The sequence below is a fragment of the Ruegeria sp. BC8 genome, assembly GCF_056535705.1.
The window spans coordinates 1,155,338-1,266,929 of record NZ_JBQFIV010000001.1; the positions used below are offsets into that span (position 1 = coordinate 1,155,338).

At 61.8% G+C, this 111,592-nt stretch carries 108 protein-coding genes and 1 tRNA gene (2 of these 109 cut by a window edge); 50 read left to right on the forward strand and 59 right to left on the reverse strand.

Features of this window, described 5'->3' with window-relative positions; all coding sequences use genetic code 11:
* Together ACR3EK_RS05900 and ACR3EK_RS05905 are read left to right on the forward strand one after the other, a co-directional pair.
* Nucleotides 1-132, forward strand: the 3' portion of a protein-coding gene (locus ACR3EK_RS05900; protein WP_170339706.1) for a hypothetical protein. It extends 165 nt beyond the left edge of the window; only the last 132 of its 297 coding nucleotides appear in the window; its start codon lies off the left edge, out of view; the stop codon is at nt 130-132.
* A gap of 539 nt (nt 133-671) precedes the next feature.
* Nucleotides 672-1,103, forward strand: coding sequence for an MmcB family DNA repair protein (locus ACR3EK_RS05905; RefSeq protein WP_170357518.1), 432 nt, complete (start codon nt 672-674; stop codon nt 1,101-1,103).
* A gap of 2 nt (nt 1,104-1,105) precedes the next feature.
* On the opposite strand, the gene ACR3EK_RS05910 is transcribed toward ACR3EK_RS05905, so the two are convergent.
* Complete coding sequence (locus ACR3EK_RS05910; RefSeq protein WP_093961768.1) at nt 1,106-1,294, reverse strand: DUF6324 family protein; 189 nt, start codon at nt 1,292-1,294, stop codon at nt 1,106-1,108.
* A gap of 70 nt (nt 1,295-1,364) precedes the next feature.
* Here ACR3EK_RS05910 and ACR3EK_RS05915 point away from each other — a divergent pair, with 70 nt between their 5' ends.
* The 7 genes from ACR3EK_RS05915 to ACR3EK_RS05945 all read left to right on the forward strand — a co-directional run bounded on the left by ACR3EK_RS05915 (nt 1,365) and on the right by ACR3EK_RS05945 (nt 8,413).
* Nucleotides 1,365-1,856, forward strand: a complete 492-nt coding sequence (locus ACR3EK_RS05915) for a GNAT family N-acetyltransferase (RefSeq protein ID WP_480632918.1) — start codon at nt 1,365-1,367, stop codon at nt 1,854-1,856.
* Nucleotides 1,857-1,903: 47 nt separating this feature from the next.
* A tRNA-His gene (locus tag ACR3EK_RS05920) sits at nt 1,904-1,980 on the forward strand.
* A gap of 365 nt (nt 1,981-2,345) precedes the next feature.
* Nucleotides 2,346-3,329 carry a glycosyltransferase family 2 protein gene (locus ACR3EK_RS05925; protein WP_480632919.1) on the forward strand — a complete coding sequence of 328 codons (984 nt, stop codon included), beginning with the start codon at nt 2,346-2,348 and terminating at the stop codon, nt 3,327-3,329.
* A gap of 5 nt (nt 3,330-3,334) precedes the next feature.
* A complete protein-coding gene (locus tag ACR3EK_RS05930; RefSeq protein ID WP_480632920.1) occupies nt 3,335-4,270 on the forward strand; it encodes a hypothetical protein in 936 nt (311 codons plus the stop codon).
* On the forward strand, nt 4,267-6,261 hold the full coding sequence (locus ACR3EK_RS05935) for a tetratricopeptide repeat protein (RefSeq protein WP_480632921.1): 1,995 nt from the start codon (nt 4,267-4,269) through the stop codon (nt 6,259-6,261). Before ACR3EK_RS05930 ends, ACR3EK_RS05935 begins: the two co-directional genes overlap by 4 nt.
* Before the next feature lie 164 nt (nt 6,262-6,425).
* On the forward strand, nt 6,426-7,430 hold the full coding sequence (locus ACR3EK_RS05940; RefSeq protein ID WP_480632922.1) for a glycosyltransferase family 2 protein: 1,005 nt from the start codon (nt 6,426-6,428) through the stop codon (nt 7,428-7,430).
* The gene (locus tag ACR3EK_RS05945) at nt 7,430-8,413 is read left to right on the forward strand and encodes a hypothetical protein (RefSeq protein WP_480632923.1); all 984 of its coding nucleotides are present in this window, start codon (nt 7,430-7,432) and stop codon (nt 8,411-8,413) included. Before ACR3EK_RS05940 ends, ACR3EK_RS05945 begins: the two co-directional genes overlap by 1 nt.
* Nucleotides 8,414-8,431: 18 nt before the next feature.
* On the opposite strand, the gene ACR3EK_RS05950 is transcribed toward ACR3EK_RS05945, so the two are convergent.
* The gene (locus ACR3EK_RS05950; protein ID WP_093961773.1) at nt 8,432-8,734 is read right to left on the reverse strand and encodes a DUF6476 family protein; all 303 of its coding nucleotides are present in this window, start codon (nt 8,732-8,734) and stop codon (nt 8,432-8,434) included.
* Between ACR3EK_RS05950 and ACR3EK_RS05955 the strand changes: the two genes are divergently transcribed.
* Together ACR3EK_RS05955 and rpoH are read left to right on the forward strand one after the other, a co-directional pair.
* Nucleotides 8,733-9,776, forward strand: coding sequence for an RluA family pseudouridine synthase (locus ACR3EK_RS05955; protein ID WP_480632924.1), 1,044 nt, complete (start codon nt 8,733-8,735; stop codon nt 9,774-9,776). The genes ACR3EK_RS05950 and ACR3EK_RS05955 overlap by 2 nt on opposite strands.
* Nucleotides 9,777-9,900: 124 nt before the next feature.
* On the forward strand, nt 9,901-10,797 hold the full coding sequence (gene rpoH / locus ACR3EK_RS05960; RefSeq protein ID WP_480632925.1) for an RNA polymerase sigma factor RpoH: 897 nt from the start codon (nt 9,901-9,903) through the stop codon (nt 10,795-10,797).
* 59 nt (nt 10,798-10,856) lie between these two features.
* On the opposite strand, the gene ACR3EK_RS05965 is transcribed toward rpoH, so the two are convergent.
* Complete coding sequence (locus ACR3EK_RS05965; RefSeq protein WP_480632926.1) at nt 10,857-12,035, reverse strand: dipeptidase; 1,179 nt, start codon at nt 12,033-12,035, stop codon at nt 10,857-10,859.
* 147 nt (nt 12,036-12,182) lie between these two features.
* On the opposite strand from ACR3EK_RS05965, the gene ACR3EK_RS05970 reads away from it, so the two are divergent.
* Genes ACR3EK_RS05970 through ACR3EK_RS05980 form a run of 3 tightly spaced genes read left to right on the forward strand, consistent with a single transcriptional unit; the run spans nt 12,183 to nt 14,368 of the window.
* Nucleotides 12,183-13,157, forward strand: a complete 975-nt coding sequence (locus ACR3EK_RS05970) for a Gfo/Idh/MocA family protein (protein WP_480632927.1) — start codon at nt 12,183-12,185, stop codon at nt 13,155-13,157.
* A gap of 57 nt (nt 13,158-13,214) precedes the next feature.
* Nucleotides 13,215-13,484, forward strand: a complete 270-nt coding sequence (locus tag ACR3EK_RS05975) for a DksA/TraR family C4-type zinc finger protein (RefSeq protein ID WP_093961778.1) — start codon at nt 13,215-13,217, stop codon at nt 13,482-13,484.
* A complete protein-coding gene (locus ACR3EK_RS05980) occupies nt 13,481-14,368 on the forward strand; it encodes a DMT family transporter (RefSeq protein WP_480632928.1) in 888 nt (295 codons plus the stop codon). Before ACR3EK_RS05975 ends, ACR3EK_RS05980 begins: the two co-directional genes overlap by 4 nt.
* An 18-nt stretch (nt 14,369-14,386) precedes the next feature.
* Here ACR3EK_RS05980 and ACR3EK_RS05985 read toward each other — a convergent pair whose 3' ends face one another.
* From ACR3EK_RS05985 to ACR3EK_RS06000, 4 genes are all read right to left on the reverse strand, one after another.
* Entirely contained in the window at nt 14,387-14,623 is a 237-nt protein-coding gene (locus ACR3EK_RS05985) for a hypothetical protein (protein WP_170339106.1), read from the reverse strand.
* The gene (locus tag ACR3EK_RS05990) at nt 14,620-16,440 is read right to left on the reverse strand and encodes a M3 family oligoendopeptidase (RefSeq protein WP_480632929.1); all 1,821 of its coding nucleotides are present in this window, start codon (nt 16,438-16,440) and stop codon (nt 14,620-14,622) included. The genes ACR3EK_RS05985 and ACR3EK_RS05990 overlap by 4 nt, the downstream gene beginning before the upstream one ends.
* A gap of 70 nt (nt 16,441-16,510) precedes the next feature.
* Nucleotides 16,511-17,488, reverse strand: a complete 978-nt coding sequence (locus ACR3EK_RS05995) for an alpha/beta fold hydrolase (RefSeq protein ID WP_480632930.1) — start codon at nt 17,486-17,488, stop codon at nt 16,511-16,513.
* Nucleotides 17,488-17,778 carry an SCP2 sterol-binding domain-containing protein gene (locus tag ACR3EK_RS06000; RefSeq protein WP_093961784.1) on the reverse strand — a complete coding sequence of 97 codons (291 nt, stop codon included), beginning with the start codon at nt 17,776-17,778 and terminating at the stop codon, nt 17,488-17,490. The genes ACR3EK_RS05995 and ACR3EK_RS06000 overlap by 1 nt, the downstream gene beginning before the upstream one ends.
* Before the next feature lie 68 nt (nt 17,779-17,846).
* Here ACR3EK_RS06000 and ACR3EK_RS06005 point away from each other — a divergent pair, with 68 nt between their 5' ends.
* From ACR3EK_RS06005 to ACR3EK_RS06030, 6 genes are all read left to right on the forward strand, one after another.
* A complete protein-coding gene (locus tag ACR3EK_RS06005) occupies nt 17,847-18,416 on the forward strand; it encodes a tetratricopeptide repeat protein (protein WP_254428893.1) in 570 nt (189 codons plus the stop codon).
* 20 nt (nt 18,417-18,436) lie between these two features.
* Nucleotides 18,437-21,238, forward strand: coding sequence for a helicase-related protein (locus ACR3EK_RS06010; RefSeq protein WP_480632931.1), 2,802 nt, complete (start codon nt 18,437-18,439; stop codon nt 21,236-21,238).
* A 6-nt stretch (nt 21,239-21,244) separates the two neighbouring features.
* Nucleotides 21,245-21,616 carry an RNA-binding S4 domain-containing protein gene (locus ACR3EK_RS06015; RefSeq protein WP_170339096.1) on the forward strand — a complete coding sequence of 124 codons (372 nt, stop codon included), beginning with the start codon at nt 21,245-21,247 and terminating at the stop codon, nt 21,614-21,616.
* 66 nt (nt 21,617-21,682) lie between these two features.
* Nucleotides 21,683-22,021: a ferredoxin FdxA gene (gene fdxA / locus ACR3EK_RS06020; RefSeq protein ID WP_170339660.1), complete on the forward strand. Its 339-nt coding sequence runs from the start codon at nt 21,683-21,685 to the stop codon at nt 22,019-22,021.
* 282 nt (nt 22,022-22,303) lie between these two features.
* Nucleotides 22,304-22,813 carry a CarD family transcriptional regulator gene (locus ACR3EK_RS06025; protein WP_093961789.1) on the forward strand — a complete coding sequence of 170 codons (510 nt, stop codon included), beginning with the start codon at nt 22,304-22,306 and terminating at the stop codon, nt 22,811-22,813.
* 126 nt (nt 22,814-22,939) lie between these two features.
* Nucleotides 22,940-23,701 carry an ion channel gene (locus ACR3EK_RS06030; protein WP_170357534.1) on the forward strand — a complete coding sequence of 254 codons (762 nt, stop codon included), beginning with the start codon at nt 22,940-22,942 and terminating at the stop codon, nt 23,699-23,701.
* Here ACR3EK_RS06030 and cobS read toward each other — a convergent pair.
* On the reverse strand, nt 23,698-24,462 hold the full coding sequence (gene cobS / locus ACR3EK_RS06035) for an adenosylcobinamide-GDP ribazoletransferase (RefSeq protein WP_480632932.1): 765 nt from the start codon (nt 24,460-24,462) through the stop codon (nt 23,698-23,700). The two genes, ACR3EK_RS06030 and cobS, sit on opposite strands and share 4 nt — an antisense overlap.
* Before the next feature lie 79 nt (nt 24,463-24,541).
* Here cobS and cobT point away from each other — a divergent pair, with 79 nt between their 5' ends.
* Entirely contained in the window at nt 24,542-25,555 is a 1,014-nt protein-coding gene (gene cobT / locus ACR3EK_RS06040; protein WP_480632933.1) for a nicotinate-nucleotide--dimethylbenzimidazole phosphoribosyltransferase, read from the forward strand.
* Nucleotides 25,556-25,582: 27 nt separating this feature from the next.
* Here cobT and ACR3EK_RS06045 read toward each other — a convergent pair whose 3' ends face one another.
* Both ACR3EK_RS06045 and ACR3EK_RS06050 read right to left on the reverse strand, forming a co-directional pair.
* The gene (locus ACR3EK_RS06045) at nt 25,583-27,460 is read right to left on the reverse strand and encodes a monovalent cation:proton antiporter-2 (CPA2) family protein (protein ID WP_480632934.1); all 1,878 of its coding nucleotides are present in this window, start codon (nt 27,458-27,460) and stop codon (nt 25,583-25,585) included.
* Nucleotides 27,461-27,479: 19 nt separating this feature from the next.
* Nucleotides 27,480-27,935 (reverse strand): Lrp/AsnC family transcriptional regulator, encoded by a 456-nt coding sequence (locus ACR3EK_RS06050; RefSeq protein WP_093961793.1) that lies wholly within the window; start codon nt 27,933-27,935, stop codon nt 27,480-27,482.
* Nucleotides 27,936-28,080: 145 nt separating this feature from the next.
* On the opposite strand from ACR3EK_RS06050, the gene hppD reads away from it, so the two are divergent.
* Nucleotides 28,081-29,178, forward strand: a complete 1,098-nt coding sequence (gene hppD / locus ACR3EK_RS06055; RefSeq protein ID WP_170339652.1) for a 4-hydroxyphenylpyruvate dioxygenase — start codon at nt 28,081-28,083, stop codon at nt 29,176-29,178.
* Nucleotides 29,179-29,239: 61 nt separating this feature from the next.
* On the opposite strand, the gene ACR3EK_RS06060 is transcribed toward hppD, so the two are convergent.
* Nucleotides 29,240-31,264: a hypothetical protein gene (locus tag ACR3EK_RS06060; protein WP_480632935.1), complete on the reverse strand. Its 2,025-nt coding sequence runs from the start codon at nt 31,262-31,264 to the stop codon at nt 29,240-29,242.
* A gap of 164 nt (nt 31,265-31,428) precedes the next feature.
* On the opposite strand from ACR3EK_RS06060, the gene ACR3EK_RS06065 reads away from it, so the two are divergent.
* Nucleotides 31,429-32,124 (forward strand): SIMPL domain-containing protein, encoded by a 696-nt coding sequence (locus tag ACR3EK_RS06065; RefSeq protein ID WP_480632936.1) that lies wholly within the window; start codon nt 31,429-31,431, stop codon nt 32,122-32,124.
* 8 nt (nt 32,125-32,132) lie between these two features.
* On the opposite strand, the gene ACR3EK_RS06070 is transcribed toward ACR3EK_RS06065, so the two are convergent.
* From ACR3EK_RS06070 to ACR3EK_RS06080, 3 genes are all read right to left on the reverse strand, one after another.
* Nucleotides 32,133-32,837 (reverse strand): GNAT family N-acetyltransferase, encoded by a 705-nt coding sequence (locus ACR3EK_RS06070; RefSeq protein ID WP_480632937.1) that lies wholly within the window; start codon nt 32,835-32,837, stop codon nt 32,133-32,135.
* Nucleotides 32,838-32,843: 6 nt separating this feature from the next.
* Nucleotides 32,844-34,136 carry an O-acetylhomoserine aminocarboxypropyltransferase/cysteine synthase family protein gene (locus tag ACR3EK_RS06075; RefSeq protein ID WP_170357542.1) on the reverse strand — a complete coding sequence of 431 codons (1,293 nt, stop codon included), beginning with the start codon at nt 34,134-34,136 and terminating at the stop codon, nt 32,844-32,846.
* A 72-nt stretch (nt 34,137-34,208) separates the two neighbouring features.
* Nucleotides 34,209-35,204, reverse strand: coding sequence for a hypothetical protein (locus ACR3EK_RS06080; RefSeq protein ID WP_480632938.1), 996 nt, complete (start codon nt 35,202-35,204; stop codon nt 34,209-34,211).
* 151 nt (nt 35,205-35,355) lie between these two features.
* On the opposite strand from ACR3EK_RS06080, the gene ACR3EK_RS06085 reads away from it, so the two are divergent.
* The 3 genes from ACR3EK_RS06085 to preA all read left to right on the forward strand — a co-directional run bounded on the left by ACR3EK_RS06085 (nt 35,356) and on the right by preA (nt 38,857).
* The gene (locus ACR3EK_RS06085) at nt 35,356-35,988 is read left to right on the forward strand and encodes a cupin domain-containing protein (RefSeq protein WP_480634008.1); all 633 of its coding nucleotides are present in this window, start codon (nt 35,356-35,358) and stop codon (nt 35,986-35,988) included.
* Nucleotides 35,989-36,148: 160 nt separating this feature from the next.
* Nucleotides 36,149-37,483, forward strand: coding sequence for an NAD(P)-dependent oxidoreductase (locus tag ACR3EK_RS06090; RefSeq protein WP_170357545.1), 1,335 nt, complete (start codon nt 36,149-36,151; stop codon nt 37,481-37,483).
* A 69-nt stretch (nt 37,484-37,552) separates the two neighbouring features.
* Nucleotides 37,553-38,857: an NAD-dependent dihydropyrimidine dehydrogenase subunit PreA gene (gene preA / locus ACR3EK_RS06095; RefSeq protein ID WP_480632939.1), complete on the forward strand. Its 1,305-nt coding sequence runs from the start codon at nt 37,553-37,555 to the stop codon at nt 38,855-38,857.
* 43 nt (nt 38,858-38,900) lie between these two features.
* On the opposite strand, the gene ACR3EK_RS06100 is transcribed toward preA, so the two are convergent.
* Nucleotides 38,901-39,509, reverse strand: a complete 609-nt coding sequence (locus tag ACR3EK_RS06100; protein ID WP_480632940.1) for a TetR family transcriptional regulator C-terminal domain-containing protein — start codon at nt 39,507-39,509, stop codon at nt 38,901-38,903.
* 171 nt (nt 39,510-39,680) lie between these two features.
* On the opposite strand from ACR3EK_RS06100, the gene ACR3EK_RS06105 reads away from it, so the two are divergent.
* The 10 genes from ACR3EK_RS06105 to ACR3EK_RS06150 all read left to right on the forward strand — a co-directional run bounded on the left by ACR3EK_RS06105 (nt 39,681) and on the right by ACR3EK_RS06150 (nt 48,969).
* Nucleotides 39,681-40,931 (forward strand): Zn-dependent hydrolase, encoded by a 1,251-nt coding sequence (locus ACR3EK_RS06105; RefSeq protein WP_480632941.1) that lies wholly within the window; start codon nt 39,681-39,683, stop codon nt 40,929-40,931.
* A gap of 72 nt (nt 40,932-41,003) precedes the next feature.
* A complete protein-coding gene (hydA, locus tag ACR3EK_RS06110) occupies nt 41,004-42,458 on the forward strand; it encodes a dihydropyrimidinase (RefSeq protein ID WP_480632942.1) in 1,455 nt (484 codons plus the stop codon).
* Nucleotides 42,459-42,509: 51 nt separating this feature from the next.
* Nucleotides 42,510-43,307, forward strand: coding sequence for an ABC transporter ATP-binding protein (locus ACR3EK_RS06115; protein WP_480632943.1), 798 nt, complete (start codon nt 42,510-42,512; stop codon nt 43,305-43,307).
* Complete coding sequence (locus ACR3EK_RS06120; RefSeq protein WP_480632944.1) at nt 43,307-43,738, forward strand: N-acetyltransferase family protein; 432 nt, start codon at nt 43,307-43,309, stop codon at nt 43,736-43,738. Before ACR3EK_RS06115 ends, ACR3EK_RS06120 begins: the two co-directional genes overlap by 1 nt.
* Nucleotides 43,735-44,652: an ABC transporter permease gene (locus ACR3EK_RS06125; RefSeq protein WP_480632945.1), complete on the forward strand. Its 918-nt coding sequence runs from the start codon at nt 43,735-43,737 to the stop codon at nt 44,650-44,652. Before ACR3EK_RS06120 ends, ACR3EK_RS06125 begins: the two co-directional genes overlap by 4 nt.
* Nucleotides 44,649-45,494 (forward strand): ABC transporter permease, encoded by an 846-nt coding sequence (locus tag ACR3EK_RS06130; protein ID WP_170357553.1) that lies wholly within the window; start codon nt 44,649-44,651, stop codon nt 45,492-45,494. Before ACR3EK_RS06125 ends, ACR3EK_RS06130 begins: the two co-directional genes overlap by 4 nt.
* Before the next feature lie 53 nt (nt 45,495-45,547).
* Nucleotides 45,548-46,537 (forward strand): ABC transporter substrate-binding protein, encoded by a 990-nt coding sequence (locus ACR3EK_RS06135; RefSeq protein WP_170357554.1) that lies wholly within the window; start codon nt 45,548-45,550, stop codon nt 46,535-46,537.
* A 153-nt stretch (nt 46,538-46,690) separates the two neighbouring features.
* Nucleotides 46,691-47,404 carry an ABC transporter permease gene (locus ACR3EK_RS06140; protein ID WP_093961810.1) on the forward strand — a complete coding sequence of 238 codons (714 nt, stop codon included), beginning with the start codon at nt 46,691-46,693 and terminating at the stop codon, nt 47,402-47,404.
* Entirely contained in the window at nt 47,397-48,131 is a 735-nt protein-coding gene (locus ACR3EK_RS06145) for an ATP-binding cassette domain-containing protein (RefSeq protein WP_170445467.1), read from the forward strand. Before ACR3EK_RS06140 ends, ACR3EK_RS06145 begins: the two co-directional genes overlap by 8 nt.
* A 19-nt stretch (nt 48,132-48,150) precedes the next feature.
* Complete coding sequence (locus ACR3EK_RS06150) at nt 48,151-48,969, forward strand: ABC transporter substrate-binding protein (RefSeq protein ID WP_480632946.1); 819 nt, start codon at nt 48,151-48,153, stop codon at nt 48,967-48,969.
* 6 nt (nt 48,970-48,975) lie between these two features.
* On the opposite strand, the gene ACR3EK_RS06155 is transcribed toward ACR3EK_RS06150, so the two are convergent.
* The 10 genes from ACR3EK_RS06155 to ACR3EK_RS06200 all read right to left on the reverse strand — a co-directional run bounded on the left by ACR3EK_RS06155 (nt 48,976) and on the right by ACR3EK_RS06200 (nt 58,145).
* Nucleotides 48,976-49,848 carry a helix-turn-helix transcriptional regulator gene (locus tag ACR3EK_RS06155; protein WP_170339616.1) on the reverse strand — a complete coding sequence of 291 codons (873 nt, stop codon included), beginning with the start codon at nt 49,846-49,848 and terminating at the stop codon, nt 48,976-48,978.
* On the reverse strand, nt 49,849-49,974 hold the full coding sequence (locus ACR3EK_RS06160) for a hypothetical protein (protein WP_261392079.1): 126 nt from the start codon (nt 49,972-49,974) through the stop codon (nt 49,849-49,851).
* Between the two features lie 13 nt (nt 49,975-49,987).
* Nucleotides 49,988-51,250 carry a c-type cytochrome gene (locus ACR3EK_RS06165; RefSeq protein WP_480632947.1) on the reverse strand — a complete coding sequence of 421 codons (1,263 nt, stop codon included), beginning with the start codon at nt 51,248-51,250 and terminating at the stop codon, nt 49,988-49,990.
* Nucleotides 51,251-52,459: a formate dehydrogenase subunit gamma gene (locus ACR3EK_RS06170; RefSeq protein WP_170508649.1), complete on the reverse strand. Its 1,209-nt coding sequence runs from the start codon at nt 52,457-52,459 to the stop codon at nt 51,251-51,253.
* A gap of 71 nt (nt 52,460-52,530) precedes the next feature.
* Entirely contained in the window at nt 52,531-53,124 is a 594-nt protein-coding gene (gene fdh3B, locus ACR3EK_RS06175) for a formate dehydrogenase FDH3 subunit beta (RefSeq protein ID WP_005983764.1), read from the reverse strand.
* 11 nt (nt 53,125-53,135) lie between these two features.
* Nucleotides 53,136-56,030, reverse strand: coding sequence for a formate dehydrogenase subunit alpha (locus ACR3EK_RS06180; RefSeq protein WP_170371225.1), 2,895 nt, complete (start codon nt 56,028-56,030; stop codon nt 53,136-53,138).
* A gap of 129 nt (nt 56,031-56,159) precedes the next feature.
* Nucleotides 56,160-56,348 carry a twin-arginine translocation signal domain-containing protein gene (locus ACR3EK_RS06185; protein ID WP_005983760.1) on the reverse strand — a complete coding sequence of 63 codons (189 nt, stop codon included), beginning with the start codon at nt 56,346-56,348 and terminating at the stop codon, nt 56,160-56,162.
* A 60-nt stretch (nt 56,349-56,408) separates the two neighbouring features.
* On the reverse strand, nt 56,409-57,020 hold the full coding sequence (locus tag ACR3EK_RS06190) for a TorD/DmsD family molecular chaperone (protein ID WP_480632948.1): 612 nt from the start codon (nt 57,018-57,020) through the stop codon (nt 56,409-56,411).
* A 4-nt stretch (nt 57,021-57,024) separates the two neighbouring features.
* The gene (locus ACR3EK_RS06195; RefSeq protein WP_480632949.1) at nt 57,025-57,594 is read right to left on the reverse strand and encodes a DUF3306 domain-containing protein; all 570 of its coding nucleotides are present in this window, start codon (nt 57,592-57,594) and stop codon (nt 57,025-57,027) included.
* Nucleotides 57,591-58,145, reverse strand: a complete 555-nt coding sequence (locus ACR3EK_RS06200; RefSeq protein WP_480632950.1) for a DUF3305 domain-containing protein — start codon at nt 58,143-58,145, stop codon at nt 57,591-57,593. Before ACR3EK_RS06200 ends, ACR3EK_RS06195 begins: the two co-directional genes overlap by 4 nt.
* A 252-nt stretch (nt 58,146-58,397) precedes the next feature.
* Here ACR3EK_RS06200 and ACR3EK_RS06205 point away from each other — a divergent pair, with 252 nt between their 5' ends.
* Complete coding sequence (locus ACR3EK_RS06205) at nt 58,398-60,353, forward strand: 4Fe-4S dicluster domain-containing protein (RefSeq protein ID WP_480632951.1); 1,956 nt, start codon at nt 58,398-58,400, stop codon at nt 60,351-60,353.
* On the opposite strand, the gene ACR3EK_RS06210 is transcribed toward ACR3EK_RS06205, so the two are convergent.
* Complete coding sequence (locus tag ACR3EK_RS06210; RefSeq protein ID WP_480632952.1) at nt 60,347-61,075, reverse strand: c-type cytochrome; 729 nt, start codon at nt 61,073-61,075, stop codon at nt 60,347-60,349. The two genes, ACR3EK_RS06205 and ACR3EK_RS06210, sit on opposite strands and share 7 nt — an antisense overlap.
* A gap of 64 nt (nt 61,076-61,139) precedes the next feature.
* On the opposite strand from ACR3EK_RS06210, the gene ACR3EK_RS06215 reads away from it, so the two are divergent.
* Genes ACR3EK_RS06215 through ACR3EK_RS06230 form a run of 4 tightly spaced genes read left to right on the forward strand, consistent with a single transcriptional unit; the run spans nt 61,140 to nt 63,566 of the window.
* Nucleotides 61,140-61,337: a DUF6494 family protein gene (locus tag ACR3EK_RS06215; protein ID WP_005983748.1), complete on the forward strand. Its 198-nt coding sequence runs from the start codon at nt 61,140-61,142 to the stop codon at nt 61,335-61,337.
* Entirely contained in the window at nt 61,334-62,395 is a 1,062-nt protein-coding gene (locus ACR3EK_RS06220; RefSeq protein WP_480632953.1) for an Mrp/NBP35 family ATP-binding protein, read from the forward strand. The genes ACR3EK_RS06215 and ACR3EK_RS06220 overlap by 4 nt, the downstream gene beginning before the upstream one ends.
* Nucleotides 62,392-63,090, forward strand: a complete 699-nt coding sequence (locus ACR3EK_RS06225) for a biotin/lipoate--protein ligase family protein (protein ID WP_480632954.1) — start codon at nt 62,392-62,394, stop codon at nt 63,088-63,090. Before ACR3EK_RS06220 ends, ACR3EK_RS06225 begins: the two co-directional genes overlap by 4 nt.
* On the forward strand, nt 63,087-63,566 hold the full coding sequence (locus ACR3EK_RS06230) for a DUF6505 family protein (protein WP_480632955.1): 480 nt from the start codon (nt 63,087-63,089) through the stop codon (nt 63,564-63,566). Before ACR3EK_RS06225 ends, ACR3EK_RS06230 begins: the two co-directional genes overlap by 4 nt.
* Here the strand turns inward: ACR3EK_RS06230 and ACR3EK_RS06235 are convergent, their stop codons facing one another.
* The 8 genes from ACR3EK_RS06235 to acs form a co-directional block, all read right to left on the reverse strand.
* The gene (locus ACR3EK_RS06235) at nt 63,567-64,067 is read right to left on the reverse strand and encodes a flavin reductase family protein (RefSeq protein WP_480632956.1); all 501 of its coding nucleotides are present in this window, start codon (nt 64,065-64,067) and stop codon (nt 63,567-63,569) included.
* 86 nt (nt 64,068-64,153) lie between these two features.
* The gene (locus ACR3EK_RS06240) at nt 64,154-65,566 is read right to left on the reverse strand and encodes a 3'-5' exonuclease (RefSeq protein WP_170357568.1); all 1,413 of its coding nucleotides are present in this window, start codon (nt 65,564-65,566) and stop codon (nt 64,154-64,156) included.
* 2 nt (nt 65,567-65,568) lie between these two features.
* Nucleotides 65,569-66,087, reverse strand: coding sequence for a hypothetical protein (locus ACR3EK_RS06245; protein ID WP_480632957.1), 519 nt, complete (start codon nt 66,085-66,087; stop codon nt 65,569-65,571).
* A gap of 30 nt (nt 66,088-66,117) precedes the next feature.
* Complete coding sequence (locus tag ACR3EK_RS06250) at nt 66,118-67,941, reverse strand: DUF294 nucleotidyltransferase-like domain-containing protein (protein WP_480632958.1); 1,824 nt, start codon at nt 67,939-67,941, stop codon at nt 66,118-66,120.
* A gap of 108 nt (nt 67,942-68,049) precedes the next feature.
* Nucleotides 68,050-69,834 (reverse strand): sodium:solute symporter family protein, encoded by a 1,785-nt coding sequence (locus ACR3EK_RS06255; RefSeq protein WP_170357571.1) that lies wholly within the window; start codon nt 69,832-69,834, stop codon nt 68,050-68,052.
* A gap of 15 nt (nt 69,835-69,849) precedes the next feature.
* Nucleotides 69,850-70,134: a DUF4212 domain-containing protein gene (locus tag ACR3EK_RS06260; RefSeq protein WP_093962930.1), complete on the reverse strand. Its 285-nt coding sequence runs from the start codon at nt 70,132-70,134 to the stop codon at nt 69,850-69,852.
* A 182-nt stretch (nt 70,135-70,316) separates the two neighbouring features.
* Complete coding sequence (locus tag ACR3EK_RS06265; protein ID WP_170339585.1) at nt 70,317-71,000, reverse strand: adenylate kinase; 684 nt, start codon at nt 70,998-71,000, stop codon at nt 70,317-70,319.
* A gap of 7 nt (nt 71,001-71,007) precedes the next feature.
* Nucleotides 71,008-72,972 (reverse strand): acetate--CoA ligase, encoded by a 1,965-nt coding sequence (acs, locus tag ACR3EK_RS06270; RefSeq protein WP_170371414.1) that lies wholly within the window; start codon nt 72,970-72,972, stop codon nt 71,008-71,010.
* A gap of 429 nt (nt 72,973-73,401) precedes the next feature.
* On the opposite strand from acs, the gene ACR3EK_RS06275 reads away from it, so the two are divergent.
* Genes ACR3EK_RS06275 through ACR3EK_RS06285 form a run of 3 tightly spaced genes read left to right on the forward strand, consistent with a single transcriptional unit; the run spans nt 73,402 to nt 76,513 of the window.
* A complete protein-coding gene (locus ACR3EK_RS06275) occupies nt 73,402-74,418 on the forward strand; it encodes a C4-dicarboxylate TRAP transporter substrate-binding protein (RefSeq protein ID WP_170340073.1) in 1,017 nt (338 codons plus the stop codon).
* Nucleotides 74,419-74,476: 58 nt separating this feature from the next.
* A complete protein-coding gene (locus ACR3EK_RS06280; RefSeq protein WP_170439536.1) occupies nt 74,477-75,106 on the forward strand; it encodes a TRAP transporter small permease subunit in 630 nt (209 codons plus the stop codon).
* Between the two features lie 3 nt (nt 75,107-75,109).
* A complete protein-coding gene (locus ACR3EK_RS06285) occupies nt 75,110-76,513 on the forward strand; it encodes a TRAP transporter large permease (protein WP_170339016.1) in 1,404 nt (467 codons plus the stop codon).
* 170 nt (nt 76,514-76,683) lie between these two features.
* Here ACR3EK_RS06285 and ACR3EK_RS06290 read toward each other — a convergent pair whose 3' ends face one another.
* Genes ACR3EK_RS06290 through rocF form a run of 3 tightly spaced genes read right to left on the reverse strand, consistent with a single transcriptional unit; the run spans nt 76,684 to nt 79,575 of the window.
* Nucleotides 76,684-77,724 carry an ornithine cyclodeaminase gene (locus ACR3EK_RS06290; RefSeq protein WP_480632959.1) on the reverse strand — a complete coding sequence of 347 codons (1,041 nt, stop codon included), beginning with the start codon at nt 77,722-77,724 and terminating at the stop codon, nt 76,684-76,686.
* A 10-nt stretch (nt 77,725-77,734) separates the two neighbouring features.
* Nucleotides 77,735-78,655 carry a citrulline utilization hydrolase CtlX gene (ctlX, locus tag ACR3EK_RS06295; protein WP_170389801.1) on the reverse strand — a complete coding sequence of 307 codons (921 nt, stop codon included), beginning with the start codon at nt 78,653-78,655 and terminating at the stop codon, nt 77,735-77,737.
* Nucleotides 78,655-79,575, reverse strand: coding sequence for an arginase (rocF, locus tag ACR3EK_RS06300; protein WP_170389802.1), 921 nt, complete (start codon nt 79,573-79,575; stop codon nt 78,655-78,657). The genes ctlX and rocF overlap by 1 nt, the downstream gene beginning before the upstream one ends.
* An 86-nt stretch (nt 79,576-79,661) precedes the next feature.
* On the opposite strand from rocF, the gene ACR3EK_RS06305 reads away from it, so the two are divergent.
* Nucleotides 79,662-80,090 carry an Lrp/AsnC family transcriptional regulator gene (locus ACR3EK_RS06305; RefSeq protein WP_093961837.1) on the forward strand — a complete coding sequence of 143 codons (429 nt, stop codon included), beginning with the start codon at nt 79,662-79,664 and terminating at the stop codon, nt 80,088-80,090.
* A 101-nt stretch (nt 80,091-80,191) separates the two neighbouring features.
* On the forward strand, nt 80,192-82,801 hold the full coding sequence (gene mprF, locus ACR3EK_RS06310; RefSeq protein WP_480632960.1) for a bifunctional lysylphosphatidylglycerol flippase/synthetase MprF: 2,610 nt from the start codon (nt 80,192-80,194) through the stop codon (nt 82,799-82,801).
* A 3-nt stretch (nt 82,802-82,804) separates the two neighbouring features.
* Here the strand turns inward: mprF and ACR3EK_RS06315 are convergent, their stop codons facing one another.
* The 6 genes from ACR3EK_RS06315 to ACR3EK_RS06340 form a co-directional block, all read right to left on the reverse strand.
* Nucleotides 82,805-84,397 (reverse strand): efflux transporter outer membrane subunit, encoded by a 1,593-nt coding sequence (locus ACR3EK_RS06315; RefSeq protein ID WP_480632961.1) that lies wholly within the window; start codon nt 84,395-84,397, stop codon nt 82,805-82,807.
* Nucleotides 84,398-84,399: 2 nt separating this feature from the next.
* On the reverse strand, nt 84,400-85,545 hold the full coding sequence (locus ACR3EK_RS06320) for an HlyD family secretion protein (protein WP_170439525.1): 1,146 nt from the start codon (nt 85,543-85,545) through the stop codon (nt 84,400-84,402).
* Nucleotides 85,546-85,566: 21 nt separating this feature from the next.
* A complete protein-coding gene (locus tag ACR3EK_RS06325) occupies nt 85,567-85,926 on the reverse strand; it encodes a DUF3302 domain-containing protein (RefSeq protein WP_093961840.1) in 360 nt (119 codons plus the stop codon).
* A gap of 34 nt (nt 85,927-85,960) precedes the next feature.
* A complete protein-coding gene (locus ACR3EK_RS06330; RefSeq protein ID WP_170339003.1) occupies nt 85,961-86,530 on the reverse strand; it encodes a disulfide bond formation protein B in 570 nt (189 codons plus the stop codon).
* A 12-nt stretch (nt 86,531-86,542) separates the two neighbouring features.
* Nucleotides 86,543-86,698 carry a DUF5993 family protein gene (locus tag ACR3EK_RS06335; protein ID WP_170339565.1) on the reverse strand — a complete coding sequence of 52 codons (156 nt, stop codon included), beginning with the start codon at nt 86,696-86,698 and terminating at the stop codon, nt 86,543-86,545.
* A gap of 110 nt (nt 86,699-86,808) precedes the next feature.
* Nucleotides 86,809-87,570, reverse strand: coding sequence for a DeoR/GlpR family DNA-binding transcription regulator (locus ACR3EK_RS06340; RefSeq protein ID WP_480632962.1), 762 nt, complete (start codon nt 87,568-87,570; stop codon nt 86,809-86,811).
* A 218-nt stretch (nt 87,571-87,788) separates the two neighbouring features.
* Between ACR3EK_RS06340 and glpD the strand changes: the two genes are divergently transcribed.
* Nucleotides 87,789-89,381 (forward strand): glycerol-3-phosphate dehydrogenase, encoded by a 1,593-nt coding sequence (gene glpD, locus ACR3EK_RS06345; protein WP_480632963.1) that lies wholly within the window; start codon nt 87,789-87,791, stop codon nt 89,379-89,381.
* A gap of 58 nt (nt 89,382-89,439) precedes the next feature.
* On the opposite strand, the gene ACR3EK_RS06350 is transcribed toward glpD, so the two are convergent.
* From ACR3EK_RS06350 to ACR3EK_RS06395, 10 genes are all read right to left on the reverse strand, one after another.
* The gene (locus tag ACR3EK_RS06350; RefSeq protein ID WP_480632964.1) at nt 89,440-92,577 is read right to left on the reverse strand and encodes an efflux RND transporter permease subunit; all 3,138 of its coding nucleotides are present in this window, start codon (nt 92,575-92,577) and stop codon (nt 89,440-89,442) included.
* Between the two features lie 3 nt (nt 92,578-92,580).
* A complete protein-coding gene (locus tag ACR3EK_RS06355; RefSeq protein WP_480632965.1) occupies nt 92,581-93,759 on the reverse strand; it encodes an efflux RND transporter periplasmic adaptor subunit in 1,179 nt (392 codons plus the stop codon).
* A 239-nt stretch (nt 93,760-93,998) separates the two neighbouring features.
* Nucleotides 93,999-95,717 carry a methionine--tRNA ligase gene (gene metG / locus ACR3EK_RS06360; protein ID WP_480632966.1) on the reverse strand — a complete coding sequence of 573 codons (1,719 nt, stop codon included), beginning with the start codon at nt 95,715-95,717 and terminating at the stop codon, nt 93,999-94,001.
* A gap of 69 nt (nt 95,718-95,786) precedes the next feature.
* Entirely contained in the window at nt 95,787-97,010 is a 1,224-nt protein-coding gene (locus tag ACR3EK_RS06365; RefSeq protein WP_480632967.1) for an MFS transporter, read from the reverse strand.
* A gap of 76 nt (nt 97,011-97,086) precedes the next feature.
* A complete protein-coding gene (locus ACR3EK_RS06370) occupies nt 97,087-97,686 on the reverse strand; it encodes a YceI family protein (RefSeq protein ID WP_480632968.1) in 600 nt (199 codons plus the stop codon).
* Nucleotides 97,683-98,897 (reverse strand): MFS transporter, encoded by a 1,215-nt coding sequence (locus ACR3EK_RS06375; RefSeq protein ID WP_170339548.1) that lies wholly within the window; start codon nt 98,895-98,897, stop codon nt 97,683-97,685. Before ACR3EK_RS06375 ends, ACR3EK_RS06370 begins: the two co-directional genes overlap by 4 nt.
* Nucleotides 98,898-98,963: 66 nt before the next feature.
* Nucleotides 98,964-99,584 carry an ImuA family protein gene (locus ACR3EK_RS06380; protein ID WP_170595027.1) on the reverse strand — a complete coding sequence of 207 codons (621 nt, stop codon included), beginning with the start codon at nt 99,582-99,584 and terminating at the stop codon, nt 98,964-98,966.
* A gap of 51 nt (nt 99,585-99,635) precedes the next feature.
* Nucleotides 99,636-100,217, reverse strand: a complete 582-nt coding sequence (locus ACR3EK_RS06385; protein ID WP_170338984.1) for a retropepsin-like aspartic protease family protein — start codon at nt 100,215-100,217, stop codon at nt 99,636-99,638.
* 42 nt (nt 100,218-100,259) lie between these two features.
* Nucleotides 100,260-100,880, reverse strand: coding sequence for a MarC family protein (locus tag ACR3EK_RS06390; RefSeq protein ID WP_093961850.1), 621 nt, complete (start codon nt 100,878-100,880; stop codon nt 100,260-100,262).
* Nucleotides 100,877-102,730, reverse strand: coding sequence for an ABC-F family ATP-binding cassette domain-containing protein (locus ACR3EK_RS06395; RefSeq protein ID WP_480632969.1), 1,854 nt, complete (start codon nt 102,728-102,730; stop codon nt 100,877-100,879). The genes ACR3EK_RS06390 and ACR3EK_RS06395 overlap by 4 nt, the downstream gene beginning before the upstream one ends.
* Before the next feature lie 106 nt (nt 102,731-102,836).
* Here ACR3EK_RS06395 and ACR3EK_RS06400 point away from each other — a divergent pair, with 106 nt between their 5' ends.
* On the forward strand, nt 102,837-104,039 hold the full coding sequence (locus tag ACR3EK_RS06400; RefSeq protein ID WP_480632970.1) for a multidrug effflux MFS transporter: 1,203 nt from the start codon (nt 102,837-102,839) through the stop codon (nt 104,037-104,039).
* A 119-nt stretch (nt 104,040-104,158) separates the two neighbouring features.
* Nucleotides 104,159-104,581 carry a nucleoside-diphosphate kinase gene (gene ndk, locus ACR3EK_RS06405; protein ID WP_027237357.1) on the forward strand — a complete coding sequence of 141 codons (423 nt, stop codon included), beginning with the start codon at nt 104,159-104,161 and terminating at the stop codon, nt 104,579-104,581.
* Between the two features lie 60 nt (nt 104,582-104,641).
* Here the strand turns inward: ndk and ACR3EK_RS06410 are convergent, their stop codons facing one another.
* Entirely contained in the window at nt 104,642-104,989 is a 348-nt protein-coding gene (locus ACR3EK_RS06410) for a TfoX/Sxy family protein (protein WP_480632971.1), read from the reverse strand.
* 142 nt (nt 104,990-105,131) lie between these two features.
* On the opposite strand from ACR3EK_RS06410, the gene ACR3EK_RS06415 reads away from it, so the two are divergent.
* Nucleotides 105,132-106,310 (forward strand): cytochrome P450, encoded by a 1,179-nt coding sequence (locus ACR3EK_RS06415; RefSeq protein WP_480634009.1) that lies wholly within the window; start codon nt 105,132-105,134, stop codon nt 106,308-106,310.
* A gap of 25 nt (nt 106,311-106,335) precedes the next feature.
* On the opposite strand, the gene ACR3EK_RS06420 is transcribed toward ACR3EK_RS06415, so the two are convergent.
* From ACR3EK_RS06420 to ACR3EK_RS06440, 5 genes are all read right to left on the reverse strand, one after another.
* Nucleotides 106,336-107,661 carry a sensor histidine kinase gene (locus ACR3EK_RS06420; protein WP_367647656.1) on the reverse strand — a complete coding sequence of 442 codons (1,326 nt, stop codon included), beginning with the start codon at nt 107,659-107,661 and terminating at the stop codon, nt 106,336-106,338.
* Nucleotides 107,662-107,698: 37 nt separating this feature from the next.
* On the reverse strand, nt 107,699-108,379 hold the full coding sequence (locus ACR3EK_RS06425) for a response regulator transcription factor (protein WP_093961855.1): 681 nt from the start codon (nt 108,377-108,379) through the stop codon (nt 107,699-107,701).
* A 165-nt stretch (nt 108,380-108,544) separates the two neighbouring features.
* Nucleotides 108,545-109,981: a DegQ family serine endoprotease gene (locus tag ACR3EK_RS06430; protein WP_480632972.1), complete on the reverse strand. Its 1,437-nt coding sequence runs from the start codon at nt 109,979-109,981 to the stop codon at nt 108,545-108,547.
* Nucleotides 109,982-110,725: 744 nt separating this feature from the next.
* A complete protein-coding gene (locus ACR3EK_RS06435) occupies nt 110,726-111,367 on the reverse strand; it encodes a nucleotidyltransferase family protein (protein ID WP_480632973.1) in 642 nt (213 codons plus the stop codon).
* On the reverse strand, nt 111,364-111,592 hold the 3' end of the coding sequence (locus ACR3EK_RS06440) for a GcvT family protein (RefSeq protein ID WP_480632974.1). It continues 2,189 nt past the right edge of the window; only the last 229 of its 2,418 coding nucleotides appear in the window; the start codon falls outside the window, past its right edge; the stop codon is at nt 111,364-111,366. Before ACR3EK_RS06440 ends, ACR3EK_RS06435 begins: the two co-directional genes overlap by 4 nt.

Sequence of the window (111,592 nt, forward strand, 5' to 3'; positions counted from 1 at the left end):
GGGATCGTCTTTGCAGGCGTCCAATTCGCCTATGCGATCATGAGCATGGCCGAAAAGCCCAAAGGCCCGCGCGGGGGCACCCCGGTCGCGGTCAAGTTGGAGCCCGTGCGCGTTGAAGCGCGCCGGTCGTGATGGGCTAGGGCCGCTTTGCGCGTGTTTTGACCAATTTGTCGACAGCCACAGCACGTCTACTCGTGTACATTTTCTCGTGCAAAAAAAACCGACCTGTCGGGGGCGGGTGCTTAATTTTCCCGGGCTCAGGCCGAAGGATCCCCTCAACGGCGGTACTTCCCACTCGTCGGGTTTGAGGGCAATCCCCTGATCGGAAGGCGGCGGGACCACCAGGCAACCGTGCGGTTTTGATTCCCGAGGACCTGTATGTACAGGTGGGCGCCAGGTAAACGGGCCAGGACCCGAACAGAGCCAGCTCCCTCGGAATTGCTTAAGGCCACCGGAATGCTACCAGTCACGAGAAGGGCAGAACCCGCCAAGCGCCTAAGTAGGGCGCAACACTCAGTTGCACAAGGGGCATGCTCAACAGTTTTTGGTCTGGGTCGTGCGGAAGTTGATTGTAGGGGCAAATCTTGGGCATGCGGGCCGGGTCAGATCCGGGATGATGATCAAAACCTGCCAACTTGACAATTTGTTCACTAATTGTTCACACTCTGCGCATGACAGTTGAACTTCAGCCCGGACAAAGACTGGCCAGGGGTGTCTCTAGACACCTAGTGACGCACGGCTTTGTTTCGATTGAGGAATTCGTCCCGACCCGCGGGTTGCGCGTTGACGTCATGGGGTTGGGGCCAAAGGGCGAGCTTTGGGTGATCGAGTGCAAGTCCAGCCGGGCGGACTATATGTCCGATTCGAAGTGGCAGGGCTATCTGGATTGGTGCGACCGCTTCTTCTGGGCGGTGGACACGGACTTTCCCACCGAGCTGCTGCCCGCTGAAACCGGACTTATCATTGCGGATGCTTATGACGCCGAGATCATCCGCATGTCCCCCGAGACCAAGTTGGCCGGGGCAAGACGCAAAAAGATGATCCAGAAATTTGCCATGGACGCCGCGCGACGGTTGCACGGCCTGCGTGATCCGCGGCTTTGATTTCAGCCTTTGACGGCGCGTGCGGCTTGTGCTGCGGCGCGGATCTCGTCGGCGATTTCCTCGGCTTCTTCCGGGTCGAAATCCATGGGGATTTCCAGCTCGCCCGCCTCGATGAACAGGCGTACCATTCCATGGTCGGTCGGACCGATCTGAAGGTTCGCTTCGATGTCACGTTCGGTATTGATGCCCATTCTCGCCTCCGGGGACTGAGCGTTTCTGCTAGCCTGCAACGCAATGGGAATCAAGCGGAGTGTGTGGCCGATGCTGCAAGGGGACAATGCTGAGATCCGGCCGTTTCGCGAAGATGACCGCGATTGGCTGGTCGAGCGCCACGGAACACTTTACGCGCGGGATGAAGGATTTGACGAGAGCTTCGCTCCGCTGGTGGCCCGTATTCTGGACGAATTTGTCGCCGGGCATGATCCCCAACGCGAGAGGGGATGGATCGTTGAAAGTGACGGAAAGCGCCTTGGTAGTATTTTCTGTGTCGCGCAGGATGAAACTACCGCCAAACTGCGCCTTTTTTTGCTGGAACCCGACGCGCGGGGTAAGGGTCTTGGGGCGCGGCTTTTGATGACATGCATGGGTTTTGCGCGATCCGCGGGCTATGCGTCGATGGTCTTGTGGACCCACGAAAGCCACAGGGCTGCCTGCAAGCTGTACCAAGCGCATGGATGGCGCCTGACCGACAGCAAACCGGTTCATTCCTTCGGCGTCGATCTCATCGAACAAAGCTGGTCAATTCGACTTTAAGGCTCTTGCAATCCCCGAACGCGTTCGTTAAATCGCCCCTCACGAGTGCCGCCTTAGCTCAGTTGGTTAGAGCGCTGGATTGTGGATCCAGAGGTCCCCTGTTCAAGCCAGGGAGGCGGTACCATCTCCCCTCGACAAGACTGCTCGTCCGCCGCTTTTGACTGTGCGCTGTTTTTCCGTCAGTTGGGTTGGGATTAACGAGGTCGGCCGCAAGAGATTTGCGGTGTAACCGGCGGAACTAGTTTGGTTTTTACTGTTCTCCTCTACGCCGTAACCCGAAATTCTGGGATTATCTGAGAGGGCAATCGACTCCAGATGGAACCTGTCGTCTTCTTCCGTGGTGCCAAGGGCGCTTGCGTCTGAAGGTCCGGTGCGCGTGTAGCGGTGCACCAGTCGGCCCAGACATTCCCTCGCACTGAATTCGACCCTCGCAGCATGGCTGCGGTTTGTGTAAGAAGAAGGTCAAAGGCAGTTCGGGAACAGGCGTAAATGTCTCAGACCATTACCGTATTCACGACGATGAAAAACGAAGGCCCCTACATGCTGGAGTGGGTCGCATTTCATCGGACTTTGGGCGTCGATCACTTTGTGATCTTCACCAATGACTGTGAGGACGGTACCGACAGAATTGCACAACGGCTTGAGCAGATGGGTTTGGCATCCCACGTCCCGAATGCTGTGCCTGCGGATGGAAACCCCCAGCACCAGATGCTCCGGCGGGCACGGCGACATCCCAAGGTCAAAGAAGCCGATTGGCTGATGTGCCTTGATGTCGATGAGTTTTGGAACATTCGATGCGGCGACAACAGCTTCGCGGCGTTGATTGATGCCATCGAACAGAAGGCAGGACAATCGGTGGACGCCATTTCGTTCGCATGGCGGTTGTTTGGGACGTCGGGCAATATCAGTTTTGACGACACGCCCGTGACGCGGTCATTTTGCATGGCCGATCAGGAGTTTCCCTATCATTCGGGTCGCGCATATGGTCTGAAAACGCTGTTTCGGAACAATGGCAAGTTCACTCGGTTCGGACCGCACAGACCCAAGGGCATTGAAGAGGGCAAAGAGGCCGAGGTCGCATGGTCGGACGCGGGTGGGAATCTGTTTCCGGCCCAGAACGTCCGTTGGCGCGCCTGGCGGAATTTCGATCATTCCTTCGGACGGCTCCATCATTATTCCGTTCGATCTCTGGATGGCTTTCTTATCAAGCGGGACCGGGGGCGGACCAACCACGTAAAGGTTGATCAGGGGCAATCCTACTGGTCGGACATGAATGCCAACAAGGTTCAGGACACCTCGATCCAGCCGATCGCCCAGCGTGCAGCACCGTTGCTTGACGAACTCAAATCGGATCCCGAACTGCGCGAATTGCACGAACAGGCCTGCGACTGGCACCGCGCCAAGATAGCCGAGATCAAGATGCGCCCCGATTGGGTGGAGTTCCGGTCTTGGCTGGCCGACAATCTGGTGTGACGGCCATGGCGGACGATCTGACCAAAGCGCAGCTGCAACCTGATCACCCGGATCGGAAGACCGGCTATGAACGCATTCTGACCGATCCGCCTCCGCCTTGGTTTGTCGAGATTTACCCCGGCGGGGGCGGGACGGGGTTTCTGCAAAAGCTCGACCGCCATTCGGTTATCTTCCACCAGCGTGACCCGGCGCGGCTGGTCATCAGTTTTGACAATATCGCAAATGCCAATGACCTGTCCTTTGCCCGCGAGCCGTGGGGCTGGAAATTTTTCCGGGACGAGGGGTGGTCCCATCTGGGCGTGATCGCCCGCACAAAGGCATGGTATCGCGACCCCGAAATCATCAGTTATTTCGAGGACAAGGCGCGCGAGGGGTTTTTTGACAAATTCGATCAGGTCGTGTTTGCCGGAGCGTCCATGGGAGGGTTCGCCGCGTTGACCTTCTCAGCACTGGTTCCGGGTGCGATCGTCATTGCTTTCAATCCTCAGACCACATTGGACGAGCGGCGGGTCCCCTGGGAAACTCGCTATCGGTTCGGCCGTGTCCAGGACTGGGATCTGCCGCTGAGCGACGCTGTCGAAACCGTTCAGGCCGCCGCCCGGGCCTATGTGTTTTACGACCCGTTCTTTGACTTGGACAGGCAACAGGTCACACGGCTGCAAGGCGGCAATGTCGTTCTTCTCAAAACCTGGTTCGCCAACCACTTCGCCGCACCCATGCTGCGGAAACTCAATCTTTTGAAGCCGGTGATGCAGCAGGCGATGCGTGGGACCCTGGAGCCGTCCGAGTACTACAAGATGATGCGTGCCCGCCGGAGATTGCCGATCTACATGCGCGGTATTGAAGCCGTGGGCGAAGAACGTCACCCAAAGCTGGTAACGGCCGCCCGCCAGCGGTTCCGGGCCATGCGCCGGGCTATGGCGGCAGGGGACGCGTCATGACGCCCAAACGGGGCGTGTTCATCGGCCAGCGCAAGGACCGCATGGGTGCCCGACTGCTGATGATGCTGACCTGCATACGCCTGGCCGAGGATTTTGACGCGGATTATCGGGTCAACTGGTTTCCACCGGGGGCCGATGCCCCCGAACTGGACAACCCGGAAGAGCTGTTCGATCCCGAATGGATCAAATCTCACTTTCTGGATCAAAAAACCCACGATCGGCTGTCGAAGAATGCGCTGCCGGTCTGGAGCTTTTTGGGCGACGCGACGCCCGATCGGCTGACGGCGCATCTGGCCGCTGGCCGCTCGGTCTTGGTCGAAGAGGGATTCGAGGTTCTTGCCTTTCCTTGGGAGGATATTGAGGCGATCCGCCCACGCTACCGCGAGTTCATTCACCGTATCGGGTTCACTCCGCAAATTCGGCACATCATGGAGCTTGCCGATGCAAGGCTCTCGAGGCAGGGCGTTTCTGCCTACCATATCCGGCGCGGTGACATCCTGAACGCGCTGCCCTGGAAGCACACCACCTGGCCGGCAAAGGTCGAGCCGGAAGAACTCTACGATATACATCTTTCCAAGAGGCTGGACCGGCCCGCGATCATGTTCTCGGACCAGCCCGAGCTGATTGCGCGGTTTCAAAAGCGTTATCCGAACCTGATGCAGATGTCCGACATTGCGGACCTGTCGGGAATGACCCGAGCGCAGCGCGACTTTCTCGAGCTTTTTGCGATGTCCCGGGCCGAGCAGGTGATCGCTCCGTTCATCTCGGCCTTTTCCATGGCAGCCGCACGGATATCGGGTCAGCAAAGACTGGTATTCCGAGATGTCCTGACCGAGGACGAACTGGACGAGGCGAACGAAAACGTCATCCGGCGCGTGGCGCAAGGCCCCGAGACGTTTCTAAACCCGTCCGAGGCCGCCCATGTTTATGCCAAGGCAGCGCAATATCTGTGCGCCCAGGATCGGTGCCAAGAGGCTTACGATCTGGGCCAGCCGATCCTCGATGCCGGAGCGGACAACGCTTTTCTGCCCCTGTTGCAGGCGTTGAACGCGTTTTACCTGGGCAAGTGGAAGGAAAGCGAGCAGCTGGCCCGGGACGGGTTGGAAAACCCGCATCTTTGGCCCGAAGATCACGCGGTTCTGACCGCATTGCGGGGGGCCATTCTTGGCGCCAGAAAGAAACGCTGGGCTGCCGGGCGTCACTTTGCAAAAGCGTTTTGGGCCAAGCCGTTGCGACCCGATGTTGTGGTTTTGGGTTCGCGCATGCTGTACCGCGACCAACTGCCCGTTCGACTGTTCCCGCCCGTGGATTGGGCCCTGCAGCGAAAGTTGCGCCAACGTCGGTTTCCGCCGTTCAACAACCTGTACCTTGTCCAGCACAAGGTGATCGTGAGGGCGCCCTGCAATTTCGACATGATCCTGCTTGATTGGTCCGATCTTTCGCTGGACCAGCGCGCCAGGCGGCTGCAGGACAGCGGTCCGCGCCTGCAAGCTTTGTGGGCCGGGCTGACTGCGATCGACGACGTGCCGGGACAGGACCCCGCTGTGGAAAGCCTGTCATCGTTGCTGCAATGGCGCATGGGCGAGGTTGCCGTCGAGACGACAATTGATGCCGCCCGGGACGTGGTTCTGCGGTGCCCTGACAACCCCTTGTACCACAAACGTCTTGCCGAGCTTTATGCGGATGCAGGGGACCGACGTCAGGCGCGATTGACTATGGCCGAGGCGCTGGCTTGTGACCCTGACAGCGCGTTTCTGGTTTTCGCGATGGGGCAACTCTTGGCGCGCATCGGCGCCGAAGAGCAGGCCGAGGCGCAGATCCTGCACGCGGCCGAGCTGGACGACATCACCGCCGCCATTCAAGGGGCCGCGGGTCAGATTTGCTTGAAGCGCGGCGAAAAACAGCGGGCGCAGGTGTTTCTGCAACGGGCCAAGGCGTTGTGTCCAACCTACAAACGTTTTTCCAACCAGCTCAAAAGGGCAGAGGGGTAACATGCGGGCCTTTCACGATATCCAGCACCATTCAGGGTCATCTGTGTGCAAACACGCCCAAGGTTTCGGCTTGGTCATCGCCTGCAATGGAATTATTCTGGCGGGCAAACACTGGTCTTGCGTGCCCGCGTCCGGCCTGCATGGCACCAAAAACTGAGGCAAAAATGGTCGATCAGCCCCCCCGCTTTGTCAGCGTTACCCCGATGAAGAACGAAGGCCCGTTCGTTCTGGAATGGGTCGCGCACAATCAGGCTATTGGCATCGACCAGATGGTGGTGATGACGAATGACTGCACGGACGGGTCGGATGCGCTGCTCGAGCGGCTCGACCAGCGCGGGGTTCTGATCCATGTGGACAACAATTCCCGCCGCGCAACAAGCCCTCAGAAACGCGCGTACAAACGCTTTTTTCAGATGGACATCGCGGGGCCTGAAGACTGGGTGATCGTGATCGACGCCGACGAGCAGATCAATGTAAAGACGGGTGACAACACGCTGAAATCATTGGTTGATGCCGTGCCGGATGCCAAGATGATTTCAATGACCTGGCGGTTGTTCGGCAATGCCGGAGTGGTTCAATACGAAGACAGGTTCCTGTCCGACCAATTCCGCCGTGCTGCCCCCGAGCGCAAACCCAGACCGGCGCAGGCATGGGGATTGAAGACGATGTTCCAGCGGCACTTGTGGGATGTGATCGGTGTTCACCGCCCCAAACGTCCGACGGTCGACCGCATGGAAGACTGCCACTGGTACAATGGTTCGGGCCAGCCAATGCCCGAGCGGTATTTTACAAGCAGTTGGCGGTCGGCGCGGGACTCGGTCGGATATGACCTTGTGCAGCTCAACCACTACGCTCTGAAGTCCTGCGAGAGCTACTTGGTCAAGAAAGTGCGGGGACGGGCTCATCACACGGGCGACAGCCTGGGCTTGGAGTACTGGAACATCATGAACCAGAATGCGGTGGTCGAGACATCGGTCGATGCGATTGCCGCGCGCAAGCGGGACTGTTTCGACGACCTGATGTCGGACCCCGAAACGGCCCGGCTGCACCGCCAGTCCTGCGAATTGCACCGCAAACAGATATCGGAACTGCTGGGCACGTCCGAGATGCAGGAGTTGATGCATCAGATGACCGCGCAGGCCGACGCCGTTACACGAAGCGCAACCTGATGCTGTGGTTGCATTTGGGGATGCCGAAGACAGGGACGACGGCATTGCAGTCCTATCTGCGCAACAATGCGTCGGCCTTGTCGGATTCCGGGCTCAGATACATGGAGGCCGGACGTCGCAGACCGGAAGGGGACGATCGCCCCAAGGTCAGCCATAATCTGTTGGCGTTCCACATGAACCAGTCCGCAGAACCAATGGACAAGTACCGTGAGGCCGTTGCGCGCGAGTACGAGGCACATGGCAGCAAGGCGTGTCTGATGTCGTCGGAAATGTTCTATTCGGCCGATCTGGAACGGCTTGCGCAGCTCTTCACCGAAATACCCGCACGCGAAATGCGTGTGGTGTTCTATTGCCGCCGCTACTCCGATTTCTTTGAGGCGGATTACAAGCAGCGGGCCAAAAATGGCCGTTTGCCAGCCGACGGTTCAGCCTTGATTCGGGACCGGCTGGCGAAGATCAAAGCCGAGCCTCACTCGGTTTCTTTTTCCGGCGCGGTTTCGCGAATCCGCAACGCGTTCCCGGGTGTAACGGTTGTGCCGGCACTCTATGACCGCGAGGAAATGTTGAATGGCAATATCGTCGATGACTTCCTGAACAAACTGGGCGTGTCGCGACCCGGAGGGGAGGTTGCCAGTGAGCCTGCCAATCCAACACTTTCCCGCGCTGCAAGTGAAGCCTTTGGCGTCGTCACGCGAGCCATCGGGCGCAAGCGCAGCCGCCAACTGCGTCGTCAGGTGCCCAAAGAACCCATCATGTTCCGGCACCATGACGTTCTGGAACCCGAGGAACGGGCATGGCTTGATACCTACTTGACCGAAGCCGACGAAGGATTTCGGGCTGAATTCTTTCCCGACCGGGACACTCTGTTCAAACCGGTCTGGCTGAGCCCGGACGAAGTCAGGTTTCGTCGTGATGCGCCGGACGAGATCGTTGCGTTCAAGCAGGCTGCAGAAATCGTGTTCAGAATGGCCTTGGGTGAATAGGCTGGCGGCGCCCAAGACTCAATCAAGCGAGATCTGCTGTCGTTGCTTCCCGGTGGTCTTGTCGAAGATCAGGATGCGGTTGTCATCGGTCACCACGGCGAACCAGTTGTTTCCGATGGTCACGGCTTGGGCCTTTGCACCGTCCGGCAGTTCGATCTGATCGGGCAGGGTGGGGGTCCGGTCGGATAGACGGATGACAATCAAGGCGAATGTCACTAGAACCCCGCCAATCATCACCGCGGTCAGCAGCATGACCATGCGGCGCAGAAGGCGCAACTGAGGCGTTTCCTGCGGTTCTTGGGGATCTGAAGGGACAGTCATGGGCACCCGGCAAATAGACTTCGTTATCGCGGACGCTCCGCCGCCCCGCCTTGATAAGGCGCTTTCGCGGGATGTGCCAGCAGGTGAAAGCCTGTCGCGTACCCGGCTCGCCCGGCTGATCGAAGAGGGCGCGGTTCTGGTCGACGGCAAGGTCGTGCTCGACGCCAAAGCCAAAGTGCCAGAAGGCGCCGTTGTGTCCATAACCGTCTCCGAAGCGGACGAGAGTCACATCGGGGCCGAGGACATTCCGCTGGACATCGTGCATGAAGACGCTGACCTGATCGTGATCAACAAGCCTGCGGGCATGGTCGTCCACCCGGCACCGGGGTCGCCTAACGGCACTTTGGTGAACGCCCTGCTGCACCACTGTGGCGAGGAATTGTCGGGGGTAGGCGGGGTCAAGCGGCCGGGCATCGTGCACCGGATCGACAAGGATACCAGCGGGTTGCTGGTGGTTGCCAAATCGGACGCCGCCCACCAGGGGCTGGCGGCCCAGTTCGAGGCGCACAGCGTCGAGCGATACTATCGCGCGGTCTGCTATGGCGTTCCGGATGCCAATGACCCGCGGCTGCGCGGTGTCAAAGGCGTGAGTTTTGAGCCCGGCAACGTGATGCGAATCACAACGCAACTGGCCCGGCACAAACATGATCGGCAGAAACAGGCGGTGTTTTTTCATGGCGGGCGCCATGCCGTGACACGTGCGCGCGTCGTTGACGTGTTCGGACAACCCGGCGCGGTATCATTGATCGAGTGCTGGCTGGAAACCGGACGCACCCACCAGATTCGGGTGCACATGGCACATGCGGGCCACGGCTTGGTGGGCGACCCGGTCTATGGCGGCAAGCGCAAACTGTCGGCCCGGTCGTTTGACGCAGACGCTGCGGAAGCGGTGCGTGCGTTCCCGCGCCAAGCCCTGCACGCGGCGGTCCTGGGCTTTGTTCATCCCGTCTCCGGCGAGGAAATGCGTTTTGAGGCAGCATTGCCGCAAGATATCGAGGCACTCATCTCGGTTCTGAAACAACCTGCAAAGTCTCGTGACTAAGACTTTCTTAGCTTTCCTTTATCGTTCCTTAATCCCAGACTGTTAACACCTGCTCTTGAATGGTCCTGAACGTGGCCCCATATCCATGTTAAGGGCGTAAACATTTGTCCAAGGGACGTGATACATGGCAAATTACAAAAATCTCCCCGTGCCTACGCCAGAAGGTGGGCTGAACCGGTATCTGCAGGAAATCCGCAAATTTCCCCTGCTGGAACCGGAAGAGGAGTACATGCTGGCCAAACGTTGGGTCGAAGAGCAGGACACCGAAGCGGCGCACAAGATGGTGACATCGCATCTGCGACTGGCCGCCAAGATCGCCATGGGCTATCGCGGCTATGGTTTGCCGCAGGCCGAGGTGATTTCCGAGGCCAATGTGGGCCTGATGCAAGCCGTCAAGCGGTTTGACCCGGAGAAAGGTTTCCGTCTGGCGACCTATGCGATGTGGTGGATCCGCGCCTCGATCCAGGAATACATCCTGAGATCCTGGTCGCTGGTGAAACTGGGCACCACCTCGGCGCAGAAAAAGCTGTTCTTCAACCTGCGCAAGGCGAAAGCACGGATTGGCGCGTTGGAGGAGGGCGACCTGCACCCGGACAATGTCAAGCGGATCGCCAATGACTTGGGCGTGACCGAAGAAGAGGTCATCAGCATGAACCGCCGCATGTCGGGTGGGGATGCGTCGCTGAACGCCACGGTCGGGTCCGAGGGCGAAGGCACCATGCAGTGGCAGGACTGGCTGGAAGACGAAGATGCCGACCAGGCCGGCGACTATGAGGCCCGCGAAGAGCTTGAGGTGCGCCGCGAGTTGCTGACCGAGGCACTGGACGTTCTGAATGACCGCGAAAAGGACATCCTGACCCAGCGCCGGTTGATGGATCAGCCCGTGACGCTCGAGGAACTGAGTACGCAGTACAATGTCAGCCGCGAACGCATCCGTCAAATCGAGGTGCGCGCCTTTGAAAAGCTGCAGAAAAAGATGCGTGAGTTGGCGCGTGAAAAGGGCATGCTGGCCACCACCTGATCACGGTAATCCGATGAACAAGCGGCCCGAGGAAACCCGGGCCGTTTTTTCGTCGTGTCCTACTGCAGTTGCTGGCTGAATACCCGTACCATGTTTTCGCCCATGACCTTGCGGATCTGCGCTTCGGTCAGGCCCTCGTCCAGCAAGGCCGAGGTCAGCGCCGCCAGTTCCGATGTGTCGAATGCGGTCTCGACCGAGCCGTCATAGTCGGACCCCAGTGCGACATGGTCTTCTCCGACCGTCTCGATGGCTGCCTTGATCATTTTGGCAATTCCCGCCGGGGCGATGTCGCCGCAAGTGACGTCGGCCCAATATCCCATCCCGATGACACCGCCGGTCGCGGCGATCTCCTTCATCAGGTCATCGGGATAGTTGCGCTTGACCGGGCAGAACCCGTGAAGACCGCCATGGCTGACGATCAGCGGCTCGTCGGTCATAGCCAGCACGTCGCGCGCCACTTGCGGGCTGGAATGAGCCAGGTCGATCACCACCGGGCGCTTGGCCAATTCGGCCACCACCTGCCGCCCGAATTCGGTCAGGCCCGTGTTCCCGGTGCCGTGAAGCGAGCCGCCCAGTTCGTTGTCAAAGAAATGCTGAAGCCCGAACACCCTGTGGCCCGCCTCGAATATCGGGTCGAGATTGGCCAGATCGCCCTCCAGCGGATGGGCGCCTTCGATCCCCAGAATGCCGCCCACGACCTTTTCGCCGCGCGCGCGGGCGTCGAGCACCGCATCCAGATCCGCGCGGGTCTTTATGACCTTGAGATGTCCGTTTGAGGCGGCCTCGAACCGGTGCAGTTTCTCGGCCTGATAAATCGCGCGTTCCTTCAGGCTGTCCCAGGTGCGCAGCGGCCAAAGCTGACCGATGGCCAGAAGGGTAATGTTGTCGAATGCCTCGGCCGAGTTTGCCTCGTAGTTCTGCCCGGCCGGTGATTTGGTCACTGCGGTGAACACCTGCAGGGCCACGTTGCCTTCGATCAGCCGGGGAATATCCACCTGGCCGCGGGTTCCGCGCTCGGTCAGGTCGCGGCTCCACAACAGCGGATCGGCATGCAGGTCGCCCACGATCAGGGTTTCGTGCAGAGCCGCGGCAGTGTCGGACACCGGATGTGGGTCGTGGTCGATCACGTTGTTGCGCGCGTTTTCGACATACGGCGGCACTACCACGAAAAATATCACTGCCCCGATGACGACCACAGCCGCCGTGAGGCCTGCCAGCCATTTCAGAAATCTTCTCACGTTAGTCCCTCCCGTTTGTCATACGCAGATTACGGGTGTCCCGCGAACAGAAAAGCCTGACTTGGCGTCGCTTGGCTGGTACAGAGGGCGCAACAGATGTTGGCGCAAACATTTCGACGCCGAACATGGTCAATTACGGAGGACACCATGCACAAGCCGGTTCAATGGGGCATTCTGGGGGCAGCGAAATTCGCACGCCAGTTCATGGGTCCGGCGATCCATGCGGCCTCAGGCGCGCGTTTGTCTGCTTTGGCGACTTCGGATCCGGCGAAAGCCGGTCCATTCCAGGACTTCTGCCCGGACCTTACGGTCTTTGACGACTATGACGCGCTACTGGCTTCGCCCGAAATCGAGGCGGTCTATATCCCTCTGCCGAACCACCTGCATGTGGAATGGAGTCTGAAAGCGCTGGACGCTGGCAAGCACGTTCTGTGTGAAAAGCCGATGACCATGCGCGCCGAGGAGTTCGACGCTCTGATCCACAAGCGCGACCAGACCGGGCTGCTGGCGGCCGAGGCCTATATGATCGTGCACCACCCGCAGTGGCAGCATGTGCGCGACCTGATCGCCGAAGGCGCCATCGGAGATCTGGTGCATGTCACGGGCGCATTCAGCTTCGACAACCGCGCGGACACAGGCAATATCCGCAACCGCGCCGAAACCGGCGGCGGCGGGCTGCGCGACATCGGTGTCTACGTCATCGGGTCGGCCCGTTTTGCGACGGGGCAGGAACCGGACACCGTGCAATCGGCCATCCGCTGGGAGGATGGCATCGACGCGTTCACCGAAATCCGCGCGCAGTTTCCCGGCTTTACCTATTCGGCCTATGTCTCGATCCGAATGCATCCGCATCAAGAAATGGTCTTTCACGGCGAGCGCGGCCTGATCCGCCTGACCGCGCCGTTCAACGCGCGAGTGTTTGGCGAGGCCCGGGTCGAGCTGCATCGCCCGGGGCTTGAGGTTCTGGTGCGGCGCTTCCCGGCCGACGATCACTACAAGCTGCAGGTCGAGGCGTTCTGCCGGTCCGTTCGCGCGGGCGACGAATACCCGTGTCAGCTCGAATTCTCGCGCGGGACGCAGGCGATGATCGACCGGGTGTTAGACGGCGCAACGCCGCTCTGACTTGCGTGATCAGCCGCCCCACGCCTAAACTGGTGAGCACCTGAACAGGAGGGGGCCATGGCCGGAGGCTGGGCGCGCGACGGCGCTGTAAGTGAACAGATCGAGGCTTCGATTTCAGACGAGCTGGCACGGATGCAGGCAAAAAAGCGTCCGGTCGGTGAAAGCCTGACCCATTGTGCAGAGTGCGAAGAACCGATCCCCGAAAAGCGCCGACTGGCGATCCCCGGGGTCAAGCTGTGCCTGGATTGCCAGCAAGAGCGTGATGGTGCTTTCAAGGCCCGCGGCGGTATCAATCGGCGCGGCTCCAAGGACAGCCAGCTCAAGTGAAGGGGCCCGGCAAAGACGGCGGTTCCCTTTTTCAGAATGGCTTGTTTCTTGGGTTCATGGCCGCATTTCTTTGGGGCACGCACAGCGTCATCGTGCGCTACCTGACCGGAGATCTGGGTGGCATGCAAATTGCCACAACTAGGCTGTTCATAGCTGCTTTGGCCATCTACGGCATGTTGCGTGCGATGAATGCGCCGGTTTCCGTCCAGCTCCGGGATTGGAACTTCCGTCTTGCGGTTTTGGCGACCGTCATCAACTATATTTTGTTTCATATCGGGCTTGAACACACCGGTGCAGGCAGCGCGATGGTGTTGGAAAATACCGCGCCGTTCTTTGTTCTGGTTTTCTTGTATTTCTTCGCCGACACCCCTGTTGGAAAAACCGATGTTCTGGCGACCCTTCTGGCCATCTTGGGGGTCTTTCTTACGGTTTTCCGCGATTTCGAAGGCGGCGGGGACCCGGTTCTGGGGGATATGATGGAAATTGGGGCCGGGGTCAGCTGGGCGGTGTTCCTGATCGCCAGCAGTCGGGCCATGCGCGCGTCGAAATCGACGGTCGAGCGTCTGAATTTCCTGTTTGGTGTGTTCCTGTGCTCGGCCGTAATTCTGCTTCCGCTGTCCGTTTTTGCACTGAGGATGCCATCCGGCAGCGATTTGGTGTTTTTGGTTTTGCTGGGCGTTTTCCCGACTGCGTTGGCCTACTACCTTTGGTACGAGGCCGCCGCGCGTGTATCGACGTTGACCGCGACCCTTTTGTTCGCCGCCTCGGTGGTGTTCACCTTCGTCAATTCGGCAATTTTTCTGGGGGCACCGATCACCCCAATGGCTGCGATTGGGGCGGGATTGATCGTATTCGCGGTGTTCCTCACGACCAGAAAAAACTAGGCGACAGCCGGAACGGGGTTATCGGCGGCGCCACCAGCGCCGCAGCAGGTTGACGTCCATGGCGGCAACCATGATGCCCAAGGGGATCATCCAAAACCCCAGAACAGGAAGGAAGCCGAAGACGCCTGCGACGATCAACAAAAGTCCCACGACAAACCGCAGCCCCCGCGGGACATTGCGGCGGATCCGGGCGAGAACAGGGCGCAGGCGGTCCTTGATGGCCCGCCAGCGCCCCTTGTCGGTTGGGTCTGTCACCCCTCCAGGGCCTCCAGTTCGTCGATCATTCCCGAGATCATCGACAGGCCCTTGTCCCAGAATTTCGGGTCGCTGGCATCCAACCCGAACGGGGCCAGCAGCTCTTTGTGGTGCTTGGAGCCGCCCGCGCGGAGCATCTCGAAGTACTTTTCCTCGAACCCGTCCGCGCCGCTTTCATAGACCGAGTAGAGCGCGTTCACCAACCCGTCGCCGAAAGCATAGGCGTAGACATAGAAGGGCGAATGAACAAAGTGCGGGATATAGGCCCAAAAGGTCTCGTACCCATCCATGAATTCAAACGCCGGGCCAAGACTTTCGGCCTGAACGCTCATCCACAAGGCATTGATGTCGTCCGGCGTCAGTTCGCCCTCGCGGCGTGCGGCGTGCAGCTTGCATTCAAAGTCGTAGAAGGCGATCTGGCGGATCACCGTGTTGATCATGTCCTCGACCTTGCCGGCCAGCAGAACCTTGCGCTGCTCGGGCGTTTCGGCCTGATCCAGCATCTTGCGGAAGGTCAGCATCTCGCCGAAGACGCTGGCAGTTTCGGCCAGCGTCAGGGGGGTCGAGGACAGCATCTCGCCCTGACCGGCGGCCAACACCTGGTGCACGCCGTGGCCCAACTCGTGCGCAAGCGTCATCACGTCGCGCGGTTTGCCCAGATAGTTGAGCATCACGTAAGGATGCACATCGGTCACGGTGGGGTGCGCAAAGGCGCCCGGAGCCTTGCCCGGTTTCACCGCCGCGTCGATCCAGCCTTTCGAAAAGAACGGTGCTGCAATCTCGGCCATGCGGGGATCGAAAGCGGCATAAGCCTCCATCACGGTCTTCTCGGCGTCCTCCCACGACACGGTGCGGGTGTCTTCCATCGGCAGCGGCGCGTTGCGGTCCCAGACCTGCATCACATCCAGACCCAACCATTTGCGCTTGAGCTCGTAATACCGGTGGCTGAGCTTGGGATAGGCGGCCACCACCGCCTCGCGCAGGGCTTCGACCACTTCGGGTTCGACATCGTTCGCCAGGTGCCGCGCGGTCTGCGGGGTCGGCATCTTGCGCCAGCGATCGATGATTTCCTTTTCCTTGGCCTGCGTATTGTGGACGCGGGCAAAGGTTTTGACGTTGTCTTGGAACACGCGGGCCAGTTCGCGGGCCGCGGCCTCGCGTTTGGACCGGTCCTGTTCGGTCAGCAGGTTCAGGGTGCCTTCGATGTTCAGCTCTTCACCGTTCACGGTAAAGGTCAGCCCCGCAATGGTTTCGTCGAACAGCCGTTCCCACGCGTCGCCGACCACCCCCAGATCATGCAGGAATCTTTCCAGCTCGTCCGACAGTTGATAAGGCTTCATCGCGCGGATGCGGCGGAAGACGGGCTCGTACCGGGCCAGGTCCGCGTTGGCCTTGAAATGGGCGGCCAGCACGTCGTCGTCGATGCGGTTGATCTCGAGCGTGAAGAACACCAGCGGCGTGGTGAACAGCGTGACCTTCTCCTGCATGTCCGACAGGAACTTGGCGCGCTCGGCATCGGTGGTCAGTTGGTAATAACGCAGCCCGGCAAAAGACATGATGCGCCCGGCGACGGCGTTGATCTTTTCGTTGCGCTGGACACAGGTCAGCAGGCCCTGCGCATCCAGATCGGCCAGCTTGCCTTCGTAATCGGCGGCAAAAGCCGCGCATTCCTGCTCCAGCCACTCAAGATCGCGGGTCAGTTCCGGCGCGTCCTGTCCCTTGTACAGATCGTCCAGGTTCCATTCCGGCAGGTTGCCAAGATTGTCGGCGCCGCCACCGGCATTTGCGTCTCGGACGGGGAAGGGAAGCTCGTGCATGGAACACCTCGATTGTCTGCGTTGGATCACATCTAGGCGCAGGGCGCGCGGATCACAAGCAGCCGAGGTGTCAGCGCGTCATCGCAAGCTCGGGCGTCTGCCCGTTGGCGGCGGCCGAGAAATGCGCGGCCATCTCCTCGAACACCGGGCCGCGGACGTCGGGCGGTTCCATCATCACCTCGTGTTCGCCGTCGGGGATCTCGACCAGTCGTCCGCTGGGCCAGTTCGCCATGCGCGCCCGGATCGCCTTGCGGTCCACGATCTGCTCGTGGCTGCCAAGATAGGTCAGACAGGGAATGTCGGGGGCGGTCTGCGCCATCAGCCAGGCGCATTCGTCCAGTGCCTCGCGCAGCCAGATGGTGGACGGCGCGCCCAGGGCCAGTTCGGGATGCGCTTTCAACTGATCCTGCATCATCCGGTACATCTGAGGGTCACGGGTCAGCGCGTTGCCCTCGAAAGGCTGGATCAGAACATAGCTTTCCAGTGACGTGGTCGGGGGCGTCTTTTCGCCCAGCCCGATCCGCGGCCCCCAATAGGCGGTCAGACGGCTGAGAGGTTTCATGAGTGGGGTGAAGAAAATGCCCCACATCGGGCCGGTGAAGGCACAAGAGGCAAACAGGCCGGTTTCCAGAACAGCGCGCATCCCGATCGCGCCGCCCATCGAATGGCCGATCACGTGCCAGGGTTTCGGCAGGCCAAGCTGCTCGGCCAGTTTCAGCGTTTCGCGCACGTCCTGCTGATAGTCGGTAAACTTGTCCACATGGCCAACGCGCGGATCTTCCAGCAACCTGTCAGCCAGACCCTGTCCGCGCCAATCCACGGCCAGTACAGCAAAGCCGCGTTGTACGAACTCACCCGCTGCATTGCCATATTTTTCAATATATTCCGTGCGGCCGGGAAAGATCATCACCGTCCCGGTCGCCTCACCTTCGGGGCGCCAATGGCCCACGCGAATGCGTGTGCCGTCGCTTGTGGTCAACCAGTGCGCGGCGCCGCCGGCGGGACCGCCGGCCACATCTTCAAAGAACGGGGCCGGCGACAAATCCATCAGGCCAGCACCGAGGCAAGCTTCATGGCAACACCCATGTCGCCGTCGACGCTCAGCTTGCCGGCCATGAACGCACCCGTGGGGTTCAGCTCACCGCTGAGGATCTGCTCGAACGTTTCCGCGTCGGCGCTCAGGGTGACTTCGGCGTCCTCGTCGCTGACCCGCGCACCATTTTCATCCAACACGATCGAGCCGAGGTCGGCGATGGCGAATTTCGCCGACGAATCGAAATCGCCGCCCGACAGTTTTTCGTTCAGCGCGGCTGCCGCTTTTTCAAGAGTGTCGCTCATGGTCTTCCTCATTTGTTAGTGCGCCGTGAATGGACATCCGCGGTCGCAACGCTACACTGATCATTGTTATGAGCATTGCAATCAACAATCTCAAAGGTACCGTTGCGGCATTTGCCCTCCTAGTCATGTATTCCACCACTGGGATTGCGCAACAGGCCGATTTGCGGGACGAAGCCGAGCTGCTGCGGCAGCTTGCCGAAGCGTCGCCCGAGCAGGCAGCCGGTCTGGATCGGCAACTTCAGTCGCTGTGGTCGCAATCAGGGTCTGCCTCGGCTGATCTGCTGCTTGAGCGCGGACGCGAAGCACTGGACGAGGGCAATGTCGAAGCGGCGTTGGACCATCTGACGGCACTGACAGACCATGCACCCGATTTCGCAGAAGGTTGGCATGTGCGCGCCTCCGTGTTTTTTGGGCTGGAGCGGTTCGGCATGGCGGCCGCCGATCTTGAGCACGCGCTTGCGTTGAACCCGAACAATTACGAAGCCATCTACGGGCTTGGCCTGATCTTTGAGGTGCTGGGTCAGCCCGAACAGGCCTATGACGCCTATTCCCGCGCGCTGGCTATACATCCCCATCACGAAGAAGTAACCAATGCCGTGAATCGGCTGAAACCGCAGATTGCGGGCAAGGCGCTTTAAGGTCCGGGCAGGGGGCAAAGGTGAACGGGGCATCCCGAATCGTGGCCGTACTTGGCCCGACCAACACAGGCAAAACCCACTATGCCATCGAGCGCATGCTGGGGCACCGGACCGGTGTCATCGGCCTGCCGCTGCGGCTGCTTGCGCGTGAGGTCTATGACAAGATCGTCGCCATCCGCGGCCCCTCGGTGGTGGCTCTTGTGACGGGCGAGGAACGTATCGTTCCGCCGCGCACGCAATACTGGGTCTGCACGGTCGAAGCGATGCCCGAGGGAATGGGCGCCGATTTCGTGGCCATCGACGAAATCCAGCTGTGCGCCGACCCCGAGCGCGGTCATGTGTTTACCGACCGGCTGCTGCGGATGCGCGGCACGCACGAGACGCTGTTTCTGGGTGCCGACACGATGCGCGGCCCGATCGCGGCGCTGGTGCCGCAGGCGCAGTTCGCTCGGCGCGAGCGGATGTCGCAACTGGTCTACACCGGATCCAAGAAGATCAGCCGTATGCCCCCGCGCAGCGCCATCGTCGGGTTCTCGGTCGAGAACGTCTATGCCATTGCCGAGCTTCTGCGGCGGCAAAAGGGTGGGGCGGCCGTGGTCATGGGCGCGCTCAGTCCGCGCACGCGGAATGCGCAGGTCGAGCTGTACCAGAATGGCGAGGTCGACTATCTGGTGGCCACCGACGCCATCGGCATGGGGCTGAACCTCGATGTGAACCACGTCGCGTTTTCGTCCCTGTCCAAATTCGATGGCCGGCGCATGCGGCCGCTGGCTCCGAACGAACTGGCCCAGATCGCCGGGCGCGCCGGGCGCGGCATGTCGGATGGCACCTTCGGCGTGACCGGTGAGGCATCGCCGCTGGACGAAGGCGTGGCGCAGGCCATCATGGACAGCCGCTTCACGCCGATGAAAAAGCTGAACTGGCGGAATGCCGCCTTGCGGTTCGGCTCGGTCGATGCGCTGATCGACTCGCTCGAGGCCAGCCCGGACAAAGAGCATTTGGTCAAAGCCCGGCCCGCAGACGACCTGAACGCGCTCAAGTCGCTGGCCCAAGTGCCCGAGGTTGCGGCCCGTGCCAGCGATGGTCCGTCGATCCGCCTGTTGTGGGATGTTTGCCGAATCCCCGATTTTCGGGGCATCAGCCATGCGGAACATGCCAGCCTGCTCGAATCGATCTTCGGACATCTGCACGAACGCGGCACGATCCCCGAGGATTTTCTGGCGCGCCAGATCCGCCGGATCGACAGAACCGACGGCGATATTGATGCACTGTCCAAAAGGTTGGCATATATTCGCACGTGGACATATGTTGCGCAACGAAACGGCTGGGTGCGCGACGAATCCCATTGGCGCGCGGAAACCCGCGCTGTAGAAGACAGGGTGTCAGACGCTTTGCATGAATGTCTGACGCAAAGATTTGTGGACCGGCGTACATCTGTTCTGCTGCGCCGGCTCAAACAGAAGGAGGCCCTTTTGGCCGAAGTGAATGACAAGGGTGAAGTGACCGTCGAAGGCGAATTCGTCGGTCGTTTGGAAGGGTTCCGGTTCATCCCGGACAAAAGCGCGCAGGGAACCGAGGCGAAAGCGCTCAAATCGGCCTCACTGCAAGCACTCGCGCCGCAATTCCATCTGCGTGCCGATCGCTTCTACAATGCGCCCGATACCGAAATTGATTTTACCGATCAGGGTGGCCTGATGTGGGGCGAATATGCCGTGGGCAAACTGGTTGCCGGTGCCGAACCGCTCAAACCGATGGTCGAAGTGTTCGTGGACGAGGCCGCAGGGCCGGAGGTTGAGCAGAAGGTGCAGCGCCGCCTGCAACACTTCATCGACCGCAAGATCGCGGCGCTGTTCGAACCCCTGCTGAACCTGTCGCGCGACGAAGAATTGACCGGGTTGGCCAAGGGATTTGCCTTCCGTATGGTCGAGGCGTTGGGCATCCTGCCGCGCGCCGGAGTCGCACAAGAGGTCAAGGACCTGGACCAGGACGCCCGTGGCGCGCTGCGCAAGCACGGCATCCGGTTCGGCCAGTTCACCATCTTCATGCCGCTGCTGCTGAAACCTGCCCCGACGCGCCTGCGTCTGGTGTTGTGGGCCCTGGCAAATGGACTTCAGGAGTTTCCCGAAGCGCCGCCGCCGGGCTTGGTGACGGTGCCCGTCGCCAAGGGCGCGCCCGAGGGCTATGACACCATGTGCGGCTACCGCAATGCGGGCGAGCGTTCGATCCGTATCGACATGTTGGAGCGTCTGGCCGACATGCTGCGCGCCGAAGACAGCCGGGGCGGTTTCGAAGCCAAGGCGGACATGTTGTCGATCACCGGCATGACGCTGGAACAGTTCGCCGACCTGATGCAGGGGCTGGGCTACAAGGCCGAGCGCGGCGAACGGACCAAGATCAAGCCGGCTCAGCCGACCGAGCAACCACCGGCGGCAACTGCCGAAGCTCCGACCGAGACCGCCGAAGCAGAGGCGCAGTCGGATGTGGCCGTCGCCGCCGAGGCGCCAGCCGAGGCTACCGACAGCACTGAGGTTGAAGCCGAGGCCACGGCCGCAGACCCGGCATCGGACGAACCCGAAGTCGAGGTGTTCTACACCTTTACCTGGGGTCGTCAGGCCAACCGGGGGCCACGTGGTGACCAACGGCAGGGTCGGGGCAAACCGGGCGGGAAGCCTCGGGATGGTCGCGGCAAGCCGCAGGGCAAAAAGGGTGGCAAGCCGCAAGGGGCCAAGACCTTCTCGTCCCGGCCGCCCAAAAAGGAAAAGGCGATTGATCCCGACAACCCGTTTGCCGCTGCGCTGATGGGTCTGAAGGACGGCAACTGATCGCTGATGGCCGACGCACCGGCCAAGCTGCGGATCGACAAGTGGCTGTGGCATGCGCGGTTTTTCAAGACCCGCAGCCTGGCCGCCAAACAGGTCAGCGGCGGGCATGTGCGCATCAACGGCGACCGGGCCCAGAAGCCGGCGCAAACCGTCGGGCCCGGTGATGTTCTGACTTTCGCTCAGGGGCGGGTTATTCGCGTGGTTCAGGTCGAAATCCTGGGCGCGCGACGCGGCCCGGCGACCGAGGCGCGGACGCTGTACACGGATTTGACTGAAGAGAAGGATAATCCGCCACAAAATCCGGGTTTCGAAGGAAAAGGTCGTCCGACCAAGAAGGATCGGCGCGCGCTTGATCTTTCTCGCACCCCCAAGGGCTGATCTTCTCTTGAAGATGGGGGCAGACTGAATTAGCTAGTCGCCCAAACCTCTGACGGGAATTGGACCATGACCTACGTTGTCACCGAGAACTGTATCGCCTGCAAATACACCGACTGCGTCGAGGTATGCCCGGTGGATTGCTTCTATGAAGGTGAAAATACCCTGGTCATCCATCCGGATGAATGCATCGATTGCGGCGTGTGCGAGCCGGAATGCCCGGCGGACGCCATTCGCCCGGATACCGAACCGGGGATGGAGCAGTGGGTCGAATTCAACCGCAAATATGCCGAACAATGGCCGGTTATCGTAACCAAGAAAGACCCGCTTCCGGGCGCCGAGGAGCGCGACGGTGAAGAGGGCAAGATGGAGAAATACTTCTCCGAAACCCCGGGCGAAGGCGGCTGAGCGATTCGGGTCGCAAAACCCGAAAGACCGCCGTTAGTTTTGGCCCTAATGCGCTGAAAACCGTCACAGATTCCGATCCGAAGGCCCCGTCCGCTTTCAGGTGTCGTAATTTTGTGATATACTCTTAAGGCAAATGATGATCGAGATGGGGACGACTCCGTAAGTATGCTCACTTTGGAGTTCTGAGTTTTTGACATGTAATCAGCCTGACAGGGGTCGCGGGTGACCCCGGTTAGGTTTTTTGTCGCTTTTTTCCCGCTCTGCAACCAAGGAAACACGTGCATGACAAAGTCGAAGAAGCTTGAGTTCCGTCCGAACGACTATGTTGTCTACCCTGCACATGGGGTCGGGCAAATCATATCGATTGAAGAACAGGAAGTCGCTGGATACTCGCTCGAGCTGTTCGTCATCTCATTCGAGAAAGACAAGATGACCCTGCGGGTGCCGACCAACAAGATCACTGAATCCGGCCTGCGTTCGCTGAGCTCGCCCGATGTGATCAGCCAGGCGATGAAGACGCTGAAGGGCAAAGCCAAGGTAAAGCGTGCCATGTGGTCGCGCCGGGCGCAGGAATACGAACAGAAGATCAACTCGGGTGACCTGATCTCGATCGCCGAGGTGGTGCGTGACCTGCACCGCACGGACGACCAGCGCGAGCAGAGCTATTCCGAACGTCAGCTCTATGAAGCCGCGCTTGAGCGTCTGACGCGCGAAGTTGCGGCCGTGTCCGGTTCGGACGAAATCGCAGCGGCCAAGCAGGTGGACGAAGTCCTGACCTCGCGCGCGGCCTGATCGGGCTTTGAAGCAACACCAAAGGGCCGCTCTGGTTTCAGAGCGGCCTTTTTCATGCCCGATCGCTTGGTTCGCGCCGCCTTTCCCGCTAATTTCCCAGTCATTGGAACCGTATACGGGTCAGTCATGAAGCAGACGGTCAAGGCACTCTATATCGGCAGAGGGGCGGTTTCGGTCTGGTTCCGGTACTGTCTGATCCTGTTCGACCTTGCCTCGATCGTGTTTTTCGTGGCGACGGCGAACATTCCGCACGGCCCCGGATTGATTGCAGTCAGCTGGGCGGTGGGGCTGATCATTCTGCTGGATTTCTCGGCTCGGATGTGGATCGCGAAAGACCGCAAGAAGCTGCTGTTCAAAATCTACACGCTTGCGGATCTGGTCGTGATCGCCTCGCTGATCCTTGACCCTTTCCTGACCGGCAGCCTTGCGTTCCTGCGGATTCTGCGCGCGCTGCGGCTGATCCATTCCTATCACCTGTTGCATGATCTGCGCCGCGACAGTGAGTTTTTCCGAACCCACGAGGATGCGGTCATCGCGGCCGTGAACCTGCTGGTGTTCATTTTCGCGACATCCACCGCCGTACTGGTTTTCTATATCCCCGAGGACAGCCAGACCCCGTATATCGATGCGCTGTATTTCACGATGGCGACACTGACCACGACGGGTTTCGGCGACATCACACTGAACTCTCCGGGCGGCAAGCTGTTTTCGGTCTTCATAATGGTGGTCGGTGTGGCGCTGTTCGTGCGGCTGGCTCAGGCCATTTTCATGCCGCAGAAAGTACGCCACAAATGTCCCAATTGCGGGCTGTTTCGGCACGACCCGGATGCCGTACACTGCAAGCATTGCGGTGAGACACTACGGATCAAGACCGGCGGTGTCGGCTAGAGCAGGGCGGCCACGGCCAGCAGGAAAGCAACCTCGGACAGCTGTTGAGAAGCCCCCAGGATATCACCGGTCTGACCGCCAATCTTGGTTTTGGCTATGATTGCCAGACCCACGGTTGCGGCTACCGCACAGGCGACGGGCAGAAGGGCGGTCCAGCCCAGAAGAGCCAGAGAGAAAACGAAAGCCAGCCCGAGACCTGCTGCCACCGACAAAGGCGGAGGAGCGCCAACGCTATGGCTCAGTCCGCTGCCGCGGGCGTTCGGCAGGCTCGCCATCAGTGGTGGCATCACAGCACGGGAAAACACAGCCGCCGCCAGTATTCCGGCCGGACTTCCTGCCGCCAGTAGTGTTGCGACCGCCGAGATCCTGAGCAGTTGAATGACCAACAAGGCCAACACTCCGTAGGTGCCGATATGGCTGTCCTTCATGATCTCGAGTCTGCGTTCGGGTGTATATCCGCCCCACAGCCCGTCCGCGGTGTCGGCCAGCCCGTCCTCGTGCATGGCTCCGGTCGCTGCGATCAGAACGGCGACAGCAAGGACTGCGCTGACTGTCCCGGAAAGGCCCACGGCCATCGCAGACCAGCCCACGGCACAGCCCAAGCCGCCAACAACCAGCCCGGCCGCAGGATAGGCCCAAGCGGCTTTGGACTGTCGCTCGAAGAGCGATTTGGGCAGCACGGGCAATGGCAGCCGCGTCAAAAGAACCAGAACCAGCGGCACGTCCCATGGCGAAAAGGTTCGAGTGTCGTTTTTGTGCACTTGCGCGCCTTTCGAGGGGTTGTTGCATTGCCTGCTTCGGTTAAACACGCAGGACCACTCTGATGCAACGAGGCTTTGAATGCTGCCTGAACTCAATGATCTGAATACCTTCCGCGACGCCCTGCGCAATGCTCCGGGGCCGGATGAGGCTGCAAGGCAAGGGGCTGCCGACCGCAACGGACAGCTGACCAAGCCGCCGGGTGCGTTGGGCCGGCTCGAGGATCTGGCGATCTGGTATGCCGGTTGGCGTGGGGATGCCCGGCCACAGATCGAGGCACCTCAGGTGATTGTATTTGCCGGCAATCACGGCGTGACGGCGCAGGGGGTCTCGGCCTTTCCGCCCGAGGTTACGGTTCAGATGGTCATGAACTTCGAGCACGGAGGCGCGGCCATCAACCAATTGGCCAAAGCGGCCGGGGCCAAGATGACGGTACACGCGCTGGACCTGGATCGGCCGACGGCCGACTTCACAATGGCCCCGGCAATGTCCGAGGACGAGCTTCTGACCGCTTTGCAGACCGGCTGGAACGCCGTTGATCCCACCGCAGACCTTCTGGTCGTGGGCGAAATGGGCATTGGCAACACCACCCCTGCCGCGGCCATCGCCTGCGCGTTGTTCGGCGGAGATGCCGCTGATTGGACTGGGCGTGGAACCGGTGTGGACGATGCGGGCCTTGCCAACAAGACGCGCGTCGTTTCCGAAGGTGTTGCGCTGCACGGAGCATCTGACGACGGGCTTGAGATCCTGCGGTGTTTGGGAGGGCGCGAGATCGCGGCCATGGCAGGGGCCATTGCAGCCGCCCGAATTCTGCGCATCCCTGTCATTCTGGATGGGTTCATCTGCACCTCGGCTGCGGCTTGCCTCGAACGTCTGGCGCCGGGAGCGCTGGACCATGCCGTTGCCGGCCATCAGAGTGCGGAAAGTGCGCACGCGGCCATGCTGACCAAGCTGGACAAAGCGCCCTTGCTGAGCCTCGGGCTGCGGCTGGGAGAAGGGTCGGGGGCTGCGCTGGCCATCAACATCCTGAAAAGCGCCGTTGCTTGCCATTCGGGCATGGCCACCTTTGCCGAAGCCGGCGTGTCGGACGGTTGAGCCCGGCTGACCCGGGAGATCCCCGGGTCAGGCTGATTTCTTTTCGTTCTTTTCGGCCAGTTCCAGCAGCGCGGTTTCCAGGTCCTTCTCCAACTCGCGCGCGCGTGCGATGTACTTTTTGTTCTCGGCCGTCGGCATGCCGGGAACCCAGAGTTCGGCCAGTTCGCGAATTGCCTGCCGATCGTGGTGATAGAAGGTCTGCTGTGCTTGCGCGGCCTCGTACTCGCTCAGACCAATGTTCTCCAGCACATAACGCCCGGCCCGCAGAGAGCTGTCGAACATCTCACGCACGATGTCATCAGCGCCGGCCTGATACAGCTCATACACATGGGTGCGGTCATGCGCGCGGGCGACGATGTGCAGGTCGGGACGCTGCCGACGGGCGTAACCGACCAATCGGGTCACTTCCTTGCGGTTGTCCATCGCGGCCACCAAAACGGAAGCCTTCTCAAGCCCCGCGGCCCGCAGCAACTCGGGGCGCGTCGGATCACCCAAGAAGCCTTTGACGCCGAACCGACGCATCAGTTGGATCGTTTCGATATTGTGGTCCAGCACCACCGTCTTGAACCCGCTGGCGCGCACCAGCCGGTTGACGATCTGTCCGAACCGCCCAATTCCCGCAATGATGACGGGACCTTTTTCGTCTATTTCCTCGGGTTCAACCTCGGGTGAGTTGTCGCGGATGTGACGCGAAAGGTAGTCATAGATGATGAACAGAAGCGGTGTGATCAGCATCGTCAGGGCAATGATCATCAACAGCTTCTGCGACAGGGCCGGGGGAATGACATTCTGCTTGGTCGAAAAGGCCAGCAGCACAAAGCCGAACTCACCCGCCTGAGCCAAACCCAGCGTGAACAGCCAATGGTCGCGGCCGCGCAACTTGAATGCACGACCAACGGCATACAGGATCAGGCCTTTGACCAGGATCACCAGCAGGGCCAACCCGATCAGGTCGAACGGGTCGTTGAAAAAGTACCCGACGTCGATCCCGGCCCCGACCGTGATGAAGAACAGGCCCAGCAGCAATCCCTTGAACGGCTCAAGGTCGCTTTCCATTTCGTGCCGGAACTCGGAACTGGCCAGGACGACGCCAGCGAGGAAGGCACCCAACGCCGGGGAAAGGCCCACCAGCGTCATCAGGAACGAGATCCCGACCACGATCATCAGGGCCAATGCCGTGTACATCTCGCGCAGGCGGGTGGTGTGGATGAACCGGAACAAGGGACGGGTCAGGTAGACGCCGACCACGATCACGAATGCGATCGCGCCCAATGTCACCAGCGTCACCGCCCATCCGGGCAGGCCATCGACCAATGACAACGTATGGTGCGCGTCGCCGTGCCCGTCGCCGCCGCGCGTGATTGATCCGTCATCCTCGATGAAGATGCTGGCCGGCATGGCCAGCAGTGGTAGAAACGCCAGGATCGGAATCACGGCGATATCCTGAGTCAGAAGGACCGAGAACGTGGATCGCCCGCCGTTTGTGCGCATCAAGCCCTTTTCCGACAGCGTCTGCAGCACGATGGCGGTTGATGACAGGGACAGTGTCAGCCCCACGGCCAAGGCAACTGACCATGGTTGACCCGTGTAGAAGGTAACTGCTGCAATCACGACCGTAGAGAGCGAGATCTGCAGTCCACCAAGCCCCAACAACCGGTGCCGCATATCCCAAAGTGCGCGGGGTTCCAGCTCGAGCCCGATCAGGAACAGCATCATGACGACGCCAAATTCCGCGACATGCTGCAAGTCTTTGGTTTCCGCGCCCACGAGCCCAAGGATCGGACCGATGGCGATGCCGGCGGCAAGATATCCGAGGACAGACCCCAGCCCAAGTCGCGCCGACAGGGGGACGGCGATCACGGCGGCTGCCAGATAGATCGAAGCCTGGTACAGGAACTCGTTCATCTTCTTCCTTTCCTTGCCGTCAGGTCGGCAGCGGAGCGTCGCGTTTCAGCTGGTCCATCACGATCTGGCTTTGCACCCGTGCTACCGCAGGATGGGGTAGTATCACCTCGTGAAGCAAGGTGTTGAGCGCTGAAAGATCCTCGCAATAGACATGGAGCAGATAGTCTGCCTCGCCAGTCATCGTCCAGGCGCTGGTGATTTCCGGGCGGGTTTCCACCATGCGCGCAAAACTGGATGATTGTTCGGGGCCGTGGGTGCCGAGGTGAACCTGTACGAAGCCCTGGACCTGCAGGCCAAGTTTGCGCGGGTCGAGCCGCGCCGCGTAGCCAGTGATATAGCCCTCGGCCTCCAGCCGCTGACGGCGGCGCCCGGCCTGACTGGGGGACAGGTTCAGCATTTCGCCCAACTGATGCGCGGTCAGGTGCGCGTCTTTTTGCAGCGCGGCCAGAAGGCGAGTATCGGTTGCGTCCAGCATGTGCGGAGATTCTCACATTTTTCGGGTTATGGTGCGGAGTTTTCGCAGGCTTCTGTAGTTTACATGAAAAGAATGCGCAAAAACAGCGCTGAAAAAGGCGTATTCTTGAATCAGCAAAGAATTTCCTGTTTCAAGAGGACAAGCCATGGGCCCTTTCCCGCACAACGCCCCGAAATCCGTGATCAGCGCCGAGAACCCCGCCGGCACAGATGGGTTTGAATTTGTTGAATTCGCGCATCCCGAACCGCAGGAGCTGCGCGACCTGTTCGCCAAGATGGGTTTTGAAAAGGTTGCGCACCACAAGACCAAACCGCTGATCGAGCTGTGGCAGCAGGGCGATGTGACCTACATCCTGAACGCGGACCCCGACAGCTTTGCTGCGAAATTCGTGGAAGAGCATGGCCCCTGTGCCCCGTCGATGGGCTGGCGTGTCGTGGATGCGCAAAAGGCCTATGACCATGCGGTGTCGAAGGGGGCAGAACCCTATGATGCGGCCGACAAGACCATGGATGTGCCCGCGATCAAGGGTATCGGAGGGTCGCTGATCTATTTCATCGACCAGTATTACGAAACCTCGCCCTACAATCAGGAATTCGAGTGGCTGAAGCAGTCCAAACCGCGCGGCGTCGGTTTCTATTACCTCGATCACCTGACGCACAATGTCTTCAAGGGCAACATGGACAAGTGGTTCAAGTTCTACGGCGATCTGTTCAACTTCCGCGAAATCCGCTTCTTCGACATCCAGGGCAAATATACCGGCTTGCTCAGCCGTGCATTGACCTCGCCCTGCGGCCGTATCCGGATTCCGATCAACGAAGACCGCGGCGAGACCGGTCAGATCGTATCCTACCTGAAGAAGTACAAGGGTGAGGGCATCCAGCACATCGCCGTCGGCAGCGAGAACATCTATGACTCGACCGATGCAATCGCTGAACGCGGCCTGAAGTTCATGCCCGGTCCCAACGATGCCTATTATGATATGTCCTTCGACCGCGTGAAGGGCCATGACGAGCCGGTGGACCGCATGAAAAAGCACGGCATCCTGATCGACGGTGAAGGCGTGGTGGACGGCGGCGAGACCAAGATCCTGCTGCAGATCTTCTCGAAAACCGTGATTGGTCCGATCTTCTTCGAGTTCATCCAGCGCAAGGGTGATGACGGCTTTGGCGAGGGCAATTTCAAGGCTCTGTTCGAGTCGATCGAGCGCGAACAGATTGAATCCGGAGAGATTTCTGCCGCCTGATGCAGACCCAGAGTTTGGAACCCGGCCCGCCGGGTTCCATTTTTTCGAAACGCGGCGAGCTTTATCCGCGGGGCATCTTCAACGTGACGTTGCGGCCGCCTTTCTGATAACGAAGCTCACTGTCGCCGATCGCGACGACTTTGCCGCCGTCAATCCGATCTCCCACTTTCAGCTTCTTGTACCGACCGCTTGGTAGCCGGACCAAGGCGCGCCGATTGGCCGGCGTACCGTAAACGCCGATCAGGTTCAGACGCCGCAGATTCAATGCATTGTCAATCGTGGCCTGGCGCGCCACCGAGGCCCGGCTGGGTATCTTTGGTGCGACGGTTGTGGGTTTGAACGATCCCGCTTCATCGTCATCCGCCTTTGCTACCGCTGCGGTCGACCCCAGAGTGGCTGAGCCGGTTGTTGCTTTTCGGGCCGCCAGAGCGGCCACGGTCGACGGACGAACGCGGGGGCGAGGGACGCGCACCACGGCCAATGCGGTGGGCGTGCGGTCCACCGCCTCGCGCTCTTGGATCGACGCCGGCCTGGATTTCGGGCGAATGACCGCCAGCTCGTCCACCGTCCGGCCGCCCAACTGCCCACGCTCAAAGTTCTCAACCAGCGTTTCCGGGCGCAGGCGCGGGCGCAGGCCAGCCAGCCTTGTGTCGTCGTCTGTGGCAGTCGGGTCGGTTTCGAACCTGACCGGCACCTCGGGCGGAACCGACGACGGGCGGCCGAGGAACACGAGGATGCCGTCGGGGTTCAACGTCCCCTCGGGTGTCGGAGTGACAAGGCCACGGTCATCAAGGTCAAAACGACTGCCCGCGACATTGGGCAGACCAACCGTGGCCACGGGCTCGTCGGTATCAAAGCTCTCTTCGGCAGGAAGCGCCACGGCATCCTGCGACAGCTCCGCGTGATCGACGGACGACAGGTATACGTCCTCGGGCACCTCGGGGTCTGGTACCGGCAGCGGATCGGGCGCGGTGTTCGTCAGGCCAGAGGCTTCTTCGAAATCCTCGACACTTTCAGGATCGCGTTCGACCTGCTCGACGGGCGAGGGCGCAACATTCAATGCTTCCAGAATTGCCTGATCCGTTGGCGTCAATTCGGGGGGCGTGGGTGTCTCCGGCTCGACCAGGGGCGTGCTGGCTTCAAACGTCAGGTCTTCGTCGGCCAATGCCTCGGGGTCGGGCGTGTCCTCGGGCTCAGGAGCGACTCCTGCCAGCCCTTCGGTCTCGGTCATCGGTGGGGCGCTGATAGAAACTGGCGCAGGTGCCGTTTCGACGACCGGCGCAGTCGCCACCGGGCTGCCAGTTTCGTCTGACCCCGACCAGATCAATGCGACAACGGCCAGCACGACGGCGCCCGCCGCAGCGGCGCCAATGTAGTGAACCGGTATGCCGGAGTTTGATGCCCCAGAATTCTGTGAGGCGGTTTCAGTCGCTTCTATCGGCGATACGAATACGTCCGGCTGAGCGGGTTCAGCAATCGGATGCGCCTGAGGCGAGGGGGCCGGATCGGGTTCCGATGCCTGCGAAGCCTGAGGCACGGGTTCTGCGTCCGGGGCCGGCGGGACAACAGCTATCTCCTCGGCCGGTGGCACAGTTGGTAGTGTGGCGGATGTCGCGCGCTCGGCAAACTCGAACTCTCCGGTACCTGTCCAAGGCGCATCGGGGGCCAATGTTGCAGCGAACCGAACAGGCACGAACCCGTAGCGACTGGCAAAGGCTCGGGCCTCGTCTATCGTCTCTTTCGCCACGGCAGCGACCAGAAGATCCGACCCATCCGCACGGAGGTCGTACATCAACTCGGCAATCTCGCAGCCCGTGGCCTGAGCCAATTCCGCCTCGACCACTTTCGTCACGTCGGAGTCGTCTGGGCTGGCGACCGTGAGGTAGCGCACGTGGTCCGAGGGAATCACGACCGTACAGCTGAGATCATTGGCCAGCGCGAAACCTCGACCGCGAAGCTCGTTCAGCTGTTCGGAAAAGTCCGGCGCGTCCAGTGATACGGTGCCGATGCCAAACCATTCGTCATCCGAATAGTGCAGCAGAGTGATCCCGTTATCCGAAAGAGACAGCGCAAAAGCGGGTTTCATTATTCAAGGGTGCCGTAATTGTCTGAACCAAAGCAAACGCCCTTGCGTCCGCGCACCGAGATTAAAGCAGGAACCCGCCGAGGGAAAGGAAAAGGCAAAATCTCCCCTTGTCCGGCGAAGGCTTGCCAACCCATCTTTTATCTCAGAAAACAGGAGAGATCACATTGAAGACATTTGCTTTTTTGGCGGCGGTATTGGCGGCGACAGTTGCCGTGGCCGCCCATGCGGAAGAACGTCGCATCCAGGTTTACGGAACCGGAACAGCCGAGGCCGCGCCGGATATGGCAACCATCACGGTGGGGGTGACAAATCAAGACGCGCAGGCTTCCGCAGCAATGCAGGCGACCTCGGACGCGGTTGCCACCGTCCTGAGCCGCCTGAGTGAGATGGGGATCGAATCGCGCGACCTGCAGACCCGCGATCTGTCCCTGTCCCCGGTCTGGTCCGGACGGGGCAACGCGGATGGCGAAGCACCGAGGATCACGGGCTTCGTTGCGTCGAATCGTGTGTTCGTGCGGGTCAGAAATCTGGATGATCTGGGGCAGATCATGGATGCGGTCATTCAGGATGGTGCGAATGATTTTGGTGGTTTGACCTTCACAGTTCAGGATCCCAAGCCGCTTGAAGCGAAGGCGCGCGCCCAAGCCGTCGCCGATGCGACAGCCAAGGCCGAACAATTGGCTCAGGCCGCAGGTGTAACCTTGGGTTCAGTCGTGTCGATCAACGAGCAGGGAGAGGGCATTCGCCCAATGCCCCAGATGCGCGAGATGGCCATGGCCGATTCGGGCGGGGTACCGGTCGCCGGTGGCGAGGTTTCGGTTTCGGTCACCGTGTCGATGGAGTTCGACATTTCCGAGTGATGTCAGCTTTAGCTGCGGGCCATCAGCGGTTTACGTTGTTGGCCTGCGGCATCGAAATTCTCGGGTGACAGCCAGGTTTCGAACGCCTGCCGGATGCGTGGCCAGTCCGTGTCGACGATCGAAAACCACGCCGTGTCGCGGTTGCTCCCCTTGTAATGGGTGGCTTGCCGAAATTCGCCTTCGAAGACAAAACCCAGCCGTTCGGCGGCCCGGCGCGACGGGGCATTCAGCGCATCGCATTTCCATTCGTAGCGGCGATAGCCCAACTCATCGAACACGCGGCGCATCATCAGAAACATCGTTTCGGTCGCGACCGGCGTGCGCTGCATCAACGGCGAGAAATGGATGTGTCCCACCTCAATCGCGCCCGCATTGCGGTCGATACGCAGGTAGGACGCCATCCCGACGGGCTGTCCGCCCTGGTCCAGAACCGTGTGGAACAGCGGATCGTCCCCCGTGCAGGTTTGGGCCAACCAGGCGGCGAACTCGGCATGTGTGTCGAACGGGCCGTAGGGCAGGTAGGTCCAATTGCGCCCGTCGGTATCGGCAGCAAACGCCCGGAACAGGCCGGGCGCATGCGCATTCACATCCAAGGGCACCACGCGGCAAAACCGCCCCTGCATGGGCGCGCGGGGCGGGGTCGGACGCGGGAACTCCCCCGCAACCGGCAGGCCCACGGGCTGGCCCAACGCGTTGATCCGGTGCCCTGGCATTTCGGACTAGGCGCAGGCCTTGGACAGCGCCTGATCGAGATCGGCGATCAGATCGTCGGCATCCTCGATTCCGATCGACACCCGCACCACGTTCGGCCCGGCGCCGGCGGCCTCTTGCTGTTCGGGCGTCAGCTGCCGGTGCGTGGTCGAGGCTGAATGGATGATCAGCGACCGCGCATCGCCCAGGTTGGCGACGTGGCTGAAGATTTCCAGCGCGTTCACCAGCTTGACGCAGGCGTCATAGCCGCCCTTGACCGCAAAGGTGAACAGGGCCCCTGCGCCTTTGCGGTAATGCTTCTTGACCCGGTCGTGATAGGGCGACGAGGGCAGGCCTGCATAGGTCACATAGTCCACGCGGTCGTCTTTCTCGAGCCAGGCGGCGATCTTTTCGGCGTTTTCGACATGGCGCTGCATGCGCAGGCTCAGCGTCTCGATCCCCATCAGCGTGTAATGCGCCGCCTGCGGGTTCATCGTCATGCCCAGATCGCGCAGGCCCACGGCGATACCGTGGAAGGTGAAGGCCAGCGGGCCGAAGGTTTCGTGGAACTTGAGGCCGTGATAGGCAGGCTCCGGCGCGCTGAGCGAGGGAAACTTGTCATTGGCGGACCAGTCGAACTTGCCCGAATCCACGATGCAGCCGCCGGTCACCGTGCCATTGCCGGTCAGGTACTTGGTGGTCGAATGCACGACCAGCGTGGCGCCATGCTCGATCGGGCGGCACAGATAGGGGGTGGCCGAGGTGTTGTCGACGATTAGCGGAATACCGGCGGCATCGGCCACATCGGCCAGTGCGCGGATATCGGTGACATAGCCGCCCGGATTGGCGATGGATTCGCAGAACACCGCGCGGGTATCGTCGTCGATGGCGGCCTTCACCGCATCCAGATCATCGGTATCGACGAACTTGGCTGTCCAGCCAAAGCGCTTGATGGTCTGGCTGAACTGCGTGACCGTCCCGCCATACAGCCGGGTCGAGGCGACCACGTTGCAGCCCGGCCCCATCAGCGGGAACAGCGCCATGATCTGCGCCGCGTGCCCCGAAGAGCAGCACACCGCGCCAACGCCACCTTCCAGCGTCGCCACCCGTTCCTGCAGAACTGCCACCGTGGGGTTGGTCAGGCGCGAATAGATATAGCCGACCTCTTGCAGGTTGAACAAAGCGGCCGCGTGATCGGCATCGCGGAACACATAGGCCGTGGTCTGATAGATCGGGGTCTGGCGCGCGCCGGTCGCCGGATCAGGGCGGGCGCCCGCGTGAATTTGCAGCGTGTCAAAACCATAGGTGGGGCCGTCGGACATCCGTCACTCTCCTGTTGGGAATATGCGTCGCAGAATCTCTAGGCGATTGCCGGGCCCGGCACAATGTCCGCGTCAGCGCAGCCACAGCCCCTTGTTCTTGATGACCTTGCGGATGGCCTGTTCGCGCTGGGGCAGGTTGTCCCGGTCGAACATGGCGCGGATCTTGGCGCCCTTGCCCTGATAGACCAGCCGTTTCAGCGGATCATAGTTCTTGAGCACCTTCTTGACCTTGTTGGGCGCGGCGACGGTTTCCAGCACCTCGACCACCCGGTCGCTTTCGCGCGCATAGAGCAGCGGGAACAGGCGATAGTGGCAGCTGACCGAGCCGTCCAGCAGGCCCACGGGCAGAACATCGCGCCCGCCGCCAAGCGCGTGGACGACCAGCGGAAGCGCCGCCTGATCCAGCCACGGGTCCAGGTTCTGGCCGGTCAGGGCGGGGATCTCTTCATCCCGGATCGTGCGCGCATAGTCCAGAAACCGCGCGCCGAATTGGCGGGGGCATTTGTAGAAGAAATAGCCCGCATTGAAATACAGGTACCGCCGCCAGTATTCCGCCGGTTGGGTCGGGTCGATCGAGCTTTGGAAATCCAGCCCGAACCGGTCATAAAGCGCCCGCCAGATGCCGTCGAAGCCAGGCCCGTACAGGGTTGGCTTGGGCCAGGTGCCCTCGACCTTCTGCGATGCGCCGGGCCGGTCGAAATCGAACGGCACCGCGGCTAGGTCGCCGGTGATCAGCGTGTCGGTGTCGAAGAACACAAAGGGCTCACCCTCGGGCAGGGCGGCCAGCGCCTCGATCTTGTTGCCGTAGGGATAGCTTTGGCCGAACACCTCGGACGAAAAGGGCAGGATCTCGGCATCGAGCTGTTTCAGCGCCTTCAGAACATCCTCGTTGCGGATGCTCGGGTCCTGGCTCCAGCGCGGGCCGGGTTGCGGAACGCCAACGAACAGGCGGCCCGAGAACCCGGGCGAACAATGGCGCAGCGAGGCGGCGAACAGGACGGCTTCGTATTGCAGGCGGTTGTTCTGCCCGATGATCAGGATGTTGAATTTCTGCCGGTCTGCCTGCATCTGCGCCTTCCGTTCGGGGCGCTTGCCCGCCCCTTGCCGTTGGTTTCGACCTACAGCATCGCTGAACCCGCGTCAAAACCGTTGACGCCGCGTGTTTGAAATCGGGCCCGGCACGCCCATGTTGATGGAGGAGATCAGACAGGAGCGCGACATGCGGATCAATGCGGATTTCACCCAGCGGGTGGCGGTTCACTTCGACCAGACCGAGTGGGTGGCCTCGCCCGCCGCCGGGGTCGAGCGCAAGATGCTGGACCGGATCGGCGACGAGGTGGCGCGCGCCACCACCATCGTGCGCTTTGCGCCCGGCAGCGCTTTTGCCGCCCACACCCATGACGGGGGCGAGGAATACCTGGTTCTGGACGGCGTTTTTCAGGACGAGACCGGAGATTTCCCGGTGGGCAGCTATGTCCGCAACCCGCCGACCTCGTCGCATACGCCATCGGCCAGCCAAGGCGCGACGATCCTGGTCAAACTGCATCAATTCGACCCAAACGACCGCACCACCGTGCGCCGCTCGATCAACGGTGCGGACCAAGTGCCGCTGTTCAAGGACGACCACGAAACGGTTGAAGTGCGCAGTTGGCCGCCCGATCAGGTCGTGCCGATTGACGCGCCCGGCGGGGCTGAGGTCTTCGTGATCGACGGCGGCTTCACCGAACAAGGCGAGGAATTCGCGCGATGGGACTGGCTGCGTCTGCCGCCCGGAACGCGCACTGAATTGCGGGCAGGTCCGGATGGCGCCCGCGTCTGGATGAAGTCAGGGCACCTGTCCGTCATGGTCTGAGGCCGGTTTCGCCTGAAAAACGGGCAAATGCCACCAAAGAACCGGGTCATTCGGCCCGGTTTTCGCTTTTTTGACCATTTGGCAAATTTTACCAATTGATAAAAAATCTGTTTGTGGCAAGCTGGTCTCAATAACAAACATATCTACAGGGAGTAGAGTGATGGCACAGGGCCAGATGGCACCCGGCATCGTCGCCGGGCGGCTTTCCAGCGATGAGCTGACCTCGAATTTCACCGATCTGCATCCGCCTCTGGCGCCGCACGAGGCTGCCGTGGCCGCCGATCGGTGTTATTTCTGCTATGACGCGCCGTGCGTGACGGCCTGTCCGACCGATATCGATATTCCGCTGTTCATCCGGCAGATTCAGGCCGGGCAACCGGAATCGGCGGCGAAAACGATCCTCGATCAGAACATCCTGGGCGGTATGTGTGCCCGTGTGTGTCCGACCGAAACGCTGTGCGAGGAAGCCTGTGTGCGCGAAACGGCCGAGGGCAAGCCGGTCGAGATCGGGCGCTTGCAGCGGTATGCGACCGACACGCTGATGCAGGCCGGTGTGCACCCGTTCACACGCGCGGCCCCCACCGGCAAGACCGTTGCCGTCATCGGGGCAGGGCCGGCGGGGCTGGCCTGTGCGCATCGGCTGGCGATGCTGGGCCATGACGTGGTGATCCATGAGGCGAAACCCAAACCCGGCGGGCTGAACGAGTACGGGATCGCCGCATACAAGGCGACCAATGACTTTGCCCAGGCCGAGGTGGACTGGCTGCTGAAGATCGGCGGCATCGCGATTGAAACCGGCTCGGTTCTGGGCGACACCATCTCGTTGGACGGATTGTTGGAGGCCTACGACGCAGTCTTCCTGTCAATCGGCCTTGCAGGCGTCAACGCCTTGCGCGCGCAAGGGTCGGACAAGGACGGCGTCAGGAACGCTGTCGACTTCATCGCAGATGTTCGGCAAGCATCCGATTTGGCAAAACTGCCGGTAGGCCGAAACGTGGTGATTATCGGCGGTGGAATGACGGCCGTGGATGCCGCGGTGAAATCCAAGCTGCTGGGGGCCGAACATGTGACCATCGCCTATCGCCGCGGTCGAGACGCAATGGGCGCCAGCCGCTACGAACAGGATCTGGCGGCATCCCACGGTGTCCGAATTTTGTGCAACGTTCAGCCGGTGGCAATTCACGGAAACGGAGCGGCGGCCGAGATCGAATTGGAGTATACTGCCACCGTAGATGGCACGTTGACCGGCACGGGCGAAACCATTCGACTGCCTGCGGATCAGGTTCTGAAGGCGATCGGTCAGACCTTGGATGGTGCTCCGGAAGGGTTGGAACTCGACGGCAACAAGATCGCCGTTGACGCAACCGGGCGCACCTCGGTTCCCGGGGTCTGGGCCGGCGGAGACTGTGCCGCGGGCGGCGAGGATCTGACCGTGACCGCCGTGGCCGAGGGCCGCGATGCCGCGATGGACATTCACGCCAGCCTGAGTGCCTGAGCAGGGCGTCGGCGCGTGAATATGTGTGACAAGACGAAGATGCATCTTCGCATCAGGGAGGCCGGATAAATGGCTGATTTGAAAACGAACTTTCTGGGTATCGAAAGCCCCAACCCCTATTGGCTGGCCTCGGCGCCGCCGACCGACAAGGAATACAACGTCCGGCGTGCCTTCGAGGCCGGATGGGGTGGCGTCGTGTGGAAAACGCTGGGGTCCGAAGGGCCGCCGGTGGTCAACGTGAATGGCCCCCGGTACGGGGCGATCTACGGGGCCGACCGGCGTCTGCTGGGCCTCAACAACATCGAACTGATCACCGACCGGCCGCTCGAGGTGAACCTCGAGGAGATGGCCCGCGTCAAGGCGGATTACCCGGACCGCGCCCTGATCGCCTCGATCATGGTGCCATGCGAGGAGGAGGCCTGGAAAGCCATCCTGCCGCGCGTCGCTGAAACCGGCGCCGACGGGATCGAGCTGAACTTCGGCTGCCCGCACGGGATGAGCGAGCGCGGTATGGGCTCGGCCGTGGGGCAGGTGCCCGAATATATCGAAATGGTCACCCGCTGGTGCAAGAAATACTATGACCGTCCGGTGATCGTGAAGCTGACGCCCAACATCACCGACATTCGCAAGCCGGCGGCTGCGGCCAAGAACGGCGGGGCAGACGCGGTGTCGCTGATCAACACGATCAACTCGATCACCAGCGTCAATCTGGACACGTTCAGTCCAGAGCCCTCGATCGACGGCAAGGGCAGCCACGGCGGCTATTGCGGCCCGGCGGTCAAGCCCATCGCCCTGTCGATGGTCTCCGAGATCGCCCGCGCCGAGGCGACCCAAGGCCTGCCGATCTCGGGCATCGGCGGGGTGACCACATGGCGCGACGCGGCCGAGTTCATGGCGCTGGGCTGCGGCACGGTGCAGGTGTGCACCGCGGCGATGACCTATGGATTCAAGATCATCGACGAACTGACGGCGGGCCTGTCGCAGTGGATGGACGAAAAGGGCTACTCCGACGTCTCCGAGATCGTCGGGCGGGCCGTCCCGAACGTGACCGACTGGCAGTATCTGAACCTGAACTACGTCGCCAAGGCCAAGATCGATCAGGATCAGTGCATCAAGTGCGGCCGCTGCTACGCGGCCTGCGAGGACACCAGCCATCAGGCCATTTCGATGTCGCCCGACCGCGTGTTCGAGGTGATCGACGAGGAATGCGTGGCCTGCAACCTGTGCGTGGATGTCTGCCCGGTCGAGGGCTGCATCTCGATGGTGCCGATGGCGGCGGGTGAGGTCGATCCGCGCACCGGCAAGGTGGTTCAGCCGGACTATGCCAACTGGACGACCCACCCGAACAACCCGATGGCCAAGGCCGCCGAGTGACCGGCGTCAGATCACCAAAAGGGGCCGCGCTGCGGCCCTTTTTTCATGGGGTCAGCAGTTTTCTGTACAGGGTGTCGATGAAGGGCGCGGCCCCTTCGAACGGGTCTTCGTCGCCCAGGATCGCGCGCACCTGAACATCAAAATCCGCGTAATGCTGGGTCAGCGCCCAGATCGAAAAGATCAGGTGATGCGGGTGCAGGCGTGCGATTTTGCCTTGGTCCATCCAGTGCGTCAGAACGGCCGCCTTCTGGTCGACCAGCGCCTTCAGATCGTTCGACAGGGCGTCATGTATGCGGGGCGCACCCTGCACCAGCTCGTTCGCGAACAGGCGGCTTTCGCGCGGCAACTCGCGGCTCATCTGCAGCTTGCGCTTGATGTACGAGAGGATCTCCTCCATCGGCTCGCCGTTTTCATCAAGGTCGTGCAGCGGCGCCAGCCAAGTATCCAGCAGGCCGGACAGAAGCGCGGTGTGGATCGCCTCTTTGGACGGGAAATAATACAGAAGGTTCGGCTTGCTCAGCCCGGCCTCGGCCGAGATCTGATCGACGGTCGCCCCGCGAAAGCCGTGGGCCGAAAACACGTTCAGCGCGGCCTCGAGAATCGCGGCGCGGTTCTTTTTCTGAATTCGGGTCGGGGCGCGGTCTTTGGGCATGTATGCAGGGCGTCTCTTTTTCGAACAAGCAGGTGTTGAATATGCCGATTTTTGCATCGGTGCGATGCAATTTCTTGACTGATGTCGAACCCGTGATAGCGTGAGTTTGACCAGATGGTCAAATCAAGACACCAAAAGCGAGCCAAATCGCAAGCAACAGGGAAGACGAACATGGCAGCTCCGGCGCAGAATCTCAGGATCAATGGCGACAGGTTGTGGGACAGCCTGATGGAGATGGCCAAGATCGGTCCGGGCGTTGCCGGCGGCAACAACCGCCAGACCCTGACCGACGAAGATGCCGAAGGCCGCGCGCTGTTCCAGAAATGGTGCGAAGAGGCCGGCTGCACCATGGGTCTTGACCAGATGGGCAACATGTTCGCCATGCGCCCGGGTGCCGATCCCGATGCGCTGCCGGTCTATGTCGGCTCGCACCTGGATACGCAGCCGACGGGCGGCAAGTACGACGGGGTGCTGGGGGTTCTGGGCGCGCTCGAGATCATCCGCACCCTGAACGATCTGGGCATCAAGACCAAACACCCGATCGTGGCCACCAACTGGACCAACGAAGAGGGCACGCGCTTCGCCCCCGCCATGCTGGCCTCGGGCGTGTTCGCGGGGATGCACACTCAGGATTGGGCCTATGACCGCGAGGATGCCGAGGGCAAGAAATTTGGCGACGAGTTGCAGCGCATCGGTTGGCGCGGCGATGAAGAGGTCGGAGGCCGCAAGATGCATGCCTTCTTTGAGCTGCATATCGAACAGGGCCCGATCCTCGAGGCCGAGGGCAAGGATATCGGCGTCGTCACGCATGGCCAGGGCCTGAGCTGGACCCAGGTGACCGTGACCGGCAAGGACGCGCATACCGGATCAACCCCGATGCCGATGCGCAAGAATGCCGGGCTGGCGATGGCGCGCATTCTTGAAAAGGTGGACGAGATCGCCTGGTCGCACGCGCCCCATGCCGTGGGGGCTGCCGGGCATATCGACGTCTATCCGAACTCGCGCAACGTGATCCCGGGCAAGGTGGTGTTCACGGTCGATTTCCGCTCGCCCGAGTTGGACGTCATCAAGGACATGGAGAACCGGCTGCGCGTCGCAGCCGAGGACATCGTGGATGAGATGGGCCTGCAGGTCGCGTTCGAGAAGGTCGGCGGGTTCGACCCGGTGAAATTCGACGAGACCTGCGTCGCCGCCGTGCGCAATGCAGCCGAGCGGCTGGGCTATTCGCATACCAACATCATTTCGGGCGCGGGGCACGATGCCTGCTGGATCAACCGCGTGGCGCCGACCGCGATGGTGATGTGCCCCTGCGTGGATGGCCTGAGCCACAACGAGGCCGAGGAAATCAGCAAGGAATGGGCAACCGCCGGGGCGGATGTCCTGTTCCACGCGGTCGTCGAAACCGCCGAGATCGTGGAGTAGCCGGGGCCGCGCGCCCCCAATCCGCTGGAAAACCAATAGAGGCGCAACAGACGCGCCCGCAGGGAGTTGAACATGAGCACAGTCATCAAGAACGGAACCGTCGTTACCGCGGATCTGACCTACAAGGCCGACGTCAAGATCGAAGGCGGCGTGATCACCGAAATCGGGCCGGATCTGAAGGGGGATGAGCAACTGGATGCGACCGGCTGTTACGTCATGCCCGGCGGGATCGATCCGCACACGCATCTGGAAATGCCGTTCATGGGAACCTATTCCAGCGATGATTTCGAAAGCGGCACCCGCGCGGCGCTGGCCGGCGGCACGACCATGGTGGTGGACTTCGCGCTGCCGAACCCGGGCGAAAGCCTGCTGGATGCGCTCAAACGCTGGGACAACAAGTCGACCCGCGCCAATTGCGATTATTCCTTCCACATGGCCGTGACGTGGTGGGGCGAACAGGTGTTCGACGATCTGAAAACCGTGATCGAACAGCGCGGCATCAACACGTTCAAGCATTTCATGGCCTACAAAGGCGCGCTGATGGTCAATGACGACGAGCTGTTTGCCTCGTTCAAGCGGCTGGCCGAGCTGGGTGGGATCGCGATGGTCCATGCCGAGAATGGCGACGTGGTGGCCGAGTTGCAGGCCAAGCTGCTGGCCGAAGGCAATACCGGCCCCGAGGCCCATGCCTATTCGCGCCCGCCGCAGGTCGAGGGCGAGGCCACCAACCGCGCCATCATGATCGCCGACATGGCCGGGGTGCCCCTCTATGTGGTGCACACCTCGTGCGAAGAGGCGCATGAGGCCATCCGCCGGGCCCGGATGCAGGGCAAGCGCGTCTGGGGCGAGCCGCTGATCCAGCACCTGACGCTGGACGACAGCGAATATGCGCATCCCGATTGGGACCACGCCGCGCGCCGGGTGATGAGCCCGCCGTTCCGCAACAAGCAACATCAGGACAGCTTGTGGGCGGGGCTTCAGTCGGGCTCGCTGAGCGTGGTGGCCACCGATCACTGCGCCTTCACGACCGAGCAGAAACGGTTCGGCGTGGGCGATTTCACCAAGATACCCAACGGCACGGGCGGCCTTGAGGATCGGATGCCGATGCTGTGGACCCATGGCGTGGCGACCGGGCGGCTGACGCCGAACGAATTCGTGGCCGTGACTTCAACAAACATCGCCAAGATATTGAATTGCTATCCGAAAAAGGGTGCCGTTCTGGTCGGCGCAGATGCCGATCTGGTGGTGTGGGACCCGGACAAGACCAAGACCATCAGCGCGGCGACGCAGCAGTCGGCGATCGATTACAACGTGTTCGAGGGGCACGAGGTCAAGGGCCTGCCGCGCTTTACCCTGACCCGTGGACAGGTCGCGGTGCACGATGGCGAGATCCGAACGCAGGAAGGCCACGGCAATTTCGTCGCACGCGAGGCCAACACCACCGTGAACAAGGCGCTGAGCACCTGGAAAGAGCTGACCGCCCCGCGCCCGGTAGAGCGGTCGGGCATCCCGGCGACGGGGGTATGATGCACAAAGGTTACCGAACGGGCAAAAAAGCCAAAACTTCAAGGCAGTAGGATGACATCGGAAAGCAATACCCAGCCCGTGATCGAGGCAAAGAACCTCGACCTGACCTTCCAGACCAATGACGGACCCGTGCACGCCCTCAAGGACGTCAACCTGGCGGTCGACAAGGGCGAATTCGTCAGTTTCATCGGCCCTTCGGGCTGCGGAAAAACGACCTTCCTGCGCTGTGTCGCTGCGCTGGAAACGCCTATGGGCGGCACGCTGACCGTCAACGGCATGACTCCGGACGAGGCCCGCCGGAACCGGGCCTATGGCTATGTGTTCCAGGCGGCGGGCCTGTACCCGTGGCGGACCATCGCCAAGAACATCAAACTGCCGCTCGAGATCATGGGATATTCGGCTCAGGAACAGGAAGAACGTGTAAAGAACGTTCTGGAACTTGTTGATCTAGCAGGGTTTGGTGAAAAATTCCCATGGCAGCTTTCGGGTGGAATGCAGCAACGGGCCAGCATCGCCCGGGCACTGGCCTTCGACGCCGATATCCTGTTGATGGACGAGCCTTTCGGCGCGCTGGACGAGATCGTGCGCGATCACCTGAACGAACAGCTTTTGGCGCTGTGGGCGCGCACCGGCAAGACGATCGGGTTTGTCACCCACTCGATCCCCGAGGCGGTGTATCTGAGCACCAAGATCGTGGTCATGAGCCCGCGCCCCGGGCGGATCACCGATGTGATCGACAGCCCTCTGCCCAAGGAACGGCCGCTGGACATCCGCGACACGCCGGAATTCATCGAGGTCGCGCATCGCGTGCGCGAAGGGCTGCGCGCCGGGCATGGGGACGATGTGTGATGGGCAGGTATGACATCAGACGCGCGACCGAGGCGGATGTGCCAGCCTGCGCGGCGGTGGTCTCGGCCTGGGTCCGTCAGACCGAGTGGATGACGGATGAACTGCCCCAACAGGAATTGGAGGCGCTGATCGCACAGGCCTTCCCGGACCGCGAGATGTGGGTCGTGGGCGAACCCGTCGATTGCTACATGTCGGTCGATCCCGCGGCGCGGAAGGTCGGCGCGCTCTATTGCCAACGGACCGGGCAGGGCATCGGCAAGCGCCTTCTGGATCGGGCTAAACAGGGGCGCAGCTTTCTGTGGCTGACGGCCCATCAACCGAATGCCGCCGCGCAACGCTTCTATCGCCGAGAGGGTTTTGTCGAAACCGGGACCGAGGCCGCAACGCCGCCCGAGACCGTTCCCGTGGTGCGGATGGAGTGGCACGCATGAAGCAGCTTGTAGCCGTTCTGACCGTTTTGCTGGCCATCGTCGTTATCTGGTACGCGGCCTGCATTCCGATTAACATCAAGGGCGTTCTGACCGAACAGGAACGCGCCGGGGCCGAAGTGGTTCCGCCTTCGTCCAAAGACCGCCGCGACATGGGTGAAATCGGCCTGGTGCTGCGCAACAGCTTTGCCGTTCCGGCGACTTGGGCGCAGGATCGGCCGCGTCTGCCTGCGCCGCATCAGGTGGGCATCGAGCTGTGGGAGACCACGGTTCAAAAGAAGATCACCTCGAAACGGTCGCTGGTCTATCACGGCTGGGTGACGCTCAGCGCGACGATTCTGGGCTTTGCCATCGGCACGGGGCTGGGCATCCTGCTGGCTGTGGGGATCGTGCACAGCCGGGTGATGGACCTGTCGGTCATGCCTTGGGCCATCGTCAGCCAAACCATCCCCATCATCGCGCTGGCGCCGATGATCATCGTGGTGCTGTATTCGATCGGCATTCAGGGAATCATCCCCAAGGCGGTGATCTCGGCCTATCTGAGCTTCTTCCCGGTGGTCGTGGGCATGGTCAAGGGCCTGCGCAGCCCTGATGCGATGCAGTTGGACCTGCTGCGCACCTATAATGCAAGCAACGGGCAGGCGTTCTGGAAACTGCGCCTGCCGGCCTCGATGCCCTATCTGTTCGCCTCTCTCAAGATCGGGATCGCCGCGTCGCTGGTGGGGGCCATCGTCGGCGAACTGCCGACAGGCGCCGTGGCGGGGCTGGGCGCGCGTCTGCTGGCTGGCAGCTACTACGGCCAGACGGTGCAGATCTGGTCGGCGCTGTTTGCCGCGGCCATTCTTGCGGCCTGCCTGGTGGGCCTGTTGGGCCTGATCGAGCGGGCGGTGTTGAAACGCATGGGGATGGCGCAATGATGATGGTCGGTCTTGCAATCCTTTTGTGGCTGGCCGGTTGGTGGCTGAACACCCGCCTTGCCAGCGGACCTTATGCCGACACGCGGGCGGTGCGCATTCTGGCGCCGCTGATCTTCGGCCTGACCGTCATCGGGGTTTGGGAATTGCTGGTGCGCGGGCTTGAGGTGCCTCTGGTCATCCTGCCCGCGCCTTCGGTGATCTGGGAGCGGTTCTGGGACAGCTTGCCGATCCTTTGGGCCGATTTCGTGCAGACCATCATCAAGGGCGCGCTCAGCGGCTATGTCATCGGATGCGGCGCCGCCTTCCTGATGGCAATCGCCGTGGACCGGTGGGACTTCCTGCGCCTGGGCCTGTTGCCGGTGGGCAATTTCGTAGCCGCGCTGCCGATCGTGGGCACCGCGCCGATCCTTGTGATGTGGTTCGGGTTCGACTGGCATTCGAAGGCGGCCGTTGTGGTGGTGATGGTCTTCTTCCCGATGTTGGTCAACACGGTGGCCGGCTTGCGCGAGGCCACCGCTATGCAGCGCGACCTGATGGAGACCTATGCCGCAACCTATTGGCAAAGCTTTCTGAAGCTGCGGTTGCCCGCGGCCATGCCGTTTATTTTCAACGGGTTGAAAATTTCCACCACGCTGGCCCTGATCGGCGCTATCGTGGCAGAGTTCTTCGGCTCGCCCACTTTGGGCATGGGGTTCCGGATCTCGACCAGTGTCGGGCAATTGTCGCTGGACATGGTCTGGGCGGAAATCGTGGTCGCGGCGCTGGCCGGGACCGCGTTCTACGGTGTGGTCGCCATGATCGAGAAACTGGTGACCTTCTGGCACCCCTCGCAGCGGGGATAAATCATTCAAAAGACCCCAAAAACGGGGCGCAACAACAACTAGGAGAAATGAAGATGAAGAAGTTTATAAGCGGGGCAATCACGGGCCTGGCCCTGACGGCCGGATCGGCCTTTGCCGCAGACGAGGTGACGCTGCAATTGAAATGGGTCACCCAGGCCCAGTTCGCGGGCTACTACGTCGCAAAGGACAAGGGGTTTTACGAAGAAGAGGGGCTGGATGTCACCATCCTGCCCGGCGGCCCCGACATCGCGCCCACGCAGGTGATCGCGGGCGGTGGCGCTGACGTCACCGTGGAATGGATGCCCGCCGCGTTGGCCGCGCGCGAAAAGGGCCTGCCGCTGGTCAACATTGCACAGCCCTTCAAAAGCTCGGGCATGATGCTGACCTGCTGGAAGGATGCGGGCATTTCCTCGCCCGAGGACCTCAAGAACCGCACGCTGGGCGTCTGGTTCTTCGGCAATGAATTCCCGTTCATGAGCTGGATGAGCCAGCTGGGCATCGACACCGGCGGCAAGAGCGAGAACGGCGTCGAGGTCTTGAAGCAGGGCTTCAACGTCGACCCGCTGCTGCAGCGCCAGGCCGATTGCATCAGCACCATGACCTACAATGAATACTGGCAGGTGATCGACGCCGGTGTCAGCCCCGACGAGCTGGTGACCTTCAAGTACGAAGACCAGGGCGTGGCCACGCTGGAAGATGGCCTGTACGTGCTTGAAGAAAACCTCAGCGACCCGGCCTTCGTCGACAAGATGGAACGCTTCGTGCGCGCTTCGATGAAAGGCTGGAAATACGCCGAGGAGAACCCGGACGAAGCCGCTGAAATCGTGTTGGAAAACGATGCGACCGGTGCCCAGACCGAAGAACACCAGAAGCGCATGATGGGCGAGATCGCCAAGCTGACCGCAGGTTCGAACGGCGCGTTGGATCCGGCTGACTTCGAGCGCACGGTGAACACGCTGCTCGCCGGCGGCTCGGACCCGGTGATCACCAAAAAGCCGGAAGGCGCGTGGACCAGCCAGATCACGGATGCAGCCCTGAACTGATTGGCTGTACCATGACAACAATTCAGCGCGGCCCCCTGTGGGCCGCGTTTGTTTTTGCGGATGTCGGAATTTAACTGTCTTCAAAAGCAGTTTCCTTTATTATTCCTGTAAGATTTTGCGACCCCTACGAAATTCGGTGGATGCGGGAATAAAATGCAGGATTTTGCATCACAATTCAGCCAAGCGGGCCACCTGATCCTGACAGGGGATCCGGACCTTTGGGCGATCGTGATGCTGTCGCTGCAAGTTTCGGTGCTGGCTGTGTTGATTTCAGCCGTGATCGGGATGCCGGTCGGCGCGGCCTTGGCGGTGGCCCGCTTTCCCGGACGGCGCGCGTTGATCATTCTGATGAACGCTCTGATGGGCTTTCCCCCGGTTGTCGTCGGCCTGCTTGTCTACCTGATGCTGTCCCGTTCGGGTCCGCTGGGTGTGCTGGAGCTTTTGTATACGCCGACCGCCATGATCATAGCTCAAACAGTGCTGGTGACCCCGATCGTCGCGGCGTTGACGCGGCAGGTGATCGAGATGCTGGCCGAGGAATATTCGGAACAGTTGCGCTCGTTGGGAGTGTCGCGGCTGGCGTCAGTTCCCGTGCTGTTGTGGGATGCGCGTCTGGCGTTGGTGACTGCCTTGCTGGCCGGGTTCGGACGAGCCATCGCCGAAGTCGGCGCGGTGATCATCGTCGGCGGCAACATCAACCACGTGACGCGGGTCATGACGACGACGATTGCGTTGGAGACCTCGAAGGGAAATCTGGCCTTGGCGCTGGCCTTGGGGACGATCCTGATCGGAATTGCCGTAGCCGTGAATGCGGCAGTCAGCGCCCTGACGCTTCGGACCGAGCAGGAAGGGTTGCGCCATGCGTGATCTGATGCCGGACATGCCCAATTGTCTGCAGGCCGATGGTCTGCGAGTGGAACGCAATGGCAAGCTGTTGCTGGATGTTCCGCAGCTGATGATGGATGGTCCGGGGCCGACTTTGATCCTTGGGCCAAACGGTGCTGGCAAAAGCCTGCTGCTGCGTTGCCTGCATGGTTTGATCAAGGCCGATGCGGGGCAGGTTCTGCAGGATGGCGGAGTTCTGAATGCGGCCCACAAGGCCCGGCAGGCCATGGTGTTTCAGCAACCGGTTCTGCTGCGCCGCTCGGTGTCTGCCAATCTGGACTTTGTTTTGAAACGGCTGGGGCTCGGCAGGACTGCTCGGAAAAACCGGATCCAGGAGCTTTTGGCCGAAGGAGGGCTTGAGACCAAGGCCCGGCAGTCGGCGCGCTCGCTGTCGGGTGGCGAGGCACAGCGCCTGGCAATCCTTCGCGCGCTTGCGCTTGGCCCCGAGACCCTGTTCCTGGACGAGCCCACCAGCGCCCTCGATCCCGCGGCGACCCAAATGATCGAGGCGATGATCCTGCGCGCCTCGGCCCGGGGGGTGCGGATCGTGATGGTTACTCACGACGTCGGGCAAGCCCGTCGGTTGGCGGCGGATATCGTGATGATGCAGGGCGGACGCGTGGTCGAGCATGGCGCCGCCAAACAGGTGCTGGAAGCGCCACAATGCCAGGCATCGCGCCAGTATTTGGCGGGCTGGCTGGTCACATAACAACAACCGGAGGCAATCCATGTTTCGCGCAGCAATCAAAAGCGCAATGATCCTGTTCGGGCTGTTCGCAGGTCCGGCAGCGGCCGAAGAACCGTTCATTGTCGTGCAGTCCACGACATCGACGCAGAATTCCGGCCTTCTGGACTTTATCCTGCCGGGGTTCGAGGCGGAAAGCGGGATCGATGTCCGTGTTGTGGCCGTGGGGACGGGGCAGGCGATCCGAAACGCGATCAACGGCGACGGTGACGTTCTGCTGGTGCATGCCAAGCCAGCGGAAGAGCAATTCGTGGCCGACGGCTGGGGTGTTGAGCGGCGGGACGTGATGTACAACGATTTTGTCTTGGTGGGCCCGAAATCGGACCCGGCCAAGATCAAAGGCGACGACGACGCAGTGGCCGCGTTGGCAGCGATCGCGCAGGCCAAAGCTCCGTTCGCGTCGCGCGCAGATGACAGCGGGACCCACAAGGCGGAGAAGGCTCTTTGGAGTCTGTCCGGAACCGACCCGACCTTGTCGTCGGGCGAGTGGTACCGCGAGACCGGATCGGGCATGGGTGCAACGCTCAACCTGGCTGCGGGCATGGATGCCTATGCCCTGACCGACAGGGCCACATGGCTGTCGTTCGGCAACAAGGGAAACCTTGAGGTTCTGGTCGAAGGCGATCCACGGCTGTTCAATCAATACGGCGTAATTCTGGTGAACCCCGAAAAGCATCCGCGGGTCCGGGCGGCCGCGGGAAGAAGGTTCATCGACTGGCTCACTGGCCCCGACGGTCAGGAAGCAATTGCGGCGTACAAATTGAACGGAGAGCAGCTCTTTTTTCCGAACGCGCAGCAATAGGGCCGGTCAGTCACTTGCGCCGTTGTGATGGATCTGTCCCAAGCCGGACAGATCGTATCCGCCCAATTCATCGGCGCGACGCCTGAATTTGTCTGTACCCAGAAAAGTCAGTAGTTTCTGCATCGGGGGATCGAAACAGGACCGCCGCCAGATGGCGAGGTCGAGACGTTCGGAGTGGGTCGGAATGAAGCCCAACCCGTAGAGACGCGCCAAGGCTCCGATGCCGAACCCTGCCTCGGCCTTCCGGTCGTGCAGGGCGATTGCCAGTTCCTCTTCGGTGCGGGCACAAGTCGGCAGGGCGTCAAGATCGGCGCGGCTCAGGCCGCAGCTCTCCAACTGGGCATCGAACAAGTGCTGACTGGCGGCACTGTCCTGGCGCAGAACGATACGGCGGCCTTTCAGATCACCAAAATCGGAAATTCCCTGAACCTCGGGGGCCAGCAACAGGCCGCGCTGGCGGCTTGCGACCTCGTACAGAACCACGGGCGCCTCTCCCAGCGCATCGCGGACGGAATTGACGTTGAACCCGCCCGGTTCATGGATGTGCAGTACCGCGGCTTGTGCGTCACGTCGCGCAAGGCGGTTCAGCCCGTCGAATGAGCCGTCGTAATAGGTGGCCAACCCCGAGCCGCTTTCGCGGAGTGCCCAATCCAAAAGGGGGTCATGGCTGCCAGCCACGATGTCGGGCAGGGGCGGTTTGACCGTGTCCGGCCCGGTACGCGACGCATTGAGCCAGGCCAGTACCTCGGCCCGGGGAAAGAGAAGTTTGCCCATCGCTTTCACGCAGGGCACTTCGCCCGAAGACGCCAGATCATAGGCCTTGCGTTCGCCAATGCGCAGCAGGTCCGCCAACTCTCGTGTGGTCAGGAATTCGGACATTCAGTCTAGTCGCACCGAGGAGCCGGTCTGTGTCTCGGCCGCTGAGTGTCCGAGTTGCTGCAATACCATCGGTGCGGCGGCAGTAATGACGACCATTGCGGCGGCAGCTGCAAGAAAGGCTTTCATCTTATCCTCCGGCTTAGTCTGCGGGCGCTGTCGCGCTGCGCAGAAATTCAATCAGGTCGGTGCGGTCCTGCGCCTGCGCGATCCGCTGCATCGGCATCTTCGACCCCGGAATGTAGTGGTCCGGTCCCTGATCGAAAAGAGCGTTTATCGTCTGTTCGTTCCAAATGATATCAGACCCTTGCAGCGTTTCCGAGTAGATGTAGCCAGGCAGTGTCCCGGCCTGACGCCCGAATACGCCATGCAGGGTCGGTCCGGCCCGGCGCTGATCGTCCGGCGTCAGGCTGTGGCAGATCGAGCATTTCCGGGCGAACTGCCGTTCTCCGTTTTGCATTTCTTCGGGGTCCTTCAGGAAACTCGGCTCTTGGCTGGCCATCCGTTCCTGTGACCCCAGCGCGGCCACCGGCCAGCTGTACATGGCCTGATCCAGCCCGCCTGCGTACAGGTTCTCTCCATCGGGGGAAAAGGCCAGTGCCCAGACCGGGCCGCGTAGCGTTGCCCGGAAATCCTGCGCAATCCGCCAGTTCTGCGTGTCGATGACCATGATGTAGCCCTCACCATCGCCCACCGCCAGCAGTGACCGATCCGGGCTGAGGGCGAGCGCAAGGATCGGGCGGCGGTCCAACGTGAAATCACGCTCGGCCCCGGTGGTCAGGTCCAGAATGCGGGTTACGCCATCGACCGCGCCATATGCGATCCAACCGTCTTGCGCGTTCAGGACCAGTTCGTTGATGCCGAAACCATGCTCGACCAGTCGCGCGGTTTCGGCCCCGGTCGTCACGTCCCAGACCCGCAAGCTGCCGTCGACCCCGGCGGAGTACAGCGACCGTCCGTCCGGCGCGAAGGCCACCGCGTTGACGCCGCTGCCCGTCGGGCCCAGCAGCTTGGCCGCACCGCCTTGGGTTGGCCACAGGCCGATGGTCCCATCCCAACTGGCAGTCGCCACAAGGGTCTTTGAGGCAGCAAGGCCGACGACCTTGCCCTTGTGCTGACCAACGACCTGTCCACCGGGCCAACGGCGCAGGGTAAAGTCGTCGCCGGCCGAATAGATCGCGGTGCCGTTGAAAACAACCGCGTTCACGGCAGCCTCGTGACCTTCCAGCCAGTCCGGCTGCTGCCCGGACCACAGTCCCACGGAATTGTCGAAACTGGCGGTGGCAATGCGCCCGTCCGGGGCTGTGGCGATGTCCATGATCGGTCCGCCATGGCCCTTGAGCGTGTAGAAATCCGCCGCCAACGGCAGCGGCAGCAGGGCCAGCGCCAAAGCCAGCCCGCGCATCTATTCGGCAGGCGAGGCCGCGGCGTCGCTGGCCTCCTGCGCCTTTACCTCTTCCAGCCACAGCGAATGGTGCTCGCGCGCCCATTGCTCTTCGACCTCGCCGGTACCCATGGCGTCAAACGCGCCCTCCATGCCGACCGAGCCGAGGTAGATATGGGCCAGAATGATGGCGATGAAGGCATAGGCGACCATGACGTGCCAGATCTGGGCATATTGCATCTCTTCCTGCGGAGACATCTGCGTGGGCAGGTCCAAGCCCATCAGTTGGGGCAACCCGGTCGCGTTGGCGATCGAAAACGTCTTGGCGAACATCGGAAGCTCGAATGGGAACAGCAGCGACAGACCCGACAGGCTGATCGAGACGCCAAGCAGAATGCACAGCCAGAAAATGATCTTTTGACCGGCGTTGAATTTCTTGGCCGGGGGGTGGCTGCCTTTGGTGAACAATCCGCCGCCCGCCGCCAACCATTTCAGGTCGGTCCGGTTGGGGATGTTGTGGGCGATCCAGTTCACGGTGATGATGACCAATCCCAGCATGAAGGCCCAGGCCAGATTGTTGTGCAACCACTTGCAGCCTTGCGCGATGGTGGCGAACCCTTCCTTGCCGAACAGTGGGATCAGGAAATCCCGGCCATAGAGCGTCAGCAGACCGGTCAATCCAAGTATCAGGAACGAGCCGGCAAACAGCCAGTGCCCGAACCTTTCAAATCCTGAAAACCGGGTGACCGTGCGGCCTGTTTTCTCACCATCGATGCGGATGCGGCCGCGAATCAGGAAAAACAGAAGCAGAACGACCAGCATCCCGCCCAGAATGTAGGTTCCGTATTCACGCAGCGGACCGGTGCGGAAAGTCCACCACCACATGCCGCCATCCTGGATCAACACGCCGGCAGCAGGCCCCTTGGTCGAAACGGTGACATCGGCTGAGCCATAGCGGATGGCGCGATACACGTCGCTGTCCGAGGCGACGCCGCGCGTGCCCAACTGACCCAGCAGCCCTTCGGCATTGCCTTGCCCGGTATTCTGTGCGCGATAGCTGTTGTCGACCTTCTCGCCGCGTTGCCGGGCCAGAATATCCTCGAGCGTCGTGGCGCCACCGGTCTGCGCGCGCGGGGCGGCGGTTGGTTCGTCTGTGCCGGTCGTGTCCTGTGCAAGCGCGCCGTGCGCGATCCCAAGTGTCAACGTCAAAGCCAGAAAAATGCGCAGCATCGGAACCTCGGTATCAATCCAAAATCGGGTGACCCACCTGCGCGGGTCACCCGTGTTGTCAGGCTGAGGTCTCAGCCGTCCTTCTGGTCGTAGGCCGTGCCCCAACCCCAGGCGCCCGAACCAAACCCGCGCGCCACGACGCGTTCGCGGTAGATGGCCGAGACCACGTCGCCGTCACCGGCAAGCAGGGCCTTGGTCGAACACATCTCGGCGCAGATGGGCAGTTTGCCCTCGGCGATCCGGTTGCGGCCGTATTTGGCGAACTCTGCGGTCGAGTGCGTTTCCTCGGGGCCGCCGGCGCAGAAGGTACATTTGTCCATCTTGCCGCGCGATCCGAAGTTGCCGGCCTGCGGGTATTGCGGCGCGCCGAACGGGCACGCATAGAAGCAATAGCCGCAGCCGATGCACAGGTCCTTGGAGTGCAGGACGACGCCTTCTTCGTTCTGATAGAAGCAGTCGACCGGGCACACCGCCATGCAAGGCGCATCCGAACAATGCATGCAGGCAACCGAGATCGAACGTTCACCCGGTTTGCCGTCATTGATCGTCACCACCCGGCGGCGGTTGATGCCCCACGGAACCTCGTGTTCGTTCTTGCACGCGGTCACGCAGGCGTTGCACTCGATGCAGCGTTCAGCGTCGCAGAGAAACTTTGCTCTAGCCATTGTCGTCCTCCTTACGCTGCCCAGATCTTGCAGAGAGTCGCTTTGGTCTCCTGCATCTGGGTCACTGAATCATAGCCATAGGTCTGGGCGGTGTTGGTGCTTTCACCCAGCACGTACGGGTCGGCGCCTTTCGGGTATTTCTCCCTCAGGTCCGCGCCCTGGAAATGGCCGCCAAAGTGGAAGGGCATGAAGGCCACGCCGGCACCGACCCTTTCGGTCAGCATCGCCATCACCTTGACCTTGCCACCCTCGGGACCTTCGACCCAGACCTGCGATCCGTCGCGAATGCCAAGGTTGTTGGCGTCACGCGGATTGATCTCGACGAACATGTCCTGCTGCAGCTCGGCCAGCCACGGGTTCGACCGTGTCTCGTCGCCGCCACCTTCATATTCGACCAGACGACCTGACGTTAGGATTATCGGGTAATCCTTTGAAAAGTCGTTCTTCTGGATCGAAGCATACAAGGTCGGAAGGCGATAGGCCTGACGGTCCTCGTAGGTGGGATAGTCGGCCACCAGGTCACGCCGCGGCGTGTACAGCGGCTCGCGGTGCAGCGGGATCGGATCCGGGAAGGTCCAGACCACGGTGCGGGCCTTGGCGTTGCCGAAGGGCGCACAGCCATGCTTGATGGCCACCCGCTGGATGCCGCCCGACAGGTCGGTCTTCCAGTTGGTCTTGGGCCCGGCCACGGCGTCGATGGCCGCGCGTTCCTCGGCCGTCAGGTCGCCATCCCAGCCCAGATCCATCAGCATCTGCATCGTGAACTCGGGGTATCCGTCCTGGATTTCCGAGCCGACGCTGTAGACCCCTTCGGCCAGCAGGTTCTGACCGTCACGCTCGACGCCGAAACGCGCGCGGAAGGTCAGGCCGCCCTCGGCCACCGGTTTGGACATGTCATAGAGGTTTGGCGTCCCCGGATGCCCCATCTCGGCGGTGCCCCAGCAGGGCCACGGCAGACCGTAGTATTCGCCGTCATTCGGACCGCCCACCGCCTGCAGCGTCGTTCTGTCGAACGTGTGCTGGTTGGCCATATGGCTTTTGATCCGCTCTGGCGACTGACCGGTATAGCCGATCGTCCACAGCCCCGCGTTGAACTCGCGCGTGATGCTTTCGACATTCGGGGTTTCGGGGTCCTCCATCTCGATATTGCGGAAGAACCGATCCGCCCAGCCGAATTTGTTGGCGAACTTGGCCATGATGACCTCGTCCGGCAGGCTTTCGAACAGCGGATCGACCACCTTGTCGCGCCACTGCAGCGAGCGGTTCGAGGCCGTGACCGAGCCACGGGTTTCGAACTGCGTGCAGGCCGGCAGCAGATAGACGCCATCGGTCCGGTCATGCAGGACGGCGGAAACGGTGGGATACGGGTCGATCACGACCAGCATGTCCAGCTTTTCCATCGCCGTCTTCATTTCGACCATCCGGGTCTGCGAGTTGGGCGCGTGGCCCCACAGAACCATGGCGCGGACGTTGTTGGGCTGATCCATGTTCTCGGGATCTTCCAGAACACCGTCGATCCAGCGCGAAACCGGGATGCCCCGTTCGTTCTGCAGCGACTTGTCCTTGCCGTCCTTGTCCTTGACCATTGCGAACTGGCCAGCCAGCCACTCCGGTTCCTCGCCCCAGACGCGGGCCCAGTGACCCCATGCGCCTGCGGACAGGCCGTAATAGCCGGGCAGGGTGTGGGACAGAACGCCCAGATCGGTTGCGCCCTGCACGTTGTCATGGCCGCGGAAGATGTTGGTGCCGCCACCAGAAGTGCCCATGTTGCCCAACGCCAGCTGCAGCACGCAATAGGCGCGCGTGTTGTTGTTGCCGTTGGTGTGCTGGGTGCCGCCCATGCACCAGATCACGGTGCCGGGACGGTTGTTGGCCAGCGTCCGCGCCACGCGCTTGAGCTGCGATCCCGGCACGCCGGTGACGCGCTCGGTCTCTTCAGGGGTCCAGTTGGCGACCTCCTCGCGGATCTGGTCCATGCCCCAGACACGGGTGCGGATGAACTCTTTGTCTTCCCAGCTGTTGTCGAAGATGTGCCACAGGATGCCCCAGATCAGCGCCACGTCGGTGCCGGGGCGGAAGCGGACATATTCGTCGGCATGGGCCGCGGTGCGCGTAAAGCGCGGGTCGCACACGATCAGCGGGGCGTTGTTCTGCTCTTTCGCGCGCAGAACATGCAGCAGCGAGACGGGGTGCGCCTCGGCCGGGTTGCCGCCGATGATAAAGATCGCCTTGGAATTGTGGATGTCGTTGTAGCTGTTGGTCATGGCGCCGTAGCCCCATGTATTCGCAACACCCGCAACGGTGGTCGAGTGGCAGATCCGCGCCTGGTGGTCCACGTTGTTGGTGCCCCAGTAGGCCGCGAATTTGCGGAACAGATAGGCCTGTTCGTTGTTGTGCTTGGCCGAACCCAGCCAATAGACGCTGTCAGGTCCGCTTTCCTCGCGGATGCTCATCATGCCGTCGCCGATCTCGTCGATCGCCTGTTCCCAGCTGATGCGCTTCCACTCGCCACCCTCTTTCTTCATCGGGTATTTCAGGCGGCGTTCGCCATGGGCGTGTTCACGGACAGCGGCCCCCTTGGCACAGTGAGCGCCCAGGTTGAACGGGCTGTCCCAACCGGGTTCCTGCCCGATCCAGACGCCGTTCTGCACTTCGGCAACCACGGTACAGCCGACCGAGCAATGCGTGCAGACGGATTTGATGTTCTCGACAGCCGTGTTAGCTGCGGTCTGGGCGCTGGCGGGCGACACGGTTCCACCCGTGGCGCTGATCGCGGCCAGGCCGCCGATCGTCAGGCCCGAGCCACGCAGGAACGCGCGGCGATCGACGCTCTTTTCGCCGATTTGGGACAGGATACTTGTCCGCTGGGGGCGTCTCGCAACCCCGTTGGTCTTTTTCCTAAGCATTTCCTTCCTCCCTTGCTGGCCATGTTGATCATGGCTGGCTTGGTGTTTCGAAATCGACGTCAGGGCCAATCGCAACCGTCAGCCGAGTGTGACCACGTCCGGACTTGCGCCGGGCGTCGCCGGGGCGGCCTAGAAGCGCGCGCTGTCGAAATAGGCGCGGGTGTGCGCCGTGTCCTGAATGCGGGTCTCGTCCGAGGGTTGCTCGGCCGCTTCGGCCTCGGTTCCCAGGCTGGCCGCTGCAACGGCTGCCGGGGCCGCGGTGCCCGCCAGTTTCAGGAAGTCGCGGCGGCTGGCGCCGGTCTCCTTGGTCTTGCTCATGGGATCCTCCTTTCCCATTTGCGGTTCAGCGCCCGCCGGGCGCCGGCGAATGACGGCCGCCTAGTGCGTCGTCATGCGGAAGGCCTCGCGTTCGATCTCCATGAAAACCCGGCCGGCGGTGCCGACCGAGGCATAGAGAACCGAATGTTCGGCTGCTTCCAGGTCCGAGAAAAAGTGCTCGGCCCAGAGGCCGATATGCTTGTTCCAGAACGTCTTTTGATCTTCCAACGCGGCCGGGCCGCCGAAACGGCCGACGATCATGCCGCCCATCATCTCCATCAACGAGGCGATGTTGTCTTCGGGTTCGAACACGTTTGCCGCCCGGGTGATGCCCCGCGCCGCCATGTCGTTGCGCAGCTGCGCCAGCGGTTTCTCGTTCAGGAACCCGGTCAGGTAGAAGCTGGCATAGGGCAGCAGTTCTCCGCGCCCCAGCCCGATGAACAATGCGTTGAACTCGCGCTCGGCCGCTTCGGGCTTGGTCACTTTGGCCACGCGGGCCATGGCCTGAATGGCCTGGCCCAGATCGGTCTCGTCCCCCGACAGCGCCGCGATCTGGCTCAGCAGGGTCTGGTCGGGCGGTGTTGCCAGAAGCAGGCCCAGAAAGTTGTAGAAATCCGCGCGCAGACGGTCCTCGGGGGAAATCTCGAACGTCTGCGGGTCGCGAATGTTCATCGGGTCATCCTTCGAATTCGAATTTCATGCGCCGCGGGGCCGGGGGGCGTTCGTCCTCATCCGGTTGGATGGCGTCTGCCACTTCGACAGGGGGCGCAGGCTCGGCTTCAGGCTCGGGCGTTTCGGTTGCTGGCTCGGCTTCGGCCTCGACCGGGTGTTCTTCGGCTTCCGTCTGCTCGGCCAACGCCTCGATATGGCGCAACATGCCTTTGCCCACCTGATAAGCCGTCTGCAGGTTTTCGACCACGCAGGCGGCGTCAGTGTAGTCCTCGCCGTAATCGACCAGCCCGTCCACATTCGCCAGCACAGGGTTCAACCGCCACAAGCGCCGCAAGGCGCGACGGCGCAGACGGTCCGGCACGGCCTTGTCCATGAAGCCCGAAACATCGTCGCCCGCCTGCAGCAGGTCCGGGTCGGGCAGGTCAAGCTCGGCCAAAATCTCGGCGTCGGTCTTTTCTTCCAGTTCGGCCTGCTGCGCGGCGATCTCCTGCGCGGTCAGGGCCTCTCGTTCGGCCTGCGCTTCGGCCTGCACGGCGGCCTTGCGGCGCGACCAGAAATCCTGTCGGGCGCTCATTGCACGGCCCTCCGCGGGGCGCGGTAGACATCCGAGGTCTGCCGAACGCGCGCATCGCCCTTGCCATCTTCTACAAGATCCACCCGTTTCTTGTCGCGGCGGCGTTTGATGAACACCTCATCGCGGTGATGGGCCAGAGTGAAATCGCGCACCCAAGCAATCAGGCCTTCGGTCATCGGGATCTTTTCCACGATCTCTTCGCCGGTATCGGCATAGTCCTGCCCCTCGTAGGGCGAGGCGGTGATCAGAAACGCGTTCAGCGGGCGATCACCTTCGGCATCGTCACGCAGGACAAGATACAGCGATGGCTGGCTGTCCGAGAGATTCGCCATATAGGCCTCGGTTTCGTCGGACCAGAGTTTCAAGGGCAGGGTGGCGGCGTGGTATTCGACCGCGTCGCCCTCGCGGCGCAGTTCGACCCAGTCGGCGGGCGGGGCGCCGGGCAGCACCGCGACAGCGCGCCAATTCCACCGGGCCCAGCGAGTGACCCCCGGTGTCTTGCGCACGACGACGCCAACCGGCATTTCGATCTGTTTTGCGGCCTCGGCCACTTTGATCCTCCCCGGAAAAGCTCTCCCCTGCCTTCCCTTAGGTTCACTATGGTACACAAATGGGCCACGTGCCAAGTCCGCAGCGGCCTGAAATGGTCGTGATCTGGAAAAAAATCGTCGCAAATGGGTCGCGGCGAAGTTCAGCCGACTTTGGCGGGCGAGGCAGAGTTTCTGACCAGAACCGGCCGCCACACGTTGCATGGGAGGCGTTTGGGTCTAAGGTTAGGGGCAAGGAAGAGATGCGGGGGGAACATGGTCACCAAATTGGTCTTGTGCGATTGCGCCGGAAGTCAGGCTCTGGACGGGCAGGGGATATCGGCTGCCTGCGGTGCTGAATGCAGCAGGGTCCACACGGCGCTGTGCACTTCCGAACTGACCGCTGCGGCCAAGCTGATGCAGTCGGATGACCAGATCGTCATCGCCTGCGGGCAAGAGGCTCAAGTGTTTCACGAGCTGGCCGATGAACTGGGCGTGGATCACCCCGGCTTTGTCGATCTGCGCGACCGGGCCGGCTGGTCCGAGCAGGGGCGCGCGGCGATGCCCAAGATGGCGGCGCTGGCCGCCGAGGCGCTGTTGCAGCAGCCGATCACGCCCAGCGTGGATGTCATCAGCGAAGGCACGGCCTGCATCATCGGGCCGGGGGAGGTTGCGTTTGAGCTGGCCCACCGGCTGTCGGACACGATGGCGGTGACGGTGGTCGTCACCGATGAGGCGCAGCCTGACAGCCGGGCCTATGACGTGGTGCGCGCGCGGGTCCGGTCGGTCTCGGGGGCGCTGGGCGGGTTCACCCTGCGGTTGGATGCGTTGCAGCAGATTGATCCGGCCGGACGCGGTGCGTTTGCCTGGACCCTGCCGCGCGACGGTGCGGTGTCGGCCTGCGATGTGCTGATCGATCTGGCGGGGGGTACGCCCTTCGTGACGGCCCCCGACAAGCGCGAAGGCTACCTGCGCGCCGATCCGCGCGATGCGGTGGCGGTTGCTCGGTTGGCCTTTGACGCGGCGCAGCTGGTCGGGACCTTCGAAAAGCCGCTGTATGTCCGGCTCGAAGAAACCCTGTGCGCCCATTCGCGGGCCGGGCAGGTGGGCTGTTCCAACTGTCTGGACATCTGCCCCACCGGGGCCATCACTCCGGCAGGAGACCACGTGGCCATCGACCCGATGGTCTGCGCGGGCTGCGGTGAATGCGCGGCCCTGTGCCCCTCGACCGCGATCAGCTATGAGGATCCGCCGGTGGCGGCCCTGCTGGCGCGGATGCAGACCTTGGCGGCGACCTACCGTCGGGCCGGAGGGAGCGCCCCGCGCCTGTTGGTACATGATGCCCACGGGGCCGAGATGATCCGGCTGGCCGCGCGGTTCGGGCGCGGGCTGCCCGCCGATGTGATTCCGCTGGAGCTGGGTGTGGTGTCCGGCTTTGGACATGCCGAGATGCTGGCTGCCTTGGCTCATGGCTTTGCCCGGGTCGACATCCTGCTGGCCCCGACGACCGAGCGGGATGCGTTGGACCGCGAACTGCCGCTGGCGCTGGCCATCGCCGGAGAGGACGTCGTCGGAGTGATCGACGAATCCGATCCCGATGCCCTGGCCGATCTGCTCTATGCGCAGGACGTGCCGCAGCCTCTGGCCCAACCGGTGCTGCCGCTGGGCAACCGGCGCCAGATCACGCGGTTGGCGGCGCAGGCGCTGCGCCCCGATGCGTCTCAGCCGCTGCCCCTGCCGGAACACGCGCCCTATGGCGCGGTGGCGGTGGATATCGAGGCCTGCACCCTTTGCCTGAGTTGCGTGTCGCTGTGCCCGTCAGGCGCATTGATCGACAACCCCGACATGCCACAGCTGAACTTTCAGCAGGATGCCTGCCTGCAATGCGGGCTGTGCAAGACCATCTGTCCCGAAAGCGCGATCATCCTGGTGCCCGAACTGGACCTGAGCGACCGTGCGCTGTCGCCGCGTGTTCTGAACGAGGAAGAGCCCTTTGCCTGCATCGAATGCGGTGCTCTGTTCGGGGTGAAATCGACAGTCGAGCGGATCATGGAGAAGCTGGCCGGCAGCCACCCGATGTTCGCCTCGTCCGAGCAGGCGAAGATGATCCAGATGTGTGACGATTGCCGTGTGCAGGCGCAGTTCCACAGCGAGGACAACCCGTTTACCTCAAAGCCCAAGCCCAAGGTCGTTACCACAGATGACTACTTCAGCAAGCGCAAGGATCACTGAAACTTGAGCGGCGCCCCCAGGTCGGCCGCGCGGATGACCGAGACATAGGCCAGAATGGCCTCAAGTTCGTCTTGCGTCAGCATCAGCGGGTGAATGGGCGGGGGGCGTTCGGGGTTGAAGGGCGCAGTGATCCCTTCGATCTGGGTAAAGGACGGGTGCGGATTCAGGGCAAAGAATGCCTGGAACCGGTTCGACCAGTCCGGCATCGCGCGCAGCACCGCGAAGGACGGCGTGGAGCCCAACCCGTTCATCCGGTTCTGAGGGCCGATCACATGACAGCGCCCGCAATGGGTCAGCGACAGCTTTTCACCCAGCAAGGCGTCGCCTTCGATGGTATCCGACTCGGGCGCAGCGACCGTTTCGAAACTGGCCGAGAACGGGCCGCCCTCGGTCGGTGCAAAACTTTCGACGGTGCGTTTGCCCACGTCGGACAACAGCCAATCCTGAAAGCGGGCCTGCCGCGGGTCGTCCTGGATGCGCAGGTGATAGATGTCGCCGCCGCGCTGAAACACCGGCTGTCCCGGTGGCCCGACCGCCAGAACCATCGCGCCCCCTTCATCCGCGACAACGCGGATTCCGGTCTTGAGCGAGAAGCGCGGAAGAATATGTTTCAAAAGACCCGAGCGTGCGACATCCTCCGGCGCGGCCAGACCAATCTCCTCCTGCGACCAAGAGGGGCTGGCGAAGAGCGTCAGGCTCAGGCACAAAAGAACAAAGCGCATGGCCCAGCCTAACGGTGACAGGGCGAATGCGTCAAATGAACGAACAAGACGGAGACACACGGCGATGAGCGGCGATTACAACATGTCGATGCGCAAATTCCTCAAACAGGTTGGCGTGACCAGCCAGCAGGCCATCGAAGACGCGCTGCGCAAGGCGGGCGATCCGGCGGGCAAAAGCTTTGAGGCCAAGATGGTCCTGACGATCGACGGTCTGGATGTCGAACACGTGGTGACCGGCCAGATCAAGGACGGCGACGCATGAGCATCCGCGACGCGGTTCTGGCGAACCTGAAGAAGATCACCGACCCGGTTTCGGGACAGGACATCGTCAGCGCGGGCGTGGTCCGCGCGCTGAATGTCGAGGGCGACACCGTGCGCTTCGTTCTCGAGATCGACCCCAAGAATGCCGACAAGATGGAACCGGTACGCGCCACGGCCGAAAAGGCGGCGCAGATGGTCGACGGGGTGGCCAAGGTCTCGGCCCTGCTGACCGCGCATTCCGACAAGGCGCCGCCGGATTTGAAACCCAAGCCCAAGCCCTCGCAGACCGGGCCTCAGGCGGTGCCGGGGGTTGACCGGATCATCGCCGTTGCCTCGGGCAAGGGCGGGGTTGGAAAGTCCACCGTCTCGGCCAACCTGGCCTGTGCGCTGGCGGCCGAGGGGCGACGGGTCGGCCTTCTGGATGCCGATGTGTACGGCCCATCGCAGCCGCGCATGCTGGGCGTGTCCGGTCGACCCGCCAGCCCCGATGGCAAAACCATCCTGCCGCTGCGCAATCACGGCGTCACCATGATGTCGATGGGGTTGATGACCAACGAAGGTCAAGCGGTGGTCTGGCGTGGGCCTATGCTGATGGGCGCGCTGCAGCAGATGATGAACCAGGTGCAGTGGGGCGCGCTGGACGTGTTGATCGTCGACCTGCCGCCCGGCACCGGTGACGTGCAACTGACGCTGAGCCAGAAGTTCAAGGTGGATGGGGCCATCGTCGTCTCGACCCCGCAGGACGTGGCCCTGATTGACGCGCGCAAGGGCATCGACATGTTCCGTCAGCTGAAGACGCCGATCGTCGGCATGATCGAAAACATGTCCACGCATATCTGCTCGAACTGCGGGCACGAGGAACATGTGTTCGGTCATGGAGGCGTCGCCGCCGAAGCCGCCGAACTGGGTGTACCGTTGCTGGGAGAAATCCCCCTGCATCTGGATATTCGCGTGGCCGCCGATGGCGGGGCGCCGATCGTGGTCAGCAAACCCGACAGCCCGCAGGCCGACGCGTTCCGCAAGATCGCCCGCGATCTGATCGCCGCAGGCAAGGCATGACGCAGCCGGTCTTTCCCCCATTGCTGTCCGGGCACCCGGTGCAGGGTGGGGAAGACCCGTTCGACCATGCACAGGCAATGGCGGCGCTGGGCTGCGATGCAGGCAGCGTCGTCTACAACATCCAGGCGGATCGCCTGCGCGCGGCCATCGTCTTTGCGCCGGAGGTGCCCTTGCAGGACGCCATGGCCATGCTGCCGCTGTGCGCCGTCGGGTTCCAAAACGCGCTGGGCGCGCTGGCTCCGCCCGAGGTGGCGGTGCATCTGGGCTGGGATGGGCCGATTTTTGTCAACGGGGCCCGGTGCGGCCGGTTTCGTGTGGCCGCGTCGACCTCGGATCCGGAAACCGTGCCCGACTGGCTGGTCGTCGGCTGGGAGCTGGCCTTGCTGCAAACCGGGGACGAGCCCGGCAAGTCGCCCGATGTGACAGCCCTGTATGACGAAGGCTGCGCCGGTGTGTCTCCTGTGCAGCTGGTCGAAAGCTGGTCGCGTCACATGCTGACCTGGCTGAACCGCTGGTCCGAGGATGGCAACGCACCCTTGCACGGGGAATGGATGGGCTTGCTGCAGGGCGTCGGAGAGCCCTATGCTGATCGCGGCGTGTTTCTTGGGGCCGATGAGCGGTTCGGCATGCTGTTGCGGAACGGGGCGGACACGCAGCTTGTTCCCTTGACCCATCTGTTGGAGGACGCCCATTGAACCTGGCCCGCGCCATTCATTTCGACGAAAGCGACCTGAACGTCTTTCACTCACCCGCCCGAACGGGCGAGTGGTGCATCTCGGGCGGGTTCGAGTTTTCGAATTGGGGCGAGGCCGATCTGGCCGGCAAGGCGCGTCAAGCCTTTGCTAACGGGTGGCTGGGGCTTGAAACCTTCGGGCGCGTGACCTTCGTGGCGGTGACGCAGATCGAACCGGCCGAGATGGAGCGGCTGGCCACCAACCTGGCCGAGCATTTCGTGCGCCTTTACAGCGCGCCCTCGGTCGAGGCGGCGCTGGACGTGGCCCGGGCCGAGCTGGCCCATATGTCCGAGATGTGTGACGATCATGCCCCCAACACCCTGCTGACCGTTGCCCGCAGCCTGACCGAGTCCGGCGTTCACGAGGCTTTTCGGGTGATCACGCCGCAAGAGGCCGAGTTGGAGGCCTTTGCCGTGCACGGGTCATTGGACGAGTAATTACAAAAGGTCGGCAAAACCGCCGAACTGTCCGCGCTTGAAGATCAAGCCTTTGCCGGTGCGGTACATGACCTGTTCGACCTCTCCCACGAGAATCAGATGATCCCCGGCCTCGTGGCGGGCAGACAATGTGCAGTCAAATCGGGCCAGACACTGGCTCAGCTGCGGCCGACCTTTGTGATCCGGGGACCAGTCTGCATGCGAGAAATCGAGGCCATTGCGGGCAAAACGAAGGGCCAGATCCTGCTGATCCTCGGCCACGACATGGATAGAGTAATGTCGCGCTGCTAGAAAGGCCCCGTAACGGTTCGACTCTTTTGCCAGACACCACAGGACCAATGGTGGATTCAGCGACACTGATGCAAACGAGTTGACGGTGATGGCCGAGGGACCGTCCGGGGTGCTGGTCGTGACGACCGTCACACCAGTGCCAAAGCACCCCAGGGCCTCGCGGAAGGCCATGCTTTGATCGGGTCCGGGTTTGAATGTTCTTTCGGTCATCGCGCGCTCGTGTGGTGGCCGGGCACGGGGTGCCATGCCGCAGCAGAATTGTCCACGAAAAGCTGTATCGTGATCAATAGGCTGAGTCAGTTCAGGTCTTCCAACAGCCGACCGTGTTTGCGGGTTTCTGCAATCACGTCGCCGAAGGTCTGCATTCCGCGCGCAGCCAGCATAGGCAGCATCCGCACCAACGCTTCAGCCGTCGCAACCGCATCCCCCAAAGCCGTGTGGCGGAGCGTCTCGGGAATTTCCACGCCCAGTCTTTCGCACAAAGCGTCGAGCGTATGGGTTTCGCTGGCACCGAACAGGACGGCCGACAGCAGAACCGTGTCCAGGATGGGATGATCCCAAGTCACTTCCATGCGCTTGGCATGACGGCGTAGAAACGCCATGTCGAAAGGTGCGTTATGGGCCACGATCACGGCATCACGGGCGAAGTGGTGGAACATGCGCCCGGCTTGCGCGATATCGGGCGCGTCCTGCACCATACGGTCACTGACCTTGTGAACCTTGGTCGAAGCGGGTGGGATCGGAATGCCCGGATTGACCAGCGTGTCCAGCCGCTCGCCCTCGACGATGCGCCCCTTGACGACACGGACGGCGCCGATCTGCACGATCTCGTCCTTGTGCGGCAGCAAACCGGTGGTTTCGGTGTCGAAGACCACAAAGCACAGTTGCGATAGCGGGCGGTTTTCGAACGCCTCGTCGCCTGGGGTGTCCAGAAGATCGAAATCATAGACCAGAGGGCGCGCGGCCTCTGGCGGAATGCGGGCGACGCTGTCTTCGAAGATCAGCATATAGCCCGGCGCATCGCCCAGCGGTTTCATGCGTGCCGTGTAGGTTTGGCGCCCGTCCACGCTGGCGAGGGTGCAATAGACATCCATGCCGGTTTTCCCCAGCTTCTCATAAGCGTCCAGCAGAGGTTTGCGTTCGAGATAGTCGAACAGCGAGGCGTTCAAGCGGGGATGGGCGATCTGCGCCAGAACCTCGGCGGCCTGCGCGTCGTACAGAACGATCTGGTGGTTTGGCCCCGCCAGCAGCATCGCGACCGGGATCTCGGACAGAAGCGCGGTCAGACGTTCTTTCTCTGACGCCAGATGCGCGGTTTCGGCGGCAACGGCTTCGGCGGTGGACAGGGCGGTGGTGGCCAGTCGTTCGGCAAGGCTGGCGGCGGCGGGGGCCAGATCACCCAGATAGCGTGCCGCCTGCAGGTCAAGATCGGTATCCACCCCCGCATGTGCACGCGCACGCAGCTGCGCCGACAGGCGTTCGATCGGCTTTGCTACGTTGTCGTCGAACAGCAGCCAGACACCAGCGACCAGCCCAAGCAAGCCAAACGAGATAAGCAGGCCGCTGAACACGAAGGCGCTGGTCATGTCCGCGGGGTCGGCCCGGCGCAGGCCAAGCCAAAGCGCGATCAGGGTGATGGCGATGCCTCCCGCGGCAAGCAAGCAAAAGAACAGAAAAATTCTCAGGCGCAGGCTCAGGCGGGTCAGCATGGTCAGGCCTCACAAGTGGCTGAGACCACCGGATCATCCGCGCCAACCGGCACCCAATCGGCACCGACCAGACGCCCGTCATCCGAGAACTCGGCCCCATCCGCCAGACTTGCACGGCTGTGCTCGGCGCAGTTCACAGCGATCGGCATCTTGGATACCGGCGCCCAGCGGCCAAAGAAGTACAGGTCGATCAGGCGCTGATCCGGCACCTGCGCATTGGTCCGCAACGAGGCCGTATCGACGGCCGCGAACCGGTCGACATACGGCACCGCATAGGTCCAGGGGCGATAGAGCGCGCGGCTTTCGACCTCCTGCACGACGGTCAGGCCCTCGGGCAGGGCGTCACGGGTGCGGTCGTACCACGAATACTCGCTGATGATCGTGACTGCGATCATGCTCAAACCGGCCGCAACCGGAGCCGACCATTTCGGCAGGCGGCCACCGGTCAGCCGGTTCAAACCCATCACGAGGCCCGCGATGGCAAAACCCGCAAAGATCGTGCCGATCAGCTCAAGAAACATCTTCCTCCTCCGTTCTTCCTGCCGGGGTCTTTACCCCAGCATCCCCTTGCCGTGCCCGACCGCGGATTGCATCGTCTTTACCACGACAAACGCGTCCCGAAGATGACTTCGCTCAAAGTCCGACAGTTCCGACGGCGCAAGATAGTTGTCTGGCTTGTCGCCATTCCTGATCTGTTTGACCTGATGGTTCAACCGGGTTTCCGCGATCAGGTCATAGGCATCCAGCAGGTCCCGCGTGCCAGACGGGCTGAGCACCCCGGCGGCCTCGGCGGCCTTGAGGCGCGCGCGGGTGTTCACCTCGATCAATTCACCCTGCAGGCTGTAGACGCGGCCCAGATCGACCACCGGGACCACGCCGTTGTGCTTGAGGTCCAGCGTGTTGCGATGCTCGCCCGAGCGGATCGTGGCGATCCCACGCAGCAGGCCCAGCGGCGGTGTGTGCTTCAGCGAATTCGAGATCATGTGCGCCACGAAGATCGAATTCGCCCGCGCCGCGCGCAGGGTTTCGGCCTGCAGGTCGGCAAACAGCTCGTACCGGCCACCGATGGGGCGCAGGTCAAACATGACCGAGGCCAGCATCTGCGCCTCGGGGTTGGGCTTGGCGATCCAGCCGTTGAAATAGTCGCGCCAGACCCGGACCGGCTGCCGCCAGCGCGGATTGGTCGCCATCATGTCGCCGGGGCAATAGAAATACCCGCAGGTATCCAGCCCGTCGGACACGAATTTGGCCAGCGCCTCGAAATAGGGCAGGTCGGCATCGGTGACGCCGTCATCCAGCATCAGGCAATTGTCCTGATCGGATACGCCTGTCTGCTCTTGCCGGCCTTGCGAGCCGCAGGCCAGCCACAGATAGGGCACGGGCGCCGGGCCGAGTTTCTGCTCGGCCAGCGCCAGCAGCCGGCGCGTCGCGGCGTCGGCGATGTCGGTGATCAGGCGGGTGACGATCTCGTGCCGGTTGCCCGCCGCTACCAGTTGCACCAGCAGGTTCGGGATCTCGGCCGTGACCGCGGCCATCTCGGTCGCCGACCCGGCCTGCGCGATGCGGCCGACCAGCTCGGCCGAGCTGACGGCCTGGAATCGGGTCAGGTCGGTCTGGGTGACCATTCCGACCAGACGCCCACCCTCGGTGATGGGGATATGGCCGATACCGCGTTCCAGCATCGCGTGCAGCACGTCCGAGCCGATGTCGCCGGGCGACAGGGTCAGCGGGTCCGGGGTCATGATCTGTGACACCGGGGTCGTCGGGGGCAGGGCGCCCGCCACGACCTTGCCCGACAGGTCCCGAACCGTGGCAATGCCGCGCAACGCGCCGCGCTCGGTGATGCAGACCGACGAAATGCCCCGGTCGCGCATCAGGCGCGCGGCTTCCTGAACGGTCGTGTCGGGGGTGCATGTGGCCGGCTTGCGCGCCATCAGGGTCTCGACCCGGGTGGTGGCCAGCGATTGCTGTTCAGGCCGCGCGGGGCGGGCCCGATTGAAGAATTTGGCGACGACGACGTGACGCTGGAGCAGATCGGAAAACAGGACAGTTGGGATGATCAGCAGAACCGAGGGCGCGTCAGCCGTTGCCGTGGTCACCGCGCGCCCGTCGCGCATCAGACCACGTTCGCCGAACGAGTTGCGCAGGCCCAGATGGGATACGACCGCGCCGTTTTCGTCGGTGATCTCGACCTGGCCTTCGTAGATGATGAACAGGCCGGGCAACTGCGCGCCGCGGTGATAGATGACGGTGCCCTTTGGGATTGCGCGCGCTTCGATCCGAGCGGCGATGTCGGCCAGTTCCTCGACAGGCAGCGCATCATAGGGGTGCACGGATTTCAGGAACCGGGTGATCTGTTCAGGTGAAAGCGCCATGGGTTCGCCCGTCCGCTTGAATGAAAAGCCCCGCCCGGGGTTTAGCCGGGCGGGAGAAGTTGGTCGAGGGAAACGGCCCGTGATGCATCATCGCGGACCGCATCCGGCTCAGTGGTCCTGAGCCGCGCCCGCACCACGGGGAATGCGCACGCTTTCGACCAGATCCTTGATCTCCTGCGGGGTTTCCTTGGTCATGCCGGCCACCACATAGGCGACGCCGAAGTTGACCATGGCGCCGATCGCACCGAACGAGGTCGATTTGATCGGACCCAGCAGCGGGTCTGCATCGGTGAACGAGTTGGTGCCCGGAATGAACAGCCAGCCCTTGTGCAGGAAGATGTAGACCAGGGTGACGGTCAGACCAGCCAGCATGCCCGCGACCGCGCCGGTGTTGTTGATGCGGGTCGAGAAGATCCCCATCATCAGCGCCGGGAAGATCGAGGCCGCCGCCAGACCGAAGGCCAACGCCACGGTTTGCGCCGCAAAGCCCGGAGGGTTGAGGCCCAGATAGGTGGCAACCACGATGGCCACGGCCATTGCGATCCGCGCCGCCAGAAGCTCACCCTTTTCCGAGATGCTCGGGTTGATCGAGCCCTTGATCAGGTCGTGCGACACGGCCGACGAAATCGCCAGCAGCAGGCCCGCAGCCGTCGACAGCGCAGCCGCAAGACCGCCGGCCGCGACCAGACCGATCACCCAACCCGGCAGGTTGGCGATTTCGGGGTTGGCCAGAACCAGGATGTCGCGGTTGAACTTGGTCAACTCGTTGCCGACCCAGCCCTTTTCTTCGGCAAGCGCCTGCATGTCGGCATTCTTGTCGTTGTAGTACTGGATCTTGCCGTCGCCGTTCTTGTCTTCCCAGTCCAGCAGGCCGGTTTTCTGCCAGGTGGCCATCCAGTCATAACGGGCATCGTTGTCGATCTGCTCCAGCGATACAGCGCCGCCTTCGATGCCGCCGTTCGGCCACATCATGTCGGTGATGTTCAGACGAGCCATGGCGCCAACCGCGGGGGCCGTCAGGTACAACAGCGCGATGAACACCAGCGCCCAACCGGCCGACCAGCGGGCGTCCGACACTTTGGGAACGGTGAAGAAGCGCATGATGACGTGCGGCAGGCCGGCGGTGCCGATCATCAGCGACAGGGTGAACAGAACCATGTTCAGCGTGTTCGAATGATGAGCGGTGTATTCCGCAAAGCCCAGCTCGGCCACGATGGCGTCCAGCTTGGTCAGCAGCGGCTCGCCACCGGCGGTGTCGCCGAACAGGCCCAGGGCCGGGATCGGGTTGCCGGTCAGCTGCAGCGAGATGAAGATCGCCGGAATGGTGTAGGCGGTGATCAGCACGCAGTACTGAGCGACCTGGGTATAGGTCACGCCCTTCATGCCGCCGAACACCGCATAGGCGAACACGACGCCCGCGCCGATCAGCAGACCGGTGGTGTTCGACACTTCCAGAAAGCGGCCAAAGGCCACGCCCACGCCGGTCATCTGGCCGATCACGTAGGTGACCGAGGCCACGATCAGACAGATCACCGCCACGACGCGCGCGGTCTGGCTGTAGAAGCGATCGCCGATGAATTCGGACACGGTGAACTTGCCGAACTTGCGCAGATAGGGCGCAAGCAGAAGCGCCAGCAGCACGTAGCCGCCGGTCCAGCCCATCAGGAACGAGCTGTTGTCATAGCCGGTAAAGGCAATAAGGCCCGCCATCGAGATGAACGAGGCCGCCGACATCCAGTCAGCCGCTGTCGCCATACCGTTGGTGACCGGGTGAATGCCGCGACCGGCGGCGTAGAATTCCGACGTGGACCCCGCGCGGGCCCAGATCGCGATGCCGATGTAGAGCGCAAAGGACGCGCCCACAAACAGCAGGTTGATGGTAAACTGATCCATTGTCCCCTGGCTCCCTTATTCTTCTTCGACGCCGTATTCGGCATCCAGTTTGTTCATGCGCCAGGCGTAGAAGAAGATCAGCGCCAGAAAGACCAGGATCGATCCCTGTTGCGCGAACCAGAAGCCCAGGTCGGTGCCGCCGACGGCGATGCCCGACAGCAACGGGCGCAGCAGAATGCCGAACCCGAAAGACACCAGCGCCCAGATGATGAGGCTGATGTAGATGAGACGCAGGTTTGCCTGCCAATAGCCTTTGTCGGACTCGGCAGTCTGCGCGGAGTTTGTTGAATTATCCGCCATTGCGGTTTCCTCCTTGGTTCCTCCAGGGCGGCCCGGTGCATTTGTCCTCCGGCGTAGGGCCGCCATTCGATTGCGCCGAGCGCCGCGATGGCGCCAGGCAAAGCTTCTCCGGTCCGCCAGAGCGGTTCCGTTGAAGAAACTCGTGTCGGGGTCAGTGCCCGCTTTGGGGAGTCCTCTTCCCCTTACCGCATCGCGTCGCCCACGATGCTTTCCAGGCCACGGGCGATCTGATCGATCTGCCCCATGGCATCCAGTTTTCTGAGTACGCCGCGATCCTTGTAGTAGTCGATCAAAGGCGCGGTTTGTTCGTGATAGGCCTCCAGCCGGGACGCCACGGTTTCGGCATTGTCATCGGCGCGGCGGCTGAATTCGGTGCTGCCGCACTTGTCACAAACACCGTCCACCTTCGGCTGCTTGTACTGATCGTGGTAGCCTTCACCGCACATTGCGCAGGTGTAGCGTCCGGCGATCCGGGTGACCATCTCGGCGTCCTCGACCTCGAGGCTGATGGCCGCATTCACCTTCTGTCCGTTTTCGGCCAGCAGCTTGTCCAACGCTTCGGCCTGAACCGTGGTGCGGGGAAACCCATCCAGGATGACACCGCGCGCGCAATCGGGCTCGGCAATGCGATCGCGCAGGATTGCGATGACGATGTCGTCGCTGACCAGGTCGCCGGCTTCCATCACTGCTTTCGCGGCCTTTCCGGCCTCGGTTCCGGCAGCAACCGCTGCGCGCAGCAGGTCGCCCGTGCTGAGCTGCACCAGGCCGAATTTCTGTTCCAGCATTCGCGCCTGTGTGCCCTTCCCGGCACCCGGAGGGCCGAGAAGGATCAGGACAGCGGGTTTTGTGATTGTTTCAGCCTGCATCACGCCCTCACTTGTTGGCCCGGTTGGCGATCAGATCTTCGACGACGGACGGGTCGGCCAGGGTCGAGGTATCGCCCAGCGAGCCGAAGTCGTTCTCGGCGATCTTGCGCAGAATGCGGCGCATGATCTTGCCCGACCGGGTCTTGGGCAGGCCCGGAGCCCACTGGATCACGTCGGGGCTGGCGATCGGTCCGATTTCTGTCCGGACCCATGTGCGCAGCTCTTTCAGCAATTCATCCGAGGGCTCTCGGTCATTCATCAGAGTGACGTAGCAATAGATGCCTTGGCCCTTGATTTCATGGGGATAACCAACGACGGCCGCTTCGGCGACGGCGGCGTGAGCCACCAGCGCGCTTTCGACTTCGGCGGTGCCCATGCGGTGGCCCGAGACGTTGATGACATCATCGACGCGGCCCGTGATCCAGTAATCGCCATCTTCGTCGCGGCGGCAGCCGTCACCGGTGAAGTAATACCCCTTGTAGTCCGAGAAATAGGTCTTCTCGAACCGCTCATGGTCGCCCCAGACGGTACGCATTTGGCCCGGCCAGCTGTCCTTGATGCACAGCACGCCTTCGACTCCGTTTCCGGTAATCTCGACACCCGACTGCGGATCCAGCACGACGGGTTGAACGCCAAAGAAGGGCTTCATCGCCGAGCCGGGCTTGGTCGCATGCGCGCCGGGCAGGGGGGTCATCATGTGGCCACCGGTCTCGGTCTGCCACCAGGTGTCAACGATCGGGCATTTGCCCTTGCCGACCACGTCATTGTACCAGTTCCAGGCTTCGGGGTTGATGGGTTCGCCCACCGTGCCGAGTGTTTTCAGGGAACTCAGGTCGCATTTTTCTACGAACTCGTTGCCCTGACCCATAAGCGCGCGGATCGCGGTCGGTGCCGTGTAGAACTGGTTGACCTTGTGCTTCTCGCAAACCTGCCAGAACCGCGAGGCGTCGGGATAGGTCGGCACGCCTTCGAACATCAGTGTGGTCGCGCCATTGGCCAGCGGGCCATAGACGATATAGCTGTGGCCGGTGACCCAGCCCACGTCCGCCGTACACCAGTAGATGTCGCCGTCATGATAGTCGAAGGTAATTTCGTGGGTCATCGCGGCATAAACCAGGTAGCCGCCGGTGGTGTGCACCACGCCTTTCGGCTGTCCGGTCGAGCCCGAGGTGTAAAGGATGAACAGCGGATCTTCGGCGTTCATCTCGGCCGGCGCACAATAATCGTCGGCCTCCAGCGCCATTTCGTTGTAGTCGAAGTCGCGCCCGTCGATCCAGGTCGTCTGGCCACCGGTGCGCTTGACCACCAGACACTTTACCGTGTCCTTGCAGTGCAGCAGGGCGGCGTCGGCGTTCGATTTCAGCGGAGTCTTGCGGCCGCCGCGCGGGGCCTCGTCGGCGGTGATGATGACCTTGGCGTCACAACCGTTGACCCGAGCGGCCAGCGCGTCGGGCGAGAAGCCGGCAAACACGATCGAGTGGATCGCGCCAATGCGGGCGCAGGCGAGCATGGCATAGGCGGCCTCGGGGATCATCGGCAGATAGATGACGACCCGGTCGCCTTTGCGCACGCCCATCGATTCCAGAATGTTCGCCATGCGGCAGGTGCGGCGGTGCAGCTCGGCATAGGTGATGTGCTGGGCTTCGTCGTTCGGATCATCCGGTTCCCAGATGATCGCGGTCTGATCGCCGCGGGTCTTCAGGTGACGGTCCAGACAGTTGGCCGAGACGTTCAGCGTGCCGTCGGCATACCAGTTGATCTTGACCGAGCCGAAATCGTAGTTGACGTCCTTGACCTGGGTGTAGGGCTTGATCCAGTCGATCCGCTTGCCATGCTCACCCCAGAATTTCACGGGGTCGTTGACAGATGCCTCGTACATCTGGGTGTATTTTTCGGCATCGACATGAGCGCGAGCGACGGTTTCTGCGGATGGCGGAAATACCTTGGCTTCTGCCTGGGCAGCGGTGGTCATTCTGAGGCTCCTCCCTCTGACTGGACTTCGGGTGGACCGAGTTTGCCCAATTGATTGGCATTGTCGATCCGTTTCCTCCCCGGTCGGGATAATACGCCTTCGAGAAAAGAAAGAAATAAATTGCCGTAATCCTTGGATTTGTTTGTAAACAAGTTTCCGTTTCTCGAGCCATTTTGTAAATTCGACCGAGTTGAGTTTGCGATAACATGATAAAAAACAATTATTTACAGATTATGGAGTTGTTAACGGCCCAGTGTGACACCTTTTCTCCTGTGGGTCGAACGTGTCGGCGGGGCTTTCTGGGCCGTGCAGAAATCAACGCTTTCACGGGTGCACCATTCGGGCGGCGGGGCTTGGCACGTGTCGATGTTGGCGCTAGCTTGACTCGCAAGCGCCCCGGGAGGGGGTGCACCAATGGGAGAGATCATTATGAACAAGATGTTGAGCGGAGCGGCCATCGCCGCCCTTGGCGTTGCTTTTGTCACCGAGGCGGCTGCGACCGAGTGGAATGCCTCGGTCTGGGGCAAGCGCCGCGCCTTCACCGAACATGTTGAGAAACTGGCCGAACTGGTCAGCGAGAAAACCGATGGCGCGTTCACCATCAACGTCAGCTATGGCGGCCTTTCCAAGCCCAAGGAAAACCTGGACGGCATCGAAATCGGCGCCTTCGAGATGGCCCAGTTCTGTGCTGGTTACCATCGCGACAAGAACCGCGCGATCACCGTCCTGGAACTGCCGTTCCTGGGTGTGAACACACTGGATGAGGAAGTGGCCGTCAGCCACGCGGTCTACGATCACCCTGCGGTCAAGGAAGAGATGGCTCAGTGGAACGCTCGGATCCTCATGACCTCGCCGATGCCGCAGTACAATCTGGTCGGGACAGGCGAGCCGCGTGACGAACTGGCAGAGTTTGAAGGTATGCGCGTTCGTGCGACCGGGGGCCTTGGTCAGGCGTTTGAGGCCGTTGGTGCCGTTCCGACATCGGTTCCGGCGACCGAAGCCTATAATGCGATGCAGTCCGGTGTTGTGGACACCGTCGCATTTGCTCAGCACGCACACCTGTCGTTCGGCACCATCAATGAGGCCGACTGGTGGACCGCGAACCTGAACCCCGGCACGGTGAACTGCCCGGTGGTCGTGAACATCGACGCCTATGAAGCACTGCCGCCCGAGCACCGTGAGGCGCTGGACAGCTCGATCGACGAGGCGATTGACCACTACCTGACCAATTACGGTGAGCTGCTGAAAAAGTGGGATGGCGTGCTCGAAGAAAAGGGCGTTCAGAAAGTGATGATCGATGACTCCGTTCTGGACGAGTTCCGCGCCAAGGCGGCCGACCCGATCCGCGACCAGTGGATTGCCGACATGTCCGCCCAAGGCCTGCCGGCGCAGGATCTTTATGACCTGGTGCAGGCAACGCTGAAGCAGCAGCGCGGCGGCAACTGATAAAAAACAGCCGGGGGCTGAAACGCCCCCGGAATCATCTGGAACAGGGGACAACCGGATGGCAGGACACGCCACGGTATTGGAGGACGGCAGCCTCCTGAGCCGTCTCGACCGGCAATTGCTGCGATTTGAACGATTTCTGGCCCTTCTCAGTGGCATCGCCGTTTTCGGTTTGATGGTGTTGGCTGTTGTGTCCGTCAGCGGACGCAACGCGATCAACGCCCCATTGCCGGGCTATGTCGACTGGATCGAGCAGGCCATGCCTCTGATCGCGTTTCTTGGCATTTCCTACGTTCAGCGGGACGGCGGGCACATCCGCATGGACATTGTGATTGCACGTCTGCACGGGCGCGCAATGTGGTTGTTCGAGCTGATTTCGGTCGTGTTGATCCTTGTCCTGATGTTGGCGTTGGTCTGGGGCAGCTGGTCCCATTTCGATCGATCGTTTGATTTTGGCGCACCGATGTGGAGCCGTGACAGCTCGATCGACATCGGTATTCCGATCTGGCCCGCCAAGCTGTTGGCGCCAGTTGCCTTCTCCGTTTTGTGTCTGCGGTTGTGTCTCCAGATCTGGGGGTATGGTCGGGCGTTCCTGTTGGGGCTGGAATCTCCGGTTGCGGTGCCGCTGATCCAGGACGCCGCCGCGCAGGCCGCGGCCGAAGCCGAGCAGTTTGAGAGGCAGGACTGACAAATGGACACGATTGAAATCGGCCTGTGGGTCACGGGCGGCCTGCTGGTTCTTGTCGTCGCGGGCATGCGCGTTGCGTTTGCCGCAGGCCTCGCAGGGTTGGTGGGGCTGGTCTGGATATTCTGGGCCAAGTTCGGATATGACCCGGATCGGTTTGGCAAGGCTTTGACCGTTGCCGTCAAGACGGCGGGGCAGGTGCCGCATTCCAAAGTGGCCTCGCACACGCTCAGCCTGATTCCAACTTTCATCCTGATCGGATACTTGGCCTATTACGCGGGTTTGACCCGGGCTTTGTTCGAAGCGGCCAAGCGCTGGGTCGCCTGGGTGCCGGGCGGTTTGGCAGTGTCCACGGTTTTCGCGACGGCCGGCTTTGCAGCCGTGTCAGGCGCGTCGGTGGCGACGTCGGCGGTCTTTGCCCGCATTGCCATCCCCGAGATGCTGGACGTCGGCTACAATAAAAGGTTTGCCGCAGGCGTCGTGGCCGCAGGTGGTACTTTGGCGTCGCTGATCCCACCTTCCGCGATCCTTGTGATCTATGCGATCATCGTTGAGCAGGACGTGGGCAAACTGCTGCTCGCCGGGTTCATCCCAGGTGCGTTTTCAGCGGTGATCTACGGATTGCTGATCATCGGTATCGCGGTTTTCTTCAAAAACGTGGGTCCGCCGGTGCGGGGCTTTACCTGGAAACAGCGCTTTGCTGCGTTGCCCGGCGCGCTGCCGATCTTCGCGGTAATCCTGATCATCATCTGTTTTGTCTACAACCCATTCGGTGACAAGGCGTGGGGAACGCCGACTGAGGGCGGCGCAATCGGTGCATTCATCGTATTCTGCTTTGCGCTGTTTCACGGCATGCGCTGGACCGAGCTGAAGTCGGCGTTGCTGGAAACCGCCAAGCTGACGGCGATGATCTTCTCGATCATCTGGGGTGTCTTGATCTACGTGCGCTTTCTGGGCTTCGCCGACCTGCCTGGGGCGTTCTCGGATTGGATCACTTCCCTCCATATGTCACCCATGCTGATCCTGATCTGTATCCTGTTGGCCTATGCCGTGCTTGGCATGTTCATGGATGCAATCGGGATGCTGCTGCTGACTCTGCCGGTGGTCTATCCTGCCGTCATGGCCCTGAACGGGGGCGAGGCGGTAAGCGCGGCCGACAGCACATTCGGCATGTCCGGCCCCATGTGCGCGATCTGGTTTGGTATTCTGGTGGTCAAGATGGCCGAGTTCTGTCTGATCACGCCGCCAATCGGCCTGAACTGCTTCGTGGTGGCAGGCGTACGCCCGGACCTGAGCGTTCAGGACGTGTTCAAGGGCGTGGCCCCGTTCTTCGTCGCTGATGCGGTGACGATTGCGCTGCTGGTCGCGTTTCCGGCGATCGTTCTGTATCTGCCATCGCTTGCCGGCTGAGGTTTCGGGCAATCCAGGCACGGACTGTGATGCATGGCTCTGCCGCGCGCATAGAAAATTCGGGCGGCACGAAGTCTCGGTGCCGCAGTAGACCCAATACCTCAGTGTCGCAAAGACTGAACGGGGGCAGCTCCCCCATCCGGCCTAACGTCTAAATCGGGCGAAACGGCTCACCTGGCCCGCATGAGCATGCCAAACAGGTCGCGCGGATCGTCCGGGTCGGCCAGCATGTCCAGGGGCTCAAAGAACTCGGTTCCCTCGATCGCGCGCTTGACGTAGCGCAGGGCCGAGAAGTCCTCGATCGCGAAACCGACGCTGTCAAACAGAGTGATCTGCCGGTCGTCACGGCGACCTTCGGCCTGACCGGTGATGACCTGCCACATCTCGGTGACTGGGTGGTCGGGGTCCAGCGCCTGGATTTCACCTTCGATCCGGGTCTGCTCGGGGTATTCCACGAAAATGTCGGACCGCAGAAGAATGTCGCGATGCAATTCGGTCTTGCCGGGGCAGTCGCCTCCGATCGCGTTGATGTGCACGCCCGGGCCGACCATGTTGTCGGTCAGGATGGTGGCATATTTCTTGTCGGCGGTGCAGGTGGTGATGATCTGCGCGCCCTCGATCGCCTCTTCGGCCGAGCGGCACGAAACCACGTTCAAGCCGGTCCCTTGCAGGTTGGCCGCGCATTTCGCGGTGGCGGCGGGATCGATGTCATAAAGGCGAACGGTGTCAATTCCACACATGGCCTTGAAGGCCAGGCACTGGAACTCGGACTGCGCGCCATTGCCGATCATCGCCATCGTGGACGCATTCTTTGGGGCCAGGTACTTGCCGACCAGCGCCGAGGTTGCCGCGGTGCGCAGCGCCGTCAGCATCGTCATCTCGGTCAACAGGGTCGGATACCCGGTGTACACGTCCGCAAGCAGGCCGAATGCGGTGACGGTCTGCAGGCCTTCGGACGTGTTCTTGGGGTGGCCGTTCACATATTTGAACCCATAGGCCTCACCGTCCGAGGTCGGCATCAGTTCGATCACGCCATGTGGGGAATGGGCCGGGATGCGCGGGGTCTTGTCAAAGCTCTCCCAGCGTTTGAAATCGTCCTCGATCTGGGTGGCGATCTCGATGATCATTCTTTCGACACCGATGTGGTGGATCAGCCGCATCATGTTGTCGACGGATACGAAGGGAACAAGCGCCTTGTCGGAAGGTTGCATGGGGTCTCTCCTAGCGGCGTGACAGGTGGATGCCTGCGATCATGCAGCGCACCGACCCGCCGGCGGTTTCGATGGTGGGTACGGACAGCGGCAGGGGCGTCGCGCTGTCGTGGATGATGTCGATCTGATCCGGGCGCAGCGCGGCCAAAGCCCGGCTGGACAGCGCCAGAACCAGCCCGTCGCGGCCTGTCAGTTCGATGGCGTTACCGGCAAATTCGGCGATCTGGTCGTGGGTCAGGTCGATCACCGTGCGGCCGGATTCCTCGAGCCGCGCCCGAACGGTCGCGCGCCGCTCGGGGTCGGTGATCATGTCCAGACAGATCAGGGCGTAATGCGTGCCGATCCCCATCAGAACATTGGTGTGATAGACATCGCGGCCTTGCGCGTCGCGGGCCTCGAAGGCGATGGGCTCGTAGTTGAAATGGGTGCAGAACCGTTCCAGCAGCACCGGGTCGGCGCGGTTGGATTTGACGGTATAGGCAATGCGCCCGACGTGATCGAGCACCATCGCACCGGTGCCCTCCAGCGCGAGGTTGTCCTGCTCGAGCCCGGAATAGTCGATCACGTCCTGTACGCGATAGTCGCGTTTCAGCATCTCGATCAAATCCATCCGACGTTCGCGCCGGCGCGAGGGAACGAACATCGGATAGATCGCTACATGCCCGCCCGGATGGGTCGAGAACCAGTTGTTCGGAAACACGCTGTCGGGCGTGTCGTTGTCGCCGAAATCGTCAAACACATGCACGGTCACGCCAGCGTCGCGCAGCTGGGCGACCGCGCGGTCATGCTCGTCGCGGGCCGCGGCCGAGGTCGCCTCGGCCGAGCGGTTGGCCAGCGTCTGGAACGCATTGTCGTCGCGGGTCTCGGGGTTCGAGGCAAAGGCGTGTGGCCGGATCATGACAACGGCCGAGGGGGCCTGAAGGGAATGCATCAGAAGCTCCGGGTAATGCGGTCGAAGATGCGGCGCCCAAGCAGCGAGGCGGCCAGGTCGACCATCAGTTTCGCGGTACGGCCGCGTTCATCCAGAAAGGGGTTCAGTTCGACCAGGTCCAGCGAGCAGACCAGCCCGCTTTCGTGCAGCAACTCCATAACCAGATGCGCCTCGCGTTCAGTGGCGCCGCCGGGAACGGTGGTGCCGACGGCCGGCGCGATGGCGGGGTCAAGGAAATCCACGTCCAGCGAGACATGCAGAATGCCGTTTGCGGTGCGGACACGGTCAAGAAAGGCCATCAGCGGGGCCTTGATGCCGTGTTCGTCGATGCTGCGCATGTCGGCCAGCATGGCGCGGTCTTTCTCCAGCGCCGCGCGCTCGGCCGGATCGACCGAGCGCAGGCCGATCATGCCGACGCGGTCCGTGGGTATCGGAGCATCCAAAGCGGGGAAAGCGTCGAACCCGGGCTGACCGGTGAAATAGGCGACCGGCGTGCCATGCAGGTTGCCACTGCCGGTGCTGTTGGGTGTGTGGAAATCGCTGTGCGCGTCCAGCCATAGAACGAACAGCGGGCGCCCGATCTGCTGCGCATGGGCGGCCATGCCAGAGACCGTGCCCATCGACAGGGCGTGGTCCCCGCCCATGAAAATCGGCAGACCTTGTTGGGCCGCCTGTTGCGCGACCCGGATCAAAGCCCGCGTCCAACCTACGCATTCGGGTAGGGCAAAGAGGTGATCATGTTGCGGCATGTCGACTGTGTCCGGGCGGGTGTCGCCAAAGTCTGTGACCGTGTGCCCGAGGTCTGACAGCGCCTCGGCGATTCCGGCCACCCGGTACGCGTCGGGTCCCATCCGGCAACCCTGTCGCCGCTTGCCGACGTCCATGCCGGCACCAACGAGAATGACTGATTTGGTATCCATACGTTCATTTAGCGGTGCAATGCGGGTTGCGTGAAGGAAGCAAAATGCTCAAAATGAAATCTGAAAATCCAAAATGGAAACACGGAATGGACGATCTGGACAGCCGCTTGCTCAGCGCCCTTCACCGAGACGCTCGCGCGTCCCTGTCAGAGCTTGCAGAAGTGCTGGGTGTAACGCGGACGACCGTGCGCAGCCGGCTGCAGCGGCTCAAGCAATCGGGTGAGATTGTGGGCTTTACTGTCCTGACCCGTCGGGACGTCGCGCAAAGCCCGGTGCGCGGGTTGATGATGCTGGAAATCGAAGGGCGCGGGACCGAGCGCATCATGGCCCGGATCGCGGCGATGCGGCAGGTGCGGGCGGTGCATTCCACCAATGGCGGATGGGACCTGATCGCCGAGATCGGGACCGAGACGCTGGCCGAACTGGACGAGGTTCTGTTCCAGATCCGCCGCATCGAAGGCGTGACCCGCTCCGAGACCAATCTGCTTCTGTCCACCCGAAAAGGCCGCTTCTGAACCGCCCGCCATTCACCAGCGCGGCATAGCTTTGAATACCAAACGATTTGTGCAAGAGTTTTCCCGCAGGCTTGATCAGACCCATGGGCAGGGAAATCAATATGAGCACAGCAGACCCAGGCGAAAACTCGCGGGCGGAAATCCTGATTGCCCGGGTGACCGGTCTGTTGGAGCAGCCGATCGTCAGGTTGGCGATACCTGTTGTGATAACGCTGATCGCGTTGACGGTGCTGCACGACCTGTCGAGCCATGTGAAATGGTCGGACGTGCAATCTGACATTGCCGGAACGTCTTGGCGGGTGATGTTCCTTGCCGTGTTCTGGACGGCCTTCAGTTTTCTGTCTCTGTCCTTCTATGACGTCTTCGCCGTGCAGAGCGTGGCGGGGGGAACGGTCCCCCTTCGCATCGCGGCCATGGCCGGGGCCAGCGGCTATGCGGTGTCGAATTGCCTCGGATTTTCGTACATCACGGGCACGGCGATCCGCTATCGGATCTATGCGTCGCTGGGGTTGGATCTGGGACGGGTCGCGGGCGTGATCGCCACATCATGGGTGGCTTTCTGGATGGGCCTCATCCTGATCCTCGGCGGAATGATGACGCTTCATCCGGACGGGATCGCCCAAGCGCTGCCGATCAGTGGAACTCTTGAAACGGTCATCGGGGTTGCCCTGCTGGTCGGTCTGCTGGTTCTGTTTGTATGGCTGGCAAAAGGCGGGCGTCGGCTGGCCTTTGGCGGAGTGGGATTTGACCTGCCCGGAGGCAAGTTGGCCAGCCTTTTGACGCTGGCGGCAATCGGGGATCTGTTCGGCGCGTCGATGGCTCTTTATGTTCTGATGCCCGACGATCTGGGCGTCGGTTATCCCTATTTCTTCACCATCTATATCTGCGCAATCGCAGTTGGGATTCTCAGCCACGCCCCGGGCGGAATCGGTGTGTTCGAGGCCACGTTGATCGCCGGGCTGGGGGCCTCGGGCCGGTCGGACGTGATTGCTGCGTTGCTGCTTTACCGGGTTGTCTACACGTTTTTGCCATTTGCCATCGCAAGCCTGTCGATCGCCGTCGCTTCGGCGCTGGCACACCGGCATCACATCAGCGGTGCGGCCACCTGGTTTTACCGGGCCGTCCGGCCAATCGTGCCGATGGTGGCTGCCGGTATCGCGGCAGTGGCCGGTGTGGTTCTTCTGGTGTCTGGCACCTTGCCGGCCAGCTCGACGAAGCTGGGAATCCTGCGCGAGTTTCTGCCCCTGTCCTTCGTCGAGGCATCGCATCTGGCCGGAAGCGCCATCGGCGTTCTGCTGCTGCTTGTGGCGCGGGGGCTGTACCGCAAGCTGTACCGGGCATGGATCGTTGCCATGATCCTGATGCTGGCCGGGTTCTTTGCGTCACTGGCCAAGGGGCTGGATACGCATGAGGCCATCGGAATGCTTGCAGCCATCGGTTTGTTGGCCCTGTTTCGGGGGGCTTTCTACCGGGTCAGCGGCGCCTCCATCTTCCGACTGAACATTCCTTGGCTGGTCAGTCTGATCGCGTCGCTGGCGGTGATCTTCTGGATCGGGTTGTTCGCCTATTCCCATGTCGAATACGAAAATGCGTTGTGGTGGGAGTTTGCATGGAATGGCGATGCCTCGCGGTTCCTACGCTCCAGCATGGTGGTGGCGGTCATCGTCGGGGTGGTGGCCGTGAACTCGTTGTTCGGACGCACGATCCCCGCACGTCAGCGCACCGAGATCCCTGCGGCGGTCGAACGTCTGGCGCTGGCCAGCGAAGAGACCGAGGCGCAGATCAGCCTGACCGGCGACAAGCAGTTCCTGGTCGCGCCGGATGAAAGCGCCTTTCTGGCCTATGCCGATTCCGGCAACGCGTTGATCAGCAAGGGCGAGCCTGTCGGCGATGAGGCCGCCGGCCAGCAACTGATCTGGCAGTTGCGCGAAATGGCCGATGCCGAAGGCAAGCTCTGCGCATTTTACAGCGTGTCCACCAAGTATCTGCCTACGTTTCTGGACCTCGGGCTGTCGATCCTCAAGATCGGTGAAGTCGCCCGGGTGCCGCTGAAGGACTTCACGCTGGACGGCAAATCCCGCAAGCGGTTCCGTCAGGCCCGGAACCGGGCCGAGCGTGAAGGATATGTCTTCGAGATCATTCCCAAAGACCAGCTTGCACCGGTCCTGCCGGAGCTGCGCCAGATCTCGGATCGCTGGCTGGAAGGCAAGGCGGGCGCGGAGAAGGGTTTTGCCCTGGGCGGGTTCGACGAGCAGTATTTGTCCTATTTCGATCATGCGGTTCTGAAGAACGGCGAAACAGGCAAGATCGTGGCTTTTGCCAACCTGTTTCAGGGCGGCAACAAGTCGGAATTGTCGCTGGATCTGATGCGGTACGAGCCCGACTGCCCCAGCTTTGTCATGGACGCTCTGTTCGCCGAGATGATGAACTGGGGCGCCGGCCAAGGGTTTCATTGGTTCTCATTGGGGGCCGCGCCGTTTTCCGGGATCGAGAACCGGCAACTCGCCTCGCTCTGGAACCGGATCGGCGGCTTCGTGTACGAGCACGGCGAGCAGTTCTATCACTTCGAGGGTCTGCGCGCCTTCAAGCAGAAGTTCGACCCGGAGTGGAGCCCCAACTATCTTGCCAGCCCAGGCGGTCTGGCCGCGCCGCGCATCCTTTACGAGGTGAACATCCTGATCTCTGGCGGCCTGACGGGCCTAACGAAATAGCGCCTAGTTCAGACTTGCGCGTGTTGGGTCCTGCTGCAGCAGGTCCCCCCAATCGGTGCGATAGGACATCTCGGCCAGTACGGTTTCCGGCAGAAACTCCTGATTCTGACGGATCTGCCAGCCCCCGCCCAGACCCTTGTAGACCGCGACCAGATTCGACGACACCTGCTGGCGCGCCTCGATCAGGTTGGCTTGCGAGCGCAGAAGCGCGGTCTGCGTGTTCAGCACGCGGGAATAGTCTGCGATGCCGTCGCGATACTGGCTGACGGCAATGTCGGCGGCCTTGCTCGCTGCGTCGACGCTGCGTTGGTAGAACGTCACCTGCTTGCGCGCCTGGGCATAGGCAACCATGGCGCTTTCGACCTCGGAATAGGCGGTCAGCACGGTGTTCTGATAGTTGGCGATCAGCGCCTGATAGGCGGCGTCCTGCGCGCGCACGTTGTTCTTGATCCGCCCATAGTTCAGAACGTTCCAGACCACGCCGGCGCTGGCCAGACCCGTGGTGCTATTCGAGCTGAACAGGTCGCGCCCGCCCGACGCCTGCAGGCCGATCGAGCCCGACAGGATGAACTGCGGATACAGGTCCGCCATGGCAATGCCCACTTGCGCCGATTGCGTGGCTGCGGCCAGTTCTGCAGCGCGAACGTCGGGGCGGCGGCGCAGCAGTTCGGCCGGAACGCCGACGGCGACGTTCGATCTTGCTGACGGGATCCGCCCGGACGTTCCCAGAAGGCCGGTCATGCGCGACGGTGTCGTGCCCAACAGAACCGCCAGCGCGTTCTTGGCCTGCTGCAGATCGCTTTCCAGCGTCGGCACCAGCGCCTTGGTGTTGTTCAGCAGGGCGGTGGACTCCTGCACATCCAATTCCGTCGTCACGCCATTGTTGAACCGCAACTGGGTCAGATCGTTGGCTTCCTGCTGCAGCTTGATGTTCTCGCGCGCGACGGCCAGCGACTCCTGCAGGGCGCGGATGTTGATGTACAGCGCGGCCACATCGCCCGTCAGCGTCACCAGCGCATCGTCATAGTTGGCGACCTGTAGCGCCAGGTTCGATCGCGCCGCCTGCACGCCGCGCCGCTGCGCGCCCCAGACGTCCAGTTCCCACTGGGCGTCAAACCCCACCTGTGAGGTCGAAAACTCGGTATCCAGCGGAATGATCCGGTTGATATCGGCAATGGGACCGAGGTTGTCGCTGATCCGGCGCCGCTCCAACGCGCCGCCCACGGCCTGCGATTGCGGATAGAGCTCGCCGAAGGCGATGCCCAGTTGCGCGCGGGCCTGCAACACGCGCGCGCCTGCGACTTGAAGGGTCAGGTTCTGGGCGTAGGCCTCGGCCACCAGCTTGTTCAGGGTCGGATCATTGAAGCTCTGCCACCATTTGACCACGGGGGCGCTGCGTGATGTCAGCCCGCTGGCTTGGCTGGCGCTGGGGCTGTTGGCCTCCATCCACTGTTTCACGACCGGCGAGTTGGGGCGCACGAAATCCGGCCCGACCGGGGTGCATGCAAACAGCAACGCGGCGCTCAGCGCGGTGCCAACTAACATGCGGCGGCGGTTTCGTGGCCTGCGCGGATGGTCCGGGTTCATGTGTGTCATGCTCAGATATCCAACGGTCGGATGAAGTTGGCGAAGGAATAGAGGCGGATGTTGATGCGGCGCAGAAACTCGAAGCTTGTGCCTTGCCCGGTATAGATGGCCACGGCCGCGTGCCCGCCAGCGGGGAAAGTATGCCCTTCGGGGACGTCGACTGAAATCTGCACCGCGATGCGCCCGGGAATTTTGGGCAGCTCGAACCCCGGCAGGCGGCCAGAAGGCAGGTATTGCCCCTGCCGGGTGGCCCACCAGATGGCCTCGACCCTGCCGGTCAGAATTTCACCCGGGTACAGGTCCAGCGCGACCTCGACAGGCTGACCGGGTTCGACGAATTTCAGGTTCTGCTGGCGGTATGTGGCCAGGATATAGGGCGAATCCTCAGTCACGAAGCTGGCGATGGCCCCAAGTCGGATATCACCGACCACAAGGCCGGGACGGGCCTGTTGCGAGACGATCATACCGTTCTCAGGAGCGTAGATCGTTGTATTGTCGAGGAAATACTGTGCTTCGGCCAGCTGCGCCTTGGCCTGAAGGATACCGGTGTTCACTCCGTCGATCTGTGATTCCTGCGCAAGTTGCGCCTTTCTTAGATTGGCCTCAGCCTGTTTGACCGCAGCCTGATCTTCGGTCACTTGTTCGTTCCAGCGATCCAGCTCGTCCTGACGCGCACCCCCGGCAGGCACCAGGTTTTCATAGCGCGCCTTCTGCGTCATCGCATAAGCCAGCTGGGCATTGGCGCGCTCCACCGCCTCGGTCGAGGCGATCACGTCCTGTTCAAGGATTTTGGCGTTCTGCTCCGCAGCCACCAGTTGGGCCTGCGCGTTCTCGACGGCCAGCTTGAACACCGTGTCATCAAACCGGTACAGCGGATCACCCTTGGTGATGGGCGTGTTGGGTTCGACCAAGACCTCGGTCAGGATGGTCGGTTGGGTCAGTTTCGGGACGATCTGGATGGTGGACCGCACTACGTGGCTGTCGATCGAGAAGGGTTGGAAGAACCGGAGCGCGACCAGGAAGATCAGCAGCAGATGGGCGCCGACCCAGAACGACACGATCCCCCAGACAATGTTGAACTTGAGCCATTGTGCTTTGAAGAAAATGAACCAGACAAAAATGATGTAGAAAAGTGTGATGCCGAGGGCGACGAACATAGTGGTGGATTTCCTTCGGCGTCAGGTTTTCTGTGGGTCGTCTGCAGCAGGGGCCCGGTACTCGTCCTTGACCTGCCCGCCAAGGCGCTCGATCTCCTTGCGGATCGCTTCGCGCTCGCCCTCGGGCAAGCGGCGGATGTCCACGGTCATGCCATCATGGTAGGCCCAGATAAAGGCGTGCACCCAGGGGATGATCGCCAGAAACCCCATCCATCCCATCAGTTTGACGGCTTCGGCATGGGGGTGGTTCCGTTTGATTGCGATGCGGCCGGGCAGGCCCATGATGAACAGAAACAAGGCCATGACCGCCGCCAGCAGTAGGATCAGCGCTACGAATGTCAGGTAGTCATAATAGCCCAGCGGCTGCCCCAGTAGTCCCATCGTCGCGCCTCCTGTCTGGACGGTTGCCCCATCCTCAGTTGTTGGTGTCCAGTTCGTCAATCAATTTGTAGCTGGTCGGCGGGTCGGCGCAGATGCCCGGACCGCATTCCAACAGCGTCGAACCGGCGTTCAGCACCGCAAGACCCAGCATGATGAAGAACGCGACCTTTGCCAATGTGCTGCCGCCAAAGCGTGGTTCCGCGCGCGTGTCCGAGACATACTGTTTCTCGAACATCAGCATGATGGCGGTGCCCAACAGGATCAGGAAAAAGCAGATGGCAGCCCAAGTATAGTAGTGCAGGCCCAACACCGGAGAGCCATAGTGCCCGGTTCCCGGCACGATGTGCAGAAGGATCTGCCGCACCGACACGCTGCCGCCGTAGAGGGCCGCAATCAGCATGATCGCATAGTGTTGGGGCCGCGGGCCATAAAGCAGGTTCAGGCCCAGACCAACACCAACCGCGACGAAGCCAACTCGCTGCAACAGGCAGAGCGGGCAGGGCAGTTCGTACAGCTTGAGCTGGTAGACATAGGCCAGCAGCAGAACAAGGCTGACGGCCAGCATTCCTAGGGCATTCAGAGTACGGGACAGTTCAGGTGTCATGATCGTCCCTTTCTACAACTGAATTGTCAGTTGGCTGGTGGCGTGAAACTTGAGCCAATAGACGCTCAACGCCAGCGTGAGAAAGAAAACCACGTTTCCGGCTTTTGTCCGTCCAAAGTAATTCAGCGCCATAACGGCTGTAAGTAACGCAAATAAAAGCGCGATCATGGCTCGGTCCTCCCCTCCCGTGCAACGATTGCAATGGTGGTGATACTGTCAGGCCCGCTGCCATCTGGCAAGTTTTGGGATCGTCCGTTCGCCTTAAGTGCGAGCGAACCCTAGCTGCACACCACCAATTGGGTCTGCCATTCGCGGCAGCGCGCCGCCAGTTCGGATGTGACGGGAGCGTCTGTGTAGAACGTGTCGATTTCGGACAATGACGTGATGCGGGCCGGGGCCGACCGCTGGAACTTCGAGTGGTCGGCAACAAGGCTGGTATGCCGCGCCTGCGCGATGATTGTCTGGCTGACGTTCACTTCCTGAAAATCGAAATCCAGCAGATCGCCTTCGCTATCCAACGCAGAACACCCTATGACCGCGTAGTCAAACTTGAACTGACGAATGGTCGAGACTGTCAGATTGCCGATCAGGCCCCCATCTGATCGGCGCAGAACACCACCAGCGACCACGATCTCGCATTCAGGGTTTTCGACCAGAATGTTGGCCACGTTCATATTGTTGGTCACGACCATCAGGTTCTTGTGGGTCAGAAGTTGCCGCGCCACGGCCTCGGTCGAGGTGCCTATATTCATGAACACCGATGCTCCGTCCGGTATGTCGGCGGCACACCGTTTGGCAATGCGTGTCTTGGCTTCGCCGTTCAATCCGCGGCGGTCTTCGTAACCGATATTCGAAACGCCCGACCTCAGAACCGCGCCGCCGTGAACGCGGTCCAGCATCCCGGCATCGGACAGTTCCGACAGGTCCCGACGAATGGTCTGGACAGTGACATTGAACCGCTCGGCCAGATCCTCGACCGCGACACGTCCGTTTTGCTTGGCAAGGCTCAGGATGTCGGATTGGCGAAAGGACAGGGACATATTCGGCTCCGCGGGTGTGGCTCTGTTCGTTTTTGTTCTTTTTGGGCATCGAGCGCAAGTCTGATGTTTTCTTGATTGGGTGCCAAAGGAGATAGAAGTGCCCGACAATCAAGTTGCACAAGATGCGACAAAGCGAACAAAAACGAAAATCAAAATTGACTAAACGAGTGCCGGTCGCGTTAATGCGCGCGACCCTTTTGCAAATGGAATCATCAGACATGGAACAGTCGGACACCCAGATTACCGATCTTTTTATCATCGGTGGCGGCATCAATGGCTGTGGCATCGCGCGCGACGCCGCAGGGCGCGGGTTGAGCGTCACGCTCGCCGAGATGAACGATCTGGCCTCGGCCACTTCGTCTGCTTCGACCAAGCTGTTTCACGGAGGGCTGCGCTATCTGGAGTATTTCGAGTTCCGTCTGGTCCGCGAGGCCCTGATCGAACGTGAAACGCTTTTGCGTGCCATGCCGCATATCAGTTGGCCGATGCGGTTCGTTCTGCCGTATCACCCGGACATGCGGTTTGACTCTGAAACGCCCACGTCGCGCCTGTTGGGGACGGTCATGCCGTGGATGAAGGGGCGGCGGCCTGCCTGGCTGATCCGTTTGGGGCTGTTCATGTATGACAACCTGGGCGGCCGGAAGATCCTGCCGGGAACAAGTTCATTGAACCTGCGCACGGCGCCCGAGGGTGCGCCGCTGCAGGACAAGTTCGAAACCGCGTATGAGTATTCCGATTGCTGGGTCGAGGATTCAAGGCTGGTGATCTTGAACGCACGCGATGCAGAGGCACGCGGCGCGCGGATCTTGGTGGGCACCAAGGTTCTGTCGGCCGAACGCAGCGAAGATGTTTGGCAGATCACCGTGCAGGATTGCGAAAGCGGTGAAACCCGTGAACTGCGCGCGCGGATGCTGATCAATGCGGGCGGGCCGTGGGTTGGAGACATCATTCGGACCAAGATCCGTTCGAACTCACGCGAGGGCGTGCGGCTGGTGCGCGGCAGCCATATCGTGACGCCGCGTCTCTACGACCATGACAAATGTTACTTCTTCCAAGGTGAGGACGGGCGCATCATCTTCGCCATTCCCTATGAGCAGGACTTCACTCTGATCGGGACCACTGATCAGGACCACCCCGATCCGTCCGAGCCGCCCGTCTGCACTGAGGCCGAGCAGGATTATCTGTGCGCCTTCGCGTCCAAATACTTCAAGAAGCCGGTCTCGCGTGACGACATTGTCTGGACCTACTCCGGCGTGCGCCCGCTGTATGATGATGGCGCCCAAAGCGCCACGGCAGCTACGCGGGACTACACATTGAAAGTGGACGCCGAGGGCGGCGCTCCGGTCCTCAACGTGTTTGGTGGCAAGATCACAACCTATCGCCGCCTTGCCGAAAGCGCGATGGAGAAGGTGGCCGAGCACTTCCCAGACCTCTCTGGCCCTTGGACTGCGGGAGTTGCTCTGCCGGGTGGGGATTTCCCGGTCGACGGGGTCGAGGCACTGGTTGCCGGATTGAAGGCCAACTACGGATTCCTCACCGACAAATGGGCGCACCGTCTGGTACATGCGTACGGCACCGAAGCACGCATCATCCTCGGGAACGCGGTCCAGGCCGATGATCTGGGCGTCGATTTTGGCGCGACCCTGACCGAGCGTGAGCTCGAATGGCTGATCGACAAGGAATATGCCCGTACAGCGCAGGATGTGATCTGGCGTCGAAACAAACTGGGACTGCGCCTGAAACCCGAGCAGGTTGAGCAGATCGAGGCCTGGATGCAGAAGCGTCGTCAGCAACAACGGAAAACCGCTTAATTACCCACCAAAGAAAAACGCCCCGCGGATGTCGCGGGGCGTTTCTTTTTTCTGTCGGTCAGGCCGCCTTTTCAGAAGGATCGGGATCCTTGTTCGTGCCCTTGATCCACTCTCGCATGCTCTGCATCACCGCATAGAGGACCGGCACCAGGATCACCCCGAACAGTGTCGCGGCGAGCATCCCGCCAAATACGGCCACACCAATCGCCTTCTGGCTGGCGGCACCAGCACCGCTGGCTGCCAGCAGGGGCACAACGCCCAGCAGGAAGGACAGCGCGGTCATCATGACGGCCCGGAAACGCTGATGCGCAGCCTCGGCGGCGGCGTCCTTGACAGACAGACCCTTGGCCCTCTGCTCCATCGCGAATTCCACGATCAGGATGCCGTTCTTTGAAGCAAGCCCCACCAGCATGATCATCCCGATCTGCGTGTACAGGTTGATGTCACTGCCCACGATCGCCACCGCCGCAACCGCTCCGAACAGTGCCACGATCACCGACAGCAGGATCGAGACCGGCATCGTCCAACTTTCGTATTGGCCGACCAGGAACAAATACCCGAACAAAATAGCCAGCCCCAGGATCACCACGACCAGCCCGCCGGATGCCAGCTGTTGCTGGGCGGTTCCGGTCCATTCAAAGGCATATCCCGGGGGCAGGGCGGTCGCCGACTCTTCTGTCATCACGGTGATTGCGTCACCGGTCGACAGACCTTCGGCCGGAACCGCTGTCACCGTCGCGGAACGGAACAGGTTGTGGCGTTTCAACAGAACCGGGCCAAGCACGTTTTCGACGTCGATGAGCGTTCCCAGCGGGACCATCTCACCGGTGTTCGAGCGGACGTACAGGTTCGAGATGTCCTCGACATTGTCACGATACGACCCTTCGGCTTGGATCATCACGCGATAGACGCGGCCGAACAGATTGAAGTCGTTCACATAGTACGAGCCAAGCTGAGCCTGCATGGTCTGGAAGATTTCGGCGACCGATACGTTCAGCGTTTTTGCCTTTTCCCGATCCAGATCCACGAACAGCTGCGGGACGTTGGCCCGGAAAGTCGTGTAGGCTTGGCCGATTTCAGGCCGCTGGTTGGCCGCGTAGACAAAGGATCCCACGGCCGAGGCCAGATCCTGCGGCGAGCCGCCTCCGGTTTGCTGAACCTCCATTTCGACGCCCGCCGACATGCCAAGACCTTGGATCGGCGGCGGGTTGAATGCGACGATCGAGGCGGCGGATTCGCCGTTGGCGATGGCCAGTACCTTCTGCAGGATGGCGTCCGCCGTCAGATCCTCGTCTTGCCGTTCGTCCCAGTTGTCGAGGTTGACGAACACAGCCGCGCCGTTGGTGATGGTTCCGTTCAGCAGTGAGAATCCGTTGATCAGAACGGTATTCGCCACGCCCGGAATCTCGCGGATCTGGTCGTCGACACGTTTGGATACCGCCTCGGTTCTCTCCAGTGTGGCCGCGTCGGGCAATTGGATGTCCACGAAAAGATAGCCGTTGTCTTCAAGCGGCAGGAACCCGCTGGAGGTGTTCGACATGATAGTCACGCCGCCAAAGGCAAAGCCCGCGATGATCCCGAGCGAGACCACGGGGACGATCAGCAGCTTGCGCACGATGGACACATAACCTGCGCGCATCGTCCCGATGAATTTCTCGAACACCGCCAGCAGACCCTTGGGCGGGCCTGAACGCGCCTGAAGGACCAAACCGCACAGCGCTGGCGACAAGGTCAGCGCATTGATGGACGAGATGACGACGGCGGTCGAGATCGTAACCGCGAACTGTGAATACAGCCGCCCCGAGATACCGGGCATGAAGGTCACGGGGACGAAGACGGCCAGCAGAACCAGAGTTGTCGCAATGACGGGGCCAGTAATCTGCCCCATGGCCTTGCGGGTCGCCTCAGCCGGCGGCAGGCCTTCCTCGGCGATGATCCGTTCCACGTTCTCGACGACCACAATCGCGTCGTCAACCACGATCCCGATGGCCAGCACGAGTGCAAAAAGCGAGATTGTGTTCAGCGACATCCCGAACAGCAGCAGGAACGCAAATGTCCCGATCAATGAGACCGGAATCGCCACCGCCGGAATGATAGTCGCCCGCCAACTGCCCAAGAAGATGAACACGACCGAAATCACCAGGATGAAGGTCAGAACCAGCGTCGATACCACGTCGTTGAGGGATTGTTCGACGAAATCGGTGGTGTTGAACGGAACGTCGTATTCGACATCCGTCGGAAAGGCGCGCGACAGGCGCTCCAGTTCTGTCTGAACCCGATCGGACACCGCCAGCGCATTGGCGCCCGGCGCTTGATAGATGCCGATGACGGTGGCAGGTACGGCTTGATATAAACCGGAGGCGGCATAGTACTGAGCGCCCAGTTCGACCCGTGCGATGTCGCGGACCCGTACGATAGAGCCGGCGTCGCCGGTGCGGATCACGATATCGCCGAATTCCTTGGCAGACGTGAGGCGTCCCTTGGTCTTGATCGTGTATTGGAACGTCTGGCCTTCGGGCACCGGCGGGGCACCGATCGAGCCAGCGGAAACCTCGATGTTCTGTTCGCGAATGGCCGAGATCACGTCACCCGGCGTGATGGACAGGGCGGCCATCTTGTCGGGGTCCATCCAGATCCGCATCGCGTATTCCAGGTTGGTCAGAACGTCGGCCTTGCCAACGCCCTGCACCCGCGCCAACGCATCCTTGAGGTTGATCGACGCGTAGTTCGACAGAAACACGCTGTCATAGGTGCCGTTGGGCGAGGTCAGCGTGACCAGCAACAGCATGTTCGTCGACGCTTTCTGCGTCACCACCCCCGACGAGGTAACTTCGGTCGGGAGCGAGGACATGGCCTGTGCCACACGGTTCTGCACGTTGACCGACGCGATGTCGGGGTCGGTGCCCACCTCGAAGGTGATGTTCAGCGAATACGAGCCGTTGTCCGAGGATGTGGACGTCATGTAGATCATGTCATCCACGCCGTTGACTTGCGCTTCGATCGGCGCGGCAACCGTGTTTTCAACGGTTTCGGCGTTGGCGCCGGTGTAGGTCGTCGTGACGCTGACCACCGGCGGCGTAATGTCCGGGAATTGGGCAACCGGCAGGACCATGTAGCCGATCGCCCCCATGATTGTCAGCACAAGCGAGATCACAAGTGCCAGCTTGGGCCGGCTGATGAACAGGGCGGAAAACATCAGTTATTCTCCCGGCTGTTCAGAGGCGACAACGGCGTCAACGGCAACACCCGGGCGCACCCTTTGCAGCCCTTCCACGATGACGCTTTCGCCCTCACGCAGACCTTCCTTGACGATGACGGCAGAACCGACCGTGTCGCCCGTCGTGATATAGCGCTGTTCGACCATCTGCTTGTCGTTGACCACCAGCACAAACTCTCCGCGTTGATCTCGCTGCAGGGCAGCTTGAGGAATAAGCACCTCAAGCGTTGGCTCGAGCGCCTCGATGTGAACGTTCAGAAAGGCGCCATCCACGATCAGACGTTGGTCGTTTGCAAACTCGGCACGCAGGGTGATCGCGCCGGTCAACGGGTCGATCCGGTTGTCCACGAACACGATCTTGCCGGTTTCCTCCAGCTCAGTACCATTGGGCAGCGTAAGCCGGACAACCGGGCTCTTGTTGCTTTCAGCAAGGGTGGAGGCGGTCTCACCAACGGTCTGAAGAACGGAGGTGAACTGCTTCTCATTCAACGAGAAATTAACGTAGATCGGCGCTTCGCTGATCAGGTTGACCAGCGGTTCCGTGTTGGGGCCGACCACGTCGCCGACGCTGGTGCTGATCCGACCGATCCGGCCGGAAAACGGCGCGTGGATCTGCGTGTAGTCCAGATCAAGCTGCGCCTGTTGAATGGCTGCGTTGGCCGCTTTGACTTCGGCTTCGGCGACCAACTCGTTCGCGCGGGCAATGTCGCGCTCGGATTCCGGCGTTGCGTCGCGCCTGTACAGTTCTTCCTTGCGGGCCAGGTCGACCTTGGCCAGTTCCAGATTGGCTTCGGCCCGATCAAGATCCGCTTTTCGGGCGTCCAGCGTGGCCTGGTACAGGTCGGGCTCAATGGTAAACAGCAGATCACCCTCGTTGACCAACGAGCCTTCTTCGACATTCCGGCTTTCCAGGAAGCCGCTGACTCGTGCGATGATGTCCACGTTGTCCGTGGCTTCGGCCCGCCCGATAAAAACAGCCTCCTCGGTGATTTCCTGTGTGTATGCGGCCGCAATCGAAACCTTGGGCGGCGGTGCATCCGACTGATCCTGGGCAAATGCGACCGGTGTAAACGCAAGGCATGCCAGCAGTGTCGCGCAAAGGCCGAGACGCGAGAGCGTTCGATTGCTGGTCGTGTGGGTAAGCGTCTTTTCAACGGTCATTGCGAGTGCCTCATTCAAACCGGGATTTGGGTCGAGCCGGACCGTTCCTGAAGCCCGAGTCGATTAAACTCCAAGTCAGGATGGAGGCATTGTTGAAAATTCTCAAGTATTTGAATTTTAAACGCTCGAACCCTGTCCGGGGATGTCTCGGCCGTCGAACCAATTTCGTCCGACGATTTCACCGGATCGGTCGGGTCAGTTGGCTGAAAAAAAGGGGGCCGCCGGCCCCCTTGCTGTACTCAGCTCCGCACTCCGGCAAAGTGTGTTTGCCAATCTTCGCGCTGTTCGTCGGTGATCTTGGCGAACAGAACGTCCGGCACCGTGAATGCGTGTCCGGCGGGCAGGGCGTTCAGCGCGGCCTCCACGTCCTCGGGCCAGCTGGTATCGAGCGTGTTCATCGCGCTCAGCATTCTGGCCGAAGTTTCAGGGATGAACGGCGCGCTGAGTACTGCATAAAGCCGGATCAGGTTCAGGCCCAGCCGCACCTGCGCGGCGGCCTGTTCCGGGTCTTCTTTGAAGGTGGACCAAGGCGCAGCGGCCTGCAGGTATTCGTTGCCCGCAACCCAGATCGCACGCAGTTCCTGCGCCGATTTGCGGACCTCCATCGCCTCCATGTGCGCCTCGTAGGCGCGAATGCGCTTGGTCAGTTCCTCGATCAGCGCCTGTTCGCGTTCGCCGTATTCGCCACCGGACGGAACCTCTTCACCGAATTTCGAGCGGCAGAACTTGGTGATCCGGCTGACGAAATTGCCCAACACGTCCGCCAGGTCCTTGTTGACCGATTGCTGGAAGTTCTCCCAGGTGAATTCGCTGTCGCTGCTTTCGGGCGCATGGCTCAGCAGCCACCAGCGCCAGTAGTCGGCGGGCAGGATGTCCAGCGCCTGGTCCATGAAGACGCCGCGGCCCTGGCTGGTCGAGAACTGTCCGCCGTCATAGTTCAGATAGTTGAACGACTTCAGGTGATCGACCAGCTTCCACGGCTCACCCGAGCCGAGGATGGTGGCCGGGAAGGACAGGGTGTGGAACGGCACGTTGTCCTTGCCCATGAACTGCACATAACGCACGTCTTCAGCGCCCTTGTCGGTGCGCCACCAGCGTTCCCATTCCGCATCCGGCTTGCCGTGGGCGTCGGCCCATTCCTTGGCGCAGGCGATGTATTCGACCGGCGCGTCGAACCAGACGTAGAAGACCTTGCCCTCCATGCCGGGCCAGTCCTCGTCGCCCTTCTTGACCGGGATGCCCCAGTCCAGGTCACGGGTGATGCCGCGGTCCTGCAGGCCGTCGCCGTCATGCAGCCATTTCTTGGCGATCGAGGTGGTCAGCACCGGCCAGTCAGTCTTGCCGTCGATCCAGGCGTCTAGCTGATCCTTCATCGCCGACTGGCGCAGATACAGGTGCTTGGTCTCGCGCACCTCAAGGTCGGTCGAGCCGGAAATGGCGCTGCGCGGGTCGATCAGGTCCGTCGGGTCTAGCTGCTTGGTGCAGTTCTCGCACTGGTCGCCGCGGGCCTTTTCGTAGCCGCAGTTGGGGCAGGTGCCTTCGATGTAGCGGTCGGGTAGGAAACGGCCGTCGGCGTTGGAATAGACCTGCTTTTCGGTCACTTCGCGGATCAGCCCGGCCTCGGCCAGCTTGCCGGCGAAATGCTGGGTCAGCTTGTGGTTCTGCGGGCTGGACGACCGGCCGAAGTGATCGAAGCTGAGGCCAAAGCGTTTGGCGATGTCGGCCTGCACCTCGTGCATCTCGGCGCAGTATTCGGCCACCGGCTTGCCCGCCTTGGCGGCGGCCAGTTCGGCCGGGGTGCCGTGTTCGTCGGTGGCACACAAGAACATGACCTCGTTTCCGCGGCCGCGCTGGTAGCGCGCGAACAGATCCGCCGGCAGCTGCGAGCCGATCAGGTTGCCAAGGTGCTTGATCCCGTTGATGTAGGGAATTGCCGAGGTAATGAGAATCCGAGCCATGTTTGGTTTCCGCCTAACTGTCTGCGCGCGCTCTATCAAACCGGATCGGGAAATCCCAGCCCCAGAATGCTATCGCCCTTCGCGCGAGCGTTTCAGCAGGCGGCCGATGGTGAAGGACGTGCGCGGCGCGTAGACGTAGTTGGTGCGTTCCTCGGGTGTCGGGCGCGAGCGCATCCGGGCCAGTCCAAAGATGATCAGGACCGCGTGGCCCAAGGCCACGAAGGCAAACAGCGCGCCGGGGCCGAATTGCTCGATCAGCGTCGAGGAAACATAGGGCGAGGCGATAGCCCCCAGCGCATACCAGAACATCAGCGCCGCCGACAGTTCCACCCGCTGCTCGGTGGTGGCGAAGTCGTTGGCATGCGCGGATGAGATCGAGAATATCGGAAAGGTCGTTATTCCGAACAATCCGGCGGCCAGCATGACGCCGACGGTGCCCGTGCCGCTGGCGGCCATGGTGATGCTGCAACTGACAACGGCGGCAATCGACATCCAGATCAGCACCCAGCGCCGGTCGTACTTGTCGGCCAGCCACCCGACCGGATACTGCGCCAGCGCGCCGCCCAGTACAAAGGCGGCCAGAAAGAACGCGATCTGATCGACGCCCAGCCCAACCTCTTGTCCGTAGACGGGACCAACCATCCGAAACGAAGCAGAGCTGATGGCCGAGACGATCACTCCAGCCACCGCCAAGGGCGAGCAATGCCAGGCCAGCTTGGGCCGCAAACGCGGTGCGTCCGGGGTTTCGGGCTGGCTGGCGCGCGTCAGGGTCAGCGGCAGCAACGAGGCACAGCACAGGATGGCCAGCAGGTTGTAAGAGACATAAGAGGCAGGCGGCAGAACGGCGATGATCAACTGCGCGCTGAGGGACGCCCCCATATCGGCCAACCGATATGTGCCCATGGCGCGGCCGCGGGTTTCGTTGGTGACTTTGGCGTTCAGCCAGGCCTCGATGACGGTATAACAACCCGCCACGCAGGTGCCCGAGGCAATGCGCAGCGAGGCCCAGGCATAGGGGTTTTCGGTCAGCGTGTGGCCAATCAGACCCATCGCGCCCAGCGCCGTGCAGACCGCAAAGGCGCGCGAGTGCCCGATGGATCCCATCAACCTTGGCGCCCACCAGCATCCCGCGAAAAAGCCCAAGAAGTGAGCCGAGCCCAAAAGGCCGATCTGTTCGGTCGAAAACCCCAGCGTCAGGCCGGATATCGCGTCCAGTGGACCCACGCCGCCCGTGGAAAGCTGCAATAGAATGACCGAAAGAAAAAGGGCGGCGAATGAGATGATGGTACGCATGGGTCCAGTAGATGTCCGAATGGCGCATGACGATGCGCGCGGCTATTCGACTTTGTGGTGTCGTTTTCCGCCAGTTTCAGGGTTTTCTGCGAATTTCGGTTCGTATGTTCAATCCCACAGTTTCGTCGACCAAGTCCGCATAGGCGGTGGCGCCGAAATCGTTCCGGTTCAACGCGCCGGTCAAATGGATGAACAGCCGGTCCAGATCGTCCTTTGCGGAACCCGGTGGGCGATAGAGAGCGGCATCAAGAGTGATCGGACGAGTCACGTCGCGCACCGTCAAATCGCCGGTGACGGTCGCTCCGTCGGAAATGCGTCCGCCGGGGCCAAGGCTGACGGCCGTCGAGACGAAGTGGATAGATGGAAACCGCGCGGCATCCAACACGGATCGGCTTAGCATCGGGCCGCGTGCAAACGGCAGTTTCGTGCGTGCCTCGGCGACGTTCAGGACGACGTCGACCATGCTGTTGCGCAGGTTTTTCGTGTCCACCAGAACATCAGCGGTCTGGATCGGCATGGTGCCGGTCTGGGCCGAGCCAGCCAGACCGAATGTGAATTCGATCAATGTCCCTTGTGTTTCAAGTATATACGGAACCGGGGCGGCCACGGCGTGCCGCACCAAGGGCAGCGATGCCAGCCCCGCCAGTACCAGAGTTCGGCGGGTCAGGCGGCTCATGCCGGAACCCGCCCCTGGCGCGGCCGCGAGCGCATCAGCAGTGTCGCAATAATGGCGATGTTCAGCCCGTTCCACAGGATCCCGTTCACGAAGGCCAGTTCATACTGCCCGGTCACGTCATAGATCCAGCCGGACATCCAGCCACCCAGCGCCATGCCCATGATCGTCATCATCATCACGAAACCGACCCGTGCCCCGGCTTCTTGCGGGGGCATGTATTCGCGGACGACCAGCGCATAGCTGGGCACGATGCCGCCCTGCGCCAGTCCGAACAACAGGCTGATGACATAGAGCGACACCATCCCGTCATAAGGCAGGAACAGGAACAGGGCGATGCATTGCAGGATCGACCCGATCAGCAACGTGTGAACGCCGCCCAACTTGTCTGCCACCAGCCCCGAGATGATCCGGCTGACGACACCGCCCATCAGCATGAGCGACAGCATCTCGGCCCCGACCGCCGGGCCATAACCCAGCCCCACGCAGTAGGAGACGATGTGGACCTGCGGCATCGACATTGCGACGCAGCAGCCAATTCCGGCGAGGCCCAGAACATATTGCAGGGTCCGCGGCGACAGGCCGACGCTGCGCGCGTTGATCTGCGCGGCGGCTGCGGCGGTGCCATGCGCCTCGGCCGGGACCTGCCGGCGCAGCAGCAGCGACAGCGGGATGACAACGATCAGGGTGATGACCGCCAATGTCAGATAGACCTGCTGCCACCCGTCGCGGGCGAGGATACCGGACAGGAGCGTGGGCCAGATCGCGCCGGACAGATAGTTTCCGCTGGCCACCAGCGCCACGGCGATCCCGCGTCGGCGCAGGAACCAGTGCGAGATGTCGGCGATCAGCGGGCCGAACCCGACGGCGGTGCCCAGGCCCAGCAGCAGATGCGCCACCGACAGCATCGTGATCGTCGGCGCCCATGTCGCCAGCAGATAGCTGAGCGCGCTGAGGCCTGCGGCACCGATCAGCGCCTTGGTCACGCCCAGCCGGTCCACCACCTGACCCAGCCACATGTTGCCAAGCGCAAATCCGATCATGGCCAGCGTGTAGGGCATCGAGGCCTCGGCCCGGCTGGCGCCGAACTGGGTCTCGATCGCGGGCATCACCACGATCACCGCCCACATGCCCACATTGGCCACCGCCGCAATGGCCAGCGTGACCAGAAGGCGAAGCCAGGAATAGCGGCTGTCGTGGATCGGATGGGTCATTTCGGCACGCTAGGGGGCGGGATGCGGTTTGACCAGTCACAACTTGCGTGATCCGGGGCCGGTCGGTCAGGCGCAGGTTTCCTCGACGCCGATCCGTTGCAGGTGCAGCCCGGTGCGCGGCGCGGTCTGGGTGGCGTGCCAGCTGACCGGGGGCAGGGCGCGGGCGCGGCGGCGGGTCAGGGTCCAGCGGCGAGTCTGGCCCGTGTGCGCCGGGGCCATGTGCCAGCGCGTCTCGATGCCCTGCGCGCCGCCGTCGCCCGGGGTCAGCAGCAGCCCCAGCGGGGCCTGACCCATCGTGCCCCCCTGTTCGGCGGCCAGATGCATCCGGCGCACCGGCGTCAGGCCCGGTGCCCCCGGCAGATCGCCGATCACCAGCGGCACCGCCCCGCTGCGCAGCGCCTCTTCGATGCACCACAGCAGGTCCTCGGCCCGGGTGGGGCGGACGAACAGGAAACGGGCGGGATCGGCAAAGGGCATCATGCCGTCGGGGTTCAGCTGATCGGCCTCCCACGCGGGCGAGATCCACAGAACCGGCCCCTGCGCCTGACCGGCCAGCCACATGGCAAAGCTGCGCCGCGCGGGGCCGCAGGCCTCGTGCACGCGGGCCAGTTGCAGCGAAATCTCATCATGCAGGGTCAGCCCCGGCGCCGCGCGCGCCGGTTTGCGGCCAAGAAGATGCGTGGACATGGCCGAATGCTAGCATGTTCGCACTTTGTTCTCAATCCCGAAAGCCGCCGTTCAGCGCGACAGGATCATCCGGCCGTCAGAAAACTGGATGTTGGAAAAACGGTGCAGGTAATCCATGCCCAGCAGGGACTGGTCCAGATCTCCTCCGTTGATCCATGCCGCAACATTTCGGTCCGTGATGGGCCCCAACGCCAGGCTGTCGAGGCGCACAGGCGCAGTCTGGACCACCCCATTTGCGGTCGAGGCACGCCCGTGAAAGGTCAGCTGACCGGTATCGAATCCGACGCGCTCCGCGTCCTGCGGGCTCAGCACGATCTGGCTGGCCCCGGTATCCACCAGGAATGTCACCGGTTTGCCATTCACCAGCATCGGCAAGTAGTAGTGCCCGTCGAACGAGCGGGGTACTTCGATCACATCTCCGGTCACGGACATCTGCGGAGATACGCCAACGGTCGAGCGGATGTCGCCCCAAAGGCCGACAACGGCAATGATCCCGATGAAGATGAAGACCCAGGCCATAGCCATCTGCAGGGTCTTCCCCAACGACTGCCGATTGTGAGTGAAGAACCACATCAGCAGTGCGGCTCCCAGCAGAACCAGATAGGCCAACCGTCCAAAATCGTTACCATCCATGCGGGCACCCGAAACCTTCTTTCATAAGGTCAATATGGGGTTTCAGGACGCGAACCCAAAGGCCTTGAGCCCGTCAAGAATGAACTGAACCGACAGCGCGGCCAGCAACATGCCCAGAAGGCGGGTCAGCACGGTCAGGCCGGTCTTGCCCAGAATGCGCGCGATCAGGCCGCTGGACAAGAAGAACAGCAATACAACCGCCATCACGGCAAGCATCACGCCGACAGCGGCAGCGATGCCCTGAATGCCGGGGTGCTCACCGGCCAGAAGGATGATCGTTGCGATCGATCCGGGCCCGGCCACCAGCGGAATGGCCAGCGGAAAGACCGAGGGGTCAGGGTGCTCTTCTTCTTCCGCTCGGTCCTCGCGCCGCTTGTTGCGCCGCTCGAACAGCATGTCGAGCGCGGTCAGAAACAGCAATGCGCCGCCAGCGACCTTGAAAGCCTCCATCGAGATGCCGACAAAGCCGAGAACCGCCTCTCCGAAAGCGGCGAAGGCGATAAGGATGCCCGAAGCGGTCAGGCACGTGCGGTAGGCGACGCGGCGACGGGTGGCCGGGTCCATTCCTTGTGTCAGCGCGACGAAGATCGGTGCGGTGCCAAAGGGATCGATCACAACGAACAGGGTTGTGAACGCGGTTATGAAGAATGCCATTTCGATCATGCGGCGGCCTCTGCGCTTTCCAGCCGCTCGGCGGCGGCGACCCACAGCGCCTCGGCGCGGGACATGGCCTCGACCACCTCGGCGAATTTTCGGTTCCAGGTTTCCAGATCAGCGATCCGGTCATCTTCGTACAAGGCCGGGTCGGACAATTTGGCCGAGAGCTTTTCGTGCATGTCCGTCAATTTCTCCAGCCGTTCCTCGCATTTCCGCAGGTCGGCCCGTAGCGCGAGAATGGTATCGCGAGAGGCGCGTTTGGGTTTGGCGGCCGGTTTTTCCCGGGCCGGTGGTTTGTCGCGCGCCAGCAGCATCTGGCGATAGGCTTCCAGGTCGCCGTCAAAGGGTTTGACCGTGCCGTCCGAGACCAACCACAGCCGATCGGCCACCAGCCCCAGCAGGTGCATGTCGTGGCTGACCAGAACCACAGCACCGGAATAGGCGGTCAGCGCCTCGACCAGGGCCTCGCGGCTTTCGATGTCCAGATGGTTGGTCGGCTCGTCGAGGATCAGCATGTGCGGCGCGTCGATCGTCGCGATCAGCAGCGACAGGCGCGCTTTCTGGCCGCCCGACAGCCGGCCCACCTCGGTTTCGGCCTGATCCGCGCCCAGCCCGAACCCGGCCAGACGCGCGCGCAGTTGGGCCGGGGTCTCGGTCGGGCGCAGGCGCCGCAGGTGATCCAGCGGGGTTTCGTCCACATGCAACTCATCCACCTGATGCTGGGCGAAATACCCGATGCGCAGCTTGCTGCTGCGGGTCATCTTGCCGGCCATCAGGGGCAACCGGTCCGACAGCAGCTTGGACAGTGTCGATTTTCCCTGACCGTTCTTCCCCAACAGCGCGATCCGGTCGTCCTGATCGATGCGCAGGTTCAGACGGCTCAGCACCTCGGTGTCGCCATAGCCGGTGACGCCGCCTTCGATCTGGATGATCGGGGGCGACAGTTCCTCGGGCTCGGGGAACGAGAAGGCGCGCAAGGCGGCCTCCTGCGGGGTCGAGATCAACTGGATCCGTTCGATCATCTTCAGCCGCGATTGTGCCTGAACGGCCTTGGACGCCTTGTAGCGGAACCGGTCAACGAAGCTCTGCAAATGGGCGATGCGGGCCTTGGCCTTGGCGTTTTCGGCCTCGGCCTGAGCCAGACGTTCGGCGCGGCGTTCGGCGAACTTGTCGTAGGGCACCGCGTAATAGGTCAGCTGGCGGTCTTCCAGATGCAGGATCGAGCCGACCGCCCGGTTCAGCAGGCCCCGGTCGTGGCTGATGACGATGACCGTATGCGGATATTTCGCCAGATAGCTTTCCAGCCACAGCGCGCCTTCAAGGTCCAGATAGTTGGTCGGTTCGTCCAGCAGCAGCAGGTCGGGCTGTGAGAAAAGAACCGCCGCCAGAGCGACCCGCATCCGCCAGCCGCCCGAGAAATCGGAGCAGGGCCGCTGCTGATCGGCATCGTCAAAGCCCAGCCCCTTGAGGATCGTAGCCGCTCGGGCTTCGGCCGACCAGGCGTCGATATCGGCCAGCCGGGTCTGAATCTCGGCAATCCGGTCGGGGTCTGTGGCCTGCTGCGCCTCGGCCATCAGGGCGCTGCGCTCGGTGTCGGCGGCCAGGACCGTGTCGATCAGCGACACGTTTGACGAGGGCACCTCTTGTGACACACCGCCGATCCGCGCGCGTCGGGGCAGGGTGATGCTGCCCGATTCCAGCGCCAGCTCGCCCCGGATCAGGCGGAACAGAGTGGTCTTGCCGGTACCGTTGCGGCCGACCAGACCCACCTTGTGGCCTTCGGGAATGGTGGCGCTGGCGCCCTCGAACAGAGGGCGGCCTTCGACCGAATAGGTGATGTTCTCGATCCGTAGCATGGGCCGCTCTTAGCAGAGCGATACTGGCACCGCCAGACGCAAGCCATGTGCAAACCACATGCGCTGTGCTAGCGCTTTTGCAGATGAACGAAATTCGGATGTTGAGATGCGGGCCGCACAAACTCCACCCTCTTTGGTGACCCTTGTCCTTGCGACCGGTCTGTCCGTGCTGTCGTTGAACATGTTCCTTCCGTCCCTTGCGAACATGGCGGTCGATTTTCGGGCGGATTATGCGCTGGTGAACCTGTCGATCGCAGCCTATCTGGCCGTGTCCGCCGTACTGCAACTGATCCTTGGGCCAATGTCCGACCGGTTCGGGCGCAGGCCGGTTCTTTTGACCTGCATGGCGGTCTTTGTGGCGGCGTCACTTGGCTGTGTTCTGGCGGAGTCGATCTGGACCTTTCTGGGGTTCCGTCTGATGCAGGCCGCCGTGGTCGGGGGCTCGGTGCTGTCTGCCGCGTCGATCCGCGACCAGTTTCCGCCCAACGAGGCCGCAAGCAAGCTGGGATATGTCGCCATGGCAATGGCTTTGGCGCCGATGCTGGGCCCGATGCTGGGTGGCACTTTGGACATGCTGTTCGGGTGGCGGGCCGGGTTCGTCTTTTACACGGTTGCAGGGGCGGCGCTGCTGACGCTGCTCTGGGCGGATATGGGCGAGACCAACCACAACCGGTCCGCCACTTTTGCCGCGCAGATGCGCGAATACCCGCACCTGTTCCGTGCCCGGCGGTTCTGGGGCTACGCGTTGTGCGCGGCATTCTCGATCGGGGGGTTCTACAGTTTCATCACCGGAGCGCCCCTGGTGGCCGCCGCCTGGTTCGATCTGAGCCCCGCGACACTGGGCCTGGGGATCGGCATCATCACCGGCGGTTTCATGGTCGGCAATTTCGTGACCGGTCGGATCGCAGCGCGGACTCGGCTGACGACGATGATTCTGGCCGGGCGCATCATCGCCTCGGTCGGGCCGTTCTGCGGGCTGTTGCTGTTTTTAGGGGGGATGGGGTCGGTCTGGGTGTTTTTTGGATCAGCGATCTTTGTTGGTTTTGGAAACGGTTTGACGAACGCCAACGCGTCTGCGGGCGTCATGTCGGTTCGACCGCAAATGGCCGGCAGCGCGGCGGGCCTGTCGGGCGCTCTGATCGTCGCGCTCGGTGCGGTCATCACTTCGATCACCGGAGCTGCGGTCAGCCCCGAAAACGGCCCGTATCTGGTGCTGTCGATGATGGCAGGCAGCAGCTTTCTGGGCCTTTTGGCCGTTCTGTATGTCCGTTGGGTGGATGCACGGGACCCGCTTCCCGACGCAATCTGACGCCCAAAGGCGCGATCGCGCCATCATTCCACTTTTCACGGGCGAAATACCGTGTTAGGCGGCGCGCGATGAATTTCGCGCGGCCCAGCCCGCGCCGTCAGACCAAGGAGAGGCCCGATATGGCACTGGAACGCACTTTTTCGATCATCAAGCCCGATGCAACCCGCCGCAACCTGACCGGCAAGATCAACGCCAAGTTCGAGGAAGCCGGCCTGCGCATCGTCGCGCAGAAGCGCATCCACATGACCAAGGAACAAGCCGGAAAGTTCTACGAAGTTCATGCCGAGCGTCCGTTCTATGACGAACTGTGCGAGTTCATGTCGTCGGCACCGGTTGTCGTTCAGGTTCTGGAAGGCGAAAACGCCATCGCCAAGAACCGTGAAGTCATGGGTGCAACCAACCCCGCCGATGCGGCACCGGGCACCATCCGCGCCGAATTCGCCGAGTCCGTCGGTGAGAACTCGGTTCACGGCTCGGACGCGCCGGAAACCGCAGCGGTTGAGATCGCATATTTCTTCTCGGGCATCGAACTGGTCGGCTAAGCCGCACCACGATACCTGTCGAGATTGCCGCGTCCGATTTCGGCCGCGGTTTTTTGTTGGTCAGACGGATTTCAGATCGTCAGGGCCGACACGTACACCGATGGCATCCAGATCCGCGATGATCCGGGACGCCGGAGCCCGGTTCATTGACGATTTCAAAGCATCGAACCTTGCGCGCAGGGCTTTCTTTTCTTCGCCTTTGCAATCGTTCCAGGGGCGGCCCTGCAAGCCCATGACCAACACGTAATAACCGATGAAATGAGGCCGGGTTCCGGCCTGTATCAGCCGGGCATAAGCCGCATCGGCACCAAGCTCGCGCAGCTCCTCGGCCGAGTGGATGCCCGCACGGGCACAGGCCTGTTCGAATGCAGGTCCAAGGTTGCGGATGGAAGACACAGGTTCGGGCATGTTTCTTTCTTAGCTTTGCCGGGGCGTGCTGTCACTGCCCGCCGGAACGTTGTGCGACGAATTCCGTTGCGCTAGGCATTGAGCGACGGGTCCGTGCAGGAGGGGGAAGGAATTGACAAGCGACATCAGCAATCTGGACCTGATGAACCCGCCTGAGGGCTTCATCGACAATCCCTTCCCGTTTTATGATGCGCTGCTGTCTTCGGCGCCGGTTCTGGCGCAGCCCGATGGCTCGGTTCTATTGTCGCGGCATGCTGATCTGGACCGGATCTATCGGGACACGACCCTGTACTCGTCCGACAAAAAGGCCGTGTTCGCGCCAAAATTTGGTCCGGGATCACCATTGTTCGAGCATCACACCACCTCGCTGGTGTTCTCGGATCCGCCATTGCACACGCGGGTTCGCAAAATCATGACTTCGGCCCTGACCCCGCGCGCCATCGCCCGGATGGAGCCCGGTTTGATCCAGACTGTCGATCTCTTGCTGGATCGCCTGGAAGACAAGCGGCAAGTGGATCTGATCGAAGACTATGCCGCCACCATCCCGATCCAGATCATCGGAAACCTTCTGGACGTACCGGTGGACGAGCGCGAACCGCTGCGCGACTGGTCCCTGGCCATTCTTGGGGCGCTCGAACCGGCATTGACCGCCAAGCAACTCGAAGACGGCCATGCGGCCGTTCGGGACTTCAAGGAGTATCTGGCCGATCTGGTGGCTCGGCGCAGGGCCACGCCCGGCGACCCCGAAACCGACGTATTGACCCGGTTGATCCGCGGTGAAGGGGCCGACGAAAAGTTGAGTGAAATCGAGTTGCTTCAGAATTGCATCTTCATTCTGAATGCGGGTCATGAGACCACGACGAACCTGATCGGAAACGGGTTGGCCCTGCTGCATGACCACCCGGAGCAGCGTCAGCGGCTTATGGATGATCCAAGCCTGATCAATTCGGCGGTCGAAGAGGTTTTGCGGTTCCGTTCACCCAACCAGTTCGGCAACCGGGAAACGACGGCTGACGTCGTGATTGACGGGCGTTCGATTGCCAAGGGCACCAACCTTCATCTGTGTATCGGCGCTGCAAACAGGGATCCGGCCGTGTTCCCAGACCCGGGCCGGTTCGACATTTCGCGCAAACCGAACCGTCACCTTGCCTTTGCCGGCGGGCCGCACGTTTGCGCAGGTCTTACACTTGCGCGCCTTGAAGGGCGGGTCGCCCTGTCGCGGTTCGTGACACGGTTCCCAGATTTCCAACTGTCCGATGAACGTGTCAGAGGCGGACGTATGCGGTTCCGCGGATATGCTTCCTTGCCCGCGTCCCTTTGATCGAAAAAAGGGGTGGGGCGTTAACCTAGGGTTTTTGCGCCAGCTTCAGAACTGCCTTCAGCCCGGGATCCGCATTCTGGGCACTGAAGCCCCCGCCATGCATGCGGGTGATGGCCGCCACCAAAGCCAGTCCGAGGCCTGAGTTTCGGTCCGATCGCGCGGGATCGAGCGTGACGAAGGGCAGTTGAAGCTGCGACAGCATCTCGGCCGGCACGCCCGGGCCGCGGTCGCGGACACTCAGCAGGGCAAACGGGCCGTCTTCGCGCAGTTCGATGGAAATTGCAGTTCCTTCAGGGGCATAGCGCATGGCGTTTTCCAGAAGGTTCGACAGGGCCTGCGACAGCAAAGGGCGGTGCCCCATGATTGGAGCTGCCCGACCCGTGACCTCGAGGCGCACATCCTTGTCGGCCGCGACCGGTTCGTACAACTCCACGGCATCGTTCACCAAGCGCTCAAGATCCACAGGTTCAAACTGCTCCCGCCCCAACCCCGCCTCGGCGCGTGAGATTTCGGTCAGCTGCCCGAGAACCCGCAACACGTGATCGATTTCGGCTGTTGCTCGGGCGATATCGACCTCACGATCCAGGTCGCTTTTGCCTGGCTCGGCCAAGGCGACCACCCGCTGCTTCAACCGGGACAGAGGTGACCGCAGATCATGCGCGATCGAATTCGACGTAGTGCGCAAGTTGCTGACCAACTCTTCGATCCGGTCCAGCATGTTGTTCAATGTGCCTGCCATCTGGTCGAACTCGTCGCCGGTACCACGCTGTGGCATTCGTTGGGACAGGTCGCCGGACACGATGGTTTCTGCGGTGTCGGCGATATCCTTCAGCCGCGAAAACACGAGACGGGTCAAAAGCCAACCGGTCAGAATGCTCAGCGCAAGGGCCGCGCCCAGGGCCAGCGCCACCGAATGAAACAGCACCCGGTCGAACTGCTGACGGGCGAGGGCGTCGCGGCCCACCAACAGCCGTTCGCCGCCGGGCAGCAAGATCGATGCGGCGGAGATCGGGACCAGCTGATCCGTCTCGGTTCTGCGCAGTTCCAGATCCACCCACCCACTGCCAGCGGCGATGCCTTCGGGCCATCGCTTGAGGTTGCCGGCCAAGGTTTTTCCCGAGCGGTCAGCCAACAGATAAAGCGCATCACGCTCGGACGCGGTCGGAAGCCGGCGTTCGATGGCCACCATCAGGCCGACTAGCCCGAGGCGTTCGTACTCGTCCGCCAGCCCGGTCAGTTCGGCGGACACGACAGATCGGGTTTCGCCTTCGATCGTGCGGTTGGCGGTGATATAGACCAGCAACAATACGGCCGCGGTCAGCAATGTGCTGAGCACCATGCTGGCCAGCACCAACCGTGTCCTAGAGTCCTTGAACGACAAGGGCGACTTAACCATCAGAAACCATGTAACCGGCCCCGCGCACGGTTTCGATCAGCGGTGGTTCACCACCTTCATCCAATTGCCGACGCAGTTTGGAGATGTGAACGTCGACGACGTTTGTATTCGGGTCGAAATGATAGTCCCAGACACCTTCGAGAAGCATCGTCCTCGACACCACCCGGTTTTTCCGGCGAAGGAAGAATTCCAGAATCTGGAACTCTCTGGGCGTCAGGGTGATCTCGCGACCGTTGCGCGTGACCTTTCGGGTCAACAGATCCATTTCAAGGTCGCGGCACTTGAGAGTCGGGGTTTCCTCGGATTCCTGAGGTCGGCGCAACAGGGCTTCGATCCGGGCATGAAGTTCCTGAAATGAGAAGGGTTTGACCAGATAGTCGTCGGCACCCGCATGCAGCCCTTTCACCCGCTCGTCCACGGCGCTCATGGCTGTCAGCATCAGAACCGGCGTCTTGACCCCGGCGGCGCGCATTGACTTGATCAGGGCCAGACCATCCAGCCCGGGCAGCATCCTGTCCAGAACGACCGCGTCAAATCCGCCGTCGGTCGCGTGGTACAAACCTTCGCGGCCATCCTCGGCGCATTCGACGACATAACCTTCCTCGCCAAATCCCTTGGCGATGAAGTCCCGCGTGTCTTCATCATCCTCAACGATCAACAGACGTCTGCTCATGGTCGGATTTCCTTTCACTCAGGATATAATCACGTATGGACAGGTAAAAAAACTGCCGGGTGCGAAATCCGCACCCGGCAATCCCGACAGCACGTGGACAAATCGTGTCCGCCAGGAGATGCGCGCACCGGATATCCCCATCATGCGGTGCGCGCGGGACGCAGGTCAGGCGATCTCGACGGCGACGAAGATCTGATTGCCGCCGCGGTTGATCAGCATCAGCGCCGGATCGGTTTTCTGATCTTCGAGCGCGGATTTGAGCGCTTCGGGTGTTTCCACATCCTGGTTGCCCAGCTTCACGATCACGTCGCCCTGCCGCAGACCGGCCTTGGCCGCCGGGCTGTCCGGCTTGAGCGAAGTGACGACCACGCCGTGCACGTTCTCGGGAACTCCGATCTGCGCACGAGTCGCTTCGGACAGCGGTGCTACGGTGACACCCAGCGTCTTGCCCGCCACCGCGTCATCGGTCGGTTCCGCGTTTGCCGCCATCTGGGCCGAATGCTGCCCGAGCGTGACGTTCAGGGTTTCTTCCTTGCCATTGCGCAGGACGGTGACCTTGCTGTCGGTTCCGACGGCTGTGGTGCCAACAAGGACCGGCAGTTCACTGCTCGAGTCGACCTGTTCGCCATTGAAGGCGATGATTACGTCGCCCTGTTGCAGCACGCCCTGAGCGGGGCTGTCCGGCAGAACCTCGGACACCAGTGCGCCGACAGTGCCATCGACACCCATCGCTGCGGCCAGCTCGGGGCTGATGTTCTGGATCGAGACACCCAGCCAGCCACGGCTGACCTGGCCATCGTCACGCAGGTCCGCAGCGATATGCTCGACGATGTTCGAAGTTACAGCAAAACCCAGTCCGACCGACCCGCCACTGGGCGAATAGATGGCCGAGTTCACCCCGACGACTTCACCGTCCATGTTGAACAGGGGGCCGCCCGAGTTGCCTTTGTTGATGGCTGCATCGGTCTGAATGAATTCAGCATAGGGGCCTTCCGAGATATTGCGTCCCTTGGCGGACACGATGCCGGTCGTGACGGTCGAACTCAAGCCGAACGGGTTGCCGATGGCGACCACGTCTTCGCCCACGCGGATGTCGTCGCTATCCCCCAGCGGGACCGGCTGCAGCGCCTCATCCGCGTCGATCTTGAGCAGCGCGATATCGGTCAGGGGATCGGTCCCCACGACTTCAGCCTCGTACGAGCGATCATCGTTCAGGCGCACGGTGATTTTGCTGGCTTTGTCGACGACGTGGTGGTTGGTGATGATATAGCCATCTTCATCCAGTACGAACCCGGACCCCAGGCCCTGACTGGGTCCACGGCGCGGGGCGTCAAAGCCTTCGGGAATCCCGAAACGTTTGAAGAACTCACCAAAAGGCTGGCCTTCGAAATCAAACTCCTGGCCGCTCGCCGGCGACGGGGCCGCGTCGATCGAGGCAATGACGGTTACCACGGACGGTGAAACGGTTTCGACCAGATCCGCCAGGGCTTCGTCGGCCTGCGACGGAATGGCGGTCGCGGCCAGCAACGCCGCGCTCAGCGCGGTGGCGCCAAACAGCCCTGAGGTGCGAGGAAGAATAAGGGGGGATTTGCGGATGCTCATGTTGACTAGGTCTCCTTGGTTCGGCGCTTGTTGATGTGCGCTTTGCAGGGAACATGAGCCGCCAGTCTTTGCGTTTTCTGACTGATCAATTAATAAATCTTAATTTTGCCACATTGCAGGCGTCTGGTAGCGCTCGCAATCCCGGGAATCGGCCGGGGGAGTTGCCGTTCGAATCGGTGGATTGTTGCCGAAATGAGGGTCAAATTCGCAAAAGCATTGAATTGAATCAAATTTGTTAACAGTCCAGCGGCGGCTTTTGACCGAATTTTCACGGACACTCACAGGTTGCGCCACCGCCCTTTCAGAAGGCGGTATTTGTCTAATAGGTCTTTGCAAAAATGTCATTTTGATCGTTTAGCGCTAAAAATTTCTTGTCGTGGGTCAGCAATGGCAAAGCGAACGAACAACCTTGGGTAGATTTCCGTGACGCGCGTTGTTGCGGAAATACCATCACGAATCCGGCAAAATTAACCGATTCAACCAATTTTACGTTGTTTGCACTGAACTTATCGGTGACGATGAACGTGCCCAAGTGAAAGGGGGGCCTGACAGCATCAAGGGGGTGCTTGAAGGCAGATCTCAGTCACCGGAAGCGCTGAGCGGCATGTTAACGAGGGGGTCTTGTTTCGGTTCGGCAGCACATTGGTCCGATGTCTTGACGACATCCGGGCCGCGTTTTCGGGATTGGTGAAAGTGGTAGTCCTGTTTTGGGCAACCGGCCCGGTCGTTCTCGACCGGGCCGCGTTACTTTTGGGATCTTTGCTTTTTGCGCCATTCGACCCACGCTTGGGGCGTATCCAGATCCAGAATAGCGTTCTGACCCGGCAAAGGCTGTAGGTGCACCTGGTCCAGATGCGCGCGTACGATGGCTTGTGCGCCGCCATCTCCGGTCAAATGCGCCAGATCAGCAAGGAGACTTCGGTCGAAGATCACAGGATGGCCTGGTACGCCGTCCGAAGACGCTCCGCGCCAGATCAGCTTGTCAGGATGTTCGGTGACCGACCGGAGGACCGCGCGCAGATCGTCTGATGTCAGCTCTGGCAGATCGGTCAGCAGGATCATCGCTGCCCGGGTTGATACCGGCAGCTGCGCGACCGCCCTGCGCAAACTGGCATTCATGCCTTCATCCGCATCGGGAACAGAAACGATCTTCAAGTTCATCCCACTCAGGGCGGTGTATCGCGGGTGAGGTGCCGGCGGCAGGGCGACGATGACCGGCCCGACAGCTCGCGCGGTTTCAGCCGAGCGTCGGATCAGTGGTTGACCGTCGACAATTTGCATCAGTTTGTCCACTCCGCCCATACGGCGAGAGCTACCGGCGGCCAGCAAGATGATGGGGATATCCTCCATGCCGGCCACCTTGCCGCCAACCGGAACGGCTGTCACCCCCGCATACGCGCACCGTCAGGGTCAAATAGTGGACTGGTCAGTACGCGCGCCTTGCGCATCTGGCCCAGGATTTCAATTTCGACCGCCAAGCCGTCGGCCGCCAGTCCCGTTGGCAGGAAGCCCATGGCAACTGATTTCTGTGCGAAATGCGAGTACCCGCCGGATGTACAAAACCCAACCACTGCGCCGTCATGCCAGATGGGTTCGTAGGCGTTCACATCT

Excerpts from the sequence above, each read along its gene's own strand:
- ACR3EK_RS05905 (WP_170357518.1), top strand. The coding sequence starts at position 672 with ATGACAGTTGAACTTCAGCCCGGACAAAGACTGGCCAGGGGTGTCTCT.
- ACR3EK_RS05910 (WP_093961768.1), bottom strand. The coding sequence starts at position 1,294 with ATGGGCATCAATACCGAACGTGACATCGAAGCGAACCTTCAGATCGGT.
- ACR3EK_RS05915 (WP_480632918.1), top strand. The coding sequence starts at position 1,365 with ATGCTGCAAGGGGACAATGCTGAGATCCGGCCGTTTCGCGAAGATGAC.
- ACR3EK_RS05925 (WP_480632919.1), top strand. The coding sequence starts at position 2,346 with ATGTCTCAGACCATTACCGTATTCACGACGATGAAAAACGAAGGCCCC.
- ACR3EK_RS05930 (WP_480632920.1), top strand. The coding sequence starts at position 3,335 with ATGGCGGACGATCTGACCAAAGCGCAGCTGCAACCTGATCACCCGGAT.
- ACR3EK_RS05935 (WP_480632921.1), top strand. The coding sequence starts at position 4,267 with ATGACGCCCAAACGGGGCGTGTTCATCGGCCAGCGCAAGGACCGCATG.
- ACR3EK_RS05940 (WP_480632922.1), top strand. The coding sequence starts at position 6,426 with ATGGTCGATCAGCCCCCCCGCTTTGTCAGCGTTACCCCGATGAAGAAC.
- ACR3EK_RS05945 (WP_480632923.1), top strand. The coding sequence starts at position 7,430 with ATGCTGTGGTTGCATTTGGGGATGCCGAAGACAGGGACGACGGCATTG.
- ACR3EK_RS05955 (WP_480632924.1), top strand. The coding sequence starts at position 8,733 with ATGGGCACCCGGCAAATAGACTTCGTTATCGCGGACGCTCCGCCGCCC.
- ACR3EK_RS05950 (WP_093961773.1), bottom strand. The coding sequence starts at position 8,734 with ATGACTGTCCCTTCAGATCCCCAAGAACCGCAGGAAACGCCTCAGTTG.
- rpoH (WP_480632925.1), top strand. The coding sequence starts at position 9,901 with ATGGCAAATTACAAAAATCTCCCCGTGCCTACGCCAGAAGGTGGGCTG.
- ACR3EK_RS05970 (WP_480632927.1), top strand. The coding sequence starts at position 12,183 with ATGCACAAGCCGGTTCAATGGGGCATTCTGGGGGCAGCGAAATTCGCA.
- ACR3EK_RS05975 (WP_093961778.1), top strand. The coding sequence starts at position 13,215 with ATGGCCGGAGGCTGGGCGCGCGACGGCGCTGTAAGTGAACAGATCGAG.
- ACR3EK_RS05990 (WP_480632929.1), bottom strand. The coding sequence starts at position 16,440 with ATGCACGAGCTTCCCTTCCCCGTCCGAGACGCAAATGCCGGTGGCGGC.
- ACR3EK_RS05995 (WP_480632930.1), bottom strand. The coding sequence starts at position 17,488 with ATGGATTTGTCGCCGGCCCCGTTCTTTGAAGATGTGGCCGGCGGTCCC.
- ACR3EK_RS06000 (WP_093961784.1), bottom strand. The coding sequence starts at position 17,778 with ATGAGCGACACTCTTGAAAAAGCGGCAGCCGCGCTGAACGAAAAACTG.
- ACR3EK_RS06005 (WP_254428893.1), top strand. The coding sequence starts at position 17,847 with ATGAGCATTGCAATCAACAATCTCAAAGGTACCGTTGCGGCATTTGCC.
- ACR3EK_RS06015 (WP_170339096.1), top strand. The coding sequence starts at position 21,245 with ATGGCCGACGCACCGGCCAAGCTGCGGATCGACAAGTGGCTGTGGCAT.
- fdxA (WP_170339660.1), top strand. The coding sequence starts at position 21,683 with ATGACCTACGTTGTCACCGAGAACTGTATCGCCTGCAAATACACCGAC.
- ACR3EK_RS06025 (WP_093961789.1), top strand. The coding sequence starts at position 22,304 with ATGACAAAGTCGAAGAAGCTTGAGTTCCGTCCGAACGACTATGTTGTC.
- ACR3EK_RS06030 (WP_170357534.1), top strand. The coding sequence starts at position 22,940 with ATGAAGCAGACGGTCAAGGCACTCTATATCGGCAGAGGGGCGGTTTCG.
- cobT (WP_480632933.1), top strand. The coding sequence starts at position 24,542 with ATGCTGCCTGAACTCAATGATCTGAATACCTTCCGCGACGCCCTGCGC.
- ACR3EK_RS06045 (WP_480632934.1), bottom strand. The coding sequence starts at position 27,460 with ATGAACGAGTTCCTGTACCAGGCTTCGATCTATCTGGCAGCCGCCGTG.
- ACR3EK_RS06050 (WP_093961793.1), bottom strand. The coding sequence starts at position 27,935 with ATGCTGGACGCAACCGATACTCGCCTTCTGGCCGCGCTGCAAAAAGAC.
- hppD (WP_170339652.1), top strand. The coding sequence starts at position 28,081 with ATGGGCCCTTTCCCGCACAACGCCCCGAAATCCGTGATCAGCGCCGAG.
- ACR3EK_RS06060 (WP_480632935.1), bottom strand. The coding sequence starts at position 31,264 with ATGAAACCCGCTTTTGCGCTGTCTCTTTCGGATAACGGGATCACTCTG.
- ACR3EK_RS06070 (WP_480632937.1), bottom strand. The coding sequence starts at position 32,837 with ATGCCAGGGCACCGGATCAACGCGTTGGGCCAGCCCGTGGGCCTGCCG.
- ACR3EK_RS06075 (WP_170357542.1), bottom strand. The coding sequence starts at position 34,136 with ATGTCCGACGGCCCCACCTATGGTTTTGACACGCTGCAAATTCACGCG.
- ACR3EK_RS06080 (WP_480632938.1), bottom strand. The coding sequence starts at position 35,204 with ATGCAGGCAGACCGGCAGAAATTCAACATCCTGATCATCGGGCAGAAC.
- ACR3EK_RS06085 (WP_480634008.1), top strand. The coding sequence starts at position 35,356 with ATGCGGATCAATGCGGATTTCACCCAGCGGGTGGCGGTTCACTTCGAC.
- ACR3EK_RS06090 (WP_170357545.1), top strand. The coding sequence starts at position 36,149 with ATGGCACAGGGCCAGATGGCACCCGGCATCGTCGCCGGGCGGCTTTCC.
- preA (WP_480632939.1), top strand. The coding sequence starts at position 37,553 with ATGGCTGATTTGAAAACGAACTTTCTGGGTATCGAAAGCCCCAACCCC.
- ACR3EK_RS06100 (WP_480632940.1), bottom strand. The coding sequence starts at position 39,509 with ATGCCCAAAGACCGCGCCCCGACCCGAATTCAGAAAAAGAACCGCGCC.
- ACR3EK_RS06105 (WP_480632941.1), top strand. The coding sequence starts at position 39,681 with ATGGCAGCTCCGGCGCAGAATCTCAGGATCAATGGCGACAGGTTGTGG.
- hydA (WP_480632942.1), top strand. The coding sequence starts at position 41,004 with ATGAGCACAGTCATCAAGAACGGAACCGTCGTTACCGCGGATCTGACC.
- ACR3EK_RS06115 (WP_480632943.1), top strand. The coding sequence starts at position 42,510 with ATGACATCGGAAAGCAATACCCAGCCCGTGATCGAGGCAAAGAACCTC.
- ACR3EK_RS06120 (WP_480632944.1), top strand. The coding sequence starts at position 43,307 with ATGGGCAGGTATGACATCAGACGCGCGACCGAGGCGGATGTGCCAGCC.
- ACR3EK_RS06125 (WP_480632945.1), top strand. The coding sequence starts at position 43,735 with ATGAAGCAGCTTGTAGCCGTTCTGACCGTTTTGCTGGCCATCGTCGTT.
- ACR3EK_RS06130 (WP_170357553.1), top strand. The coding sequence starts at position 44,649 with ATGATGATGGTCGGTCTTGCAATCCTTTTGTGGCTGGCCGGTTGGTGG.
- ACR3EK_RS06135 (WP_170357554.1), top strand. The coding sequence starts at position 45,548 with ATGAAGAAGTTTATAAGCGGGGCAATCACGGGCCTGGCCCTGACGGCC.
- ACR3EK_RS06140 (WP_093961810.1), top strand. The coding sequence starts at position 46,691 with ATGCAGGATTTTGCATCACAATTCAGCCAAGCGGGCCACCTGATCCTG.
- ACR3EK_RS06145 (WP_170445467.1), top strand. The coding sequence starts at position 47,397 with ATGCGTGATCTGATGCCGGACATGCCCAATTGTCTGCAGGCCGATGGT.
- ACR3EK_RS06150 (WP_480632946.1), top strand. The coding sequence starts at position 48,151 with ATGTTTCGCGCAGCAATCAAAAGCGCAATGATCCTGTTCGGGCTGTTC.
- ACR3EK_RS06155 (WP_170339616.1), bottom strand. The coding sequence starts at position 49,848 with ATGTCCGAATTCCTGACCACACGAGAGTTGGCGGACCTGCTGCGCATT.
- ACR3EK_RS06160 (WP_261392079.1), bottom strand. The coding sequence starts at position 49,974 with ATGAAAGCCTTTCTTGCAGCTGCCGCCGCAATGGTCGTCATTACTGCC.
- ACR3EK_RS06165 (WP_480632947.1), bottom strand. The coding sequence starts at position 51,250 with ATGCGCGGGCTGGCTTTGGCGCTGGCCCTGCTGCCGCTGCCGTTGGCG.
- ACR3EK_RS06170 (WP_170508649.1), bottom strand. The coding sequence starts at position 52,459 with ATGCTGCGCATTTTTCTGGCTTTGACGTTGACACTTGGGATCGCGCAC.
- fdh3B (WP_005983764.1), bottom strand. The coding sequence starts at position 53,124 with ATGGCTAGAGCAAAGTTTCTCTGCGACGCTGAACGCTGCATCGAGTGC.
- ACR3EK_RS06180 (WP_170371225.1), bottom strand. The coding sequence starts at position 56,030 with ATGCTTAGGAAAAAGACCAACGGGGTTGCGAGACGCCCCCAGCGGACA.
- ACR3EK_RS06185 (WP_005983760.1), bottom strand. The coding sequence starts at position 56,348 with ATGAGCAAGACCAAGGAGACCGGCGCCAGCCGCCGCGACTTCCTGAAA.
- ACR3EK_RS06190 (WP_480632948.1), bottom strand. The coding sequence starts at position 57,020 with ATGAACATTCGCGACCCGCAGACGTTCGAGATTTCCCCCGAGGACCGT.
- ACR3EK_RS06195 (WP_480632949.1), bottom strand. The coding sequence starts at position 57,594 with ATGAGCGCCCGACAGGATTTCTGGTCGCGCCGCAAGGCCGCCGTGCAG.
- ACR3EK_RS06205 (WP_480632951.1), top strand. The coding sequence starts at position 58,398 with ATGGTCACCAAATTGGTCTTGTGCGATTGCGCCGGAAGTCAGGCTCTG.
- ACR3EK_RS06210 (WP_480632952.1), bottom strand. The coding sequence starts at position 61,075 with ATGCGCTTTGTTCTTTTGTGCCTGAGCCTGACGCTCTTCGCCAGCCCC.
- ACR3EK_RS06215 (WP_005983748.1), top strand. The coding sequence starts at position 61,140 with ATGAGCGGCGATTACAACATGTCGATGCGCAAATTCCTCAAACAGGTT.
- ACR3EK_RS06220 (WP_480632953.1), top strand. The coding sequence starts at position 61,334 with ATGAGCATCCGCGACGCGGTTCTGGCGAACCTGAAGAAGATCACCGAC.
- ACR3EK_RS06225 (WP_480632954.1), top strand. The coding sequence starts at position 62,392 with ATGACGCAGCCGGTCTTTCCCCCATTGCTGTCCGGGCACCCGGTGCAG.
- ACR3EK_RS06235 (WP_480632956.1), bottom strand. The coding sequence starts at position 64,067 with ATGACCGAAAGAACATTCAAACCCGGACCCGATCAAAGCATGGCCTTC.
- ACR3EK_RS06240 (WP_170357568.1), bottom strand. The coding sequence starts at position 65,566 with ATGCTGACCCGCCTGAGCCTGCGCCTGAGAATTTTTCTGTTCTTTTGC.
- ACR3EK_RS06245 (WP_480632957.1), bottom strand. The coding sequence starts at position 66,087 with ATGTTTCTTGAGCTGATCGGCACGATCTTTGCGGGTTTTGCCATCGCG.
- ACR3EK_RS06250 (WP_480632958.1), bottom strand. The coding sequence starts at position 67,941 with ATGGCGCTTTCACCTGAACAGATCACCCGGTTCCTGAAATCCGTGCAC.
- ACR3EK_RS06255 (WP_170357571.1), bottom strand. The coding sequence starts at position 69,834 with ATGGATCAGTTTACCATCAACCTGCTGTTTGTGGGCGCGTCCTTTGCG.
- ACR3EK_RS06260 (WP_093962930.1), bottom strand. The coding sequence starts at position 70,134 with ATGGCGGATAATTCAACAAACTCCGCGCAGACTGCCGAGTCCGACAAA.
- ACR3EK_RS06265 (WP_170339585.1), bottom strand. The coding sequence starts at position 71,000 with ATGCAGGCTGAAACAATCACAAAACCCGCTGTCCTGATCCTTCTCGGC.
- acs (WP_170371414.1), bottom strand. The coding sequence starts at position 72,972 with ATGACCACCGCTGCCCAGGCAGAAGCCAAGGTATTTCCGCCATCCGCA.
- ACR3EK_RS06275 (WP_170340073.1), top strand. The coding sequence starts at position 73,402 with ATGAACAAGATGTTGAGCGGAGCGGCCATCGCCGCCCTTGGCGTTGCT.
- ACR3EK_RS06280 (WP_170439536.1), top strand. The coding sequence starts at position 74,477 with ATGGCAGGACACGCCACGGTATTGGAGGACGGCAGCCTCCTGAGCCGT.
- ACR3EK_RS06285 (WP_170339016.1), top strand. The coding sequence starts at position 75,110 with ATGGACACGATTGAAATCGGCCTGTGGGTCACGGGCGGCCTGCTGGTT.
- ACR3EK_RS06290 (WP_480632959.1), bottom strand. The coding sequence starts at position 77,724 with ATGCAACCTTCCGACAAGGCGCTTGTTCCCTTCGTATCCGTCGACAAC.
- ctlX (WP_170389801.1), bottom strand. The coding sequence starts at position 78,655 with ATGCATTCCCTTCAGGCCCCCTCGGCCGTTGTCATGATCCGGCCACAC.
- rocF (WP_170389802.1), bottom strand. The coding sequence starts at position 79,575 with ATGGATACCAAATCAGTCATTCTCGTTGGTGCCGGCATGGACGTCGGC.
- ACR3EK_RS06305 (WP_093961837.1), top strand. The coding sequence starts at position 79,662 with ATGGACGATCTGGACAGCCGCTTGCTCAGCGCCCTTCACCGAGACGCT.
- mprF (WP_480632960.1), top strand. The coding sequence starts at position 80,192 with ATGAGCACAGCAGACCCAGGCGAAAACTCGCGGGCGGAAATCCTGATT.
- ACR3EK_RS06315 (WP_480632961.1), bottom strand. The coding sequence starts at position 84,397 with ATGACACACATGAACCCGGACCATCCGCGCAGGCCACGAAACCGCCGC.
- ACR3EK_RS06320 (WP_170439525.1), bottom strand. The coding sequence starts at position 85,545 with ATGTTCGTCGCCCTCGGCATCACACTTTTCTACATCATTTTTGTCTGG.
- ACR3EK_RS06325 (WP_093961840.1), bottom strand. The coding sequence starts at position 85,926 with ATGGGACTACTGGGGCAGCCGCTGGGCTATTATGACTACCTGACATTC.
- ACR3EK_RS06330 (WP_170339003.1), bottom strand. The coding sequence starts at position 86,530 with ATGACACCTGAACTGTCCCGTACTCTGAATGCCCTAGGAATGCTGGCC.
- ACR3EK_RS06335 (WP_170339565.1), bottom strand. The coding sequence starts at position 86,698 with ATGATCGCGCTTTTATTTGCGTTACTTACAGCCGTTATGGCGCTGAAT.
- ACR3EK_RS06340 (WP_480632962.1), bottom strand. The coding sequence starts at position 87,570 with ATGTCCCTGTCCTTTCGCCAATCCGACATCCTGAGCCTTGCCAAGCAA.
- glpD (WP_480632963.1), top strand. The coding sequence starts at position 87,789 with ATGGAACAGTCGGACACCCAGATTACCGATCTTTTTATCATCGGTGGC.
- ACR3EK_RS06350 (WP_480632964.1), bottom strand. The coding sequence starts at position 92,577 with ATGTTTTCCGCCCTGTTCATCAGCCGGCCCAAGCTGGCACTTGTGATC.
- ACR3EK_RS06355 (WP_480632965.1), bottom strand. The coding sequence starts at position 93,759 with ATGACCGTTGAAAAGACGCTTACCCACACGACCAGCAATCGAACGCTC.
- metG (WP_480632966.1), bottom strand. The coding sequence starts at position 95,717 with ATGGCTCGGATTCTCATTACCTCGGCAATTCCCTACATCAACGGGATC.
- ACR3EK_RS06365 (WP_480632967.1), bottom strand. The coding sequence starts at position 97,010 with ATGCGTACCATCATCTCATTCGCCGCCCTTTTTCTTTCGGTCATTCTA.
- ACR3EK_RS06370 (WP_480632968.1), bottom strand. The coding sequence starts at position 97,686 with ATGAGCCGCCTGACCCGCCGAACTCTGGTACTGGCGGGGCTGGCATCG.
- ACR3EK_RS06375 (WP_170339548.1), bottom strand. The coding sequence starts at position 98,897 with ATGACCCATCCGATCCACGACAGCCGCTATTCCTGGCTTCGCCTTCTG.
- ACR3EK_RS06380 (WP_170595027.1), bottom strand. The coding sequence starts at position 99,584 with ATGTCCACGCATCTTCTTGGCCGCAAACCGGCGCGCGCGGCGCCGGGG.
- ACR3EK_RS06385 (WP_170338984.1), bottom strand. The coding sequence starts at position 100,217 with ATGGATGGTAACGATTTTGGACGGTTGGCCTATCTGGTTCTGCTGGGA.
- ACR3EK_RS06390 (WP_093961850.1), bottom strand. The coding sequence starts at position 100,880 with ATGATCGAAATGGCATTCTTCATAACCGCGTTCACAACCCTGTTCGTT.
- ACR3EK_RS06395 (WP_480632969.1), bottom strand. The coding sequence starts at position 102,730 with ATGCTACGGATCGAGAACATCACCTATTCGGTCGAAGGCCGCCCTCTG.
- ACR3EK_RS06400 (WP_480632970.1), top strand. The coding sequence starts at position 102,837 with ATGCGGGCCGCACAAACTCCACCCTCTTTGGTGACCCTTGTCCTTGCG.
- ndk (WP_027237357.1), top strand. The coding sequence starts at position 104,159 with ATGGCACTGGAACGCACTTTTTCGATCATCAAGCCCGATGCAACCCGC.
- ACR3EK_RS06410 (WP_480632971.1), bottom strand. The coding sequence starts at position 104,989 with ATGCCCGAACCTGTGTCTTCCATCCGCAACCTTGGACCTGCATTCGAA.
- ACR3EK_RS06415 (WP_480634009.1), top strand. The coding sequence starts at position 105,132 with ATGAACCCGCCTGAGGGCTTCATCGACAATCCCTTCCCGTTTTATGAT.
- ACR3EK_RS06425 (WP_093961855.1), bottom strand. The coding sequence starts at position 108,379 with ATGAGCAGACGTCTGTTGATCGTTGAGGATGATGAAGACACGCGGGAC.
- ACR3EK_RS06430 (WP_480632972.1), bottom strand. The coding sequence starts at position 109,981 with ATGAGCATCCGCAAATCCCCCCTTATTCTTCCTCGCACCTCAGGGCTG.